This window comes from Microbacterium sp. bgisy203 (assembly GCF_057706945.1).
In genome coordinates, this window is record NZ_JBYIPF010000010.1 from 1 (window position 1) to 85,636 (window position 85,636).

General features: G+C 67.2%; 74 protein-coding genes, 2 tRNA genes and 1 pseudogene. 47 read left to right on the forward strand and 30 right to left on the reverse strand.

Translation table 11 applies throughout. The features are described from left to right. Positions 1-66: 66 nt before the first annotated feature. The 7 genes and pseudogenes from AC3ENQ_RS12705 to AC3ENQ_RS12735 form a co-directional block, all read left to right on the forward strand. Positions 67-858 (forward strand): hypothetical protein, encoded by a 792-nt coding sequence (locus AC3ENQ_RS12705; protein WP_431805115.1) that lies wholly within the window; start codon positions 67-69, stop codon positions 856-858. Next, on the forward strand, positions 855-2,336 hold the full coding sequence (locus AC3ENQ_RS12710) for a TraC family protein (RefSeq protein ID WP_108871795.1): 1,482 nt from the start codon (positions 855-857) through the stop codon (positions 2,334-2,336). Before AC3ENQ_RS12705 ends, AC3ENQ_RS12710 begins: the two co-directional genes overlap by 4 nt. A 78-nt stretch (positions 2,337-2,414) precedes the next feature. Continuing rightward, the gene (locus tag AC3ENQ_RS12715; protein WP_197709440.1) at positions 2,415-2,915 is read left to right on the forward strand and encodes a hypothetical protein; all 501 of its coding nucleotides are present in this window, start codon (positions 2,415-2,417) and stop codon (positions 2,913-2,915) included. Positions 2,916-2,944: 29 nt separating this feature from the next. Then, on the forward strand, positions 2,945-4,696 hold the full coding sequence (locus AC3ENQ_RS12720; RefSeq protein ID WP_431805177.1) for a type IV secretory system conjugative DNA transfer family protein: 1,752 nt from the start codon (positions 2,945-2,947) through the stop codon (positions 4,694-4,696). A gap of 93 nt (positions 4,697-4,789) precedes the next feature. Beyond that, positions 4,790-5,269, forward strand: coding sequence for a single-stranded DNA-binding protein (locus AC3ENQ_RS12725; protein WP_431805116.1), 480 nt, complete (start codon positions 4,790-4,792; stop codon positions 5,267-5,269). A gap of 15 nt (positions 5,270-5,284) precedes the next feature. Then, positions 5,285-5,890: a hypothetical protein gene (locus AC3ENQ_RS12730; RefSeq protein ID WP_431805117.1), complete on the forward strand. Its 606-nt coding sequence runs from the start codon at positions 5,285-5,287 to the stop codon at positions 5,888-5,890. A gap of 372 nt (positions 5,891-6,262) precedes the next feature. After that, a pseudogene (locus AC3ENQ_RS12735) lies at positions 6,263-7,381 on the forward strand (recombinase family protein); the annotation flags it as partial. 589 nt (positions 7,382-7,970) lie between these two features. On the opposite strand, the gene AC3ENQ_RS12740 reads toward AC3ENQ_RS12735, so the two are convergent. From AC3ENQ_RS12740 to dnaA, 9 genes are all read right to left on the reverse strand, one after another. Beyond that, positions 7,971-8,043: transfer RNA gene (locus AC3ENQ_RS12740), tRNA-Ala, on the reverse strand. Positions 8,044-8,067: 24 nt separating this feature from the next. After that, positions 8,068-8,144, reverse strand: a tRNA-Ile gene (locus AC3ENQ_RS12745). A 72-nt stretch (positions 8,145-8,216) separates the two neighbouring features. Then, positions 8,217-8,618 carry a DUF3566 domain-containing protein gene (locus tag AC3ENQ_RS12750; RefSeq protein WP_431805118.1) on the reverse strand — a complete coding sequence of 134 codons (402 nt, stop codon included), beginning with the start codon at positions 8,616-8,618 and terminating at the stop codon, positions 8,217-8,219. Next, entirely contained in the window at positions 8,615-11,218 is a 2,604-nt protein-coding gene (gene gyrA, locus AC3ENQ_RS12755; RefSeq protein WP_431805119.1) for a DNA gyrase subunit A, read from the reverse strand. The genes AC3ENQ_RS12750 and gyrA overlap by 4 nt, the downstream gene beginning before the upstream one ends. Positions 11,219-11,364: 146 nt before the next feature. After that, positions 11,365-13,428, reverse strand: a complete 2,064-nt coding sequence (gene gyrB / locus AC3ENQ_RS12760) for a DNA topoisomerase (ATP-hydrolyzing) subunit B (protein WP_431805120.1) — start codon at positions 13,426-13,428, stop codon at positions 11,365-11,367. Positions 13,429-13,562: 134 nt separating this feature from the next. Then, positions 13,563-14,048 (reverse strand): DciA family protein, encoded by a 486-nt coding sequence (locus tag AC3ENQ_RS12765; protein WP_431805121.1) that lies wholly within the window; start codon positions 14,046-14,048, stop codon positions 13,563-13,565. Further along, positions 14,045-15,301, reverse strand: a complete 1,257-nt coding sequence (gene recF / locus AC3ENQ_RS12770; RefSeq protein WP_431805122.1) for a DNA replication/repair protein RecF — start codon at positions 15,299-15,301, stop codon at positions 14,045-14,047. The genes AC3ENQ_RS12765 and recF overlap by 4 nt, the downstream gene beginning before the upstream one ends. A 41-nt stretch (positions 15,302-15,342) precedes the next feature. Continuing rightward, a complete protein-coding gene (gene dnaN, locus AC3ENQ_RS12775) occupies positions 15,343-16,485 on the reverse strand; it encodes a DNA polymerase III subunit beta (protein ID WP_431805123.1) in 1,143 nt (380 codons plus the stop codon). A 504-nt stretch (positions 16,486-16,989) separates the two neighbouring features. Beyond that, positions 16,990-18,414 carry a chromosomal replication initiator protein DnaA gene (gene dnaA, locus AC3ENQ_RS12780; protein ID WP_431805124.1) on the reverse strand — a complete coding sequence of 475 codons (1,425 nt, stop codon included), beginning with the start codon at positions 18,412-18,414 and terminating at the stop codon, positions 16,990-16,992. A 335-nt stretch (positions 18,415-18,749) separates the two neighbouring features. Here dnaA and rpmH point away from each other — a divergent pair, with 335 nt between their 5' ends. From rpmH to AC3ENQ_RS12825, 9 genes are all read left to right on the forward strand, one after another. Continuing rightward, on the forward strand, positions 18,750-18,887 hold the full coding sequence (rpmH, locus tag AC3ENQ_RS12785; RefSeq protein ID WP_005054680.1) for a 50S ribosomal protein L34: 138 nt from the start codon (positions 18,750-18,752) through the stop codon (positions 18,885-18,887). A 10-nt stretch (positions 18,888-18,897) separates the two neighbouring features. After that, complete coding sequence (rnpA, locus tag AC3ENQ_RS12790) at positions 18,898-19,248, forward strand: ribonuclease P protein component (protein ID WP_431805125.1); 351 nt, start codon at positions 18,898-18,900, stop codon at positions 19,246-19,248. An 11-nt stretch (positions 19,249-19,259) separates the two neighbouring features. Beyond that, the gene (yidD, locus tag AC3ENQ_RS12795; RefSeq protein WP_431805178.1) at positions 19,260-19,628 is read left to right on the forward strand and encodes a membrane protein insertion efficiency factor YidD; all 369 of its coding nucleotides are present in this window, start codon (positions 19,260-19,262) and stop codon (positions 19,626-19,628) included. Positions 19,629-19,631: 3 nt separating this feature from the next. Beyond that, entirely contained in the window at positions 19,632-20,741 is a 1,110-nt protein-coding gene (yidC, locus tag AC3ENQ_RS12800; RefSeq protein WP_431805126.1) for a membrane protein insertase YidC, read from the forward strand. 14 nt (positions 20,742-20,755) lie between these two features. After that, positions 20,756-21,286: a Jag family protein gene (locus tag AC3ENQ_RS12805; RefSeq protein ID WP_431805127.1), complete on the forward strand. Its 531-nt coding sequence runs from the start codon at positions 20,756-20,758 to the stop codon at positions 21,284-21,286. Positions 21,287-21,328: 42 nt separating this feature from the next. Then, positions 21,329-21,952 carry a 16S rRNA (guanine(527)-N(7))-methyltransferase RsmG gene (rsmG, locus tag AC3ENQ_RS12810; protein ID WP_431805128.1) on the forward strand — a complete coding sequence of 208 codons (624 nt, stop codon included), beginning with the start codon at positions 21,329-21,331 and terminating at the stop codon, positions 21,950-21,952. 868 nt (positions 21,953-22,820) lie between these two features. Then, positions 22,821-23,756 (forward strand): ParA family protein, encoded by a 936-nt coding sequence (locus AC3ENQ_RS12815; protein ID WP_431805179.1) that lies wholly within the window; start codon positions 22,821-22,823, stop codon positions 23,754-23,756. Next, a complete protein-coding gene (locus AC3ENQ_RS12820; protein WP_431805129.1) occupies positions 23,756-24,829 on the forward strand; it encodes a ParB/RepB/Spo0J family partition protein in 1,074 nt (357 codons plus the stop codon). The genes AC3ENQ_RS12815 and AC3ENQ_RS12820 overlap by 1 nt, the downstream gene beginning before the upstream one ends. Positions 24,830-24,879: 50 nt before the next feature. Beyond that, positions 24,880-25,239, forward strand: a complete 360-nt coding sequence (locus tag AC3ENQ_RS12825; protein ID WP_431805130.1) for a tryptophan synthase subunit alpha — start codon at positions 24,880-24,882, stop codon at positions 25,237-25,239. 35 nt (positions 25,240-25,274) lie between these two features. On the opposite strand, the gene trxA is transcribed toward AC3ENQ_RS12825, so the two are convergent. The 3 genes from trxA to AC3ENQ_RS12840 all read right to left on the reverse strand — a co-directional run bounded on the left by trxA (position 25,275) and on the right by AC3ENQ_RS12840 (position 28,962). Then, positions 25,275-25,598, reverse strand: a complete 324-nt coding sequence (gene trxA / locus AC3ENQ_RS12830; protein WP_431805131.1) for a thioredoxin — start codon at positions 25,596-25,598, stop codon at positions 25,275-25,277. 85 nt (positions 25,599-25,683) lie between these two features. Beyond that, positions 25,684-26,682, reverse strand: coding sequence for a thioredoxin-disulfide reductase (gene trxB, locus AC3ENQ_RS12835; RefSeq protein WP_431805132.1), 999 nt, complete (start codon positions 26,680-26,682; stop codon positions 25,684-25,686). A gap of 93 nt (positions 26,683-26,775) precedes the next feature. Beyond that, positions 26,776-28,962: a DUF6049 family protein gene (locus tag AC3ENQ_RS12840; RefSeq protein WP_431805133.1), complete on the reverse strand. Its 2,187-nt coding sequence runs from the start codon at positions 28,960-28,962 to the stop codon at positions 26,776-26,778. A gap of 120 nt (positions 28,963-29,082) precedes the next feature. Between AC3ENQ_RS12840 and AC3ENQ_RS12845 the strand changes: the two genes are divergently transcribed. Together AC3ENQ_RS12845 and AC3ENQ_RS12850 are read left to right on the forward strand one after the other, a co-directional pair. Then, the gene (locus AC3ENQ_RS12845) at positions 29,083-30,675 is read left to right on the forward strand and encodes a DUF7059 domain-containing protein (RefSeq protein WP_431805134.1); all 1,593 of its coding nucleotides are present in this window, start codon (positions 29,083-29,085) and stop codon (positions 30,673-30,675) included. A gap of 96 nt (positions 30,676-30,771) precedes the next feature. Beyond that, a complete protein-coding gene (locus AC3ENQ_RS12850; protein WP_431805135.1) occupies positions 30,772-32,214 on the forward strand; it encodes a CCA tRNA nucleotidyltransferase in 1,443 nt (480 codons plus the stop codon). Here AC3ENQ_RS12850 and AC3ENQ_RS12855 read toward each other — a convergent pair. Both AC3ENQ_RS12855 and AC3ENQ_RS12860 read right to left on the reverse strand, forming a co-directional pair. Further along, positions 32,118-32,963 carry a siderophore-interacting protein gene (locus AC3ENQ_RS12855; RefSeq protein WP_431805136.1) on the reverse strand — a complete coding sequence of 282 codons (846 nt, stop codon included), beginning with the start codon at positions 32,961-32,963 and terminating at the stop codon, positions 32,118-32,120. The genes AC3ENQ_RS12850 and AC3ENQ_RS12855 overlap by 97 nt on opposite strands. Before the next feature lie 9 nt (positions 32,964-32,972). Then, positions 32,973-33,968 carry an ABC transporter substrate-binding protein gene (locus AC3ENQ_RS12860; protein ID WP_431805137.1) on the reverse strand — a complete coding sequence of 332 codons (996 nt, stop codon included), beginning with the start codon at positions 33,966-33,968 and terminating at the stop codon, positions 32,973-32,975. Between the two features lie 123 nt (positions 33,969-34,091). Here AC3ENQ_RS12860 and AC3ENQ_RS12865 point away from each other — a divergent pair, with 123 nt between their 5' ends. The 8 genes from AC3ENQ_RS12865 (at position 34,092) to AC3ENQ_RS12900 (ending at position 44,054) form a co-directional block, all read left to right on the forward strand. Continuing rightward, a complete protein-coding gene (locus AC3ENQ_RS12865) occupies positions 34,092-35,162 on the forward strand; it encodes a FecCD family ABC transporter permease (protein ID WP_431805138.1) in 1,071 nt (356 codons plus the stop codon). Beyond that, the gene (locus AC3ENQ_RS12870; protein ID WP_431805139.1) at positions 35,159-36,262 is read left to right on the forward strand and encodes a FecCD family ABC transporter permease; all 1,104 of its coding nucleotides are present in this window, start codon (positions 35,159-35,161) and stop codon (positions 36,260-36,262) included. The genes AC3ENQ_RS12865 and AC3ENQ_RS12870 overlap by 4 nt, the downstream gene beginning before the upstream one ends. Positions 36,263-36,353: 91 nt before the next feature. After that, on the forward strand, positions 36,354-37,064 hold the full coding sequence (locus AC3ENQ_RS12875) for an ABC transporter ATP-binding protein (protein WP_431805140.1): 711 nt from the start codon (positions 36,354-36,356) through the stop codon (positions 37,062-37,064). Positions 37,065-37,101: 37 nt separating this feature from the next. Continuing rightward, positions 37,102-38,448, forward strand: coding sequence for an AfsR/SARP family transcriptional regulator (locus AC3ENQ_RS12880; protein WP_431805141.1), 1,347 nt, complete (start codon positions 37,102-37,104; stop codon positions 38,446-38,448). Between the two features lie 76 nt (positions 38,449-38,524). After that, a complete protein-coding gene (malQ, locus tag AC3ENQ_RS12885; RefSeq protein WP_431805142.1) occupies positions 38,525-40,681 on the forward strand; it encodes a 4-alpha-glucanotransferase in 2,157 nt (718 codons plus the stop codon). Positions 40,682-40,773: 92 nt separating this feature from the next. Continuing rightward, positions 40,774-41,958 carry a Fic family protein gene (locus AC3ENQ_RS12890; RefSeq protein WP_431805143.1) on the forward strand — a complete coding sequence of 395 codons (1,185 nt, stop codon included), beginning with the start codon at positions 40,774-40,776 and terminating at the stop codon, positions 41,956-41,958. Positions 41,959-42,093: 135 nt separating this feature from the next. Next, complete coding sequence (gene exaC, locus AC3ENQ_RS12895; protein WP_431805144.1) at positions 42,094-43,641, forward strand: acetaldehyde dehydrogenase ExaC; 1,548 nt, start codon at positions 42,094-42,096, stop codon at positions 43,639-43,641. After that, positions 43,641-44,054: a DUF779 domain-containing protein gene (locus tag AC3ENQ_RS12900; protein ID WP_431805145.1), complete on the forward strand. Its 414-nt coding sequence runs from the start codon at positions 43,641-43,643 to the stop codon at positions 44,052-44,054. Before exaC ends, AC3ENQ_RS12900 begins: the two co-directional genes overlap by 1 nt. 144 nt (positions 44,055-44,198) lie before the next feature. Here the strand turns inward: AC3ENQ_RS12900 and AC3ENQ_RS12905 are convergent, their stop codons facing one another. After that, positions 44,199-44,762, reverse strand: a complete 564-nt coding sequence (locus AC3ENQ_RS12905; RefSeq protein WP_488185860.1) for a TetR/AcrR family transcriptional regulator — start codon at positions 44,760-44,762, stop codon at positions 44,199-44,201. 129 nt (positions 44,763-44,891) lie between these two features. Between AC3ENQ_RS12905 and AC3ENQ_RS12910 the strand changes: the two genes are divergently transcribed. The 3 genes from AC3ENQ_RS12910 (at position 44,892) to AC3ENQ_RS12920 (ending at position 47,467) form a co-directional block, all read left to right on the forward strand. Continuing rightward, positions 44,892-45,461: an SDR family NAD(P)-dependent oxidoreductase gene (locus tag AC3ENQ_RS12910; RefSeq protein ID WP_431805147.1), complete on the forward strand. Its 570-nt coding sequence runs from the start codon at positions 44,892-44,894 to the stop codon at positions 45,459-45,461. Beyond that, positions 45,458-45,679: an SDR family oxidoreductase gene (locus AC3ENQ_RS12915; protein ID WP_431805180.1), complete on the forward strand. Its 222-nt coding sequence runs from the start codon at positions 45,458-45,460 to the stop codon at positions 45,677-45,679. The genes AC3ENQ_RS12910 and AC3ENQ_RS12915 overlap by 4 nt, the downstream gene beginning before the upstream one ends. Positions 45,680-45,763: 84 nt before the next feature. Further along, the gene (locus AC3ENQ_RS12920; protein WP_431805148.1) at positions 45,764-47,467 is read left to right on the forward strand and encodes an ABC transporter substrate-binding protein; all 1,704 of its coding nucleotides are present in this window, start codon (positions 45,764-45,766) and stop codon (positions 47,465-47,467) included. A gap of 46 nt (positions 47,468-47,513) precedes the next feature. On the opposite strand, the gene AC3ENQ_RS12925 is transcribed toward AC3ENQ_RS12920, so the two are convergent. Continuing rightward, positions 47,514-48,014 (reverse strand): hypothetical protein, encoded by a 501-nt coding sequence (locus tag AC3ENQ_RS12925; RefSeq protein ID WP_431805149.1) that lies wholly within the window; start codon positions 48,012-48,014, stop codon positions 47,514-47,516. Positions 48,015-48,333: 319 nt separating this feature from the next. Between AC3ENQ_RS12925 and AC3ENQ_RS12930 the strand changes: the two genes are divergently transcribed. Then, positions 48,334-48,972: a TMEM175 family protein gene (locus AC3ENQ_RS12930; protein ID WP_431805150.1), complete on the forward strand. Its 639-nt coding sequence runs from the start codon at positions 48,334-48,336 to the stop codon at positions 48,970-48,972. A gap of 48 nt (positions 48,973-49,020) precedes the next feature. Here the strand turns inward: AC3ENQ_RS12930 and AC3ENQ_RS12935 are convergent, their stop codons facing one another. Both AC3ENQ_RS12935 and AC3ENQ_RS12940 read right to left on the reverse strand, forming a co-directional pair. After that, the gene (locus AC3ENQ_RS12935) at positions 49,021-50,121 is read right to left on the reverse strand and encodes a hypothetical protein (protein WP_431805151.1); all 1,101 of its coding nucleotides are present in this window, start codon (positions 50,119-50,121) and stop codon (positions 49,021-49,023) included. Between the two features lie 2 nt (positions 50,122-50,123). After that, positions 50,124-51,269 carry a hypothetical protein gene (locus AC3ENQ_RS12940; RefSeq protein WP_431805152.1) on the reverse strand — a complete coding sequence of 382 codons (1,146 nt, stop codon included), beginning with the start codon at positions 51,267-51,269 and terminating at the stop codon, positions 50,124-50,126. A gap of 194 nt (positions 51,270-51,463) precedes the next feature. Here AC3ENQ_RS12940 and rpsF point away from each other — a divergent pair, with 194 nt between their 5' ends. The 4 genes from rpsF (at position 51,464) to rplI (ending at position 53,118) form a co-directional block, all read left to right on the forward strand. Beyond that, complete coding sequence (gene rpsF, locus AC3ENQ_RS12945) at positions 51,464-51,802, forward strand: 30S ribosomal protein S6 (protein WP_431805181.1); 339 nt, start codon at positions 51,464-51,466, stop codon at positions 51,800-51,802. Positions 51,803-51,808: 6 nt separating this feature from the next. Continuing rightward, the gene (locus AC3ENQ_RS12950; RefSeq protein WP_431805153.1) at positions 51,809-52,321 is read left to right on the forward strand and encodes a single-stranded DNA-binding protein; all 513 of its coding nucleotides are present in this window, start codon (positions 51,809-51,811) and stop codon (positions 52,319-52,321) included. Positions 52,322-52,398: 77 nt separating this feature from the next. Continuing rightward, entirely contained in the window at positions 52,399-52,653 is a 255-nt protein-coding gene (rpsR, locus tag AC3ENQ_RS12955) for a 30S ribosomal protein S18 (RefSeq protein ID WP_005054609.1), read from the forward strand. A 12-nt stretch (positions 52,654-52,665) separates the two neighbouring features. Further along, a complete protein-coding gene (gene rplI, locus AC3ENQ_RS12960; protein WP_431805154.1) occupies positions 52,666-53,118 on the forward strand; it encodes a 50S ribosomal protein L9 in 453 nt (150 codons plus the stop codon). Between the two features lie 46 nt (positions 53,119-53,164). Here rplI and AC3ENQ_RS12965 read toward each other — a convergent pair whose 3' ends face one another. After that, a complete protein-coding gene (locus AC3ENQ_RS12965; RefSeq protein WP_431805155.1) occupies positions 53,165-53,821 on the reverse strand; it encodes a TetR/AcrR family transcriptional regulator in 657 nt (218 codons plus the stop codon). Between the two features lie 69 nt (positions 53,822-53,890). On the opposite strand from AC3ENQ_RS12965, the gene AC3ENQ_RS12970 reads away from it, so the two are divergent. From AC3ENQ_RS12970 to dnaB, 3 genes are all read left to right on the forward strand, one after another. Then, a complete protein-coding gene (locus AC3ENQ_RS12970) occupies positions 53,891-55,201 on the forward strand; it encodes a glycosyltransferase (RefSeq protein ID WP_431805156.1) in 1,311 nt (436 codons plus the stop codon). Positions 55,202-55,287: 86 nt separating this feature from the next. Continuing rightward, a complete protein-coding gene (locus AC3ENQ_RS12975) occupies positions 55,288-56,001 on the forward strand; it encodes a YczE/YyaS/YitT family protein (protein WP_431805157.1) in 714 nt (237 codons plus the stop codon). A 361-nt stretch (positions 56,002-56,362) separates the two neighbouring features. Continuing rightward, on the forward strand, positions 56,363-57,742 hold the full coding sequence (dnaB, locus tag AC3ENQ_RS12980; RefSeq protein WP_431805158.1) for a replicative DNA helicase: 1,380 nt from the start codon (positions 56,363-56,365) through the stop codon (positions 57,740-57,742). Positions 57,743-57,849: 107 nt separating this feature from the next. Here dnaB and AC3ENQ_RS12985 read toward each other — a convergent pair whose 3' ends face one another. The 9 genes from AC3ENQ_RS12985 to AC3ENQ_RS13025 all read right to left on the reverse strand — a co-directional run bounded on the left by AC3ENQ_RS12985 (position 57,850) and on the right by AC3ENQ_RS13025 (position 70,182). Then, a complete protein-coding gene (locus tag AC3ENQ_RS12985; protein WP_431805159.1) occupies positions 57,850-61,158 on the reverse strand; it encodes a DEAD/DEAH box helicase in 3,309 nt (1,102 codons plus the stop codon). Position 61,159: 1 nt separating this feature from the next. After that, on the reverse strand, positions 61,160-64,075 hold the full coding sequence (locus AC3ENQ_RS12990) for a DUF1156 domain-containing protein (protein WP_431805160.1): 2,916 nt from the start codon (positions 64,073-64,075) through the stop codon (positions 61,160-61,162). Positions 64,076-64,084: 9 nt separating this feature from the next. Then, the gene (locus AC3ENQ_RS12995; RefSeq protein ID WP_431805161.1) at positions 64,085-64,555 is read right to left on the reverse strand and encodes a DUF7680 family protein; all 471 of its coding nucleotides are present in this window, start codon (positions 64,553-64,555) and stop codon (positions 64,085-64,087) included. After that, positions 64,552-67,830, reverse strand: a complete 3,279-nt coding sequence (locus AC3ENQ_RS13000) for an ATP-binding protein (RefSeq protein WP_431805162.1) — start codon at positions 67,828-67,830, stop codon at positions 64,552-64,554. Before AC3ENQ_RS13000 ends, AC3ENQ_RS12995 begins: the two co-directional genes overlap by 4 nt. After that, complete coding sequence (locus AC3ENQ_RS13005; RefSeq protein ID WP_431805163.1) at positions 67,827-68,042, reverse strand: helix-turn-helix domain-containing protein; 216 nt, start codon at positions 68,040-68,042, stop codon at positions 67,827-67,829. The genes AC3ENQ_RS13000 and AC3ENQ_RS13005 overlap by 4 nt, the downstream gene beginning before the upstream one ends. Positions 68,043-68,116: 74 nt before the next feature. Continuing rightward, entirely contained in the window at positions 68,117-68,878 is a 762-nt protein-coding gene (locus tag AC3ENQ_RS13010) for a hypothetical protein (protein ID WP_431805164.1), read from the reverse strand. Positions 68,879-68,939: 61 nt separating this feature from the next. Beyond that, positions 68,940-69,350: a hypothetical protein gene (locus AC3ENQ_RS13015; protein WP_431805165.1), complete on the reverse strand. Its 411-nt coding sequence runs from the start codon at positions 69,348-69,350 to the stop codon at positions 68,940-68,942. A 29-nt stretch (positions 69,351-69,379) separates the two neighbouring features. Then, complete coding sequence (locus AC3ENQ_RS13020; RefSeq protein WP_431805166.1) at positions 69,380-69,775, reverse strand: hypothetical protein; 396 nt, start codon at positions 69,773-69,775, stop codon at positions 69,380-69,382. Between the two features lie 53 nt (positions 69,776-69,828). Continuing rightward, positions 69,829-70,182: a MarR family transcriptional regulator gene (locus tag AC3ENQ_RS13025; protein ID WP_279071127.1), complete on the reverse strand. Its 354-nt coding sequence runs from the start codon at positions 70,180-70,182 to the stop codon at positions 69,829-69,831. Between the two features lie 251 nt (positions 70,183-70,433). Here AC3ENQ_RS13025 and AC3ENQ_RS13030 point away from each other — a divergent pair, with 251 nt between their 5' ends. The 4 genes from AC3ENQ_RS13030 to AC3ENQ_RS13045 are packed head-to-tail and all read left to right on the forward strand — an operon-like array spanning position 70,434 to position 76,778. Then, positions 70,434-71,156 (forward strand): TnsA-like heteromeric transposase endonuclease subunit, encoded by a 723-nt coding sequence (locus AC3ENQ_RS13030; RefSeq protein ID WP_431805167.1) that lies wholly within the window; start codon positions 70,434-70,436, stop codon positions 71,154-71,156. After that, positions 71,153-73,270, forward strand: a complete 2,118-nt coding sequence (locus AC3ENQ_RS13035; protein ID WP_431805168.1) for a hypothetical protein — start codon at positions 71,153-71,155, stop codon at positions 73,268-73,270. The genes AC3ENQ_RS13030 and AC3ENQ_RS13035 overlap by 4 nt, the downstream gene beginning before the upstream one ends. Next, the gene (locus AC3ENQ_RS13040) at positions 73,267-74,388 is read left to right on the forward strand and encodes an AAA family ATPase (protein ID WP_431805169.1); all 1,122 of its coding nucleotides are present in this window, start codon (positions 73,267-73,269) and stop codon (positions 74,386-74,388) included. The genes AC3ENQ_RS13035 and AC3ENQ_RS13040 overlap by 4 nt, the downstream gene beginning before the upstream one ends. A gap of 26 nt (positions 74,389-74,414) precedes the next feature. After that, positions 74,415-76,778: a TniQ family protein gene (locus tag AC3ENQ_RS13045; RefSeq protein WP_431805182.1), complete on the forward strand. Its 2,364-nt coding sequence runs from the start codon at positions 74,415-74,417 to the stop codon at positions 76,776-76,778. Here the strand turns inward: AC3ENQ_RS13045 and AC3ENQ_RS13050 are convergent. Further along, the gene (locus tag AC3ENQ_RS13050) at positions 76,732-77,016 is read right to left on the reverse strand and encodes a helix-turn-helix domain-containing protein (protein WP_279071115.1); all 285 of its coding nucleotides are present in this window, start codon (positions 77,014-77,016) and stop codon (positions 76,732-76,734) included. The two genes, AC3ENQ_RS13045 and AC3ENQ_RS13050, sit on opposite strands and share 47 nt — an antisense overlap. Before the next feature lie 119 nt (positions 77,017-77,135). Continuing rightward, positions 77,136-77,318: a hypothetical protein gene (locus tag AC3ENQ_RS13055; RefSeq protein WP_431805170.1), complete on the reverse strand. Its 183-nt coding sequence runs from the start codon at positions 77,316-77,318 to the stop codon at positions 77,136-77,138. Positions 77,319-77,622: 304 nt separating this feature from the next. Here AC3ENQ_RS13055 and AC3ENQ_RS13060 point away from each other — a divergent pair, with 304 nt between their 5' ends. The 6 genes from AC3ENQ_RS13060 to AC3ENQ_RS13085 all read left to right on the forward strand — a co-directional run bounded on the left by AC3ENQ_RS13060 (position 77,623) and on the right by AC3ENQ_RS13085 (position 85,206). Beyond that, on the forward strand, positions 77,623-77,775 hold the full coding sequence (locus AC3ENQ_RS13060; protein WP_431805171.1) for a hypothetical protein: 153 nt from the start codon (positions 77,623-77,625) through the stop codon (positions 77,773-77,775). Positions 77,776-77,896: 121 nt separating this feature from the next. Beyond that, complete coding sequence (locus tag AC3ENQ_RS13065; RefSeq protein WP_488185861.1) at positions 77,897-79,483, forward strand: AAA family ATPase; 1,587 nt, start codon at positions 77,897-77,899, stop codon at positions 79,481-79,483. Beyond that, positions 79,480-80,568, forward strand: coding sequence for a hypothetical protein (locus AC3ENQ_RS13070; RefSeq protein ID WP_488185862.1), 1,089 nt, complete (start codon positions 79,480-79,482; stop codon positions 80,566-80,568). Before AC3ENQ_RS13065 ends, AC3ENQ_RS13070 begins: the two co-directional genes overlap by 4 nt. Before the next feature lie 215 nt (positions 80,569-80,783). Then, positions 80,784-81,998, forward strand: a complete 1,215-nt coding sequence (locus AC3ENQ_RS13075; protein ID WP_431805174.1) for a GmrSD restriction endonuclease domain-containing protein — start codon at positions 80,784-80,786, stop codon at positions 81,996-81,998. Next, positions 81,998-83,053, forward strand: coding sequence for an MAE_28990/MAE_18760 family HEPN-like nuclease (locus AC3ENQ_RS13080; RefSeq protein ID WP_431805175.1), 1,056 nt, complete (start codon positions 81,998-82,000; stop codon positions 83,051-83,053). Before AC3ENQ_RS13075 ends, AC3ENQ_RS13080 begins: the two co-directional genes overlap by 1 nt. 395 nt (positions 83,054-83,448) lie before the next feature. After that, positions 83,449-85,206, forward strand: a complete 1,758-nt coding sequence (locus tag AC3ENQ_RS13085; RefSeq protein ID WP_431805176.1) for a KAP family P-loop NTPase fold protein — start codon at positions 83,449-83,451, stop codon at positions 85,204-85,206. The last annotated feature ends 430 nt before the right edge of the window (positions 85,207-85,636 follow it).

The following is an 85,636-nucleotide window of genomic DNA, read 5'->3' on the forward strand; positions in this document are numbered from 1 at the left end:
CCCCCCCCCCCCCCCCCCCCCCCCCCCCCCCCCGCTGCCGCGCCCGCCGAACCCTGAGGAGCTGTCATGCCGACATTCACCGATCCCCAAGCGGATGCCCGCGAAGCCGCTGAGGCCTTGCGCGGGCTTGCGCACGCCACGATCACCATCGAAGATCCGCGCGTCATGTATGAGGTCATGGGGAACCTGCTGGCCAGCACCCGGTACCTGGCGCAAGTCACCGATCAGCTCGCCCAGAACCATCACCGCAGTGCGGCACGGGCGACGACCGATCACGGCGATCCGATCGCCGCACGAACTCTCCTCAGCGACACGATCGACGCGCTGCGCACCGCGTCCGCCCACATGGATCAAGCCGAAGTCTCCCTCGACCAGGCATCCGGGAAGGCGGGGCAGATCGCCTGGAAGCCCGACGATCCGCAGCACCGGTGGGTCAGCATCGTGTTCCTCCAAGGCGAGGACGCCGACCCCGTGATCGAGATCATCGACCGGCAGGGCACCGACGCCGCGATCGAATACCTCGCCGCCTGGGATCACGGCGAGGAGACGGTCAGCGATGCGATGGAGAACGGGTACGTCTACGACACCGCCCCGCACAGCGCCGCCGACCGGCTCGCCACCTCCGGCGACTACGCCCTCACTTACAGCTCCGCCCTGGGCTACGTCGGGCTGTCCCGCCGCATCGACGCCCCCAACCCCGACCCCGAGGCTCCAGCCTCCAGCAACATGGCATCGCCCGCACCGGAAGCCGAGCTGCAGAGAGGGCGGCATCGCCGGCCGGCACGGTCGGAAGCGTCGTCGTGGTTCCGGCCGGACGCGATCGACGAGGTCGCCGAGAACCGGGGGCTGTTCCGGTGAGCGGCGACCGCGAGAAGCTGCACTCCGCCGTCCTCGTCGCCCCCGCCAAGGAACGCCGCCGACTCCGCAAGCAGCGCCGGCAGGCCGCCGCGGAGCTCGTCGCCGAACAGCGCACCCGCGAACGGGCCGAGGCCAGAGCGAAGCGGGAGCGCGAGCGGGCCGAGCGGCGCGCGACCCGGTATCTGCCCGCAGCCGGCGAGCCCGGCCCCGCCACCTTGCGCACGCCGGGCCGGTTTCGCCTCCCGAAGCATCAGGACACCAGCGCGATGCTCGCCGGGGCGTATCCATTCCTCGCCGAAGGCGGCTTCGGCTCCCAGGGCGTGTTCATCGGCCAGGACCTCTACTCCGGCGGGTCATTCGTCTACGACCCGTGGGTGCTGTATGCGAACGGGGTCATCACCGCCCCGAACATCGTGGTCGCCGGCATCGTCGGCTCAGGCAAGTCGAGCCTCGCGAAAAGCCTCTACACCCGCTCGCTCGGATTCGGGCGCCGCGTCTACATCCCCGGTGACCCCAAAGGCGAACACACCGCCGTGGCGGAGGCCGTCGGGGGCCGGGCGATCAAGCTCGGCCACGGCCTGCCCTCCCGCCTGAACCCCCTCGATGAGGGATACCGGCCCGCCGGGATGAGCGACGAACAATGGACAGCCACCGTCGTCTCCCGGCGACGCGACCTGATCGGGGCGCTCACGGAGACCGTGCTGGCGCGCCCCATGTCGCCGTTGGAGCACACCGCGATCGACACCGCCCTGGCCGCGACCATGCGGGCCAACTCGGTGCCGATCCTGCCGATGATCGTCGACCACCTCCTCGACCCCGAAGGCGACGAGGACGGCAGACTTCAGGAGGACGGGAGGATGGTCGGACATGCCCTGCGCCGCCTGGTCGCCGGTGACCTGGCCGGCCTGTTCGACGGCCCCTCGACGGAGGTGTTCGATCCGTCGCTGCCGATGATCTCCCTCGACCTGTCCCAGGTCACCGAGAACTCCACCCTCATCAGCGCGCTCATGACCTGCTCGTCGGCGTGGATGGAAGCCGCCCTCCTCGACCCCGCCGGCGGGCAACGCTGGTGCATCTACGACGAAGCCTGGCGCCTCATGTCCCAACCGGCCCTGCTGAGGCGGATGGACGCGCACTGGCGCCTCGCGCGGGCGTATGGGATCGCGAACGCGATGATCTTCCACAAAGTCTCCGACCTCGACAACGTCGGCGACCAAGGCTCAGCCATGCGCGGCCTCGCCAACAGCCTGCTCGCGAACGCGGAGACGCGGATCATCTACCGGCAAGAATCCGACCAGCTCGGCCCCACCTCCGCCGCGCTCGGGCTGACCGGCACCGAACAGGCCCTGCTGCCCACCCTCGGGGTCGGGCAAGGGCTGTGGAAGATCAAGGGCTCCTCCTACGTCGTCCAACACCAGCTACACCCCGCCGAAAACCGACTCTTCGACACAAGCTCGCGAGCAGCAGCGCGCAGCTAGGAACACCAGGAGGGGCGGGTGCACCTGGCGGGCATGAGACACGCACACACCCCTGCCGATTCAACCAGTCCCGCACCGGTGTCGGTGCCGCATCTCGTGCTCGACGTACACGAGGACGGCACCCTCACCGCGACCCTCGACCACCACCCGGTCGCCGCGCCGGAGGATGTGGGGGCGTGGCGGCGGGCGATGTTCGCGCAGATCATCGATCACGTCACCGACGATCGGGCGATCCCGGTGCGCGTCACCGTGCACGAGGTGGACGGCAGCTCCTTCACCGATATCCTCCCCGCCGTCAAACGCCCCACCCCGAAGCGCGACACGGACTCGGAGCCGGAGCCGGTGAAAAGGCCGGGCCGGCGTCGTCGCGGGGCCGGTCCCATCGAGGTCGACGGCGGTGACGGGTTCATCTCCGGCGAAGACATCGCCGTCGCCCTCATCGTCGCCCACACCGACGCGACCCCCGATGGGCGGGCCGGCGCCCTCCTCGACCCCCAGGTCATCGCCGCGGCGAAGGCGGCGGAGGTGGTGCTGGTCGGGCGCGTCTCGGGCACGATCGCCGTCCGGGGCCTGCCGTGACCGGCGCGCAGGGCCGCCCCGGCCAGCCGATGGGTGATGAGCTCACCAACCTCCTGCTCATCGCGATCGGAGGGCTGCTCGGGGTCGCCTTCGTGCTCCGCGCCGCGGGCAGTGTCGCCGCGTTCGTCACCGGCACACCTCAGCCGACCGCCGGGGCGACCGGCGGGGTCGCGGTGTTCTTCCACCCGGCCGATCCGGGCGGGCAGCTCGGCGCCACCGGCCTGAACCCGGTCGTCTACTGGATCACCGCCGCCTTCATGCTCACCATCCTGACCGTGGCGGGGTTCTGGGCCTGGACCATGATCCACCGGTTGACTCGGCAGAACGCCGCCGATCCGCACCGGCAGGAAGGCACTGCCACCGGTCACGAGGTCGCCAAGGCCGCGTCGGCGAAGGCGCTCATGCGGCGGGCCGGCACCCTGCGCCCCAGCCTGGAGAACCCCGGGCCGGGCGATGTCGGGTATCGGCTCGGGATCGCGCATCGGCACGAGGTGTGGGCGAGCGTGGAGGACTCGATCCTGTTGATTGGGCCGCCCCGTTCCGGCAAGGGCCTGCACCTGATCATCCCGGCGATCCTCGACGCGCCCGGCGCCGTCGTCACCACGAGCACCCGGCCGGATAACGTCACCGCCTGCCTCCGGGCAAGAAGGCGTATTGGCCCGGTGGCGGTGTTTGACCCCCAGCGTCTCGCCCAGGGCCTGCCGGCGGGGATGCGGTGGTCACCGATCCGGGGCTGCGAGTCTCCGCAGACCGCGATGATCCGCGCCGCCGGCCTGGCGTCTGCCACCGGCTTGTCCGCGGGCGGGGTCGAAGGCGGCGACTTCTGGGAGGGCAAGACGAAAGCCGCGCTGCAGGCGCTGCTGCACGCTGCCGCCCTCGACGGCCGATCACCGTCTGAGCTGTTCCGGTGGACTCTCGACCCCACCAGCGCGGCGGATGCGGTCGCGATCCTCACCAACCACCGGCAGGCCGCGACCGGGTGGGCGGACTCTCTGGCGTCAATGATCGATGCCGACTCGCGCACAAGGGATTCGATCTGGCAGGGCGTCAGCCTCTCTCTCGCGGCGCTGGCTGATCCGCGGGTGCTCGATGCGGTCTCACCCGGTGAGGGTGAGGAGTTCGATCCCGAGGCGTTCATCCGTGAGCGCGGCACCCTTTTCCTCCTTGCCACCGGCGCCGGCGCCGGGAACAGCGCGGCACTCGTGGCTGCGCTGGTCGAGGACGTGGTGGAGACGGCCCGTCGCATGGCCGCCCGCTCGACGGGTGCCCGGTTGGACCCGCCGCTGCTGTTGTGTCTGGATGAGATCGGGAACCTGGCACCTCTTCCCAGCCTTCCGACGTTGATGGCCGAAGGCGGGGGCACCGGCATCACCACCCTCGCGGTGCTCCAGTCTCTCGCGCAGGCGCGGGACAAGTGGAACGAGCACCAGGCCGGCGCGATCTGGGATGCGTCCATCGTGAAGATCATCCTCGGCGGCGCCTCCAACAGCCGCGACCTCCAGGACCTCTCCACACTGATCGGGGAACGCGACGAGCTCACCGACACCACCACCGTCGGTGACCACGGCTCCCGCTCCAACCAGCGCAGCGTGCGGCGGGTCGCGATCCTGCCGCCCGATCACATCCGGCGCCTGCCGTTCGGCACCGCGGTGACCCTGCTGCGGTCGGCACCGCCAATCATCACCGACCTGCGGGCGTGGCCCGCCCGCCCCGATGGCAAACAGATCCAGTCGGATCGAGCCGAGGTCGAACGGCTCCTGCACGGCGCCCACCGCGAGTAGACGACGCGGGCGTACCGGGGTGGTCGAGTGCACCTGCCTGCCACGAGCAGCCCCGACGACGAGCGGGCGGCATGAGCAGAGCAGGAGCACACGATGAGCGATCAGCAGCCAGACGTCGACCCGGAGATCGGTCAGGCCTTCTACGGGTTCGTCGCCTCCGAACCGCAGCTGACCTGGCACGACGGCAAGCCGCGCCTGTACGTCAAGGCCGGGCAGGAGCATTACGAGTACGGCCCGGACGGGTCGCGCACCAAGCTGCCGACCACCTTCCACGATGTCGTCGCGTTCCGCGGCGCCGCGAAGAGTGGTGGCGAGATGCTGTCGAAGCAGGACTGGTTTCTTGCGCACGGCCGTCTCGAAACCAGCACGAACCCGAACACCGGGGTGGAGAGCAAGGAGTTCATCGCCAACCGGTTCGGTCCCGACGCCGCCCGGATGAACATCGAGATCGGCACCCCGCGCCGACTGTCGCAGATGGAGTCCCCGAACCGGCAGCAGCCGCAGCGGCAGGGCGGGTTCGAGCCGCCCGAGCAGGAACAGCCCGCCCGCGAGCAGCCCGCACGGGCCCTGTGAACGGAGGCGGACGCGATGAACGACACCACCACCCCGCCCGACCTCCCCGAACCGGAAGAGTGGGAGGACGAGGACTTCGGTCCGACAGGCCCCGACGATGATGTGCCGGGGCCGCCGCGGCCAGTGAACTGGAACCTGCTGCTCGCGCACGACCTGGAGCAGGAATGGCTCGCCCTGAACCGTTGGGTCGAGTGGGTCAGGCGAGAGTACGCGCTGCCCGCATCGGTGATCCCGCCGTTGTGGCACCGGCATCCGGCGCTGAAGTGGGAGCTGTCCGCGCTGCACCTGCACTGGCTGGCCGCGTACGACCCGGAACAGGACGCCTCGGCCGCGATCGGGTGGCACCGCGACTTCGCCGCCGCCCGGCAGCGGCTTCGCGACTGGGTCGCCGCCTCCGGCACCCGCCTGGATCGCGACCGCCCCGACCGGCAGACCGCCTGGCCCGGCGAGCCCCCGGCACCGCCGGTCGAAGACATCCCGATCACGAACCGGCGCGAGGACTTCGTGGCCTTCGTGATCGAACAGGTCGCCCGCCGCAAAGCCGCCGAGGACGCCTTCTTCGCCCGCCTCGACGACGCCGACATCGACCCCGACATGGGTGCCGATTCCGAAGGCGGGTGAGCGGTGATGGTGCGGAACTATCAGCGCAAGACTCAACGCCCATCATCGGACCGGCGGCTGCGGGTCACGTTCACGAGGCGGGAGCAGATCGACACCGAGAAGATCGCCGAAGTCCTCATCCGCGTCGCCCTGCGCGAGGCCGGCACCGGCAGCCCGGTCGGTCAGGCCGGAGACCAGCTCCGGGCGCTGCTGGCCAGCAAACGGTAGAATCCCTGTTGTACGTCCATCCAGGGCGCTACCGGCTAACCCAATCTGTTGCCCGAACCCGTCGCGGTTCGGCAGGCCTTCCCATCTGTGTCGTGACCGCCAGTCGACGCCCGCACCCAACCCCGCTGTCGGGGCTGGGTGAGAGCCCGAAAGGCAGTCACGACCATGACGCTCATCGACCTCCCCGCCGGCCTCGACCTCCCCGCCGGCCTCGACCTCCCCGCCGGCCTCGACCTCGGCGCACTGCGCACCCTCGCCGCCGGCCCGAAACACTCCCACGAGGCGACGACCCTTCCTGATGGGAAAGTGCCCGCGATCTCGTACCTGCGGGTCTCCACCAAGGACCAGGCCACCCGCAACGGTCTCGAAGAAGGCCTCTCCATCCCCGCACAGCGCGACGCCGCGCAGCGCAAGGCCGACCAATTGAACGCCATCATCGTCGCGGAGTTCATCGAGCCCGGCGAGTCCGGGAAGACCGCGCGCCGCAAAGCGCTCCAGGAGATGCTGGACTACCTCGCCGAGCACCCCGTCCGGTACTGCATCATCAACAAGGTCGACCGCATCGCCCGTAACCGGCTCGATGACGCGATCATCCACGCCACCCTCCGCCAGGCCGGGGTCACGCTCGTGTCCGTCATGGAGAACATCGACGAGACCCCCTCGGGGATGCTGATGCACGGCATCATGGCCTCCATCGCCGAATTCTACTCCCTGAACCTCGCCCAGGAGGTCACCAAGGGGCTCGTGCAGAAAGCCACGATCGGCGGCACCCCGCACCGGGCCCCCATCGGCTACCTCAACATCCGCACCACCGATGCGAACGGGCGCGAAGTCCGCGAGGTGCGGCTCGATCCCGACCGGGCCGAGCTGATCCGGTTCGCGTTCACCGCCTACGCCACCGGGGACTGGTCGCTGTCGAAGCTCGCCCGCGAGCTGGAGACCCGCGGCCTCACCACGAGGCCGACGCCGTCGTTCCCCGCCAAGCCGGTCACCACGACCGCGCTGCACAAGATCCTCACCAACCCCTACTACCAGGGCATCGTCACCTTCCGCGACGTCACCTACCCCGGCACGCACGATCCGCTCGTAACACCGGAGACGTTCGAGCAGGTGCAGACGATCCTCCAGCAGAACCACGTCGTCGGCGACAAGCCGCAGAAGTACGACCACTACCTCAAAGGCTCGATCTACTGCGGCTGCGGGAAGAAGCTCATGTTCGAGCGGCCCCGCAACCACCAGGGCGTCGCCTACGACTACTTCACCTGCACCGGCCGCCGGTTCAAGCGCAACGACTGCCAGCGCACCGCCATCCTCACCCACCGCGTCGAGCAGGCCATCGAGACCGGCTACCAGGGCATCTCCCTCAGCCCTGAGGAGGCAGCACAGATCCAGGGCGTGCTCGGACAGGTGTTCGACGCCCTCTCCGAATCCACCAGCGACGAGAAGAAACTCCTCGCCGGGCAGAAGGCCAAGCTCGAAGCCGAACAGGTCAAGCTCCTCCAAGCCCACTACGCCGACGCGATCCCCCTCGACCTGCTCAAGACCGAGCAAGACCGCATCCGCGCGAGCCTGCAAGCGATCACCGGTCGGCTCGACACGTTGGAAACCACTTACGACAAAGCGAAGGTCGGACTCGACGCAATCCTCGGGCTCCTCACCGACATCGGCGACGTCTACGCCAAGGCCGAACCCGCCGAGCGGCGGATGCTCAACCGGGCGCTGTTCGACCGCATCACCATCGATGACGAGGACGAGGCCACCCTCCAGCCGACCGAAGCGATCCAGACCATCCTGGCCACCACTCTCAGGCCACACAACGAAAGAACCTTGCCCCGCGATCACGCGGGGCAAGGTTCGAACATTCAACTTTGGGTGGAGCCTAGGAGATTCGAACTCCTGACATCCTGCTTGCAAAGCAGGCGCTCTACCAACTGAGCTAAGGCCCCGTGAGGGGAATGTCTGTGGGGAGATGGTGGGGCTACCAGGACTTGAACCTGGGACCTCTTCATTATCAGTGAAGCGCTCTAACCGCCTGAGCTATAGCCCCGTCTGGAGGCCGGCGTCTCCGCCGTCAACCTCCAAGACTTTACCCGATGATCCAGATATCCAGAAATCCGGGTCAGTTCGAAGTGAAGCCGACGAGGAGTCCGCCGGTGACCTTGACCATCAGGTTGTAAATGCCGGCGACGACGGCACCGAGCACCGTGACGACGACGAGGTTCAGCAGCGCGACGACCGCCGCGAACGCCATCACCTGCGAGAGGCCGATGTAGTCGCTCAGTTTGAAGTTGTCGTCGAACGCGGTGAACAGCTCATCGAGCTGGCTGATCATGCCGGTCGTCTGGATGACCATGAACACCAGGAACGACGCCACGATCGTGACGATCGCGAGCGCGACCGCCGCGAGGAAGGACAGCTTCACCGCCGACCAGAAGTCGATGTACACGAGGCGCAGGCGCACCTGCTTCGCGCTGGTCTTGCTCGATGACTTTTTGGCCAGCTTGTCGGCTACCGTGCTCATGCGTCGGTGTCACTCTCTTCGGGGCTCGCAGGCTCAGTGTTGTCTGCGGTGTCGTCTGCGGCGGCGGGGGTGGTGGCCGGCTCGTCGGTGTCCGGAGCCTGTCCCAGGGTGCGCTCTCCGTTCCGGGCGATCGCAAGGATGCGATCGTCGTCATCGGGGCGGGCGAACACGACACCCATGGTGTCGCGACCCTTCGCCGGGACCTCGGCCACGGCAGAGCGTACCACCTTGCCGCTGGCAAGAACCACCAAGACCTCGTCGTCCTCGGAGACCATCAGACCCCCCGCGAGATCCCCTCGATCCTCGCTCAGTTTGGCCACCTTGATGCCCAGTCCGCCACGGCCCTGCAGGCGGTATTCGCCGACGCGCGTGCGCTTGGCGTACCCGCCCTCGGTGACGACGAAGACGTACGCGTCGTCCTTCGCGACGGATGCCGACAGCAGCGAATCGCCCTCGCGGAAGCTCATCCCCTTGACGCCCTCGGTCGCACGGCCCATCGGGCGCAGCGACTCGTCGGTCGCGGTGAAGCGCAGCGACATGCCGTGCTTGGAGATGAGGAGGATGTCGTCGGAGTTGTCGACGAGCAGGGCACTGACGAGCTCGTCGCCGCCCTCCTCGTCATCCTGCCCACGCAGGCGGATCGCGATGATGCCGCCCTGACGGTTCGTGTCGTACTCGCTCAGGTAGGTCTTCTTGATCTTCCCGTCGCGTGTGGCGAGGACGAGGTGGGTCGCCGCCTTGTAGTCGCGGATGTCGAGGATCTGCGCGATCTCCTCGCCGGGCTGCAGGGCGAGGAGGTTCGCGACGTGCTGACCCTTGGCATCCCGCCCCGCCTCCGGCAGCTCGTACGCCTTCGCGCGGTAGACACGACCCTTCGTCGTGAAGAAGAGGAGCCAGTGGTGGGTCGTCGTGACGAAGAAGTGCTCGACGACGTCATCCGCGCGCAGCTGCGCACCCTTGACGCCCTTGCCGCCGCGGTGCTGCGAGCGGTAGTTGTCGCTGCGCGTGCGCTTGATGTAGCCGGCGCGGGTAACGGTGACGACGACCTCCTCCTCGGGGATGAGGTCTTCCATCGACATGTCGCCGTCGAAGCCGTGCAGGATGTGCGTGCGGCGCTCGTCGCCGAAGCGGTCGACGATGCCGGTGAGCTCGTCGGAGATGATCGTGCGCTGGCGCGCGGGATCGGCGAGGATCGCCTGGTACTCGGCGATCTGCCGCTCGAGCTCGGCGAGCTTGTCGATGATCTTCTGACGCTCCAGCGCAGCGAGCCGGCGCAGCTGCATGGAGAGGATCGCGTCGGCCTGAACCTCGTCGACGCCCAGCAGCTCAATGAGGCCCTGGCGAGCGGCGTCCACGTCGGGCGAACGTCGGATGAGTGCGATGACCTCGTCGAGGGCGTCGAGCGCCAGCGCGTAGCCGCGCTGGATGTGTGCGTCTTCCTCCGCCTTGCGCAGGCGATACTGCGTGCGCCGGACGATGACCTCGATCTGGTGTTCGATCCAGTACGCGATGAAGCCGTCGAGCGCGAGCGTGCGCGGCACGCCGTCGACGATCGCGAGCATGTTCGCGCCGAAGTTCTCCTGCAGCTGCGTGTGCTTGTACAGGTTGTTGAGGACGACCTTCGCGACGGCATCCCGCTTCAGAACGATCACGAGACGCTGGCCGGTGCGGTCGCTCGTCTCGTCGCGGATATCGGCGATGCCCGAGAGCTTGCCGTCACGCGCGAGGTCGCGGATCTTCGCGGCGACGTTGTCGGGGTTCACCTGGTAGGGGAGCTCGGTGACGACGAGGCACGTGCGGCCGTGGATCTCCTCGACGTTCACGACGGCGCGCATCGTGATCGAGCCGCGGCCGGTGCGCTGCGCCTCGCGGATGCCCTTGGTGCCGAGGATCTGCGCGCCGGTGGGGAAGTCGGGGCCCTGGATGCGCGCCATGAGCGCGTCGAGCAGCTCATCGCGTGTCGCATCGGGGTGCTCGAGCGCCCACAGTGCGCCGTCGGCAACCTCGCGCAGGTTGTGCGGCGGGATGTTCGTCGCCATGCCGACGGCGATACCCACCGAGCCGTTGACGAGGAGGTTCGGGAACCGAGCGGGGAGCACCGTCGGCTCCTGCGTGCGCCCGTCGTAGTTGTCCTCGAAGTCGACGGTGTCCTCGTCGATGTCGCGGACCATCTCCATCGCGAGCTGCGCCATCTTGGTCTCGGTGTACCGGGAAGCCGCGGCGCCCATGTTCCCGGGAGTGCCGAAGTTGCCCTGGCCCTCAGCCAGCGGGTACCGGAGCGACCACGGCTGCACGAGACGAACGAGCGCGTCGTAGATCGCCGAGTCGCCGTGCGGGTGGAACTGGCCCATGACGTCGCCGACGATGCGCGCGCACTTCGAGAACGCCTTGTCGGGGCGGTATCCGCCGTCGTACATGCCGTAGATGACACGGCGGTGCACGGGCTTGAGTCCGTCGCGGACGTCGGGGAGCGCGCGGCCCACGATGACGCTCATCGCGTAGTCGAGGTAGCTGCGCTGCATCTCGACCTGCAGGTCGACCTGGTCGATGTTGCCGTGGTTGTACCCGGCGTTCGGGTCGGGGCGTTCTTCGTCAGTCATGGTGTGCTTTCGTCTGCGTCTGCGTTCAGGAGGCTCCGGAACGCTGATCTGAGGGCAAGAGCGGGGGCCCCGCCGCTTCGCGGCACCCCGATTGCCCTCAGATCAGCATTCCTCCGCCTCTCGCGATCGATGTTCTGGTCGTCGTCTCAGATGTCCAGAAAGCGGACGTCCTTGGCGTTGCGCTGGATGAACCCGCGCCGCGACTCGACGTCCTCTCCCATGAGGATCGAGAAGATCTCGTCGGCCGCGGCCGCGTCGTCGATCGTCACCTGACGGAGGGTGCGGGTGTCGGGGTCCATGGTCGTCTCCCACAGCTCCTTGGCGTTCATCTCGCCGAGGCCCTTGTAGCGCTGGACGCCGTTCTCCTTCGGGATGCGCTTGCCCTCGGCGGCGCCCTCGACGAGCAGCGCGTCGCGCTCGCGGTCGCTGTAGACGTACTCGTGCGGCGCGTTCGTCCACTTGAGGCGGTACAGCGGCGGCATCGCGAGGTACACGTAGCCCGCTTCGATGAGTCCGCGCATGTAACGGAACAGCAGCGTCAGCAGCAGCGTCGTGATGTGCTGACCGTCGACATCGGCATCCGCCATCAGGACGATCTTGTGATAGCGCGCCTTCTCGACGTCGAAGTCCTCGCCGATTCCCGTGCCGAACGCGGAGATCATCGCCTGGATCTCGGCGTTGCCGAGGGCGCGGTCGAGGCGCGCCTTCTCGACGTTCAGGATCTTGCCGCGCAGCGACAGGATCGCCTGACGCTCGGGGTCGCGGCCCGAGACGGCCGAGCCGCCGGCCGAGTCGCCCTCGACGAGGAAGATCTCGGAGATCGACGGATCCTTGCTCGTGCAGTCCTTGAGTTTCTCCGGCATGGATGCCGACTCGAAGACGCTCTTGCGGCGCGCGGTCTCGCGGGCCTTGCGGGCGGCCATGCGGGCAGTCGCGGCGTCGATCGCCTTCATGATGACGCGCTTGGCCTGCACCGGGTTGCGGTCGAGCCAGTCGGTGAGCTGGTCGCCGACGATCTTCTGGACGAACGCCTTCGCCTCGGTGTTGCCGAGCTTCGTCTTCGTCTGACCCTCGAACTGCGGCTCGGAGAGCTTGATCGAGATGACCGCGGTGAGTCCCTCGCGGATGTCGTCTCCGGTGAGGTTGTCGTCCTTCTCCTTGAGGAGGCCCTTCTCGCGCGCGTACTTGTTGATGTACGTCGTCATCGCGGCGCGGAAGCCCTCTTCGTGGGTGCCGCCCTCGTGCGTGTTGATCGTGTTGGCGAACGTGAAGACGTTCTCGGTGTAGCTCGTCGTCCACTGCATCGCCATCTCGAGCGAGATGTGGCGGACGGTGTCTTCGGCTTCGACCTCGATGATCTCCTCGTTGACCACCTCGGTCTTGCGCACCTTGTTGAGGTACTCGACATAATCGACGAGACCGCGCTCGTAGAGGAACTCGTCGTGCGGCTGGCGCTCCTCGGGCGTGCCGTCCTCGAGGTCGACCACGTAGCGCGAGGCGGGGCGCTCGTCGCGCAGCGAGATGCGGAGTCCCTTGTTGAGGAACGCCTGCTGCTGGAAGCGGGTGCGGAGCGTGTCGTAGTCGAACTCGATCGACTCGAAGATTCCGGCATCCGGCCAGAAGGTGACCGTCGTGCCGGTCTCCTCGCTCGTCTCGCCCTGGGCGAGCGGGGCCTCCGGCTTGCCGCCATCGCTGAAGGACTGCCGCCAGACGTAGCCCTGACGCTTGATCTCGACCTCGAACCGGGTGGAGAGAGCGTTCACGACCGACGATCCGACGCCGTGGAGACCACCCGAGACGGCGTACCCGCCGCCGCCGAACTTGCCGCCGGCGTGGAGGACGGTGAGGACGACCTCGACGGTCGACTTCGTCGGGTCGGACGCGTGCGGATCGACGGGGATGCCGCGGCCGTAGTCGACGACCCGGAGGCCACCGTCTTCGAGGATCGTGACCTCGATCGCGTCGTTGTACCCTGCGAGGGCCTCGTCGACGGCGTTGTCGACGATCTCGTAGACGAGGTGATGCAGACCGCGCTCACCGGTGGAGCCGATGTACATGCCGGGACGCTTGCGGACCGCCTCGAGGCCTTCGAGCACCTGGATGGCGTCGGCCCCGTACTCGTTCTCGACCTTCTTCGGACTCTGATGGTGAACCGCGGGGGTGTCCGTGGGTTCGCCGTCGGGAACGCTGTCGGGGGTATCGGACGTCATAGGCTTCGAGCGCTCCTGAATCACATCTGGTCGAGAAACCGGTCGTCTGTCATTCTATCGTGCTTCACGCCGCGAAAGCCCGCTGAACGCCCCTGTGGCGCGATGAAATCACCTGGGATGCCGACGGACCTGCCTTATCCGTAGGTATCGCGCGGGCCGCGCCCTGGAACGGCTCTGGGGCCCCATTTCCAGGAGGGGACGTCGGGGCCGACGAAGCGGACGTTCTGCACACCGGCGTCGGGGAACCGTCGCATGAGCTGCGTGACGATCTCGGCGCGCATGAGCTGCAGGTTCTTCGCCCACGCGGTCGAGTCGCATTGCACGGTCAGGATGCCGTCGGCCAGCGCGACCGGATTCGCGTGCCGCGCCGTCTCGGCGCCGGTCACCTCCTCCCACTGGAGGACCAGGTCCTCACGGGCCAACTGCGGATCCCAGCCGGACTGACGGGTGAGATCGGAAAGGATGTCGCCGACCCCCTTCGGGTCGCGACCGGGGGCGAAGGGCTGCTTGTCGTCGTCGTCCGCCTGCCGCTTGCGCTTCCGTCGCGCGGCACGGGGCGAGGGCTCCAGTCCGCGCAGGCGCAGGTAGGTGGCGATCGTCTCGGGAACGCTGTCGGTCACCGTTCCACCACCTCCGGCTCCTCATCCCGCTCCTGAGTCGGGTCCGTGACGATCCTGCCGGCGACGACGCGCACCGTGCGCGCGCGGAGCGCGGGCGGCACATCCTCTTCGACGGCCGCGGTGACGACGACCTGCTCATAGCCCTCGACGAGGGCCGCGAGCCGGGCGCGACGGTCGGCGTCGAGCTCGGCGAAGACGTCGTCGAGGATCAGCACCGGGTCTCCGAGCTGCGACTGCGCGCGCAGGAGCTCGGCCGAGGCCAGGCGTAGCGACAGCGCGACCGACCACGACTCGCCGTGCGACGCGTAGCCCTTCACCGGAAGCCCACGCACGCGCAGGACGAGATCGTCGCGATGCGGACCGACGAGCGTCACGCCCCGGTCGAGCTCGGCGGAACGCCGCGCCGCGAGCGCCGCACGGAACTGCCGCTGGATCTCCTCCGCGCCGCCCGCTTCCCCGCGCTGATCCCCCGCACCGCCCGCACCCCCGCGCTGATCGAGTGCCCGCGGCGCGGCCGTGGGTGTATCGAGATCACCCTCGTCCTCCGGGTCGTGCCCCGAGATCGAGAGCGACCATTCGAGCTCCGGCCGGTGGTCGGCGCCGGCGATCTGCGCGTAGGCATCCGCCACGGGGCCCGCAAGATCCTCTGCCAGGGCGAGCCGGGCACGGATCACCTCGGTGCCGAGCTGGACGAGCTTGTCGTCCCAGACGTCGAGGGTCGAGAGCCCTTCGCCGCGGATGCCGCGGGCGCGCGCCGACTTCAACAGCGCGGTGCGCTGCTTGAGCACACGGTCGTAGTCGCCGAGGACCCCCGCCATGCGCGGTGCACGCTGGATGAGCAGCTGATCGGCGAACCGGCGGCGCGCGGACGGGTCGGCGCGGACGATCTGGAGGTCTTCGGGAGCGAACAGGACGACCTGCGCGTAGCGGGGGAGCTCCGCAGTCTTCACCGGCGACCCGTTCACCCGCGCCTTGTTGCTGCCGGATCGGTTGAGCTGGGCCTCGAGCAGCACGCGCCGCTCGCCGTAGCCGAGGCGCATGCGGACGATCGCGGCGTCCGCGCCGTCGCGCACCATCGGGGCATCCTGCGACACGCGGTGCGAGCCGAGGGTCGCGAAGTAGCCGATCGCTTCGGCGAGGTTGGTCTTTCCCTGTCCGTTCCGGCCGACGAAGACGTTCGCGCCCGCGCCGAGGGTCACGTCGGCGGCCGCATAATTGCGGAAGTCGACGAGACTCAGCTGCTCCACGATCACCCGAACAGCCTAGTTCGGGGGTGCGACGCGGGCAGTGCCGGTCAGCGCAGGAGGAGGTTCGGCTGCAGCAGGTACTTGAAGCTCTCGGGCGTGCCCGAGGTCTGCGGCGTGATGAGCACGGGGCTCAGCTTGTTGGCGTTGTCGCTCGAGGTGAACGTGATGCGCGTGAACTCGCTCTTGACCGCGCCGAGCGCCTCGAGCAGGTACTGCGGGTTGAGGCCGAGGGTGACCTCTTCGCCGGCGAGGGTCGCGTCGACCGACTCCGAGGCGCGCGCCTGCTCGGTGCCGGCGGCGTCCATCGAGACGCCCTCTTCGGTGAAGGTGAAGCGCAGCGGCGCCGATCGGTCGAGCACGAGCGACACGCGGCGGACCGCTTCGGCGAGTTCGGCCGTGTTGACGACGGCGTAGTGGTCGGTCTGCTCGGGGAACAGGCGCCGCACGGGCGGGAAGTTCCCCTTGATGAGCAGCGAGGTGACGGTCTTGTTGCCCGAGGTGAACGCGATGATCTCGCGGTCGCCCGAACCCGAGAACGCGATCTGGATGTCGCCGGAGTGCGCGAAGGTCTTCCCGACTTCGGTGAGCGTTCGCGCCGGGACCAGGGCGGTCGTCGACTCGTCGTCGGCGACGCCGCCGCCATCCCAGGCGACATCGCGCAGGGCGACGCGGTAGCGGTCAGTGGCGACGAGGCTGAGCGAGGTCCCCGCGACTTCGAGCTGCACACCGGTGAGCACAGGAGTGACGTCGTCGCGCGATGCGGCGAAGGCGACCTGTGAGATCGCGGTCGCGAACTCGTCGGCGGGAACGAGGCCCGACTCGCCGGAGACCTCGGGGATGGCGGGATATTCCTGTACCGGCATCGAGGCGAGCGTGAAACGCGCCGACCCGCAGGTGAGCACGATGCCGTCGTCTTCGCCGACCTCGATCTGGATCGGTGCGTTCGGAAGCCGGCTCGCGATCTCGGACAGGAGGCGCCCGTGCACGAGGATCGTGCCGGGTTCGTCGACCGTCGCCTCGATCGTCGTCCGCGCGGATGCCTCGTAGTCGAACGCGGCGAGCGAGAGTCCCTCATCGGATGCCTCGATCAGCACACCGGCCAGGATCGGCTGGGGGTTCCGCTGCGGCAGGAGCTTGACGACGAACGACACGGCCTCGCTGAAGACATCGCGATTCACGTGGAACTTCACTGGCGCTCCCTTGATGGACTCTGGGTCACTCGAACGTGGCGTTCGGAGGACCGAAGCGTTCCCATGCTAGTGCCCACGTCGTCGAACTTCGCTGACCCGATGTCGCCGGGAGCCGCACGGGCCGCGTCGCCGGGTCCCCGCTCACATGGTGATCGAATCGGTTTCCCATTGATGAATCTCTGTCATGGTGTTAACAGCTGTGGAAAGTGTGGATAACCCGGCCGATCCCGCTCGTGGAGCGGAAACCACACGTGTGTAAGTTGTGGGCGAGCTGCGGATGCCTGTGTTCATGCGGCTTCTCGGCGCAGGCGCTTCGGCATCCGTCATCCACAAGGACCCGCGATCCGCCCACAGGCATCCCGGGATGACGACAAGTTATCCACAGGCTCTCCACACTGTGGGAAACGCGCATGATGAGACCTGGGACGGTTCCCTGTCAAGTGCGGCGGGGATCCCGCGCGTGTCAGCGCCGCCTCAGCGACCGTTTGCTCGGGGGCGGTCGCCTCAGCGACCGACGCGACCGAGGAGGGTCGTGATCTCCGAGACCTGGTTGTAGATCGAGCGGCGTTCCTTCATCAGTTCGGCGATCTTCTTGCACGCGTACATGACGGTGGTGTGGTCGCGGTTGCCGAAGAGCTGACCGATCTTGGGCAGCGAGAGGTTCGTCCGCTCGCGGCAGAGGTACATCGCGATCTGTCGTGCCGTGGCGATCGACTGCGACCGGCTCGAGCCGTAGAGGTCATCGACGGAGAGTCGGAAATACTGCGCCGTGGCCGCGATGATGTCGGTCGGCATGATGACGTTCGCCTCATCGGTGTCGACGATGTCGCGCAGCACCGTCTGGGCGAGCGAGATGTCGAGGGTCGATCGGTTGAGGCTCGCGAACGCGGAGACGCGGATGAGCGCACCCTCGAGCTCACGGATGTTGCTCGACACCTTCGTCGCGATGTACTCGAGCACGTCGTCGGGCACGAGGAGCCGCTCGGACTGCGCCTTCTTCCGGAGGATCGCGATGCGCGTCTCGAGGTCGGGCGCCTGCACATCGGTGATGAGGCCCCACTCGAACCGGCTGCGCATGCGGTCTTCGAAGCCGGTGAGGTGCCGGGGAGGTACATCACTCGTGATGACGACCTGCTTGTCGTGATCGTGCAGCGTGTTGAAGGTGTGGAAGAAGGCCTCCTGCGTCTCGGCTTTGCCCTGCAGAAACTGGATGTCGTCGATCATGAGGATGTCGACGTCGCGGTAGCGCGCCTGGAACGCGGAGCCGCGGTTGTTCGCGATCGAGTTGATGAAGTCGTTCGTGAACTCTTCGCTCGAGACATAACGGACGCGGATGCCGGAGTACAGGCTGAGGGCGTAATCGCCGATCGCGTGGAGCAGGTGGGTCTTGCCGAGGCCCGAGTCGCCGTAGATGAACAGTGGGTTGTACGCCTTCGCCGGAGCCTCCGCGACCGCGACGGCCGCCGCATGCGCGAAACGGTTCGACTGGCCGATGACGAAGTTGTCGAACGAGTACTTCGGGTTCAGTCGGGTGTCGCTGCGCGAGTCGGTCCGGATGGCCGCCGGCTCGTCGTCGATCGGCGGGCGAGGGATCGACGGGGCGATCAGCGGCGCCGTCGACTGAACCGGGATTGGGGCGGTGAGGTGCGCGTCGGCGAGTTCGTGATTGACGACCACGCGGAACGCGGTCGCTGCAGGCTCGGCATCCACTCGGCTGAGCGCCTCGAGGATCGGCGCACGCAGCCGCTTGTTGAGCTGCGCCGCGGTCAGGTCGTTCGGCACATCGAGGTAGAGCGTGCCACCCATGACGCCCTGGGCGACGGCGAGGTTCAGAAAGCCCTGCATCTGGGGCGTGACGCGCTCGTCGCCATCGAGCTGCTCCAGCACGGCGGTCCAGACCGGGACATCCGGAACATCGTGCTGTGACATGAGCCCCCCAGGCTGTGGTTCGTGGGTGAAGAATGCGTTTCGTGCGAGCGGGCGAGGGGGATCGACGCTGATTCCCGAGCCTGTGGATAACTACCCGAGCCACGGTAGCCAGCGAGGCCGTCGGGTGCAAAATCCACTGTAGTTCCGGCCCGCGTGTCGTCACCAGACGTCATCCACAGGCAGTGGATAATGCCTGTTCCGCACGGCTCGGTTTGAGTTTCGGCGGCACTCGACGTACCCTAAATCGGTTGACTTATGCCCACACGGGCTGTCCCCTGTACCTGTGTCCCCGGTCTTAGAGCGTTCGGGTGACCCGCCGATCCGGAGTGATCCACATGAGCAAGCGCACGTTCCAGCCCAACAACCGCCGCCGCGCCAAGAAGCACGGCTTCCGTGCCCGCATGCGTACGCGTGCCGGTCGGTCGATCCTGTCGGCGCGCCGCGCCAAGGGTCGCACCGAGCTCTCGGCCTGACGCGACCGAAGTGCTGGCGCGCGGGAATCGCATCACCCGCGGGGCGGAGTACAAAGCCGTCGTCCGTAGGGGCACTCGGTGCGCCGGTCCGCACACCGTCACCTACGTCGTCGCGACGCCCGAAGACCGCCCGGCGCGGTTCGGCTTCATCGTGAGCAAGCAGGTGGGAACCGCCGTGACCCGCAACACCGTTCGCCGCCGGCTCAAGGCCGTCTGCGCCGAGGTCCTTCCCCAGGTGAACCCTGGCGCGGAGGTCGTCATCCGGGCACTGCCCTCCGCGGCATCCGCCGATTTCGCCGCTCTCCGCGCCGATGTCACCCGCTGCCTGACACGCTCTTTCACACCGCGGGCCGCCGCGTGAGCGTCACGACCCTGCCCTCCTACTCCCTGGGGACCGGATCGCTCTCGGCGTCCGGGGTCCTCGGCTCTGTGCCGCTGCTCCCCCGGAACGCCGGACTGGCTCTTCTCCACACGTACCGCGCGACGATCTCGCACCTCTATGGCGACGTCTGCAAGTACTACCCGTCCTGCTCCGCCTACGCCGTCGGCGCCGTGCAGCAGCACGGGCTGGTCAAGGGCAGCGCTCTGACGGCACGTCGGCTCGCGCGCTGTCACCCGTGGGCGCGGGGCGGCATCGACGACGTTCCGCCGCACCGGGACTTCCGTCACGATCTGACCCGGCACGGGTTCGTCGTGCCATCCACAGACGGCACCCACGCTGTGCCGCCGAGAAAGGACTGATCCGTGCTGGATCTGCTGTATCGCTTCGCGGCGACACCCACCCCGGTGGTGCCGACGCCGACGACGCCCGCCCCCGCGCAGGGTCTCGACTTCTTCAGCGCCATCATGTGGCCGTTCAAGTGGGTCGTCGAGGCGATCCTCGTGTTCTGGCACTGGATCTTCACGTCGCTCGGGCTCGCTCCCGACGCGGGCCTGACCTGGGTGCTGTCGGTCATCGGTCTGGTCGTCGTCGTTCGTTCGGCACTCATCCCCCTCTTCGTTCGGCAGATCAAGAGCCAGCGCAAGATGATGGAAATTGCTCCTGAACTGCGAAAAGTTCAGGAGAAGTACCGCGGTAAGAAGGATCAGCTCTCTCGTGAGGCGATGAGCCGCGAGACGATGGCGCTGTATAAGAAGCACGGCACGACACCCGTGTCGAGCTGTCTGCCGCTGCTTGTGCAGATGCCGATCCTCCTCGGCATGTTCTACACGCTCAGCGATGTGAAGAAGCACGCCGAGTGGGGTGTGGGCGGTGTCGGACTGCTCAACAAGGAACTGACGTGGCAGTTCTACGAAGCGAAGCTCTTCGGCGTCGCGCCGCTGCACGTCAACATGATCGAGGCGATCAACACCAACCAGACCGCCACGGTGATCATCCTGATCATCCTCGTGATCCTCATGATCGCGTCGCAGTTCATCACGCAGCTGCAGATCATCTCGAAGAACCTGTCGCCCGAGGCCAAGACCGGCCAGGCGTACCAGATGCAGAAGATCATGCTGTATGTCCTGCCGCTGGCGTTCATCTTCTCGGGCGTCTTCTTCCCGCTCGGTGTCGTCATCTACTGGTTCACCTCCAACATCTGGACGATGGTGCAGCAGTTCCTGGTCATCCGAAACCTGCCCACCCCGGGTTCGGACGCGGCGAAGGCTCGTGAGGAGCGCCTCGCACGCAAGGGCAAGGCCGTGGATGCCTCGGGCAAGGTCGTGCCGCTGGAGAAGTACCAGGCCGAACAGCAGCGTCTGTATGAAGAGGCGCAGAAGGCCAAGGAGCAGGCGCCCAAGCGGCAGCAGCCGGTGAGCAAGCAGCGTGCGAAGAAGCAGGCCCAGAAGAACAAGCCGAACACCGAATCGTGACAGGTGAGACGAGAATGACGAACACGACGGATGACGTGACGACCGAGCGCGCCGATAGCGCACCGTCTGCTCGCGAGGGCGCGACGGTCGAGCAGCTCGAGCAGGAGGGCGACATCGCCGCCGACTACCTCGAGGGCCTGCTCGACATCGCCGATATCGACGGCGACCTCGAACTCGACGTCCGCGGCGGACGGGCGTACGTCTCGGTGGAGAATGAGGATGCCGACGCGCTGCGCCTGCTCTCGGATCCCGACACGGTCCAGGCCCTGCAGGAGCTGACCCGGATCGCCGTGCAGGCACAGACCGGACGGTTCTCGCGACTGATCCTCGATGTGGGCGGGTCGCGCGATGCGCGTCAGCGTCAGCTCGAGAAGCTCGTCGACCGCGCCGTGGCGCGTCTGGACGATGGGGCGTTCCAGGCATCCCTGCCGGCGATGTCGAGCTACGAGCGCAAGCTGGTGCACGACATCGTGGCCGATCGCGGACTCACGTCCGAGTCGTACGGCGAAGGCGCGGATCGCCACACGGTCATCCGCCGGGGCTGAACTCCGCGAGTGCGGTGTCTCACGTGAAACACAGTGGACGTGATGGTCGAGAGTGAGCCCGCCGAGGCATCGGTCGTCTTCGGTGACCGCCTCGAGCTGGCGCGCTCGTTCACGCAAGCGCTCGGGGCGCAGGGTGAGGAACGGGGGCTCATCGGGCCTCTCGAGCCTCCGCGGCTGTGGACGCGGCATGTATTGAACTCCGCCGTCACGGCTCCCCTGTTTCCGGCAGGTGCGCGGGCGGGTGACATCGGGTCGGGTGCCGGCTTACCGGGACTGGTGCTGGCGATCGCTCGCCCGGACGTCCAGTGGGTCCTGATCGAGCCGATGGAGCGCCGAGTCGCGTGGCTGCACGAGCAGAAGGATGCCTTGGGCCTCGACAACGTTGAGATCGTGCGCGGTCGAGGCGAGGAATGGACGCAGGGGCGCGTCCTCGATGCGGTGACGGCGCGGGCGGTGAGCGCGCTGAGGACGCTGATTCCGGTGACCGCGCCGCTGGTGCGCCCGGGTGGCGAGCTGATCCTCCTCAAGGGCGCGAACGCCGAGAATGAGATCGGTGCGGCCGAGAAGGCCATCCGCAAGTTCAAGCTGGCCGACGTGCGCGTGGAGACGGTCGGCGAAGGCGTGATCTCCGAGCCCACCCGCGTGATCCGCGCGACCGTGCGCTGACCCCACTCGCTCCCCGGAGACCGCGCCCCTCGGTGGTTGAGCAGCGGGCGCAACCCGCGTGTCGAGACCACGTGTCGTTTCACGTGAAACATCGACTGCGAGTGATCTCGATACACTGCGGAGTGCGCGGCACTCGATCACCGGCGTCGCCTCGTGCCGCAACGTTTCAGCGGTTGAGTAGGGGGCGTAGCCCCGCGTCGAGCCCACGTGCCGTTTCACGTGAAACATCCAGTCCGGGGTGATCGCGGCACGCCGCGGGCCGCGCGGCACTCGGTCACCGGTGGCGTGGATCGGTGGCTGAGTAGCGGGGAGGTCCCGCATGTCGAAACCACTTCGCAAGAATCGGCTTCTTCCACAACCCACTCGATCACGCCGTTGTTTACGGATGGTGCACACGAGCATCTCGTCCGGTTACACGACGTCGGCGAGGGCGCTGAATGCACGAAAAGACGTCGGCCCGTAAAGCTCGTCGAGTTCGAGGACTTCCCGAACGTTGGGGAGGCCTTCGCGCGCGAGAAGCAGGTGCAGGGATGCGGACGAATGAAGCGGCGAGCGTTGATCGAATACGCGGGACCGAGCTCCCTTGGGCGCGGATCTTGTGTTTCACGTGAAACACAAGACCTTGCGGGTGTGACTCGACACACCGCGCTAAGCGCGGTACTCGGTCAGAGAGAGGGTGGGAGATGCCGTGGTGGAAGGAGTTGAATCTTGCAAGCGACCCCAGCGTTTCACGTGAAACACCAAGCCGAGCCGCTCACTGAACCAGTGTCGTGTTTCACGTGAAACGCGGGACGGCCGCCGTGGTGGCGTCGGGCGTCAGAGGCCTCGACTACAGTGGAAAGGTCCCCCGGAAAGACAGGAGTGCATGGTGCCGGAATCGGAGAACGCGACCACTTCCGCACCCTTCTCCATCGATGACAGCCCCATCGCACGCGAACTGGCTGACCTCACGTCGCGCCGCAAGGCGTTGGATGCCGTGTCGCTGGATTTCGACGGGACGAGCACGCGTGTCCTTACGATTTCGAACCAGAAGGGCGGCGTTGGCAAGACCACGACGACCGTCAACGTCGCCGCCGCGCTCGCCTCGCTGGGCGCTCGCGTCCTGGTGATCGACCTCGACCCGCAGGGCAACGCCTCCACCGCGCTCGGCGTCCCCCACACCGCGGACACCCCGAGTGTCTACGACGTCCTCATCGACGAGTTCCCTCTCGCCGACATCATCCAGACCAGCCCGGAATCGCCCAACCTCCTGTGCGCGCCGAGCACCATCCACCTCGCCGGCGCCGAGATCGAACTCGTTTCGCAGGTCGCCCGTGAACACCGCCTGCGCACAGCCCTCGAGGAGTACCTCGCGGCATCCGACGACCATCTCGACTTCGTGCTGATCGACTGCCCGCCCTCACTCGGGCTACTCACGATCAACGCGTTCACCGCGGCGGGCGAGCTGATGATCCCGATCCAGTGCGAGTACTACGCGCTGGAGGGCCTCAGCCAGCTGCTCGGCAGCATCCGGATGATCCAGAAGCACTTGAACCCCACGCTGCACCTGTCGACGATCCTGCTGACGATGTACGACGGCCGCACGCGCCTCGCCCAGCAGGTCGCCGAGGAGGTCCGCAATCACTTCCCCAACGAAGTGATGCGCACCGTCATCCCGCGCACCGTGCGTGTCTCAGAGGCACCGAGCTTCGGGCAGACGGTCATCGCGTACGACCCGCAGTCCGTCGGCGCGATCTCGTACCGCGAAGCCGCCGTCGAACTGGTGCAGCGCGAGCAGGCGAAGTCCAAGCAAGAGGAGAACTGATGGCGAAGCGAACGGGTCTGGGTCGGGGGATCGGCGCACTCATCCCGACGACCGAGAGTGCGGAGGCGCGCCCTGTCGACGTGTTCTTCCCCGGCACGTCCGCGAGAGCGGCGAAAGCTGCGAAGGAGGCCGACGCCGCCACAAAGGCGGAGGCCGTCGCTCCGACGGAAACCGTCACGCCCGATGACGCGGGGACGGCGGATGCCGAGGCCACGGCTGAGCCGGCGGCTCCGACTCCCGACGCGCAGACCCAGCTCGTCGCTGTGCCGGGCGCACGCCTGGTCCACATCGACCCCAACGAAATCGTCCCGAACCCGCGCCAGCCGCGCACGAACTTCGACGCCGACGAGCTCGCCGAGCTCGTGCACAGCGTGCGCGAGTTCGGTGTCCTCCAGCCGGTCGTCGTCCGCACCAACGAGGACGGCGCCTACGAGCTCATCATGGGGGAGCGCCGTACCCGCGCGTCGCGCGAAGCCGGCCTCACATCGATCCCCGCGATCGTCCGCGACACGGCCGACGAAGACCTCCTGCGCGACGCGCTGCTCGAGAACCTGCACCGCTCCGAGCTGAACCCCCTCGAAGAGGCCTCGGCCTACCTGCAGCTGCTCGAGGACTTCGGCATCACGCAGGAGCAGCTCGCGACGCGCATCGGTCGCTCGCGGCCCCAGATCAGCAACACCATCCGGCTGCTCAAACTGCCGGTCCCGGTGCAGCAGCGCGTCGCCGCGGGCGTGCTCAGCGCCGGTCACGCGCGGGCGATCCTCTCGCTCGACGACGAGAAGGCGATGCAGCGCCTCGCCGACAAGATCGTCAACGAGGATCTCTCCGTCCGCGCTGCCGAAGCGGCGGCGAAGTCGTCGGATGCCGGGAGCCGCACGACCGTCGCCCCGAAGGCCGGCGCGCGTCGGGCACATCTCGACGATGTCGCGGAGCGTCTCGGTGACCGCCTCAACACCAAGGTCAAGATCTCGCTCACCGCGAGAAAAGGCCAGATCAACATCGATTTCGCCACGATCCAGGATCTCAACCGCATTCTTGGTGAACTCGGCGAGACGGAGTACGGCGCGGTCTGACCGGCCGCCGACTCGAGCCCACCGGACAATCCTCCACGTAGGCTGGAACGGTGACCGACCAGCCCCTCGCCCCGCGCCGCGCCAGCCTCGAGCTGCTGCGCGCCGAGGCATCCGATGAGCTGTCGGTGCTGGTCGAAGAGCGCCTCCGCGACGGCGAAGACCCGTGGGACTTCATGGAAGACCTGCCGTCGGTGGACGAGCTGGTCGTGCTGACGCTCCGTGCCGAGAACATCATCGGTGACGGCGGAAAGCGGCCAAGTGCCACGAGGAACTATCGCGTGCTACGCCAGATCGCACTGGAGTATCCGGCGCTCACGCGCGCGGTGTGGCGGCTGCTCGGCAGCGAACCGCACCGCACCTGGTCGGCGCCGATGGACCCGGATGCCCCGGCGCGTGCCGAGGCATCCTGAGCCCGCTCACCTGAGAGTCAGGTGATGTACGCCGGTCAGGCGATGTAGGTCGCGAGGTCCTGCTCGAGAGCGAACTTCGGCTTCGCGCCGATGATCGTCTTCTCGACCTGACCCTTGTTGAACACCTTCATCGCGGGGATCGACGTGATCTGGTACTGCATGGCGAGGTTCGGGTTCTCGTCGACGTTGAGCTTGAGAACCGTGATCTTGTCGCTGTTCTCCGACTGGATCTCGTCGAGGATGGGTCCGACCATGCGGCACGGACCGCACCACGCGGCCCAGAAGTCCACCAGGACGGGCCCTTCGGCGTCGATGACGTCCTGCTGCCAGGTGCTTTCGCTCGTGGCCTTGGCGGTCATGTCCTTCTCCTTACGTTTCCGACGCGGATGCGTCAGGGTGTGGAACGCGGCGTGCGCGGTGATTGTTCCGCCGCACAGAAGAGCCTCAGGCTGCTCCGGTGAGCGCATCGGCGTCGGTGAGGCCGTCGATCTCGCTCGCGTCGCGTTCGGGCGCTCCCGCGTCGCCGCGCGCCGCGAGGAAGTGCTCGACGTCGAGGGCCGCCGTCGTGCCGCTGCCGGCGGCGGTGACGGCCTGCCGGTAGGTGGGATCGATGACGTCACCGGCGGCGAAGACGCCCGGCACCGAGGTGCGTGACGAACGTCCGTCGACCCAGACGGTGCCGTGGGAGGTGAGGTCGAGCTGGCCGTGCACGAGGTGCGTGCGCGGGTCGTTGCCGATCGCGACGAATACCCCGGTGAGCGCCAGTTCCCGCGTCGACCCGTCGACGGTGTCGCGGAGGACCACGCCCGTGACGGCGTCGACGCCGAGGATGTCGATGATCTCGCTGTTCCAGACGAACTCGATCTTGTCGTTCGCGAGCGCACGCTCCTGCATGATCTTCGAGGCACGCAGTTCGTCGCGGCGGTGGATGACGTACACCTTCGAGGCGAACTTCGTGAGGAAGGTCGCCTCCTCCATCGCGGAGTCGCCGCCGCCGACGACCGCGATCTGCTGCTCGCGGAAGAAGAAGCCATCGCACGTCGCGCAGTACGAGACGCCGTGACCGGAGAGACGCTGCTCGCCCTCGATGCCGATCTTGCGGGGTGCGGAGCCGGTGGCGAACACGACGGCCTCGGCCTCGTGGACCGCGCCGCTGCCGAGCGTGACCTTCTTGATGTCGCCGGAGAGGTCGAGCGCGGTCACGTCGTCGTAGAGCACCTCTGTGCCGAACTTGCGCGCCTGCTCCTCCATGCGCGCCATGAGGTCGGGACCCATGATGCCCTCGGGGAAGCCCGGGAAGTTCTCGACCTCGGTGGTGTTCATCAGCTCGCCGCCGGCCTCGACGGAGCTGGCGATGAGCAGCGGCGTGAGATTCGCCCGCGCCGCATAGATCGCGGCCGTGTATCCGGCCGGCCCGGAGCCGATGATGATGACCTGTCGCACGTCGCTACCCTTCGTCTGCGGTGCCCATGAATCGGGCCCCAGTGCGTTTCGCACTGTGCGTTCAACACATGGTAACCGCGCCGCATTCCGCGATCACCCTGCCTCGCCGCTCGCCTCCTGCGCTTCGGCGCGGCGCGCTCGACGGCGCTTGCGGACGGTGCGGACGATGCCCACGATGATCAGCCCGCCGACAAGCACGGCCATGACCGCGATGCCGACCGACTCCCACTCGGCGCGTACGGCGACGTGCACCGTGACCGGGTCGCCGATCGCGACCTGGGTGGGGCTCCGCAGCTGCAGCCCGAGCGTCGCTTCGCCGCTCCCGACGCGCGCCTCGACGGGCACGCCGATGCGCGTGTTCTGCAGAGGACCGGCCTGCACCGGGGTCGCGTACTGCACGACCAGTCGCGGGTCGTCGTTGGAGGTGAGCAGCGTCAGCGTGACGGGCCAGGGCAGCTCGTTGCGCACGGTGAAGGTCAGCGGCGCGCTCGTCGTGGCGAAGGTGATGTCGCTCTGAGGGATGAGCGCGACCGAGCCGAGCGTGGCCGTCGTCTGCTCTCGATGCGCGTCGACGGCGACCTCCCATTGCGTGGGCCGGTCACGCCACCCCGCCGCGAGCAGCTGGAGGATCTCGGCGCGCTCGGGAGAGGTCAGCACCGCCGGATCGGTGAGGATCGACGAGAAGGCGCCGATCTCCGCCTCGCCGGTGAGGAGGCTCTGCGCCGTCGCAGCGCGGTCGGCATCCACCGGCACATCGACCAGCGAGACGGGCTCGGGCGTGCCCGCGGTGAGCGCCGTGAGGTCGGTCGCGGTGCGTCCGGCGAGCCCGGATGCCGTGACGATCGTGTCGCGAAGCCCCGCCGCCGAGCGGGTCGTCGCGCGATCGACGACGACGAGGAGGGCGGCGTCCGGTGCGGCGCCGGCATCGAGCGCGGCGTGGGCGGATGCCGCCGCGAGCGCACCGGCGCGCTCGACGGGCGCGTCGGTGAGGGAGGCGCGGGCGAGCGCCGCCGAGGTCGCGGCGTCGTAGACGAGGAGCGGCGCGCCCGCGGCATCCGCCCACGCCCCGCCCGTCACGGCGCCGGGTGCGGAATCGATCGAAGTAGAGTCGACGAGCGTCAGCGGGGCGGTGCCGTCTGGCGTCGGCGGCGCCGCGAGGGTCGAGACCTCGCGGGAGCCGGCGGAGCCCGTCGCCGGCCAGAACACCGTGCCGATGGTCGGTCCGATGTCGGTGAGCTCGGCGAGGCTGGGGAGCGCGGGCGCGTCGGGCGACGTCGTCGAGGTGGGGGACGGCGACGCCGCCGCGGTCGGTGACGCTGTGGGTGACGTCGTGGGCGATTCGGACGGCGTGGGCGACGCCGTCGGAGTGGGGGTGCGCGTGAAATCGGATGTCGACATGAACGGCGTCAGGTCGGTGACGGTCAGCGGGGCGGTGAGACCGGCCGCCACCTGGGTTGCCAGGTCGGCGTCGGCGAACTGCAGCGCGAAGCGCGTATTGGGCAGCGTCAGGAGGTCGTCGAGCCACGTCGACGCAACGGGGGGAGCGGAGGAGCCGAGCACACGGATGGCGGCGACGATCGCCGGGTCGACGGCGAGGACGACCGCGGTTCCGGTGAGCGCGTCGAGCTGGACGCGCAGGTCGCCGCCCGGTCCCGTGAGGTCGGTGAGCTCGTCGGAGCTGAGGAGCCCCCCCGCGGCCGGCTCGGCGACGATCGGAACGACGACGCTGAGCGCGCCGCCGCCCGTGTCGCCCGGCACGACGAGAACGCTGACCGCGGCCGACTCGGAGGGCTGGTCGGCGAGCCAGGCGCGCAGCGGGTAGACGCCGGGTGCGAGCCCGGCGACGGTCGCGGGGTCGAGCTCGACCGCGGCGGTGACCTTGCCTCGGGCCGGAGCGCTCGGAACCTCCAGGGTGCCGAGGGGTGATTCGGTGCGGGCCGGATCGGCGTCGGTGCTCGCAAGCCAGGCGGACACCGCGTCGTGCGTGGACAACGCCGTCGCCGACGTCGCAAGCTCGACGGTCACGGTTGAGGTGGGTTCGTCGCTGGTGTTCTGCGCCGACAATCGCACCGTGAGCGGCTGGTCCGCGCGGACCACTCCATCGCCGCCGACAGCGACCGACAGGGTCGACGGCTGCGCGACGGACACCGCCGCGGGGACAGCGGCGGCCGGGGCCGGCGTGAGCAGCAGGGCCGCGGCGAGTATCGACGCGGCGCGCGCCGTCCACCGGGCCGCGGAACGGCGGGCGCGGCGTGCGGCGGCAGGAGCGATGGAGGTCATGGCGGGGGTCGAATCCTGTGCGAACCGGGCCGCACGATCAGGTGCGATTCTAGGGTGGGGTGTCTGTGGGCCTGCCGCAGGCGCACCGCCTCTCACGACTCCAGACCCCGGCGAGCACTCATGATGACCGACCCGATCCCCGACCCGAACCCCGACGCGGCGTTGACAGCCGCGTTACGCGCCGACCTCTTCGACGCCGGCTACACCGCCGACGCCGTGCGCGGCGCCTGGGGCCCCCTCGCCGACGAAGCGGTCGGACACGGCCTGCACGGCCCCGCCCTCGCCGCCCTCGCAGCCCAGCCCGAAACTCCTTCGGCGACGCTCGCGCGTCTCTTGTTTCTGGGCGCGCCCACGCCTCGGGCATCCGTCGACACAGCGCTCCCCCGAACGCGCGCTTCGGGGCTCGTGGCCCTGGGGCTCGCGAGGATCCACGGAGAGACCGTGCAGCCCGCCGCGCTCGTACGACCCCAGGACTTCACCGACACCGACGACGCCGCCGCCGACGCCGACCCGAGCGGGTCGAGCGCGGGCGAGTGGTGGATCGCGAGCGACCTCGATGAGGCGGCCCTCGGCGGACCTCTGCCCACGGGTCATGTGCTCGGGGTCGGTGGCGCCTCGCTGACGCTCGCGGGTCTGCAGCTGCCGACTCCGGCGGGGCGTGTTCTCGACGTCGGCACGGGCTGCGGCATCCAAGCGCTGCGAGCGCGACGGGTCGCCCGCGACGTCGTCGCGACCGATGTCTCGCCGCGCGCTCTCGCATTCACGCGGCTGAACGCGCTCCTGAACGACGTCGATGGCATCGAGACGCGTCTCGGGAGCCTCTTCGACCCGGTGCGCGGCGAGCTCTTCGACCGCGTCGTCTCGAACCCGCCGTTCGTGATCACGCCGCGCGTCGCGGGTGTGCCGGCGTACGAATACCGGGATGCCGGGTTTGCGGGCGACGACCTGGTCGCCGCCTTCGTCACCGGCGTCGGCGAGGTGCTCGCGCCCGGCGGCACCGCGCAACTGCTCGGCAATTGGGAGTATCACGCAGGTTCCGACGGCCTCGATCGCGTGCGCGAGTGGGTGGATGCCTCGCCCGTGCCGCTCGACGCCTGGGTGATCGAGCGCGAGCTGCTCGATCCGCTGGCCTACGCCGAGCTGTGGGTGCGGGACGGTGGGACAGCGCCGGGTGCCTCGAGTGCCGCGGGGACACCCGGCTACGCCGACCTGGTCGGCGCGTGGCTCGACGACTTGGCCGCGCGGGGCGTCACCGCGGTCGGGTTCGGCTATCTGGTGTTGCGGCGCGCGGCGTCCGGGATGCCCACTCTGCGGCGGTTCGAGCGCGTGCCCCAGCCCCTCGGCGATGGATCGCTCGGCGGCCACCTCGCCGAGGCGCTCGCGGCATCGGACGCGCTCGCCGCCCTCAACGACGCCGCCCTCGCGTCCTGCGTGCTCGAGGTCGCGGGCGACGTCACCGAGGCGCGGCACCACCTGCCGGGCGCCGAAGACCCCTCGGTGCTGGAGCTCAGGCAGGGCGGCGCGCTGGCCCGGACGATCGAGGTCGATCCCGCCCTCGCGGCGCTTGTCGGGGCGTCGGACGGCGACCTGCCGGTCGGCGTGCTGATCGACGCGATCGCCGACCTGCTCGACGTGGATGCCGGAGCGTTACGCGCCGACCTCCTGCCGCGCGTGCGGGAGCTGCTGTTCACCGGGTTCCTGCGCTTCGCCTGACGCTGCAGTCCCACCGGACGCCGCAGTCCCACCGGACACCGCCGGCCCCGCCGACCCCCGCCGGCCCCGCCGACCCTCGCCGGTAGGCTGGAAACCATGCTCAACATGGCCGAAGGCCTCGACCGACTGGGGTCGCTCGCGACCTCGCCGATCATGGCGCGGCTGGGAGCGGCGTTCGCCGAGGCGGGCTTCGAGATCGCGATCGTCGGGGGGCCGGTCCGCGACGCGCTGCTCGGCCGCACGACCAACGACCTCGACCTCACCACGAACGCGCGTCCCGACGACATCCTCCGCATCGTGAAGCCCCTCGCGACCGCGACGTGGGACATCGGGCGGGCGTTCGGGACGATCGGGGCGAAGATCCCGGGACCGTCGGGAACCGCCGAGCAGGTCGAGATCACGACGTACCGCGCCGACAGCTACGACGGCGTGACCCGCAAGCCTACCGTCGAGTTCGGCGACGCGCTCGACGCCGACCTCGTCCGCCGTGACTTCACCGTCAACGCGATGGCCCTGCGCCTGCCGCTGCCCGCCCTGGTCGACCCGACCGGCGGGGTCGAAGACCTCGTTTCCGGCACCCTCCGCACGCCGTCCGACCCCGACGTGAGCTTCGGCGACGATCCGCTGCGCATGCTCCGCGCGGCGCGGTTCGCGGCGCAGCTCGGGTTCGACGTCGCCCCCGACACCCTCGAGGCGATGGCGCGGCTGCGGGAGTCGATCCGGATCGTCAGCCCCGAGCGGGTGCAGGCCGAGCTCGTCAAGCTCCTCGCGTGCGACGACGCGGCCCGCGGCATCCGGATTCTCGTCGACACGGGACTCATGGGCGAGATCGTCCCCGAGATCCCCGCGCTCCGCCTCGAGATCGACGAGCACCACCACCACAAAGACGTCTACGAGCACTCGCTGACGGTCCTCCAGCAGACGATCGACCTCGAGCACGCGCGGCACCCGGGCGCCGCGCCCGACGTGACGCTCCGCCTCGCCGCGCTGCTGCACGACATCGGCAAGCCCGCGACGCGGAAGCTGGAACCGGGCGGTGGGGTGAGCTTCCACCACCACGATCTCAAGGGCGCGCGCCTGGCCCGCAAGCGCCTGCAGGCCCTGCGCTTCGACTCCGACACGATCTCGTCGGTGAGCCAGCTCGTCGAACAGCATCTCCGGTTCTTCGGCTATTCCGAGGGCGCGTGGACCGACTCCGCGGTGCGGCGGTACGTGCGGGATGCCGGGGACGAGCTCGAGCGTCTGCACATCCTCACCCGCGCCGACGTGACGACGCGCAACCGCCGCAAGGCCGCGCGCCTGTCGGCCGCGTACGACGACATCGAGCGGCGCATCGCCGACCTCGCCGCTCAGGAGGAGCTCGACGCGATGCGTCCCGAGCTCGACGGCAACCGGATTCAGGAGGTCCTCGGCATCCCGCCCGGGCGCGAGGTGGGCGAGGCCTACCGGTTCCTCCTCGATCTGCGCCTCGACGAGGGCGTCCTCGGGCCGGATGCCGCGGAAGAGCGCCTGCGCGCCTGGTGGGCGGCTCGGGGCTGAGAGCCCGGACCCGCCCACCAGGGCCGCGTCAGTGGTCGATCTTCAAGAGGTGCTTGAGCGCGTGCGCGATGCCGTGGTGCTCCATCTCGTCGCCGGCGGCGCCTCGGCGCCAGTACCCCGTGACGTCGAACTGGTGCTTGTCGAGGCCGGTCGGCGCGGTGCAGCCACCGCACCTCGACCCCCTCGGGCGCGTCGAGAGGCTGCTCCTCGGCGGCGTTCTGCACCTCGATGACCGCGTATCCGCGGGTCGAGCGCGGTAGCTCCGCGACCCGACGGGCGATGGCAGGCAGAGCCGTCTCGTCGCCGAAGTACGCCTGCCACGTGAACTCGTCGGGGATGTGGATGCCGCGGGGCGGACCCGCGACGGGGATCCGCGACCCGATCGGCGCCTGCTGCGCCCACGTCGAGGCGAGCCCCACGGTGTGCACGACGACGTCGATGTCGACCTCGCCGGCACCCGGATCGTAGCGGCGCACCGTGTAGTCGCGGGTCGGAGGCAGCGGACGCGGCCAGTCGATCACGTCGCCGTTCTGCGTCGGGACGTTCAGCTCGCCCGTCTCAGGGTCGGGGAAGATGAGCTTGATGTGCTCGTCAGCGATGTGGCTCTCGAACCCGACGTGCTCCGGGCCGCCGAGAGTGACCCGGAGCATGAGCGGCGTGACGAGCTCGCGCCGCAGCAGCGTGAGCTCGCGGATGCGGATGGGGAAACCGCGTAGCTCCGCCTGCGGGCGGTCGGTGATGTCTGTCATGGGAGAACCTCACTCCCCTGCGAACGCCTGGGCGGCCGCTTCGAGGTCGTCGACCATGGCATCCGCGCCGGCGAACGTGTAGATGACGGACCCGCGCAGCGGGTACAGGTGACCCTCCGTCACTGCGGGGAGCTCGGCGAAGGCCGGTTCGTCGAGCAGCGCCTGCACGTCGGGCGACACCGACCCGTCAAGCGCGGCGGAGTGGAAGAGGATCTTCTGGTCGGCGAGGCTCGGGAGGTTCTCGAGGCTCAGCTGCGTGACGTAGCGCTCGGGGTTGTCGGTGTACACCGGGTTGTAGGTGAACCCTGCGGCGACGAGACGGCGGTACGACAGCGACTTGCTCGTGTCGACGAGCACTGATCCCTGCATGGCGCTGAGTGACGTCGTCAGCGCGCCGTCGAGGGCGTCGCCGTAGGTGCTCTGGATGTCGGCGAGGCGGGCGTCGAGCTCGGCGACCTTCTTGTCGAAGTCGGTCGAACGTCCGACGAGGGCCGCGACCGTCTCGTAGTTGTCCCACACGTCGGTCGGCTCGGCGACCTTCAGGATGCGGACGGGGTACAGCTCGCCGATCGACTCGTAGTCGATGCCGAGACCGCCGTTGTCCATGCCGATGACGAGGTCTGGGTCGAGGTCGATGATCTTCTCGATGTCGACGCCTTCGAAGCTGCCGACGGTCGGCACGTCCTGCGCGGACTCCCACTGCTCGGGGGTGAGCTCGGTCTCGCGGATCTCGTCATCGAGCGTCCCGACCGGGATCACGCCGATGTCGACGAGTTCGGCGCCGGTACGCCACAGGGCGACGACGCGCGTCGGCGAGGCCGGCAGGTCGCCGGCCTCGAAGAAGAAGTCGGCGTCGACCTCGGGCGCGGTCGTCGCTGCGGTGGTGCCCGTCTCGGCCGGGTCGGACGATCCGGAGCATGCCGTGAGGAGGAGAGCGGTGGCGGCGGCCGCGGCGGCGAGCGTCGCGAGGCGACGGGCGCGGCGGCCGGGGAGGGCGAGGGACATGGGGACTCCGATCGCAGAAAGGGGAGGCGGTGCGCCGAGTGGCGCTTTCACTTAGGGTAGCCTAACCTTAAAGACTGCTGAGAACCCGGCGTCATCGACCGCCGCCTCCGCACGAGACGACCCATGACCACCTCGACGCTGACCCCCGCGACCGACGTCGGCACTCTCCCCGCACGCCGGCGTCACCGGCGACGCCGCGATGCGGTCGCGGTCGCGATCGCCGTGATCGCCGTCTTCGCGGCGTTCGCCGTGAGTCTCATGGTCGGGAGCAACGCGATCGCGCCGGGCGATGTGCTCGCCGCGCTCTTCGGCGGGGCGGCGACCCCGGAAGCGACGGTCATCCTCACCCAGCGCCTTCCACGCACCGTCCTGGGCCTCGCGGTGGGTCTCGCCCTCGGCGCGGCGGGCGCGCTCATGCAGGGCCACACCCGCAATCCTCTCGCCGAACCGGGCCTGTTCGGCGTCAATTCCGGCGCGGCGCTCGGCGTCGTCGTGCTGACCTTCGCGTTCGACCGCTCGGGACCTCTCGAGATCGTCGGTGCCGCGCTCGTGGGCGCCGCTGCCGCGACGATCGTCGTGGTGTCGCTCGCGTGGGGAGGCGGCCCGGACGGGCGAACGGATGCCTCGCCGCTGACCCTCACCGTCGCTGGCGCGGCGCTCGGTGCGGTGCTCACCGCGCTGACGACCGCCGTCGTGCTCCTCGATCGGCAGTCGCTCGATGTCGTGCGCTACTGGGCCGTGGGGTCGCTCTCGGGCAGACCGACCGAAGCGGTCCCCCTCGTCCTCGCGCTCATCGCGGTCGGGCTGGTGCTCGCGCTCGTCAACGCACCGGGGGTGACGGCGCTCGGCCTCGGCGACGACGTGGCGCGGAGCCTCGGCAACAACGTCGCCGCCGTCCGCATCGTGGGCGTCGTCGCGATTACCGTCCTCGCCGCGGCAGCGACCGCCGTCTGCGGTCCGATCGCGTTCCTCGGGATCGCCGCGCCCTGGGCCGTCCGGTGGGTGTCTGGGCCGCGCTACGGGGTGCTGGTGCCGCTCGCGGCGCTCGCGGGGGGCGTGATCCTGCTCCTCTCCGATGTCTTAGGCCGCATCTCGACACGCGATGGCGAACTTCCCGTCGGTCTCGTCGTCGCGATCGTCGCCGCGCCGGTGATGATCGCGATCGTGACGCGCAAGAAGGGCGCGACGCTGTGAGCACGGTCGGCGATGTGGGTCGGGCCGAGGGGATGCGCGGCGCGTCGCTGCGCGTCGACCGCGTCGTCCTGGGTCGCACGGGACTGGTTGCAGGGGGCGTCGGCATCCGTCTGCGGCGCCGCTACGCGTTCGCCTTCGCAGGATGCCTCGTCGCGCTCGCTCTCGTCACGCTCGTCGCCGCGACGGCCGGCACGCTGTGGATCCCCCTCGACCGCGTGTTCGACGTCGTCGCGGGGGGCGGTGATCGCGTCGACCGGATCGTCGTGGGGCGCCGCCTCGCTCGGGAGACGACCGGCCTCGTCGTCGGGTTCGCGCTCGGCATGGCGGGCGGCATCACGCAGTCGATCACGCGCAATCCGCTCGCCAGCCCCGACATCCTCGGTGTCACGAGCGGCGCGAGCGTCTTCGCCGTGATCGCGTTCGTCGTGCCGCTCCCCGGCCTCGCGGGCATCGTGTCGGTGCCGCTCGCCGCCCTCGTCGGCGGACTGGTGGTGACGGCGATCGTCGTGGCGCTCGCGTCGCGGGGTGGTCTCGACCCGCTGCGGCTGGTGCTCGTCGGCGTCGGCATCACGGCGATCTGCGGCGCGCTGACGCAGTGGCTGCTGATGGTCGCCGACGTCGAGTGGGCGGCCGTCGCGATGCGCTGGCTCGCCGGTTCGCTCGGGAGTTCGTCGTGGACCGACGTCCTGATGGTGCTGCCGGTCTGCGTCGGAGCGATCGTCGTGACGGCGATCGTGGCGCCGGGCCTCGCGGCACTGCGCCTCGGACCCGACCAGGCGCGCTCGCTCGGAGTGCGCGTCGGCGCGACCCAGGGCGTGCTGCTCTTCGTCGCCGTCGCGCTCGTGGCGGTCGCGATCGCCGCGGCGGGGCCGATCGGGTTCGTCGCGTTCGTCGCCCCTCAGATCGCGATGCGTCTGTTCGGCACGCCCGGACCGCCCGTTCTCGCGGCGGGGGTGCTGGGCGCCGTCCTCGTGACGGCCGCAGACCTCGTGGCGCATCACCTGCCCGTCGAGCTCCCCGTGGGCGTCGTCACCTCGATCTTCGGAGGAATCGTGCTTCTCGTCCTGCTGGTTCGGATCATCCGCGAGGCACGCGCATGAGTGGAGGCGCCATCGTCCTCGACACGGTCAGCGTCGGATACGACCGCCGCACGGTGGTCGCGACGCGAGCTTCGAAGCCCGCCCCGGCGAGGTGACGTGCATCATCGGCCCGAACGGCAGCGGCAAGTCGACGCTGCTGCGCGCGATCGGCGGGCTCAGTCGCCCCCTCGCGGGCCAGGTGCGCCTCGATGGGGACGACATCTCGACGATCGCCCCGAAGGCCCTCGCGCGGCGTCTCGCGATGCTCCCGCAGACCGCGGTCGCGCCCGAGGGGCTGACCGTGGGCGACCTCGTCGCACGAGGACGCCAGCCGTATCAGCCGTGGTACCGGCAGTGGTCGCATGAGGACGAAGAGCACGTTCAGGCGGCGATGGAGCGGATGGACGTCGCCGCCCTCGCCGGCCGCCCGCTCGACGAGCTGTCCGGTGGGCAGCGCCAGCGCGCCTGGATCGCGATGTGCCTCGCGCAGGACACGCCGGTGCTCGTGCTCGACGAGCCGACCACACATCTCGACATCGCGCACTCGGTGCAGATCCTGGAGATCGTGCACGCGCTCGCGCACGAGTCGGGCCGGACGGTCCTGATGGTGCTCCACGACCTGAGCATGGCGGCGCGCTACAGCGATGCGGCCGTCGTCGTGGCCGGAGGTCGTGTCTCAGCGACGGGCGCGCCGGGCGAGATCGTGACGACGGAGCTTCTTCGCGACGCGTTCGGACTGGATGCTCGGGTCTACCCCGACCCCGTCGACGGTGTGCCGACGATCGCCCCGCGCAGACTGCCGCGATCGCCGTCCGCGACCTAGACTTGCCGCACGCTCCTCATCGTCGAACGGAGTCGCCGTGCCCTCGTCGTGGTCGTCTCGTCGCGAGGTCTCACCCGAGACGTCGCGTCTTCTCATCGAGCGCGCGCACGAGGAGTTCGTCGGCGGCAATCAGGCCGACCCGAGGCTGAGCCAGATCCGGAGCCTCGTGCAGGACTCGTGGCGACGCTCGCTGGCCCACCTCGGCGGTGCCGACGGATCGCCGCCGATCGATCTGACCGAGGACGAGCTCGAGGCGTATCGCAGCGCCCACCCGCTCGCCGGGGCGATGGACATGATCCGCGCGCTTCTGCTGCCGGAGACGGATGCCGGGGTGGTGGTCGCCGTCGGCGACGCCGCCGGTCGTCTGCTGTGGGTCGAGGGAGACCGGAACGTCCGCGCGCTGACCGGCGACATGGGCTTCGTCGCCGGGGCGAACTGGTCGGAGGAAGCCGTCGGCACGTCGGCGCCGGGAACCGCGCTCACCCTGGGCCGGTCGGTGCAGATCCACGGCGCGGAGCACTTCAACCGGTTCGTGCAGCCGTGGTCGTGCACCGCGGCGCCCGTCCACGACCCCGAAACGCGGCGCCTGCTCGGCGTCATCGACGTCACCGGCGGAATCGAGGCCGCCACTCCGCAGGCGCAATTGCTGGTGGATGCCACGGCACGCGCGGTCGAGGGCGAACTGCTCGTCGCGCGCCTGCGGGCCCGCGCGGCGACCGCCCCGATTCCGGTGCGCCGGGGCGCGGGGCGTGGTGTCGGGCGTGGAGCTGCGGCATCCAGTCCACCCGAGACGGCGACCCTTCGGGTGCTGGGCCGTGACCGGGCTCTCCTCGACACGACGAGCGCCGGCACGACCTCGGTCGCGGAGATCTCGGCCCGCCACGCCGAAATCCTCCTCATGCTCGCAGTCCACCGCCAGGGGCTGTCGGCCGAGCGCCTCACCGAGCTCGTCTACGGCGCCGGTGCGGGCGAGGGCGCGCTCCGCCCCGAGATGGTGCGCCTGCGGAAGGTGCTCGAGCGGCTCGCGCCTCAGCTCATCCCAGCCTCGCGCCCCTACCGGCTGACCGCGGATCTGGACACCGACGCGCACCAGGTGATCTCGCTGCTCGACCGCGGCGCCCACCGCGTCGCGCTCGCCGCCTACCGCGGCCCCGCGCTGCCCGACTCGGTCGCCCCGGGCGTCGAGGAGTTCCGCGACACGATCCGGCTCGCGCTGCGCGAGGCGCTGCTGAGCGAGGCATCCGTCGACGTTCTTCTCGCCTACGCCGACACGGAAGACGGTGCGGAGGATGCCGAGGTGCTCCGCCTCGCCCTCGAGATGCTGCCCGCACGCTCGCCCCGCCGCGCGGGCCTGGTCGCACGCCTCGACGCGCTCGAGCGCTGAGGCGCTCGCGCGCCGCCCTCCTGCGCGGCCTGCGCCTGGCAGGATGGCGAGCACGGACTCTCCCACGGAGGCAGCCATGACCGACGACGCACCCACCCCCGACCTCATCGCGCTCGCCGAGGCCCACGGCGTCGCGACGTCGTACTGGTCGTTCTTCGGCGACCGGGTGACCGTCCCGGCATCCACCCTCCGCGCCGTGCTGCGGGCCATGTCGGTGGAGGTGGAGACGGATGCCGAGATCAGCGCCGCTCTCGCCGCCGCGGAAGATGCGCCGTGGCGCGAGCTTCTTCCGCCGTCGTTCGTGTCGCGCATCGGCGCGCGGAACCTCCTCGTCCACGTCGCCGACGGGCACGACGTGCGCGTCTCGCTGACGCTGGAGGACGGATCGTCGCGCGAGGTCTGGATCCCCGATCAGCAGCCGCAGTCGCGAGAGGTCGACGGCGTCCGCCGGTGGCGCGTCGAGGTGCCGGTGCCGGGCGACGTGCCGCTCGGGTGGCATACGGTCCACGCCGTCGAGACCGCGTTCGGCGGTGACAGCCAGAGCGCGGAGCCGAGCCGCACGGCATCCGTCCCCTTCGTCGTCACCCCCGAGCGCCTTCCGAAGCCGCCGACGCGGCCGGGCCGCGGTCGCGGGTGGGGGCTCATGGCACAGCTGTACTCGGTGCGCTCGCGCTCGTCGTGGGGCATGGGCGACTTCGCCGACCTCGGCGATCTCGCCGCGATCGCGGGAGATCAGGGCGCCGACTTCCTGCTGGTGAACCCGATCCACGCGGCCGAGGTGACGAGCCCGATCGAGGCGTCGCCGTATCGGCCCGCGAACCGGCGCTTCCTCGCGCCGCTCTATGTGCGTCCCGAGGACATCCGCGAGGTCGCTTACCTGACCCCGACCGAGCGGGCGGTCGTCGAGGCCGCGCGGGCGCCGGTCGCCGCGTCCGATGACGACCCGACCCGCATCGACCGCGACGGCGTGTGGGCCGCCAAGCGCGCCGCCCTCGACGCGATCTTCACGGCTCCCCTCTCGCCCGGCCGCCGGATCGAGCTCGACGCGTTCGCCTCCCGCGAGGGGAAGGCGCTCGAGGACTTCGCCCTCTGGTGCGCGCTCGAAGAGCACTACGCCGGCGTCGCACCCGAGGATCGCCCCGCCGAGGCGTGGGACATCCACTCGCCCCTCGTCGCCGAGCTGCGCGACGAGCTCTCGGGCCGCGTCGACTTCCACATCTGGCTGCAGTGGATCGCCGATCAGCAGGTCGCGCGCGCGCAGGCGGCCGCGAAGGCGTCGGGTATGGCGATCGGGATCATGCACGACCTCGCCGTGGGCGTCCACACGGAGGGTTCGGATGCCTGGTCGCTCCGCGACCTGTACGCGCAGGGCATGTCGGTCGGTGCCCCGCCGGACATGTACAACCAGCAGGGGCAGACCTGGGATCAGCCGCCGTTCCTGCCGCACGCGCTCGCGGAGGTCGGCTACGGTCCGGTCCGCGACATGGTGCGCGCGCTCCTCCGGCACGCGGGGGCGCTGCGGATCGACCACGTCATCGGGCTCTTCCGGCTCTGGTGGATCCCCGCGGGGCTCTCGCCCGCCGCGGGAACGTACGTCCGCTACGACCACGAGGCGATGATCGGGGTGCTGACCCTCGAGGCGCAGCGAGCGGGGGCGGTGCTCATCGGCGAGGACCTCGGCAACGTCGAGCCGTGGGTGCGCGACTACCTGTCCGACCGCGGCATCCTCGGCACGTCCGTGCTGTGGTTCGAGCGCGAGGGCGACGGTTTCCGCCCGCCCGAGCAGTACCGGCAGGCGCTGCTCGCGACGGTCAACACGCACGACCTCCCGCCGACGGCGGGGTATCTCGCCGACGAGCATGTCGCGCTCCGCGCGCGGCTCGGGCTGCTCACCCGCCCCGTCGAAGAGGAGGTCGCCGACGCCGACGCCGAACGCGCCGCGATGCTCTCCCTCCTCCGCGAGCGCGGACTCATCGGTGAGAACCCGACGGAAGAGGACGTGATCGAGGCTCTGAACGTCCTCATCACGGCATCCCCCTCGGAGCTGCTCGGTGTCGCGCTGGTGGATGCCGTCGGCGAGCGGCGCACGCAGAACCAGCCGGGAACCGACAAGGAGTACCCGAACTGGCAGATCCCGCTCGCGGACGGGGACGGGCAGGCGGTGCTCCTCGACGACCTCGCGGAGAACGAGCGGTTCCTGCGACTGACCCGGGCGGTGGACTCGCATCTCTGACGTCGATGACGGAAACCGGACGACGGCTTTGCGCGACAAGAACGCATGCATAGCAACTAAACCGCCGTTATTGTTGCATTGTGGACCTCACAATGTTCGACACGCGATCTCCGGGATCCCTTGTGCCTATCCAGGGCACGCATCCCACGCTGGGCGCGTGGGCGTACTCCGCCTTCGTTCCCGATCCCCTCGCGGGCGACGCCCCGAGCCTGTCCGGCTCGACATACCTGGCCGTCGGGAACGCGCGAGCCGCGCTCGCGGCCCTGGACAGCACCACGCGTCAGCTGCCGAACCCGACGCTGCTTCGCTCGCCCACGCTTCGTCAGGAAGCGCAGAGTACTTCTGAGCTGGAAGGGACCTACTCACCGTTGCGCGACGTGCTCACCGCGGACGAGGACGACCCCGACACCGCGGAACTTGTGGAGGTCCTCAACTACGTGCGCATGGCCAACGCCGGCTTCGATGCCATCGCGAGAGGTCAGGGGCTCTCTCCCGCCTTTCTCAGCGAGTTGCAGGGAGTGCTCATGCGCGGCTCACCTCTTCATGCGGTCTCGGGTCGGCTGAGGGACACGCAGGTCGTGATCGGGGTGAGGTCGGACGCCGACCTCACCGGCATGCCGATCGAAGCGGCGCGCTTCGTTCCCGCACCCCCCGGCATCGCCCTCGAGACCGGGGTGTCGGACCTCATCGCCTGGATGCGCGCCGATCACTCCGATCGGATAGACCCCGTCGTCGCTGCGGCGATGTCCCACTACCAGTTCGAAACGCTACATCCCTTTCGTGACGGCAACGGTCGGCTGGGGCGCTATCTGATCGTCGTGCAACTGCTGACGAGCGGGGTGCTCTCCGAGCCCACCCTCACGGTCTCGCCGTGGTTTGAAGCGCGGCGCGCCGAGTACTACGACCGCCTGCTCCGTGTGAGCGCCGCCGGCGACTGGGACGGGTTCGTATCGTTCTTTGCGGAAGGCCTCCGAAGTGCCGCTGATCTGACCCGCCGGCAGATGGTCGCCCTCGTCGCTGTGCAAGGTGAACTCAAAGACAGGTTGCGCGGGGCTGGTGTTCGCGCCGAAACCACGCATGCGGTGGTGGACTTCGCCATCGCGAACCCGTCCTTCACTGTGCGCTCGGTCGAGCGCGCGCTCGGCCTCTCCTATCAGCGGGCGAACAAGATCATCCGGCAACTCGTCGAGCTCGACATACTCATGGAGCTGGATCCGACGGCCTATCGCAGGCGCTTCGTCGCCCCGCGTGTGATCGACCTCTTGACGGCCCGATAGACCCGGGCGGTGGATTCGCACCTCTGACGCACGGGCGACGCGCGCAACCGAATGCAACGTTGCGGTGCGTACAGTCTCCGGCATCCGAAACCGCGGCGACGGAAGCCGCGGAATCATGCGTCGAAGGAGACCACCATGACCATCGTCGAAGAAGGCGTCTCGAGCGTCTACGCCGCCCCGGGCCAGCGCGGAGCGCTCGCCGAGTACCGCTCGCGGTACGGCCACTACATCGGGGGCGAGTTCGTCGACCCCGTGAAGGGTCAGTACTTCGAGGACATCACCCCGATCACCGGCAAGCCGTTCACCGAGGTCGGCCGCGGCACCTCCGAAGACATCGACCGGGCCGTCGACGTCGCCTGGAAGGCGTTCGAGTCGTGGAAGAAGACGACGCCCGCCGAGCGCGCCAACATCCTCAACAAGATCGCCGACCGCATGGAGGCGAACCTCGAGTCGATCGCGGTCGCGGAGACGTGGGAGAACGGCAAGCCGATCCGCGAGACGCTCGCCGCCGACATCCCGCTCGCGATCGACCACTTCCGCTACTTCGCGGGCGTGCTCCGCGCGCAGGAAGGGTCGCTGAGCCAGATCGACGAGGACACCGTCGCGTACCACTTCCACGAGCCGCTGGGCGTCGTCGGCCAGATCATCCCGTGGAACTTCCCGATCCTCATGGCCACGTGGAAGCTCGCCCCGGCGCTCGCCGCGGGCAACTGCGTCGTGCTCAAGCCCGCGGAGCAGACCCCGGCATCCATCCTGTTCCTGTTCGAGATCATCGGCGACCTGCTGCCGGCGGGCGTCGTGAACATCGTCAACGGCTTCGGCATCGAGGCGGGCGCGCCGCTCGCGCAGCACAAGGGCATCCGCAAGGTGGCCTTCACCGGTGAGACGACGACCGGCCGGCTCATCATGCAGTACGCGTCGCAGAACCTCATCCCCGTGACGCTCGAGCTCGGCGGCAAGAGCGCGAACATCTTCTTCGAGGATGTCGCGCGGCAGAAGGATGCCTACTACGACAAGGCGCTCGAGGGCTTCACCTTCTTCGCGCTCAACCAGGGCGAGGTGTGCACCTGCCCGTCGCGCGCGCTGATCCAGCGGTCGATCTACGACCAGTTCCTCGGTGACGGCCTCGACCGCGTGTCGAAGATCGTGCAGGGGAACCCGCTCGACCCGGCCACGATGATCGGTGCGCAAGCCTCGAACGATCAGCTCGAGAAGATCCTCAGCTACATCGAGATCGGCAAGGCGGAGGGCGCGAAGCTCCTCGCCGGCGGCGAGCGGGTCGACCTCGGCGGCGAGCTGAGCGGCGGCTATTACGTGGCGCCGACGGTCTTCGAGGGGCAGAACTCCATGCGCATCTTCCAGGAGGAGATCTTCGGGCCGGTCGTCTCGGTCACCTCGTTCGACGACTTCGACGACGCGATCTCGACCGCCAACGACACCCTGTACGGCCTCGGGGCCGGAGTCTGGAGCCGCTCGGCCGACACGATGTACCGCGCGGGCCGCGGCATCGAGGCGGGACGCGTCTGGACGAACACCTACCACCAGTACCCCGCGCACGCGGCGTTCGGTGGGTACAAGCAGTCGGGCATCGGTCGCGAGAACCACCTGAAGATGCTCGACCACTACCAGCAGACGAAGAACCTGCTCGTGTCCTACGCCGAAGGCGCGATGGGCTTCTTCTGATGCACGACACACTCAGCAGGGTCGCCGTCACCGACGCGGCGGCGGCCCTGCTGCGCCAGCTGACGGGGCAGCACGGGAAGCTGATGTTCCATCAGTCGGGGGGATGCTGCGACGGCAGCGCCCCGATGTGCTTCCCCGTCGGGATGTTTCTGACCGGTCCCTCCGACGTGAAGCTCGGCGAGCTCGACGTGGGCCTCGACGACCCCATCGAGGTCTTCATCTCGGCGGCGCAGTTCGAGTACTGGAAGTACACGCACCTCACGATCGACGTCGTGCCGGGGCGTGGTGCCGGGTTCAGCGTGGAGGGCCCGACGGGGAACCGCTTCATCATCCGCAGCCGCATGCTGACGGATGCCGAGCTCGACGCGTTCGGGCTGGCATCCGCGCCGGGATCCGGCGAGTCTGCGCCCTGACACCTCACGGAGACAGGCGATCTCACCGAGACAGGACCAGGCGGCCCAGAACGACCTTCCTTCGTGAGATCGCCTGTGTTGGTGAGGTGAGAAGGAACTCGCCGCGCGTGGAGTTGTTCTGCCGCCCTGCGGGACGGACGTGCGTCACGGATCCTCCGGAGCGAGCCACAGCTGGGGGGAAGCCGCGAGGACGATCTCGACGGCACGGTCCACATCCGTCGCTCCCGTGCGTAGCCACTCCTCGACGGCGCCGATCGTCCCCGCCGCGGCGTAGGCCACGGCCATGCTCACCGCGACGGGGTCGCCTGCGATCTCGCTCGGCACGAGCTCGGGGCGGCGCGCCAGGAGATCGGTGAGGCCCGCACGGAGGGATCGATCGAGCCAGTGCCGGACGGGGGCGATCAGGAGCGGGTTCATGGCGTGGCGATAGACCAGGGCCCGATCGGCGACGTGTGTGAGCAGCGCACGCTCGGCGACTCCGACCGGCTCCGTGGGGGGCACGCGAGCCAGGGCGGCCTCGAGCTCCTCTCCGAGGGCTGCCGCGAGCAGGTCGGCGACCGAGGGCGCATGCCGGTAGAACGTCTCGCGAGTGACGCCGGCGCGGCGGCAGAGCTCGGCGACGGTGATGTCGGCGACGGGACGCGCGGCGGCGAGCTCGAGGGCTGCGGCACGCAGGAGCGTCCTTGAGCGTACGAACCGGGCATCCATACCGGGACTGTAGTGGACTCCGGATTTATCTGACATGTGTCCGATAACAGGAGTAGGCTGAGAGTGCGGCGCCGACCGCGGCGCCGGTCACGGATCGACGCCACAGTGGCGCCGGAAAGGGGTTGTGTCATGGCTCGTTTCGAGGGAAAGGTCGCGGTCGTCACCGGCGGCGTGTCCGGCATCGGCGCGGCGATCACGCGTCGACTGGTCGACGAGGGCGCGAGCGTGTTCGTCGCCGACATCAACGCCGACGCCGTCGCCGCCGCGCCGGAGACGTTCGGCCCCGCAGTCGAGGGAATGGTCACCGACATCACCGACGAGGCCGCGATGGAGGCGCTCTTCGCCGCCGCCGTCGAGAAGTTCGGCACCATCGATGTCGTCTTCAATGTCGCGGGCGGCTCGAAGGCGGGCCCGATCATCGAGACCGACCTCGCCACGTGGGACTTCAACATCAGGCTCAACCTGTACGGCGCCTTCCTCGGCACCAAGCTCGGTGCGAAGCAGTTCCTCTCGGAGAAGAAGACGGGCAGCATCGTCAACATCGCCTCGCTCAACTCACAGGTGCCCATGTTCGGCGGCGCCGGCTACTCCACCGCGAAGGCAGGCGTCGTGATGCTCACCCGCAACGCCGCCCTGGAACTTGCGGCCGAGGGTATCCGCGTGAACGCGGTTTCCCCCGGACTCGTCTCGCCCCTCTGACGGGCGGCCTCGTTCAGGTTCCGGGTGTGATGGATGCCTACCTCGAGCGCATCCCGGCCGGACGCCCTGCCGCGCCCGAGGAGATCGCGGCCGTCGCGCTCTTCCTCGCCTCGGACGACGCGTCCTACGTCAACGGCGAGAACATCCTCGTCGACGGTGCGTGGAACACGAGTGGCTACCCCGACCTGCGCAAGGCGCTCGCGGCGCTGCAGGGATGAGTGCGCCGATCGGCATCGACGACGGTCACGGGATGTAGGGGGCCGGCGGAGGGTGACGGGCGCAAGAAGGGGACAATGGTCCCCATGGCCTCCGCACGCACGACTCGTCGACGCCCCGCCCGCCCCGGCGACGTCGTCGGGAAGGTCGCCGCCGGCGCCATCGGCGCCCTGCTGCTCACGGCGTGCAGCCCGAGCGGGATGACGGTGCGCCCGAACCCTGAGACCTCGGGTACCCCGGCACTCGTCGTCGGCACGACGGAGCGCATCGGCTCCCTCGACCCCGCCGGCCCGACAGACCCGGCGTCCGCACTCGTCCAGGCGCAAGTGCTGCCGACCCTGCTGCGGCAGTCGGATGCCGGGGGCGACGCCATCCCCGACCTGGCAGAGACCGCGGAGTTCACCGCTCCCGACGAGTACACCGTGACCTTGCCCGGCGGGCTTCATTGGGCGAACGGACACGAGCTCACGAGCTCGGACGTCGCGTTCTCGATCGACCGCCTCCGCGAGATCGACGACCCGAACGGCGCGGCGGCGCTGCTGGAGCGCGTCACAGACGTCGACACCCCGAACGCGCAGACGATCGTCTTCACACTCGTCGACGACGATGACGAGTCCTTCCCGCTCGCCCTGACAGGCGCCGCCGGGACCGTGGTGGACGAAGAGGTCTTCGCTCCCGACGCGCTCACCCCTGACCGGGACATCGTCGACGCCGACGCGTTCGGGGGCGCCTACCGCATCACCTCGTGGGATTCGGAAGGCCTCGTCGAGTTCACGCCGTACATCGACGGGGCGCGCACGCAGCGCGACGACGGCGACGATGAGGAGGGGCAGGACGGGGAGGACCAGGAAGATCAGGACGAGCAGGAGGAGGATGCCTCGCCGCGCGGCGTCGTCATCCTCACGCGGTTCGACACGTCGGAGAATCTGGCGCTCGCCCTGCGGCAGGGCGACGTCGACGTCGCCTTCCGCGGGTTGTCGCCGGCCGACCTCGCGGCCGCGCGCGGCGGCGCGTCGCAGAGCGTGATCGAGGGACCCGTGCGCGATGTGCACGCGCTCGCGTTAGGCGGCGACGGTCCGCCGCCCGCGGTTCGCGAGGCCATCGCGCTGCTCGTCGACCGCGACGAGCTCGCCCGGGCCGGCTACTCGGGCCTCGATGCGCCGCTGTTCGCCTTCCTCCCCGACGAGGTCGAGGGATCGCTCGACCTGTTCCGCACGGGCGACGTCGACGGCGCGGGGGGCCCGGATGCCGCGCAGGCGCGCGAGGCGCTCGACGCCGCCGGCATCCCCCTGCCCGTCGATCTCGAGATCACCGTCGACGCGGCGTATGCCGGCGACCCGATCCGCGATGTGCTCCGGGTGCTCGAGGCGCAACTCGAACGCGACGGGCTCTTCGCCGTGGAGCTGACGGAGCCGGCACCCGCGACGCCCTCTCCCACGCCCACGATCACGGCAACCCCCACGGCCACGCCGAATCCCACCCGGACCGCGAGCCCGACGCCCGCCGAACGGTCCGCGCCTCCCGTGTTCGCACGGAGCGTGGTCCCCGACTCGGCCGATCCGCTCGCGACGCTGCTGCCGTTTCTGCGGCTCGATGACCGCGCCCCGACGCAGCAGGGCGATCTCGATCTGGGCGCTCTGCAGCGCCGGCTCGCCGCCGATGCGGTTGCGATCCCGCTTCTGCAGGGCGCGCAGACGGCGGTGGTGCGGGACGGCGTCACCGGCGTCACCCTCGACGGATCCGCACGCCTGCGGTTCGAGCAGATCCGGTTCGCGGCGAACGGCGGGTAATGCTCGCCGCCCAGCGGTCGGGCTCGGCGCAGGCGACGGGTCCTGCTCAGAACAGCGTGGCGCTCAGATACAACACGCCGTAGAGGCCCGCGACGATGACAACGGCGGCGAGCGAGACGGTGCGCACGAAGCGGAGGCGTAAGCGCCGGCCCGGAAGCTCGACCGCTCGCGGGGGCGGCGTGATCGTCGCCGGGTCGATCGGTGCGGGCGTCGCGATGCCGTCGGAGGCGGCACGTGTATCGCGCCAGCGTTCCCACTGTGCCAGCTTGACGTCGAGGGTGGCGGTCACCGAGAACAGCCACTCCCACGTCTCCGGATCGAGCGTCGACAACGGTCGCCGGGAATAGAGGAAGAGCCAGTCGTCGACGATCTCGATGTCGAAGGCGGCGGCGCGGTCGATGAATCGCGTCATGATGTCGGGCGTGAACAGGTAGAGGGCGTCGCGCTCGTAACCACGTGGGCAGTAGAGCGTGAAGAAGCGGTCGAAATCGCCTTCGAGCCGGAGGCGCTGCCGGCGGTCGATGCGCGTGGGCAGGTTCGAGCGCAACAGGGAGTCGTTGCCTCGGGAGACAGCGCGATCGCGAGGATCGACACCGTCGGACCGCCGATGAGGAGGCTGAGGATGATCGAGGTCACGACGGCGCCGCGGAGCGATTGTGCCCGGTAACGGGGCCACCGCCCTTCACGTCGCAGGCGTTTCGCGTACGCGCGCGCCAGGTCGGCGTCGTAAGGCTCGGTCAGGGCGGACGTGTCCAGCGCGGTCGATTCCGAGATCCTCACGCGACCATTCTGGGTGAACGGAGCCGGGCGCAGCACGGGGATGCGCGACGCACCGGGAAGAGTGCCCGCGGCGCTACGATCGCGGCATGGTCGAGAAGGCGACGTCCCGCCGGGGAGACGAGGCACTGAGCCCGGAACGGACTGCGGCGTTCATCGACGCGGCCGTCGCCATCGCGATGACGCTGCTCGTCCTGCCGCTGATGGAGAGCGTCACCGATCATGCCGACATCGATGAGCACACGGCCGCGGCGTGGTTCGGAGACCACCAGCAGCAACTGATCAGCTTCGTCATCAGTTTTGTGATGATCCTGATGTTCTGGATGATCCATCACCGGTTGTTCCGGCGCGTCACTGCGGTGCCGTCGGGACTCATGTGGCTCGTCGGCGCGTGGCTGCTGACGATCGTCTGGCTGCCGGTCGCGACCGCGATGTCGGGCGCATTCCCCGCAGACGACGCGCTCACGCGAGCGGTCTACATCGGCAGCCTCCTGCTGGTGAGCGTCGCATCGTTCGTCATCCGCCTCTATCTGCGGGCGCACCCCGAGATCGACGGGCGCGCCGAGGCGAACGCGCGTGACGGGCTCGCGCTCGATTCGTCGCTCATCCTCCTGTTCGGCATCGCGCTCGTCGTGTCGGTGCTCGTGCCGCAGATCGGCTATTGGTCGCTGCTCATCATGTTCTTGAGTGGCGTGACCCAGCGGCTTCTGCGCCGGCTCTGGCGCTGACCCGGCATCCGAACTGCTGAGCGAACCGTCGCGGGCGCGAGGCTCCGTTCACGACGGGAAGAACATCGCGCGCAGGCCCAGCACCGCAGCGATCCCCAGGGAGATGAGGACGACGACCGTCGGCCACGGAAGCGTGCGCCGCAGTCGCCGGCCGGGGGGTGCGACGCCGATCGGGAGCGGTTCGAGGGGTGAACGGCGGTCGGCGGAGTCCTCGAGGCGCTCATCGCGCCAGCGTTCCCACTGGTCGATCTTCTCGGTCAGCGCCTCGATGACCGAAAGGATCCACCGCCACCGCTCCGGATCGGTCGTCGAGAGGTCGCTCGTGCTGTAGAGGAACACCCAGTCATCGACCAGCTCGATATCGAGGCTTGCGGCGTTGTCGATCACGCGCGCCATGATGTCGGGGGTGAAGAGATAAAGTGCGTCGCGTTCGTAGCCGACCGGGCACGACAGCGAGAAGTGGCGGTCGAAGTCGCCCTCGAGGCTCAGGGTCTGCGCACCGGCGAAGGCGATCGGTGTGGACGCGCGGGCGAGGCTTCCGTTCTTCCGCGCGTCGAGCACGATGTGCGGCAGCTCGTTGCGCACACGGAACGCCGCGTACCCCCACCGGGCGACAACGTCGACACGACCGCTTTCGATGCGGTAGCGGAGGGACCCGACCTCGACATGACGCGGGCGATCGTACGAGACGACGTCGAGGCATTCGCTCTCGGCGGTGATCTGGAAGAGCATCCCGGGGTAGCGCGGAAAGCGGCGGAGCGCCGTGTAATTCAGTCCGTTCGCCTGCGCGAACCGGCTCAGTCGCAGACGTCGTGCGGCGCTTCCTGGGCGGGCGGCGCGCAGAAGGCGCGCGGCGACGAAGGATGCCCCCACGCACATCCCCGCGGAGAACAGTGCGAAGACCGCCGGCCCGAGTTGCGGGGGTGGGGCCGCAGGCGACAGGTACGAGAACCACACCAGAGCACCCGCGAACACACCGCTGCCGACCGCTGTCGCGATCATCAGCGCGACCTGCCACGGCGAGAACCATCGCGCGGGCAGCTCGCGCGCCGCGGCGAGCCGGTCGGTGAATCCCCGCACGTCGTAGCGATCCAGCGGCTCCGTGAGCGCCCGCGTGTCGAGCGTCTCGGGGGAAGGTGCCCGGCGCATGGTCAGGGCGACCCGAACATGTCGACGGCCTGCGCGTAGATCCACACTCCGAAGAACAGGACCGCGAGCAGCAATCCGATCCACGAGAACCGGCGCCTGAGGCGGCGTCCCTGCGGCGCGACCCCGGGCGGCGGGGACAGGAGCGGAACGGGTGCGGCGGCGGTGGCCGAGGCATCCGTCACGGGCACGGCTGCCGGCGGGGCCGCGAGCCGGTCGTCGCGCCAGCGCTCCCACTGCGCGAACTTGTCACTGAGCGCCCCGACGACCGAGAAGAGCCACGCCCACCGGGCCGAGTCGAGCGTCGAGACGAGCGAGCGCGTGTAGAGGAACATCCAGTCGTCGACGATCTCGACGTCGAGGACGGCGGCCTGGTCGATGAAGCGCGCCATGATGTCGGGCGTGAAGAGATAGAGGGCGTCGCGCTCGTAGCCGGCGGGGCAGTACAGCGTGAAGTGTTGGTCGAAGTCGCCCTCGAGTCCGAGGCGCTGCGACGTGGCGAAGGATGCCGGAAGGTTCGATCCGAACAGGCCGTTGTTCGATCGGGCGTCGAGCACGATGTGCGGCAGCGGTGTCGAGAGCCGGACGGCGACGTACCCCCAGTGGTGCGTCGACTCGTTCTTGCCCGACCCGGTCTTGTAACGGAAGTTCCCGAACTCGGCGAACCGCGGGTGTGTGCCGCGCACGGCGTCGGTGGCGGCGCGGGTGTGCCCGAGCGAGAAGATCATGCCGGGCAGCGGCGGGTCGTCGATCTCGGCGTACCAGGTCATGCCGTTCGCCTGCGCGAACCGGTCGAGCCGGTAGGCGCGGATCCCGCTCGACCCGATCCGCCCGGTCGCGAACGCCCAGATGAGCGCGGCGACGACGCCCGCGACGACGAGGAGCACGAGCGTTCCCCCGACCGCCGCCGCGCTTCCCACACCCGAAAGGAGGAGCCCCACGACGATCTGGGTGAAGGTCGTCCCGAAAACGAAGAGGAAGAACACGCCGACCACGATCGCCACCACGATCCTGCCGACCGGCAGCGGCGGCATCCGACCGGCTGCGCGCAGCGCCCGCACGTAGGCGCGGACCGTGGCACGGTCGACCGGCTCGACGAGCGGGCGAGCGTCGAAGAAGGCCTGGGGCGCGGATGCCTCGGGAGCGCTCATGCGCCTCACGCTACCGGGCCGTCCGGGCGCATTCGGCGGAGAGCGCGCGCGTCCGCTAGACTGTTGTGGTTGTCTGCCCGCGCTCCGCCGCGGACACGACACGTGCATCAACCCTCCTGATGCCGGGAAATGCCCGGCATCCGTTCTAGTCCGAAGGAGGTGGGTTAGTGACGCACTCACACCAGTACGAGCTCATGGTCATCCTCGACCCCGAGATCGACGAGCGTCAGGTCGCCCCCAAGCTCGACGGGTTCCTCAAGGTGATCACCGGTGACGGTGGCACGATCGAGAACGTCGACGTCTGGGGCAAGCGCCGCCTGGCATACGAGATCCAGAAGAAGAACGAGGGCATCTACGCCGTCGTCAACTTCACCGCCACGAGCGAGACCACGCAGGAGCTCGACCGTCAGCTGAAGCTGAACGAGCAGATCATGCGTACCAAGGTCCTGCGCGCCGAGGAGGCGATCGCCCAGGTCGCCGCCGAGAAGGAGCGCGCCGAGGCCAAGGCCGCCCGCAAGGCAGCGAAGGCGTAACGGACGATGGCCGGCGAGACCGTCATCACCGTCGTGGGCAACCTCACGGCAGACCCCGAGCTGCGTTACACGCAGAACGGCCTGCCCGTCGCGAACTTCACGATCGCGTCGACGCCCCGCACGTTCGACCGTCAGGCGAACGAGTGGAAGGACGGCGAAGCGCTGTTCCTCCGCGCGTCGGTCTGGCGTGACTTCGCCGAGCACGTCGCCGGTTCGCTGACGAAGGGTGCCCGCGTCATCGCGACCGGTCGCCTGAAGCAGCGTTCGTACCAGGACCGCGACGGCAACAACCGCACCGCGATCGAGCTGGAGGTCGACGAGATCGGCCCCTCGCTGCGGTACGCGACCGCGCAGGTGACCCGCGCCGCCTCTTCGGGCGGCGGCGGTGGCGGCAACTACGGGGGCGGCCAGCAGTCGCGCCCGCAGGTGCAGCAGGAGGAGCCGTGGGCGACTCCCGGCTCCGCCGCACCGGATGCCTGGTCGGCTCCCGGCTCCTACGGCGACGACACGCCGTTCTGATTCACACTCTCTCCCGGTCGTTGAGCGAGCGCCGCAGGCGCGAGTCGAAACGTCGGAACAACTCGTAAGGAATACCAATGGCTGGAAAGGCTACCGGCGATCGCCGCAAGCCGCGGAAGGGCGCGAAGAACGCCGCCCCCGCGAAGGCGATCCGCGTCGGCGTCATCGACTACAAGGATGTCGCCACTCTTCGCAAGTTCATCTCGGAGCGCGGCAAGATCCGCGCCCGTCGTATCACCGGTGTCTCGGTGCAGGAGCAGCGTCTGATCGCCAAGGCGATCAAGAACGCGCGCGAGATGGCGCTCCTGCCTTACGCCGGCGCTGGCCGCTAAGGAGCACCCATCATGGCAAAGCTGATTCTCACGAACGAGGTTGCCGGGCTCGGAAGCGCCGGCGACGTCATCGAGGTCAAGAACGGGTACGCCCGCAACTACCTCATCCCGCAGGGCTTCGCCGTGGCCTGGAGCCGCGGTGGCGAGAAGCAGGTGGCGTCGATCCGCGCCGCCCGTGACGCCCGTGCGATCCACGACCACGAAGAGGCCGTGGCCCTCAAGGACTCCCTCGAGGCCAACAAGGTCAAGCTGTCGGTCAAGGCCGGCAAGGAAGGCCGCCTCTTCGGCGCCGTCAAGACCGCCGATGTCGCCGACGCCGTCAAGGCTGCAGGCCTCGGTGACCTCGACAAGCGCAAGATCCACATCACCGCGCCGATCAAGGCCGTGGGCGAGCACGAGGCGACCGTTCGCCTCCGTGACGACCTCACCGCCGTGATCACCCTGCAGGTGGTCGCCGCGAAGTAATCCTTCGCTGCTGAGCGGATGCCGTGACACCTCCCCGACGGGAGGGTCACGGCATCCGTCGTTCGCGGGGGTCGACTCCAGCGACCCGTTCGACGGAGGCCTGGAGCCACGTCGTGTACTGGTCCCGCGACCAGCCCGACCCTTCGACGAGCTGCTGGTATCCCTCGGGCGAGAGCAGGAAGGACAGTTCGGCAGCGGTGCGCGTGCGATCGTCGAACCGTGCGCCCCGGTCGGCGAGCTCGTCGACGAGGCGCAGGTAGTCGGCGCGGCGATGGGTGAGGATCGCCTCGAGGGCGTCGGCGACCTGCGGGTCCGACATCGCGGCGCCCAGGAGAACCGTCCATAGCGCGTGGCCGCGGGCGTTCGCGTCGGCGATGACGCCGAGGACCGCGGGGAGGAAGTCGTCGCCCTCGCCGACGCGGAGGTCGCTGGCAACAGGGGCGTCAGCGAGGCTCTGCTGTCCCTCCGCGCCGGCGAAGAGCATCTCGAACGCGGCGATGAGAAGCTCGGCCTTTCCGGCTGCAGCCTTGACCGTCTCCGCCGAGACACCCGCTTCCCGTGCGATCGCGGTCATGGTCGTGGCCTGATAGCCGTGCCGGGAGAACAGCTCTCCTGCCGCTCGGATGACACGGGCGCGCGTCTCCTGCGCTTGGCGCTCGCGCAGCGCGGAGCGGTACGCACGTGGGACAGGCTCGGAATCCACTATTGACTACCTTTCCAGGGTGGTGAATACTCTGACGGGTAATCCGAATCTATCTCAAAGGACCCGCTCATGTCGACGCTGCTCGTCTGCTGCACCCCGGCCCACGGTCACGTGCTTCCGCTTCTCACCATCGCGCGACACCTGCGCGCACAGGGACATCGCGTGCTCTTTCTCACGAGCGAGCGGTACGCGGCGCGCGTGCGAGACGCGGGTGTCGAGTTCGTGCCTCTCCCGTCCGCCGCCGACGTCGATCTCGACGACGCCGGATCGTTTCCGGGGCGTGCCGGTCTGACCGGCACCGCTGCGCTCCGCTTCGACATGCTCAACCTGTTCCTGCGTCCGGGCGCCGCCCAGTTCGACGCGGTGCGCGAGATCCTCGTCACCGAACCGATCGATGCCGTCCTGGCTGAGCCGCTCTTCGTCGGCGCCGTGCTTCTCACGGAGCTGCCTCGCGCCCAACGTCCGCCGGTGATCGCGCTCGGCATCTTCCCGCTGGGCGTCCACAGTCGGGACACGGCGCCGTTCGGACTGGGCATCCCGCCCCTGCGCGGAGCGATCGGACGACTGCGCAACGCCGCGCTCACGGCGATCTCGACGCGTGTCGTGTTCGCGCCGGTGAGTGCGGAAGCGAACCGAATCTCCGTCGACCGGGTGGGACACCCGCTCAGCCGGTTCTTCCTCGACTGGCACTCGGGGGCGGATGCCGTGGTGCAGTTCACCGTGCCGGAGTTCGAGTATCCCCGCACCGACCTGCCGGCGAGTGTGCGCTTCGTCGGACCGTTGCCGACGACGCCCACGAACTCGGAGGTTCCCGCCTGGTGGGAGGACCTCTCGAGCGGGCGCCCGGTGGTGCATGTGACGCAAGGGACCGTCGCCAACACCGACCTCGATCTGCTGATCGGACCGACGATCGAGGCGCTGGCGGACAGCGACGCGCTGGTCGTCGTGAGCACGGGCGGGCGCCCTCTGGATGCGCTGGGTGGCCCACTTCCGGAGAACGTCCGTATCGCGAGCTACCTCTCGTACGACCGCCTTCTTCCCCTTGTCGATGTGGTCGTCACGAACGGTGGGTACGGCGGGGTGCAGCAGGCGCTGGCGCACGGCATCCCGCTCGTCGTGGCCGGGCAGACCGAGGACAAGGTGGAGGTGACGGCGCGGGTCGGCTGGTCGGGTGCGGGCATCAACCTGCGCACACAGAGCCCGACGCCCGCCGCGGTGCGCCGCGCGGTGAGGAAGGTGCGCGAAGAGCCCGGCTACGCCGCTCGGGCGGGGGAACTCGCCGCGGCGTTCGCGGGGGCCTCCGCGCTCGAGGGACTTGATGCCGTCCTCACCGAGCTCGCCGACGTGCCGATATCGCCGTCGTCTCCGTCGCGGGCCTGAGCGCCGCCGCGCGGCCCTCGCGCCCGAGGCATCCGCTCCGCCATACTGTCCCTCATCCGACGAAGATGGGCCGAGGTGGAGGGCGCGTGGCCGAGAACGGAACGACGCCGGGCAAGTTCGTCGCACGGCTGATCTGGGTCGTCATCGGGGTGCTCGTCATCGGGCTCGGGCGCGGTCTGCTGAAGGCGATCAACGTCGGCGTCGACCCCTACACCGCGGCCAACATCGGCATCAGCAACCTGATCGGCTGGGACCTCGGCAGCTACCAGCTGCTGAGCAACATCGTCCTGTTCATCCCGATGCTCATCTGGGGGCGCAAGTACATCGGCATCGGCAGCATCGTCAACATGGTGTTCGCGGGGTATGCGATCCAGTTCTTCGCCGGCATCCTGACCCCGCTCGTGCCGGACGACCCGAAGCCGGTCGTCACGATGGTGCTGTTCGTCGTCGGCATCCTGGTGTTCGCGTTGGGAGCCTCGCTGTATTTAACGGCCGCGCTCGGCACGTCGCCGTACGACGCGCTCGCACCGATGATCGTCGACCACACGGGCGCGAAGTACCGTGTGGTGCGCACGGTGCAGGATGTCTTCTTCCTGCTTCTCGCCGTCGTCTTCCAGGGCGCGATCGGCGTCGGGACGATCGTGACGGCGTTCTTCACGGGGCCGCTCATCGAGTTCTTCACGCAGAAGGTGTCGACGCCGCTCATGGCGTCGGTTCTGCCGCCCGCGACGGTCGACGAGCCCGTCTCGACCGCGGGCCCCGTGGAGGAGACCGAGGGCGGGAAGGCCGCCTCGGCCTGAGCGAGATCAGGCGTCACAGGGTATTGACAAAACCCCGGATCGTCCGACGGCTCTGCGCGGAGTTGTCCCCACCTTGGTGGGGATCGTCGAACCTTCAACCCGCACTTCAACCACATTGCCCATCCACAGGGTGTGGAACAGGAAATACCTGGTCAAGCCGAAATAGAAATGTGATGTGTGGGCGAATCCCGGGCGTTTTCCACACCTGTTGTCCACATGACGTGCGGCGTTTCGCGCACATTCTCCACACAGTTATCCACAGGGCGGTTTGCGGGTGTCGGAACCCCTCCCTAACGTTGCGGGAGGTTCCTCGACGGAGCCATGGGTGGAGCCGGGGAGCGGCTCGAAGAGGAGGCGCTGCATGTCGATCGCGGACATCCCGGAAGAGCGCCTCGGGGGGCCGCGAGACCGCAGCAACGACCGCACGCCGCCGCACGATCTGCTCGCTGAGCAGTCGACGCTCGGTGGCATGCTGCTGTCGGCGGATGCCGTGGCCGACGTCGTCGAGTCGCTGCGCGGCACCGATTTCTACGTGCCCAAGCACGAGCTCATCTTCGAGGCGATCCTCACCCTGTACTCCCACGGCGAGCCGACGGATGTCATCACCGTCACCGACGAGCTGATCAAGACCGGCGACCTGCAGCGCGCGGGGGGCGCGGATTATCTGCACTCGCTGACGTCGATCGTGCCCACGGCGGCGAACTCGTCGTACTACGCGTCGATCGTGCGCGAGCGGGCGCTGCTGCGTCGCCTCGTCGAGGCCGGAACGCGCATCGTGCAGATGGGCTACAACGGTCAGGGCGAGGCGCTTGACCTCGTGAACAACGCGCAGGCCGAGATCTACTCGGTGACGGGCGCGGAGCAGGCCGAGGACTACGTGCCGCTTCAGGTCGCGGTGGATGCCGCGATGGAGGAGATCGACGCAGCGCGCGGGCGCGACGGGCAGATGACCGGTATCCCCACCGGCTTCGCGGGGCTCGACCAGCTGACGAACGGCCTGCACCCGGGCCAGATGATCGTCGTGGCGGCGCGGCCTGCCATGGGCAAATCGACGCTGGCTCTGGATTTCGCGCGCGCTGCGGCGATCAAGGCGAACCGGCCTACCGTGTTCTTCTCCCTCGAAATGGGCAAGAGCGAGATCGCGATGCGTCTCATGAGCGCTGAAGGCGCCGTGCCGCTGCAGTCGATGCGCAAGGGCACGCTCGACAACCGCGATTGGACGACGATCGCGTCCACGCGCGGACGCATCAACGACGCGCCGCTCTACATCGACGATTCGCCGAACATGACGCTCGTCGAGATCCGCGCGAAGTGCCGCAAGCTCAAGCAGCGCGTGGGGCTCGAGATGGTTGTGATCGACTACCTGCAGCTCATGACGAGCGGCAAGCGGGTCGAGAGCCGTCAGCAGGAGGTGTCGGAGTTCTCGCGTGCGCTGAAGCTGCTCGCGAAGGAGCTGCAGGTTCCGGTGATCGCGCTGTCGCAGCTGAACCGTGGACCCGAGCAGCGTGCCGACAAGAAGCCCGCGATCAGCGACCTGCGCGAGTCGGGCTCGATCGAGCAGGATGCCGACATGGTGATCCTCCTGCACCGCGAGGCCGCCTACGAGAAGGACAGCCCTCGCGCCGGCGAGGCCGACCTGATCGTCGCGAAGCACCGCAACGGTCCGACCGACACGGTGACGGTCGCGTTCCAGGGTCACTTCTCGAGGTTCACGGACATGGCTCCGGGGGACTTCGGGTAGTTGTTGTAGGTTTTTTTTGAAGTTGTCCATTTCGCAGATGAAATGTCCACGGTGTGTCCATCTGGACATTTCGGGCTTCGAAGTGCTGCGCGCCCACCGTCTACGAGTCAGCTGTGGTCGGCCATTGCTGGTAGCAGCGCCGCGAGTTCTGGTGTCCCATACGTAAGGAAGACCAGGTCGGCGTCGTCGCTCTCATCCCAGGTAGCACGATCGAATGTCACCGGCAGCGGGGCGAGCGGCGACGGCTCGAAGTACTCCTCGATGTCGTGCACTCCATCGTCTCTCAGGAAGGACAGAGCTGAGAGCGCTTCCGCCGGAGGCTTGAGCCAATACACGCGAGGACGGGAAGGGTCGGGCTCGAAAGCGTCGCTGGTAAGGCCGTTCACCGTGAGCACACGTTCCAAGTCTCGCAGAGAAGTGCCGCCCTCCAGCGTTGGCGGCTGCTTGATCCGACCGCCATCGCCGGCTTCGCCCATGTCGTCGTTGCCGACAGGCTCATTCTTGATGTCCTCGACCTGCTGTCGAATCTGTCCGACTTCGGAGTCGATCTCGGTGGCCGTCGCGTGGCCAGTCAACGCCAAACGCTCGATGGCCTTCTCAATATTGGCGAGCACTGGGGCTGCGTCGCCCACGATATCGGTGAAGTCACCGTAGTCCTCGGCGATGCCCTTGTAGACCTGCTCCTCGACGGTGTCAGCGTAGAAGTAGTTGCTGATGCGAATGTCCTTGTATGACGCACCGATGCGGTCGACGCGCCCGATTCGCTGCTCGACGCGCATGAGGTTCCAGGGCATGTCGTAGTTGATAAGTCGCCCGGACGTTTGCAGGTTCAGACCTTCACTCATGGAGTCTGTGCCGATGAGGACCTCAAGCTCGCCACTGCGGAACCTGGTCTTGATCTCCGACTTCGTAACCTCGTTCCAACTCCCAGACTCGACGTTGTAGACCTCACCACCCCGGCCCGAGTAGCAGCCAAGTCGGCGGTACCCCGCCGTGAGCAGGCGCTCGCGGACGTAGTCCATCGTGTCGGCGTACTGCGTGAAGACAACCACCGACGAGTACGTGTTCAGTGCCTCGGTCACGTCGGCAACGAGTTTGCTGGCCTTGCTGTCTTCGCCGGTGATGCTGTCCAGGTCTTGGAGGAATGACTTGAGTTCGGCGATCTCATCGCGGAGTCGATCGGCCCTCGTATCGAACGCCTCCGGCTCGAACAGCGAGCCTTCGACATCTACGTTGTCGTCGTCGGTGAGCAGCTCAGCGAGGTTCTTGCCGTCCTCCAGCACACTCAGCCTACGGCGAAGAGACCGTTTGATCGCTTCGAACGAAGATGTCAGTCGGCGGCGATAGACAGTCATGATGAACCCGAGTGCCTGATTGCCCGCCTCGGCCATGTACGCGTTGTAGTGGCGACGGATGTACTCCTCGATCCGCTCGTACAGGCGTCGCTCGTTCGGTTGCAGGGGGATGAACTCGTCTTTGACGTGGCGATACGGGATCACCACGTCGTCAGGGATGATCCCCGCTGCCTGGTACTCGCGCATGGTCTTTCGAGTGTTACGGAAGACGCGATCCCGCATCGGAGTGTGGCGACGGAGCCACTTGTCCATCCACTCGGACGTCTCGTTCGGAAACTTGGCCTTCAGGTCTGCGCTCGGCGGGTTCCCCGCTAGAGCTGTGACCACGTACGCGCCCGTCCAGCCGAGTGCGTCGTCGATCTCCCGTTCGAGGTCAGCGTCCCGCTCGGCCTGTGGGTCGGCGAAGTAGTCCTCCAGCATCGCGCACAACAGGTCCCAGTGCCGGTGCATCGGGTCGATTGCGAGCAGCTTGAAGTACCGAATGAAGTCCTCGGCGCTGACGCCCCACCGACCCTTGAGCCCGAGCAGGGAGATCAAGTCCCAGGCTTCATGAGGGTTCATCTGCATCGGTGTTGCCGTGGCGAGGTACAGCGCCCGCCACATCTCCTTGTCGCGCATCTCTTGAAGTAGCGCCAACAATGAGTTCGGAGTGTCGGTCGGCTTGGAGCCGCGTCGCCGGGCGTGATGAGCCTCGTCAACCAGGACAACGTCCCACGGGCCGGCGTCGAGTATCTGCCGCCGGCGGTCGCGACGGCGAGCAAGGTGCGACGAAGCGAGCACGATGGGGAACGCGGACCACGGATTCGCGTTCGGATCGACGGGGATTGGTTCATCGTGACGATCTACGAAAGCACCCTTGTCGAAGCGGGCAACATCGAGGTTCATCTTCTCGTGGAGTTCCTCTTGCCACTGCTTCATCACGGAGGCGGGGACGAGCAGCAGTGCCTTCTTCGCCCGGCCTGATGTGAAGAGTTCGCGGAGGACCATGCCCGCTTCCACGGTCTTGCCGAGCCCAACCTCGTCGGCGAGCAGGTAGCCGCGCGGGTAGGTGCTCACGACACGGCTGATGAGCTCGGCTTGGTGCGGAAGGGGCTGCGCCCATGCTGATCCGACGCCCGTCCAGGGCGATTCACGCGGCGCGTCACGCAATGCGACGAGCTCGTCCCACGCTGCCTCGACATCGAACTCCTCGGTGTCGTCTTCCGACGAGGTCGGCGCCTCCACAGGCTGCAAGACAACGCCGGGTGGTAGTGGCGGGGTCTCGGGTGCGTGCTCGATGAGGTGCATCCGCACTGCCGACGGCAGGTCTATGACTGCCCATCCTGCATCAGCGTTGTCGGTCCAGTGCTTCTCGAAGTCGAGCACCTTGTGGACACCCACGTAGTCCCAGATCGGTACATTCCAGGATGGGTAGGCGTCGAACGTCTCATGGTTCCTCGCCCAAGCTGTCACTGATGAGTTGTTCGATCCGTTGAATGCGACTCGGTTCCCGTACCGATCCGCGAAGATGCCGTACTTGGTGTGGAAGTAGCGTCCCGACTGTAGATGCGTCAGTAACTCACCGTCTTCTCCCCTTGGGACACCGACACGAATCTCAAGCCTGTCCGTGGCGACCATCCACGCAAGCACGCTCAGATGCTCGCTCTGCACGATCCGCGCCCCGGCAAGGTCCGGGTCGGCCAGCAGCCTCTCCGCCACTACGTCATCGAGCGGCTTGCCTTCGATAGCGGCGTCCACGTCTCGCTGCGCGAGTTGCGCACCGACGATAAGGCGCATCTTCCCGCCGTTCGCGAGGAAATGGGCGGTGCCCTGTGCCGCGTACTGAAGCTCGGACGCTGACCAGTAGCCCACGGCCCTGTCGTAGGCCACCGCCCGAGACAGCAGCGGTAGATAGAACGTCTCGAACGGGTGGTCGTCCGGCGAGTAGGTTGCTCCGAGATCAACAGCGTGGAACGAGTCGGGTGACGAGACAGGGTCGTATGGAAACAGACCGGAGATCACCGGCACTACCGATGGTGCCGGCAGTTCAGGAAGTAGTGCGTCGCTGTCGTCTGAGTCCATGTCACTCCACGTCAAACAGCGTGTTCTCGTTGGGGTCTGCCAGCGCGGCCATCTCCTCGGCCTCCGGCAACACAACATCATCGAAGTAGAGGGTGCAGAGCGTGTCGATAAGCCCAGCCTCCGGCACCACCCAAGCGCCTTTGACCTTGGTACGTGGGATCGCGTTCGCCAGACCTTGCAGGGTGGAAATGAACCCGGCGTCACTGGTGTATCCATGACGATCGAGGAACCGCTTTGCAGCCTGCTGGCCGTCTACCTCTGCAATGTAGAGGGCAGTGTCAACAGCGTCGATGACGTAATCGAACGACGACGCTTCCGGCGTAACGCCAGGGAGCCCAGAGTCCGCTTCCCGACGTAGTCGTTCTTTGGGGGTCAAGAGCTTGACCTTGCCAGATGCCTTCGAGACGATCTTCGAGCGTTCCAGTTCATCGACGTCCAACCCTCCTACTGCGAGGGCGAGTAGGCGTGCTGTGTCGAAGGGGAACTCGCGCGCACCGAACGTGTCCCACGCCAAGAGAACAAAGTCGGTGAGGCCATCCACCTTTACGGCCTGCCCGACGAGGCGGGAACGGCGAAGGTCCACGATCTCCTCGCGCGCCAGAGCCAGGGCATCTTCAGGGCGGAGCAACTGGTCCCGCCCGTCAGCGTCCGGAGTAGACGAGTAGACGGGCCAGTTCTGCGAGATCACCGACAGCGTGGGTCCATATGTGGAGAGAAGAAGGTCAACACCGTCGATGCCGTCGTGCTGGAATCGTGTCGCAGCCTCACGGGCCGCCTGGCGGATGTCGTGCTCGATGTCATCGAGGTAGACCTGGTGCTCATCGTTGCGCTTAGCACGCTTGCGACAAACCAGCATGATGGTTGACGCGGCAGAGTTCATATTCGCTTGGTGAAGCGACTGCTCGGATTCGGTGTTCACCGGCCATGATGTCTCGATTGTGAACCCTGCTTGAAGCAGACTCATGCCCAAGGTGTCCCACGCCTCGGCGCGCTTGTGCGTGAACATCACGGACAGAACCCCCGCATCTCGGAGTACTCTGTGAGCCTCCTCGAAGATGGTGGTCATTTTCGTTTCGTAGTCGAGGTCCGCCAACTCCTGGCGACGGCGACCCATCGCAGCAAAGCGCGCGGGATTGGCTACTGCTTCGTTGTCCTTATCGGTGAGGCTGTCAACAAAGAACTCTGGTAGCAGTCGGCCGAGCGTGCGCTTCTCCCACACATAGAAGTAGTCGGCGAGTTCCGCGTACATTACGTTGTCGTAGTACGGCGGATCCATGCACACATGGGTAACCGATCCGTCCTCAAGCGGGAGACTCGCGGCACTGCCCTGAGAGACCAGGACGTTCCTCGTAAAGCCATCGCCGTCGACGAGATCCGCTCCGCCGGACTCGCTTAGTAGGCGTGAGATTTCCTCGTACGCATCAACCAGCTGCTCTAGACACCAGCTGTAGAGAGCCCCAGCTGCATCGAATTCGGCGAACGTCCACTTGAAGCCAAGATTGTGTGTGTCGAACGTACTCCGCACCTTCTGTCGCGAGACATCCCAGGACGACAGGCGGGAGTTCCAGTTCAGTGCCTTCCCCTGCATCATTGCGAGTTCAACCAGCACATCACCAGCTTCATCGCCGAGGTCGGTTTGGATATCAGGGATCAGCCCTGCAAACTCCTCGGCGAATATCCCGTGAGCGAGTGCTTGGCGTGGGGCAAAGAGGTCCGTCCAACGCGTCAAGCCCATGCTGATGGGTTCTGCGGTCTTGGCTCCCTCGGGTAGTTCTTCAGTGGGAAGGATGCCGTGCGCTTCCCAGATCGGTGCCTGCTCGGCGTACGCGCGCCTCGCCGCCGCAATCGCTTCAAGATCAGCGCTTGTTGGCGAGCGGAAGCTGCGTTCGCCCGACGACGACCGTACAGCGACGGCATACAGCACCTGCGTCATGAGGCCGTCCTGCGCAGCAGCTTTCAGATACGAGCTATCAATCACGAGATTGTCGTAAGGGGACGTTGCTTTCCCGCGCGCTACCGTTCCCGCTGCGGCATCCTGCCGGTCGATGTCGCGCCCGAAGACGACTTCGAAGTGCGGCTCGCGCAGCTCCCGCCCGTCGAGCTCCAGCGTCATGGTCACGGCAGCCTCTCTGCCCGCTGCCTTCTGTAGCCACTTGTCTTTGATGAGCGGAACCAGGCGACTCGTGCGAGGACATGGCACAGCGTTGGCCCAGATGTAGGCCACGATGGTCTCACCATCGCCGCGAGGGAAGTATGCGCCCAGCCGGGCTGTCACCCGGTCGACCAGTTCCTGACCCCAGCGGCGTATGTGGGGAGTGAGCGCGCCTGCCCGACGCGCCGGAACCGCCACCCCCGCGGTGAGCACGCTCGCAGCGACACCGTTCAGGTCGTTCGCTACGGCGGGCAGGCCCATGCGCGAAGCCACCCAAGGGATTGAGCCACCTCCCGCAGTCGGATCGCAGACGACTGGCACCTCTCCCCAAGTGTGAGTGAGGACGTCGTGCAGCAGTCGGAGCTCAGTGCTCGAAGGGGAGTTCTTGAACGCTGGCTTATAGCCGTATCCGTTCCCTTTCAGTCGCACGCCGGCGGCGTTCGCTGCGTCGAGGGCGCGGCGTGCCCGCACTGGGTCGCCCCAGATGCCGACCAAACGTAGGAGCCACTGACGGTAGGAGACTTCGTTCTGCAGCTCTGGTGCCGTCGGGAACGCACTTCGGAGTTCGTCCGACCAGGAGGGAAGAAGTCCTGCCAGCACTACGGCGGACGAGGCGACAAGTGGTCGCCTGGCCCACCACACGTGGAGGGTCTTCAGCTTCGGGAATTGTCCCGGGATCGGCGCGGCCTCCCGCCGCGACTCGATTCCGAGTTCTGCGACGGGTAGCCAGTCCTCGATGAGGACCCGTGGTCTTGAAGTGGTCACGTCGTGTCCTTAGTCGGCGAGGAGGGTTCGGAGTGCCTTGCGGGCGCGGTTGCCATCGAGTCCCATGCACTTCGAGTACCAGTAGTAGGTCTCCTCGACGCTCATGGCATTGATTCCGGCGACGAGCGCCCGAACTCGCTCATGCTTGGCAATGGGTTGTGTCGCGAGCAGGATCAGCGCAAGGCGGACTCCCTCGGCTTCGCCTAGGCGAATGGGCGCTTTACGTTTGAAAGCCAGCACGCTCGGCTGGTGGCCTGCTTTGCGAACCGCGACGAACAGCGCATCGACCACACGGCCTGCCTGAACGGGCGTCGCGATGCTTACGGGAGTGGTCATTGCGCCGCCGTTCTCCCCGAATGTCTCCTCAAGGGTCACACCAAACGTCTCGCCTCGACCCGGCGTTACGACGAGTCGGAACCCTCGGACCCCTTCCACGAGCGCGAGATGGGATGCGGCGCGGAACCGCTTGACGGCACTCACTTGGTCACCTCGGCCGTCATGGTGGTGCTCTTCATGCCGAGGTTCTTGACGACCGTGTGAATCTGGCCGAACTGAGCATCGGTGATGTCCAGAGCGGGGGCGAAACGGAAGACGAGGGTGACCTCGCCCGCGACCTTGTTCGCGCCGGCGATGGCCTTCTTCACATGGTTGTACGCGGACTGGAAGTCTTGACGGTCGGCGGTGGCCTGGAACTGGACTCCGCCAGTGACTCCCTTGAACTCGGCGCGGATCATCGCACGAACGGTGATGTTCTGCTTCTGCAACATGCCAAGCGATGCGACCGCGAGGTCGATGTCGCTGGTGCCGGATGCTTCGTCGGCGGTCACCTTCAACGTCATCGTGCTCACGGTCGGCACCGTAAAGTCCGAAATCTGATCGAGAAGGCTCTGCATTGCAGCGCCGCCCGGGCCAGCTGCGTTGAAGGTCTTCGAGTTCGGGGTGCGGGTCGGTACCTCGATCTCCTGCGCATCGGCTGCTTCCCGGCTGAGGATTCGTAGGCCGTCGAGACCCTTGTCCTTGATCGCGGATGGCGACAGCGCCCGGATGCCCGGTGCGGGCTCTGCATCGAGGACGACGAACCACTTGTAGTCGCTGGCTTGCACCGCAGTGGCGAGCAGCTCTAGGACGTCCGTCTTGGTGGGCTCACCGCCGCACTGGGCTTCGAGGCGGGAGCGTATCTCGGCCCCGGTGAGGTCATCGTTCGTGATGACAGCACGCAAGTCGGTCTGGGTCGGCTTGCGAACGAGCAGGCCTCGTGACTGTGCTTCGGAAGCGGTCATCACCTCGGCGTCAGGCTTCATCTCGGGTGAGAAGCCGGCCATCGTGCTCGCCGTGAAGGTCTTGCCCGTGCCCGCGTCGTAGTAGACCCAGTTCTCGTTCTTGACGCCGTTGACGATCGCTTCGCGAATCAGGTTTGGGTTGCGGACGATCTGGATCGTGTGGTCTGTCCAGAAGTAGTCGGCGATTGAGCGCGTTGTGGCCGAGCTCGCGGCGTGCCACGTCTTCGACCGGAGGTATGAGGCGGTGAAGGGGCTGCTACGAATCTTGTCTTCATCTTCAAGCAGGCTCAACACTGCTGAGGTCGCGTTCTTCGTATCGCCTTGCGCCTGTGCTGGGAGCTCGCGGTGGCGGAGATAGCCGGTGGCTTTATCGCCGGAGGGAAAGTAGATGTGTTTGTAGCAGCGGGTCACCGCGATACGGGCGTTGAGAGTGGCTTCCTTGTTGAAGACCTCCACCTTCTTGCGCACTTCGTCGCTGAACTGTGCGAGACGGGCGGCGTCGCTGGCGAGGTTGCTGGATGCGATCAATGCTCGTGCTCGGTCTTTCAGCACTTCGACTTGCTCTTCATCGGGGACCGCGAACACCACGGCATTGCGGTAGGTCCGCGGGCTACCAACGGAGCCGACCTTATCCAGCATCTCGACGACTGCAGCAGGTGGCTGCTCTGCGCTCTTCTGCGTGACGGCCACGACGTTGTAGTCAAGCACGACCACTCGCAGCCCGGCTTCGTCGTGAACCTCGGCAGGACCCGACGGGAAGTGCACGGCCTTGGCGCCACCATCGTTGGCGAACGCATTGCGGATGAGTGTGTCTACCATCGCAGCAACTGCGGTATTGGCGACGTTGCGCTTCTCGGTCTCGATGATGGCGTTGACGTTCGGTTCGATGTTGAAGCGCCAGCGCCCACCGTCGAACGACAGATGCCAGAAGACCTTCTCGGACTCCGTGAGTGCCTTCTCGAAGATGGCGGTGTCCTCGCCCGGGCGGAGCGTGCCGACTATCCAGTCGTTGCGGCCGGCTCCTGCGGTCGCCACCATTTCAAGCGAATGTGTGAACACGGTGCGGGCGACGCGAGTGGTGTAGGCGGGTTTGCCAGGGAAGACATCGGCGTCCACTGCTGCGGCGTGCGACTGCTTGCCCGCGAAGTCTCCCTCGGCCACGGACGCGTACTCGGCCCGCCCGAGACCATCGGTGAGGTGATTCAGCACCGGATTGTTGTCGTAGTCGATGTCACCAACGTTGATGATCGCCGTGTCATCGTTCGTCGCGTAGATGTTCGCCACAACCTCGGCCAGCAACTTCAAAGCGCCGCGTGCTCGCTGGAACTGTGTGATGTTGCCGAGGCGCTTGTCGAGGACGCGGACGAGCTCGGGGTGGAATGGGTACGTCTTGGTGACCAGCTCGCCGTATGTCGCAGGGTGTTCGGCGCCCCCTGCCAACTGCTCGGTCTTGCCGAGTGTCTCGTACAGGTCTCGGTAGGCGCCGCCAGCAGCGGTCGCAGCATCCTGATCGACTGAGGCAAAGATGCGCTTCTTGAGGATTTCGCCGATCTCGTTGTCGTCGGCAGGGCGGATCACCGCGGATGGTTGCACGGCGCGGGTCAGTACGTCGCCGGTCTCTTCAGCTGCTTTGACGGAGGCCGCGTTCGCTGCATCGGCCCGTTCCTTCTCATCGCCAGTGAGGTCGCTGATCTCGGTGGTCTCTGCGCCGAAGGCGTTGGTGGTTGCAGCCAAGGTGATGATGACTGAGACCCGATTGGTCGGGTCAGACGCGACCTCGAACAGGTTCCCCAGGAACACCGGGATCGCGCGGGCCATACGACGCACGTCCTCGCTGCCCGAGGAGGACACCGCTCGCAGGTACTTGGCGATCTCGTCCACGATGACGATCGTTGGCTTGCCGCCGAAGGCCGCCTTGATGGTGCCTGTTCCCGGCGCCGTGCGCTCAGCGTCATTGGCAGCCATCACCGAGAAGGCGTCGTCACCGATCTGTGCCGCCATCTCGCCCCACAGCGTGTAGGTGCGGTGACCATCGGTGTCGACGCCGGCGGTGGGGTCGAGAGCATCGCCGACGAGCGCGGCAACTTGAACAGCCCCGTCCGGAAGCAGGCTCGGGTCGATGAACTCTGCGATGTTGGCGGGTCGCGCCCCGCCAGCTAGGTGGTAAACCGCGGTGAGCCCGTGGGTCTTGCCGCCACCAAAGGAGGTGGTGGGCCGCAAGACGCCGTTCTCTCCCGCCACGCCTTTCGCCCCAGCAACACGGCCGAAGGCCTTGGTGAGAAGGGTCTTCAGCCCGGAGGTCGGGTAGGTCTGAGCGAAGAATGCCTCGGCGTCGCCGTACACCGGGTAGTGCTCGGCGTCACGTACAACCTTGTCGAGCTGTGCCGCGAAGTGGTTGTCGGCGAGACCGCCCTGAAGTACGTCGTCTCGCGGCACGCAAGCGGTGCGCAGTGGGACCAGATTCTGGTTACTCATGCGTCTTCCTTCCCGGACCCGGATTCAGCAACTTCCCGAGTCGCAGCGCCGCCGCCCCGGACCCAGGCATCGACCTCGCTTGCTTGAAACTTCCACAGGCGTCCGACCTTGTGCGCCGGCATCCCCTTCTCGGAGATGCACGCGTAGATCGTGTCTTTCGTCACGCCCAAGTGCTCGGCAATGTCGTCGGCAGAGAGCCACGGCTCGGACATTCACGCCCCCATGCGGATTGAGCCGGATGTATCCGGGTATGGCCGATCCTATCTGCCCCTTTCGCGCCGACGTGCTAACCAGGCCAGGCGACGTACTCGACCGTCTGCCCATGGTCATGCGCCATCGAAACGAAGGCGCTCGGATTCGTCGTGCGGACTGTGATCGGGTCGTCGGGTGCGTGGTGCGGAAAGAGCTGCCCCAGTCCCAGTCGGACGTCGAGGATTCCGATCGCGCCAGGAGTGGGGTTGTTGCCGACAAAGATCAGCCATGCCGACCCACCGAGGACGAACCCGCGATCTGGAATGAATCGGAAGCCGCGGTCGGTCGTGCCCACGCGGAGAGTGATCCCGCCAACGGTCGAGACGAGCCCGAACGAGGTCAACGCCTGCATCGCCGTCATCACGCGGAAGGGGACGTCATTGGCGGCCGAGGTGTTCACCCACTCGTTTGTGAAGCGCTTGCTGAACTCCTTGTACGCTTCGGGTTCACCGTCCCACGCCATCTGGTGCGCGGTGCGGTCGTACGCCGCGCCGCTTCGAACCTCCCACAGACGGGCAGGACCGAGAGCAGCAACGACGAAGCCCGCGACCGTATCGTCCTTCAGTTGTTCCAGGACGACGTCAACTGGCTCATCACGTAGGGCGATGACATCTCGAAGCCGGCCATGTGGGTCGCACCCCGTCACACCTACGGCGAGGTCCGAGCGCAGGATGGCGAGCTTTGCAAGGCTGGAGTCCTGCGGGGGCCGACGTACGCCGTCGTCCCAGGTGACGAGTGTGTCGGCGGCCATGGTGATTCGGCTCTCGTCGTGGATTGCGGCGACAACCAGCGTCATGGTCGTCATGGTAGCCCCGGGCAATGACTCGTCCGGATCGAGGTGGGTTTGGGTACCCGCGCTATTCACGATCGCGAGATCCGTGGGCGTCGGCGTCCATACCGAAGGCACGCAGCAACGTACGTTCGAGGTCACTCATCGGCTCCGACGTCACTCCGGTGATCTCTGCACGCAGCTGGCCGAGCGCAGCGTCGATCGCAGGCCGGTTCTCATCGCGCCAGGCGCGGACGCCGGGGTCGCGGAGGAGGCCAGATTCGGCGCTTCCCTCGTGTTCGAGGAGTAGCTCCGCGTCGATCACCGACGCCATCACACGGGCATCGACTTCGGCGGATGATCGCAGGATCGACAGGTGGGTGACGGCGTGCGACCCGGACATCTCGATGCGAAATCGCTGGATGTCGCCGAACTCGGTTTCCTCTGTTCCGGCATGGGTGACGACGACAGAGCGGTCACCGATGACGATCTTTCGCACGCGCCCTCCTTCATCCGAAATGAGCCGGCCTACTCGGCTTCAGCGCGACCCGCGTCGGTCGTGATCTCGATACGGCCGGGCCTGACGATGTCGTCGTGTCCGGGGATGAATGAGATCGTGCCCACCCTCGTCCAGTAGCTGATGAGCCAGCGGTGCAGGAGCTCGAGCTGTTCTCGACGCTCGAAGGCCGTCCGTCCCGGATCCACGATCGTGGCGTCCCAATCGTCGATCTCGAAGACAGCGTCGATGAGCTCGGCGCAGGTTGGTCCCGTTCCGTGCGCGTCCCACCACTCGATAGTCGCCAGCCCAGCGCGATTCGCGGTAAAGGCGCCGCCCGGCTCGTCGATCGTTCCCAGGAGCGCGCCGAAGTACGGGTCCTCCACTGCGGTCGCGAACGACTCGTAGCGATCTTCACCGACGCTCATAGAGGAAGAATGCCATACCGATTAGGCATCCAGGTGCTCGGTTGAAGTGGGAGCTACCGTCCCGCGGGCGTTGGCTCCCATTGGATCGTGAAGGTTCCGGCTGCTCGCGCGTCAGCCTCGGCCTCGAGTCGCAGTGCGTAGTCCCACGTTGGATGCACTGCACGCTGGTAGATCCTGATCCGCTCAGGTGTGACCTCGTCGGTGCGCCGGACAAGTCCCAGCTGCTTTAGGCGTTTGAGCAAGGCGTGGATCGTGCTGGTCGACAGTCCAGTGGCATTCGCTACGGACGGAGTAGAGAACTTTCCGTCCGAGGAACGCGCGATCTCGGCCATCAGCGCGAGCATGTGGTTGCTGCCAAAGGCAAGCTTCGAGAGCTCCTCGCTCTGTTCGCTCGGCACGGTCTCCACCGCCTCATTTTCGCATGGGGCGCTCAACGCAGCAGGAGCATCGCGGGACGTCATCCAACGGCGTGGCGCATGTTGTGTATCTGACGCCCCCAAGCGTAAATGTCACATTCACTACTCGCCTCCTCCGCCGTGCGAGAAGCCCCAACACGAGTACCTCGGCCCGCGTGTCGAAGCTCCGGATCTTTGATGATGTCCGTACGTTAACGACTCAAGAGTTATGACTCTATGTTCGTGATTTTTAGGAGATCGACATGTCAGCGTCCTCGCCGCGTTACACGCTGAGATTTGATCGGGATGACCTCGAACGGGGCGACCTCTCGGACCTAGACGCTCGCCACGTCTTCGAGGCCGAGCCTCGGCGGACGTTCCGCTGGCATCGCGGACAGCGCCACTACCCAGGGCGCTACTGGTCCGCGACAACCGAGGGCTTTGTCGGATACGAAAGCCGCCTCGAACTCGCGGCGCTGCTCCTCGAGGACTTTGACCACCGAGCCGTTCGCATCGCCTCGCAGCCGTTCGAGCTGATCGCCGACCGGGACGGTGTCGATCGAAGCTACGTGCCCGACTATCTGATCGAGCACGACGACCACCGATTCACGGTCATCGAAGTCAAGCCAAAGCGCCGGCTCGAGGACCCTGAGATCGCGGGTGCTCTCCGGTGGGCGGGCGACATCATCCAGTCGCGCGGGTGGGCATACCGGATCGTCACAGAACCCGCCCCCGCACTGCTCTCCAACATCCGGTTCCTAGCGGGCTACAGGCGTCCCTGGCAGTTCCCTCAGCGAGACGTCGACCTGGTCGAGGAAGCCACTCGCGAGGCACCCACACTCGGCGCGGGTCTGCGGAGTGCTGGCGTCGCCTTGGGTGACGCTCCCTATGCGCGAGCGGTCGTGCTGCATCTGCTCTGGCGCCGCTCGATTCTCTGCGACCTCACCTCCGCCCTTGCCAACCACACCCAATTAGAGATGCCATGAGCCATAGCTTTGATATCCGAGTCGGCAGCACCGTCTCGTACGACGGTTGCCTCTGCACCGTCATCGAGATCGCCGGCGATGCCGTCGTCCTCGTCGACGGCGCCAAGAGAACCCGACGGGTTCGACTCGTCGAGCTCCTTCGCGACGTGATGGACGCATTCGGACTGCCGTCGGAGGAGGCCGCACTCACACCGCTCGCGCTGATCTGGGCGGACGCGACGGAAGCGCAGCGCGATGAGGCGCGAACAAAGGCCGCGCACATCCGCGAGATGCGCACGGGCTTCGCGTCGGGGCTGCCGACACTCGCTCAGCCGCACGAGCCGCGACCGGAGTACAACCCGAAGCTCACAACCATCCACGAGCGTCGCCGCACGAAGGCTGTTGAGCTCGGTGTCAGTCCGAAGACGTTGAAGCGCTGGGATGATCGGTTCGACGAGGGTGAAGATCTCGCGCTGCTCGACTTTCGGAAGACATCGTGGACGCCGGCGCTCTCCGGTCTCGATCCTCGCTGGGTCGACATGTGCCGACGAGTGGTCGAGGAGAACGTGCGCGGCGCGAAGCGCAGCGTCACGACCACGCTCGCGATCGTGTTGGCGAGGGTCAACCGGGAGTACCCGGATGCCGATGTGCGGATCCCCTCCGAATCCACCGCTCGCGACGCGGTCGCCGAGCTCACCCGCGGCAAGGGAACGTTCGGTGCGAGCATGCGGGCACAACGATCCATCAACACGCGGCCGCCCGTGCCATACGGACGCTTGGTCGCGACAAGACCCGGTGAGTATGTCGTCCTCGACACAACACCCCTCAACGTCTTCGGCGTCGCCCCGGTCACTGGCAAGTGGATGCGCGCCGAGCTGACCGTTGCCCTCGACCTCTACGACAGGTCGATCCTCGGGCTTCGCCTTGCGCCTGTCTCGACCAAGGCGGTGGATGTCGCGGGAGTGCTGATGGAGGCGCTCATGCCCCGCGAGATGCCGGCGGAGTGGGGAGACCGAGCGACCTGGCCGTTCCACGGCATACCCGAGAACATCGTCATCGATGTCGAGAACCTCAAGGCGCTGCGGTTCCGGCGTCCAGGCATCCTTCCCGACACGATCACCATCGATCACGGTAAGCCGTTCATGTCGATCCACGTGGCGAGCGTGTGTCAGCGACTCGGGATCTCCATCCAGCCGGCGCACGTCTATACCGGCACCGACAAGGCGTGGGTGGAACGGTGGTTCCGCACCATCAACGAGGTGCTGCAGGAGCTACCCGGCTACAAGGGCTCAGACATCGCGTCGCGGGGGGAGGCGCCCGAGGTTGAAGCCGTCTACACGATCCCGCAACTGGAGCAGATTCTCCGGGAGTGGATCGCGACGATCTACCACGTGCGCCCTCACGACGGACTTGTCGACTCGCAGCTGCCCGCGGCCAAGATGAGCCCGGCGCAGAAGTTCGAGCAGGGCATCGCGGTGGCCGGCCGGATCCGCGTGCCGTCGAACCCGAATCTGCTGCTCGAGATGCTCCCCGTCGTGAAGCGCAAGTTCAACCACTACGGCGTCGAGGTAGGCACGCTTCGCTACAACGGCGACATCGTCGGGAAGTACTACGACCGATCGCGGGCGATGGCGAAGAGCAAGCGGAAGTGGCAGTTCTCGGTGAACCCCGACGACTTCTCGCAGATCTACTTCAACGACCCCGACGACAACTCCTGGCACGTGCTGCGTTGGGAGCACGCGCCGAAGGTCCCGGTGCCGTTCAGCTTCGACGCCCTCGAGTACGCCAAGGGCATCGCTCTCGACCGTCGCAACGGTGTGAATGTGTCCGAAGTGCTCGGTGAACTCCTCGAACGGTGGGGTGCCGGCCGTGCGAGCACGCCCGCCGAGAAGCGCATCAGCGCGCGACTTGCCGCCCAGCTCGCTGAGACCGCGGATGGTCCGGACAGCCCGTTCTTCCCCCACATTGCAAAGCAGATCGCCGCGCAGATGGCCGAACCGGACCTGGGTGAGGAACTGGGGCTGGTCTCGCTCTCACCAGCACTCGCGAGCCAAAACGACGATCCTCTCGCCCCCACCGCTGACGAGCTCATCGACGAGGACCTCGACGACATCGACCTCCTGGAGGACCTGTGATCCTTCCCCTCGAGCGCGACGAACTCCTCTCTCGCTGGGAGGGGTGGCGGGACTTCGCCGAAGCGCCAGCCCTTGAGCAGCCCGAGCGGCTGTCGGCGAAACAGATCGAGGAGCTCAGCGAGGACGCGCGTGTCGCCTACGACTACCACCGCGAGCGATACCACGCGAACTTCCTGGTGAAGACTCCGCAGGTCGTGAGGCTGAACGGACGCCTCTGGGACCTGCTCAATGCGAACCAACAGGGCCCGTCTCGGGTGAAGGGCGCCGCGGTCATCGACTCGCCACCCGGACTGGGCAAGACCACCGCAGTCGACGCGTTCGGGCGGGCGTTCCACCAACGGCAGATCCTGCGGCACGGGCGTGACTTCGACGACGGGCAAACGCTCCACATCCCCGTCTGCAGAGTGGCGTTTTCCGGGAACACGACGACGCGTGCGTTGAACGAGTCCATCCTGAACTTCTACAACCATCCTTCCGCCGACGCCTCGAGGAGCCGATACCTGCGCAACCGAAACCTGGCTGCTTTGGCAGCCGAGTCGGTCCGCCGTCACGGCACGCGGTTGATCATCGTCGATGACGTGCACTTCCTGAAGATCCACACCGACGAGGGAGTCGCGCTGGCCAACGAGCTGAAGTGGCTCGCCAACGAGTACCCGGCGACCTTCCTATTCACGGGCGTCAACATGAGCAGCACAGGGCTGCTCAGTGAAAGCAAGACCGACAAGAAGCTCGCGATGTCGCAGATTGCGCGGCGTTGGACACGCCTGACCCTCCCGCCATTCGCGCACCCGGTCGGTGAGCACCGCAAGACCTGGATGACCTTGCTCGGCGCGATCGATGCGCGCCTCGTGCTGGCCAACGCGCGACCGCACATGCTCCGTGAGCAAGCGGACTACCTCTACGAACGCTCAACCGGAATGATCGGCTCGCTCTTCAAGCTGATCACCCTCGGTGCCGTGCACGCCATGCGTGACGGCACCGAGGAACTGACCCGTGCGGTGTTGGACGAGGTCGACATCGACGTGGCGGCGGAAGATGCGCGGGAGGTCGTTGCGATGGAGCTCGAGGAGAAGAAGCTCGCCGCCGCCAAACGGAGCAAGCCTCGGCCCGTCGCATGAGCCTCCGGCGCTTGCTGCACGTGGCTATGCCGCTCCCGGATGAACCTTTCGACTCCTGGGTCGAGTTCATGGCCCACAGCTATGGGGCCACCGTCGGCGAGATGGCTCGAGCGCTCGGACTGATCGGGAGCGACGGGTTGCCCGCCGCTGGATCCCAATCCTCACGGGCGTGGTCCACCGCGCTCGAACCCCAGCAACTCCGCAACCTCGAGCTGACGACCGGCCGATCGGGCGACGAGTTCCGTGCCATGACCCGCACCACGTTCGCCGCGAACGCCATCCGCCTCACACCTCAGGGACGCATCAGCGCGTCCTGCCCGGCCACGGGAGTAGCCGCCCGCTACTGCCCCGAGTGCCTCGCCGACTCGGGGGGCCGCTGGCGCCTGTCCTGGCAATTCCCGTTCGGGTTCGCCTGCCCACGCCACAAGCGCCTCCTCGTCGACAGGTGCCCGGGATGCACCCAGCCTCCCCGGCTCCTCGCGCATCACCTCACGCTCGTTCCGGAACCCGGGCACTGTCACAACAGACCGCGGACCGACCCGCCGACGTTCGGCGCGCGTTGCGGAGTCGATCTCACCTCGAGCGAGGAGTTCGTGGCGGCGGACTCCGAGACTCGCGAAGCGCAACGTGCGATCTTGAGGGTCATCGCTACCGGCGTCGGCGAGTTCGGCATCTACGCCGGCGGTCGACCGAGCACCGTCCAGGTGCTGTCCGACATGCTGCTGCTGTCACGCGCGGCACGACAAGCGCTCGTCGACGGAGAGCAATTCGAGTGGATGCCTGCGGGTCAGGTTGACGTGAGACCGATCGCGTCTCACAAGCGCACCGGCAAGGTGGATCTGCGGCCAAGCACTGCCCGAGAAGTTGCTCTCGGCAACACGATCGCCTTCGTTGCGCTGCAGTCGGGCGACCGGGTCACTGACCTGCTGCGCGGACGCGTCAGCGTCCACACCGCGCTCGATCACTACTCCCCGCCACTGCGCGATCACGTGAGCCGTGCGCTCGGTCGAATGAGGCGTCCTACTGCGACCCTTCAGGCGGTGACGATGTCGGTGGTGGATCCGGCCGCGAGAGCCGCAAAGCTTCCCGCCGTCCTGTGGCCCGAATGGACCTCACGCCTCGCACCGCGGCGTCTGGATGCGGAGATCGCCGGCGGTGCGCTGGCGGCGGCCGTGGTCTTCGTGGGCACCCGCCTCACTCACGGCTCGGCCATCAAGCTCCTCGATCCCGCAGCTCAGGGACGCCAGGTCAGCCACGTCATGCGCTCGCTCGGACGCAACGCACCGGAGGCTGACACCATCCGCGCGATCGCTCGCCTGGCTGCGCTCCTCGATGAGACCGCGACCCCGATCGACTTCTCACGCCGGCGGGTCATCGACTACTCCGGCCTCCTGCCCCGCGACGCGTGGCACGAGATCTGCCGGACCGCGAACGTGCTGCCCGGTGGGGATCGGCGATGGCAGACCGCTCGCGCGCACCTTTATGCCCTACTCAGCGGCAATCGCGTGGCGCGGGCGCCCTTCGCTCACGAGGCGAGCTACCCCTCGTTCGCCGAGATTCGTTCGTTCCGTGACGGACTGCCGGAGGTCGTGTCCAGTGTGCTCAATGATTGGGCGACCGCATTCCTGAAGGCACGGCACGTCGACGAGCCAGTGGAATGGATGCCGGACCTCGAGTTCGCCGGTCTCGCTGTTGATGTCTCCGCGTCGGGTCGAAGCGAATGGCCGCAGGCTCGCCCCGCGCGGGGCGTGGTTAGGCCGAACCACGCGGTCGCGGCATACTCCGCGGGACGGTCTGTGCGAGAGATCGCCTTCGAGCACGGTGTCGCCCGTCAAACCGTTAGCCGCGTGCTCGATGAGGCTGGCGTCGAGCCCCGCATCGGTCGACGGAGGGCTGACATCGATGTGGATTGGCTGCGGCAGCGGTACATCGACGAGCGCCACACCATCCCCGAGATCGCCGCCGAAGTCGGCGTGACGATGACCACGATCAACCGCCACCTCGAGGCCGCCGGGATCCCGCGTCGAGCCCGCGGAAGCGCGAGCAGAGCGACCGCGATACGGGTTGACCCGCGCGCTGGCGACTCACCGCTGCTGCGCCGGATCCTCGTCGGACAGGACGCCACGCAGCGCGCCGAACGATTTCTCATCGTCGCCCGTCACGACACCATGACGGCCGCCGCGGCCGAGCTTGGAGTGACGCTCAGCATCCTCGCGAACCAGATGAGACGGATAGGGGTCGATGCCGGCGGCCCGCTCATCCAGCGTGCGCTTCGAGGTCAGCCCCTCACCCTCACCGAGCTCGGCGTCGAGGTACACAACGAGTTGTCGCGCGCCTTCGGCCTCAGCGAAGCCGAAGATCCGGCGCGTCCGGCGGAAGGATCTCAGTGAGCTCGACGCCGAGCGCCTGCGACATCGCGAGCAGAGTGCGGATCGTCGGGTTCGCCGGCGTGCCCGGCTTTGACTCGCCCTTCTCGTACTTCTGGTACGTGTAGCGCGTCAGCCCCGACCGGTAGGCGACGTCCTCCTGGCTGAGTCCGCGCTCGTGGCGGAGTCGTTGAAGGTTCGTGGCGAGTTGGCCGGCGTAGTCGCTCCAGGCTGCATCCTCGGGTCGGGTCCGCTTCGCCACCGATCCAGCGTTCCCGCGACGGGAGGTCGGTATGGCCTAATCGGTATGGCTTTCCTGCGCGGTTTGCGCATACGAGATGTGGGGCCCGACGTTGGCCGTGCGCTCAGGCCCCACAGTCGCTAGCTGCGGATGCGCTGCGATGCGGCACCGGCCTCTGAGGCGATGCTCTTGAAGAATCGCTTTGCGTCGCGCCGAAGTGCGGCTTGGAAGCCTGGTTCGCGCCACACGTCGAGGGCATGCTGGGCGGCGCTGGCGAAAGCGGTCGCGAAGGCGCTTCGCGGGGTTGCGTCGATGAGGGCCATGGGGTCACCTCCTCCCGAACTCGTGGGTGCCGACTAGGACCACGCTGGATCGGTGGTCGATCGCGTGACTTCGAGCTCGAATCGTCCCGCGCGCGACCGAGAACGCAAAGTCGATCAGGATATGCCCGTCGGCGGAGCGGGTCAAGAAGCGGTGCGACAGCGGCGTCGGGAATTCGGTGTTGACGGCGAGTCAGCGTTGCCCATATTCTGATCAACTTTGCTTCGCGCTGAGCCGACCTTCGAGACGGATGGCGTGACCCAATGATTCAGCGGGCGACTACTCGATTCGAAAGGAGGTGAACTCATGGGGAAGTACAACCGCGACCAGAACTGCTGGTCTCGTGGGGAGGTGAGCGACGCCCGTCTGCACCAGCACTCCGGACCCCAGCACGCTTTCGGCGGCTGGGAGAAGGTCAGCAACGGGGACGGCTCGTACTGGATGCGCGAGACGCACTAGTGGCCCCGCGTGTCCCGCTCGCTGCACGCCTGGACGTCAGCGAGCGGGACACGATTACGCGCTGCTTCGTAAGAAGCAACCGACTCAATAGCATCAGACCGCGGCAACGAAAGGGCGCACGGTGGAGAACCAAGATGAAGTCGTCGAACGGGACTCGGCTGGCGACCCAGGGGCCGTGGCGCGCAAGCCCTACGGATCGGACTGGGTAGGAATTGACGGACGAGCCATGCGTGCTCGTCGGGACGCTCAGCGTCAGCGCGCGAAGGAAGCCGTTGTGCAAGAACGAGAGCGCCGCGAGAAGGCAGAGGCCGAGATCCTCGCGATGTCTGACGACGGTGTCCTGGGCTCCGTCAATTCGGCTCCGCACGATTCCGCAACGGCCCCACACGATTCCGCACCGGCTCCGCGTGCTCCGCAGCAGCGCGCGCGCCCGACGGCGCTGATCGAGCGACTCCACATCGAGAACCTCCGGTCCTTCTCAGGGGCTCACGACGTGGAGTTGGCGCCGCTCACTCTGGTCTACGGGCCCAACTCCGCCGGGAAATCGACCGTCCTCAAGGCTCTCAGGCTTCTGATGCAGACAGTCGACGCAGGACGGACCGATGCTCTTCGAGCGTGGGACAAGGCCTTCGAAGAAGCAAGCGCGCGCAACCTGATTACCTACACCGAGCCCGATCCCGAGGATCCGAGTGGGTTTCAGTGGCAGTCGCCGCTTGTCCTCGGTGTCGACTTCCGAACCCGGGACGGGCGTCTCGCCACAGCGGAATTGAGCTACGACCTCAACCCCGTGGGATCGATTGACTTGCATTCCACCGCCCTGGCAGTAGTCGGGGAGGAGGAGGCTTCACGCAAGCGATTCATCCCGGAGGACTTCACGGATGACCGCGACCCCTTCCACCCGTCCGACTTCGGCAACGGTCTTCTCACGCGCTATCGGGTCGGCGAGAGCCACGGAGGGTCCGACTGGGTAGAAGAGTCACGACTTGTGGACGCCGAGCTGTTCGCACATGAGGATCGGAAGCTGCAGTCTGATCTGTTCGAGATGGCGTTCCTGCTTCGTTACTTCGGGCCTCACCGTGGCGAGCCAGGCAAGAGCTACGACCCGGAGCGAGGTGTCTACAACTCGGACTGGTTTGAGTTCTTCGGCAAGCCTCGGCGCGCCGGATTCAGCGAGTTCGACCTCTTGAACCAGATGCTCGCCCAGCTCGAGGTGCCGTATGTGTTCGAACAGGACGCACTCGCGCGACTTCGGAGCCCGATCCAGCAGACGTGGATCATGAAGGATGTCCGCTCCGGCGCCCCAGTGGCACTGGACCAGGTCGGCTATGGCGTAAGCCAGTTGCTCCCAGTCGTTGACGTCGCCGTTCATGCCGAAAGGCAGGTCATTTGTGTCGAGGAGCCCGAACTGCACCTCCACCCTCGCCTCCAAGCGCGGCTCGGAAACTTGTTCGCCACAGCTGTACTTCGCGGGCGCAACCAGGTGATTGTAGAGACCCACTCGGAGAACATCCTTCTCCGTGTTCGAAGGCTGATTCGCAACGGGAAGTTGCGTCCTGATGAAGTTGCAGTCCTGTACGTGGACAACGTGGATGAAGCCGGTGCAACAGTTCGCCGCCTGCGACTCGGAGATCGTGGCGAATTGCTCGATCCTTGGCCTACGGGATTCTTCGACGATGGTCTCGCAGACATCCTAGGGATCACCGAGTGAGTACCTCTCCGCAGGCACTTTTCCCAGTAGCCGTCGATCCTGATGCTCTCCGGGACTACCCGACCGATAGAGATCGAATCGTGCATCGCGAGGTCATCAGGACCTTGGAGCGTTGTGGGGTCTTGCATGTCGCAGAGGCCGATAGCGCGGAGCTGTTCGAGGCAATCAAGGGCCTCGGTGACCTTTCGAAGACTTTGTGGCGAAAGCTCCTCTATGCGCTCAACGACCTGAATAGATTTGAACAGCCTGACGGCCCAACCGTTCGAGAGTTGCTGAACCAATGGACACAGGGCACTGGTGCGTATGGCGACGTTCGCCTTGTCGTGGTCGGCCGCGAGGCTGCGGGCGAGTGCGGCGTTGATGACGTCACCGGGTTCCGGTCCGGTGGGGGCGTCGATATCGCGATCGCCGACAGCATTGACCGAGCACCGTCAGTAATCGAGGCGGAGCGCGCTCACTTTGCGCCGGGCACCCCTCGCCAAGCGATCGCGGATTTCATCCTCCACCCACTCGCAGCGCGGTCACGGTCTGTGACTGTCTTCGATCCCCATCTCTTCGACCACATGCTTGGGACGGCAACGCCTCGTAGAGCGAAAATAGGTGCCGAGTGGGTTGAGCAACCCAGCGACCATGTCGAATGGTTGGTTGGAGAACTGTCGGTCACGCTGCCGGCAAATGCCACGATCATCCTGGTCGGTGATTATCCGACCGATCGACGAAAGGACGGCGCGCTGCTGACCAAAGAAGTAGCTCGCGCCAACATCGAGGCGGCATTGGCGAAGTCGTTGGCGAGCCGAGACCAACCAATCAACGTCAACTATTGCCTCGTCCAGGCGCCAAAGCGGGATACCAAGGTCAGCAATCGCTATCTCACATTCGATTGCGGGTTCGCCTTCTTGGTCGATCACGACTTCTTTCGGCTTGGTGCAAGTCATATCGAGGGACCGGAAGACTTGCTTCTATCTCTATTGGGGCAGGAGGCGCAGCAGCGGGTCCGCGACCTCGCGACCGGGTACGCGAACTACACACCAGAGAGCGCCCGACTCGCCGGGCAGGTTAGCGCCGGCCAAGCAACGGGTTCTTAGGTGGTCAGCACCCTCGGGCGATGACCTTGTTCGAGGCCTATTCGCTGCTCGGGTGCTCAGTCCCGAGCGATTCAGCGAACGAGCATAGGCACGGCCAAGTCAGAGCCGCGTCATCAACTCCGCCAGACTACGCTTGGCTCGAACTGGGCGGGACCGGAACCATCGGTGAGACCGTCCGACGAAGACCTGCCGATTGTGAAGGACGAGGCCCCATAGTGTCAGCTAGTCTGCTGCCCGGCGAGCAGATCAGTCTCGCGTCCGCCGAGCCAATCAGTGACTCGGAGATGTCTGACGCGGATATCGCTGCGCGCTATGCGAGCGGTGAGATCCGGATCGTCACCGATCAAGCTCGCACCCAGTTGGCGGAGCTACCGGCCGTTCTCCGCTCAGGGCGGTGGCAACTCCAGCCCGATTTTCAGCGCCGCAGTCGTTGGTCTCCAGGGAAGCAGTCGCGTCTGGTCGAGTCGTTCATCATGAACGTGCCGGTCCCGCCGATTTTCCTTTACGAGTACGAGTACTCGAAGTATCAGGTCATGGACGGGCTTCAGCGACTGACAGCCCTCTCCGCCTTCTACAACAACGAACTCGTCCTTACAGACCTCGAGTACTGGCAGGTCCTTGAGGGCAGAACGTACGAAACGCTTCCCCTTCAGTTGCGTCAGGGGATCGATCGTCGCTACTTGTCGAGCATCGTTCTGCTGTATGAGACGGCCCAGAATGAATCTCAAGCCGATCGCCTCAAGGAGCTGGTGTTCGAGCGGATCAACAGTGGGGGTGAGCCGTTGACGCCCCAGGAGTCGCGGAACGCACTCAGTAAAGGTCCGCTGAATATAGTTCTCCCCCGGCTTGCGCGCACTCCGAGCTTTTGCCGCGCTTGGCGGATTCCAGTCCCGGACGATGATGAGGTGGAAAACGGACACTTCGCCGAAGAAGTGCTACAGGACGAACGCTTCCGTCAGATGGAAGACGTTGAGATGGTGTTGCGCTTCTTCGCTCATCGACAGCGCGGTGCCGAAGCTGCGCCACGGCGCCTTCGTCCTTTTCTCGACGAGTACTGGACGCGCGGGAACCGAGAGTATTCGATTGATCTGGTTGAGCAGATCGGCGCGATCTTCACCGCCACCTCTGATCTCGCCGAAGAGGTCCTCGGCGAACGGGCGTTCTACATTCGGCGCGAGCGCAACGGACAGCGCTCGTGGGTTCCGCGGCCGACCCTGCTCGCGTACGACTCAGTCATGGCGGCGTTTAGCAAGCACCTCGAGCACGGGCCGGTCTTGAAGGAGCAGCGCCATGAGGTGTTGGCAGGACTAGAGCGCTTATATGACGAGAACGCCGCCGCGTTCGATGGTCGCCGCACAGACCCAAAGGACCTCGCGATGCGCGACGAGCTGATCGAGCAGCTTCTCGACTCAATCGTCGCCGAACACTAATGGACGCCATCTCCGAGTCACTCGATATCGACATTCTGAGGCTACGATCCGAGCTGGAGCTCCACGCAGTCTTGGACCGGGCCTTGCAGGATCGATTTAGCTCCGATGTCAGGGCGCTGACCGAGTTTGACCGGCGCGCGCGCCGCATGACGTACGCGAGCGTGGTCGTCGGTTGCTACGGACTGATCGAGCAGACCATGGATCAGCTGCTAATCGCTGTAGCCGAGTGCCTGAACGAAATCTATGCAACTTCCGGCGACCTGCCCGAGACCGTGCGCGTGGAGCACCGTCGGCTGATACTGGAATGCCTTCGGAACGGCGACCGCGTGCGAACGAGGGTCGCCGTGGATGAGCTAATCGCAATCGCGGCACTTGCCGCACGTGATGACGAGCCTCCGAACCTAGTTCCGGGCGTCTTCACATATGCGACCGCGAACTATCGCTACCCATATTCGAACGACCTTCTCGCTCGACTCTCGATGCGGATGGATCGGGAGCCGGATGCGCATGAAGCAGCCGACGCATTGAACAAGGCGGGATTCGCAACTTATGAGTCCTTCCTCGAGGACCTAGTCCAGCGCCGCAACGAGCTCGCCCATTCGTATGCAGAAGATGCGATCGTGAACCCCGATCTGCTCGAGGCCTACGTGAGCATTGTCGCGGCCTATCTCCGAGCCGTGGTCCGACATGTCGACCGCGAGCTACTTGCGCGCGTCGCGGTGGAGCGTGAAATGAAGATCGGCTCGGTCGTCAAGGTCTGGACTGGGCGCGTGGGCATCGAGATGAGCGCACGATCAATCTCTGTCGGCGATAGGTTGCTCCTGGTCAAGTCCGGTCGCCGGACGCTTCACCGGGTTGCCTCGCTCCAGAGCGAGGGCGAAGATGCTGAAACCTTCAGCGTGGATGGCCCCACGCCGATAAATGTGTCGGCGCAGGTCGAGCTCGTCGAGCAGGCGGCCGAAGGATCGGAAGCGTTTGTCGTCCCTGAGGCGTGGCTACGGTACTGGATCGATGACGAAGTCGCGGTCGCAACGCAGCCGTCAGATGAAGGTTGACTCGCGGTTGCGTGATTTTGCAACGGCGAAGTCGGTCGCACCTCCTCGCTGAACAGGTCGTCGTGGACAAGTCGACTGAGGAATCGGGCCCACCATCGTGGACATCTTCGGATCTACTCAGGCGGTTTGCTGCGGCTCCGGGAGACATCTCTGAGCGGTTCCTACAGTTGTAGGTTCCACGCCGAAATGACATATTCCACGGGTAGTTGGCAGGCACTTGGCATCTCTGCCAAGTGCCGTGGACACGCGCTTGTGGCTGAGGCGTGTGGTTCTGGGGAGGGAGTCGGTTCCAGTCCGTAGGGTCGGAACGCTGGCCTGGGTTGAGTTGCGAAGCACTGGGGGTTGTTGTGGGGTCAGATTTTCGGTTGTGGTCGGATGAGCCATCGGCGACAGACTTGCTGTCGTTCGATGCGATCGCGGACACCGTGGTCGATGCGCTATTCGACGGTGAGCTGGATCCAGTTGCTCTCGGTCTTGAGGGCGCTTGGGGTAGCGGCAAGACGACGGTGCTGCATCTGATTGAAAATCGGATCGCCACGGAGAACGTGGATGGTCAAGTGGTTGTCGTGGTTCGGTCGAACCCTTGGCAGTACGACCCGGCAGTGGGCGCCAAAGAGAGTTTGATAGCCGAGATCCTCGGTGCGTTGAGTGCTGAGTTTGACGCGTCCGACCCTGTGGGATCGGCGGGTCTGACTGCACTGAAGGCGCTGGTGAAGCGTGTCAACTGGTCCAAGGCTGTGAAGACGGCGGCCCGAACGGCTTTGACCTTGCAGCTTCCGTCGTTGGACGACGTCTTCGACTTGGTCAGCGACGACCCTGAGTCACTCGATTCGCCCAAGGGCATGGCGTCTTTCAAGGAGGAGTTCCAGAAGCTGCTGGCCGACCCGGCGTTGGCGCATGTGTCGCGAGTCGTCGTGTTGGTCGACGACCTCGATCGATGTCTACCGCCGACTGTGGTCGAGACTCTCGAGACGATCCGCTTGTTCCTGTCGGTCCCGGGGATGTGCTTCGTCGTGGCTGCGGATGAGGCGCGGGTCGCGGAGACGATTCGGATGCATCTTGGAACACCGCTTGTCGGGGACGGGCGAGAGAGTGTTGCGAGCTTGTATCTCCACAAGATCGTGCAGACGACGGTGCCAGTTCCGGCATTGAGCGCGTTCGACACGCGGGCATACTTGTTCCTACTTCTGGCGAAGCAGGAGTGCGGCAGTGATGATGCGTTCGCAGAGCTGGTGCGGGCGTGTGGTGAGCTGCGCGTCGCTGCCGGGAGCCTCGATGACCTGGAGCTGCCGGCGGATGGTTCGTTGCGGTCTGCGATGCAGAGCGCGGCGAGGTTGACCCCGATTCTGTATGAGAAGTTGCAGGCGAACCCGCGTCGAATCAAGCGGTTCATGAATGACTTGAACGTCCGGCAGTCGATCGCGGATCGGCGAGGGATTGCATTGTCGCCGGATGCGGTCGCGAAACTCATGGTGCTGGAGCGCACGTTGCCGACCGACTTCGACACTCTGCTCGGTTGGCTGAGCGCGGGGGTGCTGCGTCCCCGGCTGGAGCGTTTGTCCGAGGTCGCAGAGTCCGGCGCCGCCGCCGATCGCGGGGACGCAGATGATGGGGAAGGTGTCGACGAAGAGTCGTTCTCGGCAACCATGATCCGGTGGGCCAAGCTTCCGCCTGCCCTCGACGCGGCTGCGGCTGGCGGGTACTTGACGCTTGCGGCGGCGTTCCATGGTCGGCTGCTCGTCGACGAGGGGCTTCCGGAACAGTTGCGGGATATCGCTGCGGCATTGGCGTCAAGGTCGCAGATCGAACGTGAGGCGGTATCTCAGGACGAGCTACAGGCCTTGCCTCTGGGAGATGTGTCGGTGCTGCTCGATCATCTCGGCCGACGCCTCCAGGACGAGCCGGGCGTGCAGTTCGCGGCGGTGAACGCGATCATCACACTGGCGCGACTGCATCCGGCGGTACAGCAGGAGGCGCTCGTCGCCCTGGCTCGGCTGCGCGCGACCGATGTGAATGCCTCGACGGTGATGCTGTTCCGTTCCATCGAAGCTCAGTACGTCGATGTCCTTGAGGGGTGGCGCGTGGTGGGTGCCGACGATACCGACACCTCGAAGGCGCTGACATCGCTGCTCGGGCCGGTGGTGGCGTCCTGATGGGAACTAGTGGTGTGTACAAGGGAGGCGGCGGTGCAGCGGCTGCCGGACTGAGGGATGCGCTGAGCGACTGGCTTGACAGCGCATCCGCGCCATCGGCTCCCGCAGCTGGCGGCCCGACGATCGACGGGCGCCTGGATCCGAAGCGTGTGGGCGGGGCGTTGCGGTTGTGGTCCGGCCCGTCGGGTGGTGGCCGATCGGGTCGCGCTGGAGGATCCGGGAGCTCCGGTGGCGGCCGTTCTAGCGGCGGCGCGCAGCGCTCGGCCGCACGCGTAGCCGGCCCAGCCGGCAGCGCTGCGACTCTGTCGACCGCGTACTTGCGGGGTGAGCGCGCACCGTTGGAGGCGGCCGGGCTCGACCTCGATGAGCTTCGCGCCCTTGATGATCCGCTCGAGGTGCGCCGGCGCATCGTCGAGGCCGCGTTCGAGTC

Excerpts from the sequence above, each read along its gene's own strand:
- AC3ENQ_RS12705 (WP_431805115.1), top strand. The coding sequence starts at position 67 with ATGCCGACATTCACCGATCCCCAAGCGGATGCCCGCGAAGCCGCTGAG.
- AC3ENQ_RS12720 (WP_431805177.1), top strand. The coding sequence starts at position 2,945 with ATGGGTGATGAGCTCACCAACCTCCTGCTCATCGCGATCGGAGGGCTG.
- AC3ENQ_RS12725 (WP_431805116.1), top strand. The coding sequence starts at position 4,790 with ATGAGCGATCAGCAGCCAGACGTCGACCCGGAGATCGGTCAGGCCTTC.
- AC3ENQ_RS12730 (WP_431805117.1), top strand. The coding sequence starts at position 5,285 with ATGAACGACACCACCACCCCGCCCGACCTCCCCGAACCGGAAGAGTGG.
- AC3ENQ_RS12750 (WP_431805118.1), bottom strand. The coding sequence starts at position 8,618 with ATGAGCACGGTAGCCGACAAGCTGGCCAAAAAGTCATCGAGCAAGACC.
- gyrA (WP_431805119.1), bottom strand. The coding sequence starts at position 11,218 with ATGACTGACGAAGAACGCCCCGACCCGAACGCCGGGTACAACCACGGC.
- gyrB (WP_431805120.1), bottom strand. The coding sequence starts at position 13,428 with ATGACGTCCGATACCCCCGACAGCGTTCCCGACGGCGAACCCACGGAC.
- dnaA (WP_431805124.1), bottom strand. The coding sequence starts at position 18,414 with ATGTCACAGCACGATGTTCCGGATGTCCCGGTCTGGACCGCCGTGCTG.
- rpmH (WP_005054680.1), top strand. The coding sequence starts at position 18,750 with ATGAGCAAGCGCACGTTCCAGCCCAACAACCGCCGCCGCGCCAAGAAG.
- AC3ENQ_RS12805 (WP_431805127.1), top strand. The coding sequence starts at position 20,756 with ATGACGAACACGACGGATGACGTGACGACCGAGCGCGCCGATAGCGCA.
- rsmG (WP_431805128.1), top strand. The coding sequence starts at position 21,329 with ATGGTCGAGAGTGAGCCCGCCGAGGCATCGGTCGTCTTCGGTGACCGC.
- AC3ENQ_RS12820 (WP_431805129.1), top strand. The coding sequence starts at position 23,756 with ATGGCGAAGCGAACGGGTCTGGGTCGGGGGATCGGCGCACTCATCCCG.
- trxA (WP_431805131.1), bottom strand. The coding sequence starts at position 25,598 with ATGACCGCCAAGGCCACGAGCGAAAGCACCTGGCAGCAGGACGTCATC.
- AC3ENQ_RS12840 (WP_431805133.1), bottom strand. The coding sequence starts at position 28,962 with ATGACCTCCATCGCTCCTGCCGCCGCACGCCGCGCCCGCCGTTCCGCG.
- AC3ENQ_RS12845 (WP_431805134.1), top strand. The coding sequence starts at position 29,083 with ATGATGACCGACCCGATCCCCGACCCGAACCCCGACGCGGCGTTGACA.
- AC3ENQ_RS12850 (WP_431805135.1), top strand. The coding sequence starts at position 30,772 with ATGCTCAACATGGCCGAAGGCCTCGACCGACTGGGGTCGCTCGCGACC.
- AC3ENQ_RS12855 (WP_431805136.1), bottom strand. The coding sequence starts at position 32,963 with ATGACAGACATCACCGACCGCCCGCAGGCGGAGCTACGCGGTTTCCCC.
- AC3ENQ_RS12860 (WP_431805137.1), bottom strand. The coding sequence starts at position 33,968 with ATGTCCCTCGCCCTCCCCGGCCGCCGCGCCCGTCGCCTCGCGACGCTC.
- AC3ENQ_RS12865 (WP_431805138.1), top strand. The coding sequence starts at position 34,092 with ATGACCACCTCGACGCTGACCCCCGCGACCGACGTCGGCACTCTCCCC.
- malQ (WP_431805142.1), top strand. The coding sequence starts at position 38,525 with ATGACCGACGACGCACCCACCCCCGACCTCATCGCGCTCGCCGAGGCC.
- AC3ENQ_RS12890 (WP_431805143.1), top strand. The coding sequence starts at position 40,774 with ATGTTCGACACGCGATCTCCGGGATCCCTTGTGCCTATCCAGGGCACG.
- exaC (WP_431805144.1), top strand. The coding sequence starts at position 42,094 with ATGACCATCGTCGAAGAAGGCGTCTCGAGCGTCTACGCCGCCCCGGGC.
- AC3ENQ_RS12900 (WP_431805145.1), top strand. The coding sequence starts at position 43,641 with ATGCACGACACACTCAGCAGGGTCGCCGTCACCGACGCGGCGGCGGCC.
- AC3ENQ_RS12905 (WP_488185860.1), bottom strand. The coding sequence starts at position 44,762 with ATGGATGCCCGGTTCGTACGCTCAAGGACGCTCCTGCGTGCCGCAGCC.
- AC3ENQ_RS12910 (WP_431805147.1), top strand. The coding sequence starts at position 44,892 with ATGGCTCGTTTCGAGGGAAAGGTCGCGGTCGTCACCGGCGGCGTGTCC.
- AC3ENQ_RS12920 (WP_431805148.1), top strand. The coding sequence starts at position 45,764 with ATGGCCTCCGCACGCACGACTCGTCGACGCCCCGCCCGCCCCGGCGAC.
- AC3ENQ_RS12930 (WP_431805150.1), top strand. The coding sequence starts at position 48,334 with ATGGTCGAGAAGGCGACGTCCCGCCGGGGAGACGAGGCACTGAGCCCG.
- AC3ENQ_RS12935 (WP_431805151.1), bottom strand. The coding sequence starts at position 50,121 with ATGCGCCGGGCACCTTCCCCCGAGACGCTCGACACGCGGGCGCTCACG.
- AC3ENQ_RS12940 (WP_431805152.1), bottom strand. The coding sequence starts at position 51,269 with ATGAGCGCTCCCGAGGCATCCGCGCCCCAGGCCTTCTTCGACGCTCGC.
- rpsF (WP_431805181.1), top strand. The coding sequence starts at position 51,464 with ATGGTCATCCTCGACCCCGAGATCGACGAGCGTCAGGTCGCCCCCAAG.
- AC3ENQ_RS12950 (WP_431805153.1), top strand. The coding sequence starts at position 51,809 with ATGGCCGGCGAGACCGTCATCACCGTCGTGGGCAACCTCACGGCAGAC.
- rpsR (WP_005054609.1), top strand. The coding sequence starts at position 52,399 with ATGGCTGGAAAGGCTACCGGCGATCGCCGCAAGCCGCGGAAGGGCGCG.
- rplI (WP_431805154.1), top strand. The coding sequence starts at position 52,666 with ATGGCAAAGCTGATTCTCACGAACGAGGTTGCCGGGCTCGGAAGCGCC.
- AC3ENQ_RS12970 (WP_431805156.1), top strand. The coding sequence starts at position 53,891 with ATGTCGACGCTGCTCGTCTGCTGCACCCCGGCCCACGGTCACGTGCTT.
- dnaB (WP_431805158.1), top strand. The coding sequence starts at position 56,363 with ATGTCGATCGCGGACATCCCGGAAGAGCGCCTCGGGGGGCCGCGAGAC.
- AC3ENQ_RS12985 (WP_431805159.1), bottom strand. The coding sequence starts at position 61,158 with ATGGACTCAGACGACAGCGACGCACTACTTCCTGAACTGCCGGCACCA.
- AC3ENQ_RS13000 (WP_431805162.1), bottom strand. The coding sequence starts at position 67,830 with ATGAGTAACCAGAATCTGGTCCCACTGCGCACCGCTTGCGTGCCGCGA.
- AC3ENQ_RS13005 (WP_431805163.1), bottom strand. The coding sequence starts at position 68,042 with ATGTCCGAGCCGTGGCTCTCTGCCGACGACATTGCCGAGCACTTGGGC.
- AC3ENQ_RS13010 (WP_431805164.1), bottom strand. The coding sequence starts at position 68,878 with ATGACGCTGGTTGTCGCCGCAATCCACGACGAGAGCCGAATCACCATG.
- AC3ENQ_RS13020 (WP_431805166.1), bottom strand. The coding sequence starts at position 69,775 with ATGAGCGTCGGTGAAGATCGCTACGAGTCGTTCGCGACCGCAGTGGAG.
- AC3ENQ_RS13030 (WP_431805167.1), top strand. The coding sequence starts at position 70,434 with ATGTCAGCGTCCTCGCCGCGTTACACGCTGAGATTTGATCGGGATGAC.
- AC3ENQ_RS13035 (WP_431805168.1), top strand. The coding sequence starts at position 71,153 with ATGAGCCATAGCTTTGATATCCGAGTCGGCAGCACCGTCTCGTACGAC.
- AC3ENQ_RS13045 (WP_431805182.1), top strand. The coding sequence starts at position 74,415 with ATGCCGCTCCCGGATGAACCTTTCGACTCCTGGGTCGAGTTCATGGCC.
- AC3ENQ_RS13055 (WP_431805170.1), bottom strand. The coding sequence starts at position 77,318 with ATGGCCCTCATCGACGCAACCCCGCGAAGCGCCTTCGCGACCGCTTTC.
- AC3ENQ_RS13060 (WP_431805171.1), top strand. The coding sequence starts at position 77,623 with ATGGGGAAGTACAACCGCGACCAGAACTGCTGGTCTCGTGGGGAGGTG.
- AC3ENQ_RS13080 (WP_431805175.1), top strand. The coding sequence starts at position 81,998 with ATGGACGCCATCTCCGAGTCACTCGATATCGACATTCTGAGGCTACGA.